We start from the raw sequence: 92,411 nt of genomic DNA on the forward strand, positions 1-92,411 counted from the left end.
CCGTCGTGCTGTGCGGAGCGGCGACCGCGGTGACCGGCCCCATCGGCTTCGTCGGCCTGGTGGTCCCTCACGCGTGCCGGCTCCTGATCGGCGTGGACCACCGCTGGCTGCTGCCCTTCAGCGCGGTGGCCGGGGCGGCCCTGCTGACGGCGGCCGACGTCCTCGGTCGCATCGTCGCACGCCCCGCCGAGCTGGACGTCGGCATCGTCACCGCTCTGCTGGGAGCGCCGGTCTTCATCGCCATCGTCCGACGCCAGAGGCTGGCCTCCCTATGAGCGCCACGCTGAGCACGCGAACGCACGCTCCGAGCAGCACCGCTGCGCCCACGACCGGCACCCTGGCACGGGTCACCGCGGCCCGGCGCCGGCGCCGCACCCGCGCCGCCGTGACCGTCATCGTCCTCGCCACGGCGATCCTGCTGGTCTTCTGCCTCTCGCTGATGGTGGGCCGGACGTTCTACACCCCCGCCGAGGTGCTGGCCGTCATCGCCGGCCAGGAGGTGCCCGGGGCGAGCTTCACCGTGGGCAGGCTGCGGCTGCCCCGCGCCGTGCTCGCGGTCCTGGCCGGGGCGTGCTTCGGTCTCGGCGGTGTCACCTTCCAGACCATGCTGCGCAACCCGCTGGCGAGCCCCGACATCATCGGCATCTCCTCGGGCGCCAGCGCCGCGGCGGCCTTCGGGATCGTGGTCCTCGGCCTGTCCGGCCCCGCGGTCTCGCTGCTGGCCATCCTCGCGGGCCTCGGCGTCGCCGTACTGATCTACCTGCTGGCCGCGCGGGGCGGCATGGCCGGGATGCGGCTGATCCTGGTGGGCATCGGAGTCGCGGCGATGCTCCAGAGCCTGACCGACTGGGTGCTCACCGGTGCCGGCCAGTGGGACCTGCAGGAGGCGCTGCGCTGGCTCACCGGCAGCCTGAACAACACCTCCTGGCAGCAGACGGTGCCGGTCCTGGTCGCGCTCGCGGTGCTGGCCCCGGTGCTCCTCTCCCGCACCGGCGATCTGCGCGCCACCCAGCTCGGGGACGACGCCGCCCAGGCCCTCGGCGTACGCGTGGGCCGCACCCGGCTGATCGTCGTGGTCGCCGCCGTGGGGCTCATCTCCTTCGCCACCGCCGCCTGCGGGCCGATCGCCTTCGTCGCGTTCCTGTCCGGTCCGATCGCCGCCCGACTGGTCGGTCCAGGCTCCTCCCCGCTCGTCCCCGCCGCTCTGGTGGGCGCACTGCTGGTGCTCGTCGCGGATCTGCTGGGCCAGTACGCCACCGGTACCCGCTACCCGGTCGGCGTGGTCACCGGCGTGCTCGGGGCCCCGTACCTGATCTTTCTCATCATCCGCGTGAACCGTCGAGGGAGCACCCTGTGACCAGTGACCACACCCTGCGCGTCCAGGAGCTGACCCTCGGCTACGGCGAGCGCACCGTCATCGAGGGACTGGACCTCTCGGTGCTGCCCGGGAAGGTCACCGCGATCGTGGGCGCGAACGCCTCGGGCAAGTCGACGCTGCTGCGCTCGATGTCCCGCCTGCTGACGCCGCGGGCGGGCCGGGTGCTGCTGGACGGCCAGCAGGTCCACCGCATGCCCGCCAAGCACCTGGCCCGCCTCCTGGGACTGCTTCCCCAAGCCCCGATCACGCCCGAGGGGATCACGGTCGCCGATCTCGTCGGCCGCGGGCGGCACCCGCACCAGGGGGTCTTCTCCCGCTGGAGCCGCGCCGACGACGACGCGGTCGCCGCCGCCCTGGACGCGACCCGCACCGCGGACCTCGCCGACCGGCCGGTCGACGAGCTCTCCGGCGGGCAGCGCCAGCGGGTGTGGATCGCGATGGCGCTGGCGCAGGAGACCGATCTGCTGCTGCTGGACGAGCCCACCACGTTCCTGGACGTCAGCCACCAGGTCGAGGTGCTGGACCTGCTGACGGATCTGAACCGGGCCCGCGGGATCACCATCGTCATGGTGCTGCACGACCTGAATCTCGCCGCGCGCTACTGCGACCAGCTGGTGATGCTCGCCTCCGGCGCCGTGCGCGCGTGCGGCCGCCCCGCCGAGGTGCTCACGGAGGACCGCGTGCAGGAGGTCTTCGGCCTGACCAACCGGGTCATCACCGATCCGGTCTCCGGGCTGCCGCTGATGGTGCCGATCGGCCGCCATCACGGTCGAGCGCTGGAATATCCGGCCGCCGATGCGCATTGACGAAGCGCCCAGACATCGCCGACGAGGAGAAGATGATGAGCACCTCCGCCGCCACCGGTGAACCGGCCGTGCACGTGCTGCACGACAACCCCGAGTGGATGCCGCCCTTCCGCCGCGCCTTCGAGGCAGAAGGCGTGCCGCTGGTGGAGTGGCCGCTGGGGCAGGGCACCCTGGACCTGGACTCCGAGCCGCCGCGCGGGGTGTTCTGGTCGCGGCTGAGCGCCTCCTCCCACACCCGCGGCGCGCCTCTGGCGAAGGACGCGGCCCGCTCGATCACCAGCTGGGCCGCCTCCCGGGGCCGGCGCGTGGTGGGCGGCCGCGACGTCGCCGACCTCGAGGTCAGCAAGGTCATCCAGCACTCCGTGCTGCGCAGCGCGGGCTTCGACGTGCCGCGCACCGTGGCCGTCCACGGCCGCGAGGGCCTCCTGGAGGCGGCCGGGAGCATCGAGGCCCCCTTCATCACCAAGCACAACCAGGGCGGCAAGGGCCTGGGCGTGCGCCGATTCGAGGACCACGCCTCCTTCGCCGCGTACGTCGAGGGCGAGGAGTTCGAGGAGGCGGCCGACGGGATCACCCTGCTGCAGGAGCTCCTGGTCGCCGCCGAGCCGGCCATCACCCGCGCCGAGTTCGTCGGCGGCGAGTTCGTCTACGCGGTCCGGGTGGACACCTCCGGCGGCGGCTTCGAGCTGTGCCCCGCCGAGGCGTGCGCCGTGCCGGAACCGGGCGTCGAGCCGGAGCCGATGTTCCGCATCCGCCCCGAGGTCACCGCCGAGGATCCCCTGATCCGCGGCTACCGGGACCTGCTGGCGCGGCACGGTATCGAGATCGCCGGCGTCGAGTACATGCGGACGGTCGACGGCCGCACCGTCACCTACGACATCAACACCAACACCAACTACAACCCGGAGGTCGAGAACGGTCTCGAGGTGCCGGCGGCCCGGCACATCGCGCGCTGGCTCGGCGGTCTGCTGCGTCAGGAGACCGGCGGCGAGCACTGACTCGGCCACCGCCTCGGGATGCCGCTTGCGGCGGCCCCCACCGCGTGGAAGGGTGGGACGACCCACGCGGTGCAACGAGGCCGAGCTGGGAGCTCGGTCCCCGCACGTCGAGCACGCAGGAGGTCACAGTGAAACTGCCCTGGCTCAAGCCGGCACTCGAACGGTCCGGTCCCTTCACCTCGGTCCACCTCGACACCACCAGGACGGATCCGCACTCCGCCGCCGAGCTCGAGACGCGCTGGTCGCAGATGCGCTCCTCGCTCGCGGCCGACGGCGCCCCGGACGACCTGCTGACACAGATCGAGGAGACGGTGCTCAGCCCGTCCCCGATCGGCGGCCGCCACGGCCGCACGATCATCGCCACCGACGACGAGATCCTCATCGACCGCGTCCTGCCCGTGCCGCCGCTGCAGGAGTCGGTGCACCGGGGCGAGTCGCCTCAGCTGCTGCCGCTGCTGCAACTGACGCCGTTCGCGGTCAGCCAGCTGCTGATCGTCGTGGATCGAGCGGGCGCTGATCTGCATCTGCGCGCCCCGGAGAACCCGTCGATCGCACAGGGGCCCAACGGGCTGGGCGCGGACGACACGGTCGAGGGCGGCCACGACGAGCTGCACAAGGCCAACCTCGGCGGCGGGACCCAGCACGGGTGGCGCGCCAACAACTACGAGGCCCGGGTCGAGGACTCCTGGGAGCGCAATGCCGACGCGGTCGCCGAGAAGGTCGACCGGATCGTGCGCGAGCACGACCCCGACATGGTGCTGCTCAGCGGCGACGTGCGCGCGATGAGCCTGTGCAAGGACGCCGTGGGCCGTGAGGTCCGGGAGCGGCTGCAGGAGGTCTCCGGCGGCACCCGCGGCGTGGCGCTGGAGCGCGACTCGTTCCGCGAGGTCGTCGCCCGCACCACCCGGGAGTTCATCGACGAGCGCCAGCGCGCGCTCTCGGAGCGGTTCCACGAGAGCCAGGCCCGCGACGGCGCCTCCGTCGGCGGTGCGCGCGAGGTGGGCCAGGCCCTGGACCGCGGTCAGGTCGAGGAGCTCATCTTCGTCTCCGGCACCGAGCCGGCCGGCATCGAGAGTCTGCTGCGCCGGGCCATCCTCACCGACGCCTCCGTCTCCGCGCTGGAGGCGGAGTTCGACGGGATCCCGGAAGGCGTCGGCGCCCTGCTGCGCTGGCGCGACGAGGCCACCCCGTCGAACCGGATCGGCAGCATGAGCGGAGACACCCAGCGCGAGGACGCGGTCGAGCCCGAGCGCGAGGAGCCCTCGCCGCGGGCCGAGGAGGAGGAGCAGCTGCGCAGCTGAGAACCGCTTGGTCCGGGCGCTCGACGCTCGGGGCGAGGACTTCCAGTATGGAGATGGACGAGTTTCCCTGAGGGAAGGAGCCGATCATGCCCGAGGCATGGAGCGAGAAGCGCGAACGGCAGTACGAGCACGTCAAGGACAGTGTGAAGGACCAGGGCCGCTCGGAGGACACGGCGGAGGAGATCGCCGCCCGCACGGTCAACAAGACGCGGGCCCAGGAAGGCGAGGCCGACGAGGCCTCGAAGACCTCCACCGCGGACAAGTCCCCGTCCGAGCGCGGCGGCGAGCGGTCCGGCCAGGGCCCCCAGGGCCGCACAAAGGACCAGCTGTACGAGGACGCCAAGCGCCAGGGCGTCGAGGGCCGCTCGAAGATGGACAAGGACGAGCTGGAGGACGCGGTCGAGGACCGCGAGTGATTCCTACCCCTCCAGCGCGACCCGCACCAGGGCCGCAGCCAGCCGGGGCCGGTCGCCGGGGTCGATGAGGGCGTCCAGTGCCGCAACGTCCTCGGGCAGCCCGGCGCGCCGGGCCCCGTCCAGTGCCTTGGCATCGAGGAACGGGCCCAGCTCCGGCCAGATGCCCTGCACCTCGCGGACGAAGATCGCAGCGCCCGTCGGCCCGATGCCCGGAAAGGCCTGCAGGAGATCCAGGACGCCCTCACGATCCTCGGCCTGCTCGCGGAGCCGGCGCAGGTCACCGCGGTACTCCTCGAGCAGCAGCTCGGCACCGTCCCCGAGCCGCGTCGCGGTGGACTCGTCATACCGGCGGTAGTGCCCACGACCGAGTGCGTCGACCCGTTGCTGCCAGCTCGCCTCACGCATCCGCTGCGGCGTGCGATACCCGGCGCGGGAGAGCTCGATCGCGGCGTCCACCGCGATGTCGGCGCTGATCCGGGTCGACAGCAGCGTGGACAGCACCAGCAGCCGGTACAGCGGCGAGGGCTTGTCCCGCAGCGTGATGCCCGCCTGCTGGGCATAGGTGGTCCCATACGTCTCCAGCAGCTCGGCGACGGTCTTCTCGTGCTCCCGTGCCATCCTTCGCTCCTCTCAGATCAGCGGCCAGGTTCAGATCAGCGGCCAGGGGAATCGCATCCCCGTCGGGTCCCCGGGCAGCTCGCCGACCGCGGTGAGCCAGCGGGCGCGTCCCTGCAGCGCTCGCACCTCCGCGGGCTCGAGCAGGTCCGCGACCTCTGCGGGCACCTCGTCGACGACATCCCACAACGACTCCAGAGTCTCGTCCTCCAACGCCTCCCCGGCGAAGTCCCAGATCACGGTGCGCAGCTTGAGATCCTCGGAGAAGCACAGCCCGTGGTCGATCGCCCACACCCGCCCGTCGGTCCCCCGCAGCACGTGACCCGCCTTGCGGTCCGCGTTGTTGGCGAGGATGTCGAAGACGGCCAGTCGCCGCAGCTGCTCCTGGACGTCCTCGCCTGCCCCGTCGGCCGAGGCCTCGAGCAGACCGAGCCCGAAGGGGTCGCCGAATCCCTCGAGCACGACAGGCAGAACGTGCCCCGTGCTGCGCGTGTACAGCGTGAAGTAGTGCTCGTCCGGGTCGTGGTGGCGGAACAGCTGGTAGGAGCCGACCCCGAAGGGTCCGTCCTCGCGGATGACCGTCGGCGGCACCAGGCCCCAGCCCAGATGCTGCGAGAGCAGGTAGGCGGCCCGCTCCCGCCGATACAGGCCGGGCGGGAAGTCGTGCAGGGGCCGCTCGCCCAGCTCGGGCTTGTACACGGCGTGCACGTCAGCGCAGGCTTCGCCCAGCCGCACCAGGAACGTCTCGTTGCTCGAGCCGACGATCCCGCCGAGCAGTTCGATCGGCTCCGTCTCGAGGGCGTGGAGCTCGTTCACTGCGCGGTGAGATCGGCCAGGGAACGAGTTCCGGAGTTGGTCAGCAGCACCACCGGGTCCCCGTGCTTCGGATACTCGATGGCCGAGACGGAGGCCGGGGAGACCGAGAGCCTCTGCATCGCATCCAGACCACCGGCGAGGGCGTGCGCGAGCAGACTGCGGATGGGATCGGCGTGGGAGAAGCACACCACCGTGCCGCCGGGGTGCTCAGTGCGCAGGCGCTCGACGAGCGAGACCATCCGGTTCTGCATGTCGGCGAAGCTCTCCCCGCCGGGAAAGGTGAACTGCGAGGGCGCGGACTGCACGGTGCGCCATTCGGGCAGCCGGGAGAGGTCGGCGAGCTTCTGCCCGGTCCACTCCCCGACGTCGCACTCCAGCAGCAGCTCCTCGTGCCTCAGGCTGAGCCCGGTGCGCTCGGCCGTGGGCGTCGCCGTCTCCACTGCCCGCTCCAACGGCGAGGTCAGCAGGGCGCTCAGCGGGCGATGCGCGTGGCGTTCGAGAAGCCGCTCGGCCACCTGCTCGGCCTGGGCGCGACCGGCGTCGGCCAGGTGCAGGCCGCTCGCCCGCCCGGGCAGCAGGGTGCCGGTGGTCGAGGTGGTCCCGTGACGCACCAGCAGGATCAGGGTGCCCGTGTGCTCGCTCATCGATCACAGAGTAGGCACGCCTCCCACACGAAGGACAGAGAGGTCTACCGTGTGGGTGTGAGCCAGAAGCCTGAGATTACCACCCTCGGCGAGCTGCGCGCCGCCGGATACACCCACCGCACCCTGCGCGAGGAGATGCGCGAGAACCTGCTGGCCGCCCTGGCCGAGGGCCGCTCCCCCTGGCCCGGCATGCACGGCTTCGAGCAGACCGTCATCCCGCAGCTCGAGCGTGCCATCATTGCCGGCCACGACGTGGTCCTGCTCGGTGAGCGCGGGCAGGGCAAGACCCGCCTGCTGCGCACCCTCGCGGGCCTGCTCGACGAATGGGTCCCCGCCGTCGGCGGCTCCGAGCTGCACGAGGACCCCTTCGACCCGATCACCGACGCGGCCCGTGAACGCCTCTCGGCCGAGGGCGAGACCCTGCCGATCGTCTGGCTGCACCGCAGCGAGCGGTACGTCGAGAAGCTCTCCACGCCCGACACCTCGGTGGCCGACATGATCGGTGACGTCGACCCGATGCGGGTCGCGGAGGGCCGCCGGCTGGGTGACCCCGAGACCATCCACTACGGGCTGGTCCCCCGCGCCAATCGCGGCATCGTGGCACTGAACGAGCTGCCCGACCTGGCCGAACGCATCCAGGTCGCGCTGCTGAACGTCATGGAGGAGCGCGACGTGCAGGTGCGCGGCTACGTGCTGCGGCTCCCGCTGGACGTGATGGTCGCCGCCTCGGCGAACCCGGAGGACTACACCAACCGCGGGCGGATCATCACCCCGCTGAAGGACCGATTCGGCGCCGAGATCCGCACCCACTACCCGCTCGAGATCGCCGACGAGATCGCCGTGACCCGCCAGGAGGCCGAGCTCGCCGCCGCGGTGCCCGACGTGCTGCTGGAGATCCTCGCCCGCTTCACCCGCAACCTGCGTGACTCCGCGGCCGTGAACCAGGCCTCCGGGGTCTCGGCCCGCTTCGCCATCGCCGCCGCGGAGACCGTCGCCGCGGCCGCCCTGCACCGCGCGACGGTGCGCGATGACGAGGCCGTGGCCCGGCCCGTCGACCTGGAGACGGCGATCGACGTTCTCGGCGGCAAGGTCGAGTTCGAATCCGGCGAGGAGGGGCGCGAACTCGAGATCCTCGAGCACCTGCTGCGCACCGCCACCGCCGAGACCGTCCGCGAGCACTTCCGCAACCTCGACCTGGGCCCGCTGGTGGAGGCCTTCGACGGGTCCCAGACCGTCACCACCGGCGACAAGGTGACGGCCACGGAATTCCTCGAGTCCCTGCCCGAGCTGTCCGCCCCGGAGGTGTACGACGAGATCGCCGAACGGCTCGGCGCGCACAGTCCCGGTGAGCGGGCCGGGGCGATCGAGCTGGCCCTGGAGGGCCTGTTCCTGGTCCGCCGCCTCTCCAAGGAGAGCGGGGCCGGGGAGACGGTCTACGGCTGAGTGCTCCTCGGCCGAGAAGGAGGATGACGCGATGCCCCGACCCCAGCGCCGCGCCCGCTACGGGCGGTTCACCGGAGGCCCCGATCCGCTCGCGCCCCCCGTCGACCTCGCCGAGGCCCTCGATGCCGTCTCCGAGGGGGTCATGGACGGCTATTCGCCCGAGAACGCCCTGCGGGAGTTCCTGCGCCGCGGCGGCCGCAGCCGTGAGGGACTCGACGAGCTCGCCGGCCGCGTCCAGCAGCGGCGGCGCGATCTGCTGAGCCGGCACCGCCTCGACGGCACGTTGCAGGAGGTCAAGAAGCTGCTGGACAAGGCGGTCCTCGCCGAGCGCGGGCAGCTGGCCCGAGACACCGAGATGGATCCCACCGACCGCACGCTGCGGGAGATGACGATCGATAACCTGCCGGCCTCCACGTCGGCCGCGGTCACCGAGCTCGCCGGCTACGACTGGGCCTCCACCGAGGGCCGGGAGACCTATCAGCAGATCCAGGAGCTGCTGGGCCGGGAGATGCTCGACCAGCGCTTCGCCGGGATGAAGCAGGCCCTCGAAGGAGCGACCGACGAGGACCGCGCGGCCATCACCGAGATGCTCCGGGACCTCGGCGACCTGTTGGAGAAGCACGCTCGCGGCGAGGACACCTCCCAGGATTTCGACGAGTTCATGGCCAAGCACGGGGATGCCTTCCCCGAGGACCCCCAGGACATCGACGAGCTGATCGACGTGCTGGCCCAGCGCTCGGCCGCCGCCGCGCGGATGCTCCGCTCGATGACGCCCGAGCAGCGCGAGGAACTGATGGCGCTGTCCGGCCAGGCCTTCGGGTCACCGGAGCTGATGGCGCAGCTGGCCCGCATGGACGGGGCTCTGCAGGCGCTGCGCCCGGGTGAGGACTGGACCGGTTCGGAGTCCTTCGACGGGGAGGAGGGGCTCGGTCTCGGCGAGGGTGCGGGCGTGATGCAGGACCTCGCCGATCTCGACAATCTCGCCGAACAGCTCTCGCAGTCCTATGCGGGCTCGAGTCTGTCGGATCTCGACATCGAAGCCCTGACCCGGCACCTGGGTCAGGACGCCGCGGTCTCGGCCCGCACGCTGCAGGAGCTCGAACAGGCCATGCGGGATTCCGGGTACCTCAGTCGCTCCGCCGACGGGACTCTGCGGCTCTCCCCCGCCGCGACGCGGAAGCTGGGCGCGTCCCTGCTGCGCGACACCGCGAGCAGACTCTCCTCCCGCACCGGGGCTCGCGAGACCCGCCAGGCCGGCGCGGCCGGCGAGCAGACCGGGGCCACGCGCCCGTGGCAGTTCGGCGATGCCGAGCCGTGGGACGTCGGCCGCTCCCTGACCAATGCGATCACCCGCACCGCCGGCGAGGGCGGCGACCCCGGTGCCGGGGTGCACCTGCAGGTCGAGGACATCGAGGTGCGGGAGACGGAGGCCCGCAGCCGGGCGGCCGTCGCACTGCTCGTGGACACCTCGTTCTCGATGGCGATGGAGGGCCGCTGGGTGCCGATGAAGCGCACCGCCCTGGCGCTGCACCACCTCATCAGCACCCGATTCCGGGGCGATGCGCTGCAGTTGGTCTCCTTCGGCCGCTACGCGCGCACCCGCGAGATCGGCGAGCTGCTGGCGCTCGAGGCGGTGCACGAGCAGGGCACCAACCTCCACCACGGGCTGATGCTCGCCGGACAGTTCTTCCGCAAGCACCCCGGCATGCAGCCCGTGCTGCTGGTGGTGACCGACGGCGAGCCCACCGCGCAGCTGCTTCCCGGCGGCGAGTCCTGGTTCTCCTACCCGCCCGAGGCCGAGACGATCACCGCCACCGTGGCGGAGCTGGACCGACTCGGCCGGGCCGGGGCCTCGACCACCTTCTTCCGGCTCGGGGACGACCCTGGCCTCACCAGGTTCCTGGCGGCGATGGCCCGACGCGTCGGCGGCACCGTCGTCGCCCCGGACCCCGAGGATCTCGGGGCGGCCGTGGTCGACGAGTTCCTCCACGCCCACCGGGACACCGGGCCTGACGACCTGCTCTGAGGTGCCCTTGCTCTCACCGTTCTCGCGGGCGTTCAGGGCTCCTGTGTAGACTCCGTGTCGGCAACGGGGGAGTATCCGCCACGCTGCGCACGTCATCACGAGAACTGACGAGGGTTCTCCGGGCGCAACGGCCCGCCGACAGGAATCGGCGGGTGGAGAGACCCGGGTCCATACAGCGACCCGGAAAGCAGGACCATGACTGTCTCCCCACTCATCTGGGCCCTCACGATCGCCGTGATCGTGGGCCTGTTGGCCTTCGACTACATCTTCCACGTGCGCAAGGCGCACATCCCCACGCTCCGCGAGGCCGCGGTCTGGTCGTCGATCTACATCGCGATCGCCGTCGTCTTCGGCCTGCTCGTACTGCTGTTCGGCGGCGGACAGGCAGGCGGCGAGTACTTCGCCGGCTACATCACCGAGAAGGCGCTCTCGGTCGACAACCTCTTCGTGTTCCTCGTGATCATGAGCAGCTTCCGCGTGCCGCGCGAGGACCAGCAGAAGGTGCTGCTGTTCGGCATCACCTTCGCGATCATCGCCCGCACCGGCCTGATCGCCGGCGGCGCCGCGATCATCGAGCACTTCGCCTGGGCGTTCTACTTCTTCGGCCTGATCCTCCTGCTGACCGCGGGCAACATGCTCAAGCCGGAGGACGAGGACAAGGACGACGCCAACAACTTCGTCGTCCGCCTCGCCAAGCGCGTGCTGCCGACCACCGACGTCTACGACGGCGACCGCCTGACCACGCAGGTGGACGGCAAGCGCGTGATGACCCCGATGCTGCTGGTCATGGTGGCCGTGGGCGGCACCGACGTGCTGTTCGCGCTCGACTCGATCCCGGCGATCTTCGGGCTGACTCAGAACACCTTCATCGTCTTCACCGCGACCGTGTTCTCGCTGCTGGGCCTGCGGCAGCTGTACTTCCTGCTCGACGGCCTGCTGGATCGCCTGGTCTACCTCTCCTACGGCCTGGCGGCGATCCTGGGCTTCATCGGCGTCAAGCTCATCCTCCACGCGCTGCATGAGAACGAGCTCGGCATCATCAATCACGGCGAGCCGGTCCCGGTTCCCGAGGTCACGACCTCGCTCTCCCTCGGGGTGATCATCACCGTCCTGACCCTCACGGTCATCGCGTCGCTGGTCTCGCGGCGCGGACGCGCACAGAACACCGTCTCCAGCGCCCGCCGCGACGCCGAAGCGTACGTGTCGATGACGTACACGTCCTTCGAGCAGGAGCGGGAGCGCGTGTACCGCCGCCTGATGGAGAACGAGGAGAAGCTGAAGAACCTGCCGGAGAAGTACCAGGACCTGGTGCACGAGGAGAAGTCCCTCAGCGAGCTGCTGGACGATGCCCACGCGATGGCCCAGAAGCGCTGGAGCGATCGTCAGGGCGGCACGCGCAGCGACGAGCACCCCGAAGGGCTGTCGACCATCGGGCCCGACGGCAAGGTCCGCAAGGACGCCGACGGGAACATCCTCGTCGAGGATCCTCGGGCAGGCTCCGCTCCGGCGGATCAGTCCCGAGACTCGGCCTCTCGTGAGGAGAACGACGGCCCCGAGGAGCGCTGACCTCCGCGCTTGATCTCCTAGGAACGTCGACCGGGGCCCCGTCGCATAGCGGCGGGGCCCGTCGACGTCCCCGGGTGATGAGGTGCCGCGACGCCGGTCTGATCCCGTCCCCTTCGCGTGACGTGCTCCACCGGGCCGGTCGGGGCTTTGATCGACACCGCCCGCTGACCGTTCCCGCCGCGCGATCCACCCGACCCGGAGCCCGACCGCCTGCGCCCTGCCACTCCGTGGCGGCGAGCTGGCCGCACCGCCGCGGTCCGGTGCGTCGGAAATGCGACGGTTCGCCATCGGAACCGGCCGCACACACCACCTTCACTAAGCCTCCTGGAGGCGCACGTCACTATCGTTGTTATAGCCCCGTGATCTGAGGAACAAAGGGCGCCTACATCACATGACGTGCGCGAACACGTGAGGGCATCTCCATTCATGCAGGTCACAGCACCGGCATCGCCGTCGCCGAATGTCATAGTCCTGAAACGCAAGAGTAAAAAAGCCGTCACCCCTCCCCCATCTCTCTTGCCTTCAGGGGGAGTGCGGGCCCTACCGTGGCCGACGTTCGAGATACGCGAGACATCCGAAAGGACGTGTTCATGCCGAAGCACAACACGCATGCCATGAGGACCCCGGCCCTGCGCCGTGGCCTGACCCGTACCGCCGTCACCCTCGCCGGTGGCGCAGTCGTCGCCACCGGCATGCTGGCCGGCGGCAGCGCAGCGAACGCCGCGGGCGGCTGGGACGACGTCGCGCAGTGCGAGTCCGGCGGCGACTGGTCCATCAACACCGGTAACGGCTACTACGGCGGCCTGCAGTTCAGCCAGCAGACCTGGGAAGGCTACGGCGGCACGCAGTACGCCCCCAGCGCCGATCAGGCCTCCAAGAGCGAGCAGATCGCCATCGGCGAGAAGGTCCTCGCGGGCCAGGGTGCCGGCGCATGGCCGAACTGCGGCGTGCACCTCAGCGGCGGCGCCGAGACCGGCGGTGCTCCCGCTGCGTCCGACGACGACGGCGAGGAGGAGAGCTCCCAGCAGGAGGACTCCCAGCAGCAGGAGTCGCAGGAGCAGGAGCAGGACTCCCAGGAGCAGCAGTCCGGCGAGCAGGAGCAGCGGGAGTCCCGCGAGGACGACAGCAGCAGCCGCGACGAGGACCGCAGCGAGCGCAAGGACGAGGAGGATTCCCAGCAGAAGCAGGAGGAGTCCGAGCAGTCCGAGTCCGAGGAGCAGCAGTCCGAGCAGGCTCAGGAGTCCGAGCAGCCGGAGCAGGCTGAGCAGCCGGAGAAGTCCGCCGGCGAGCCGGGCTCCAAGGCGACCGGTGACCTCTCCGTCGCCGGCACCCTCGAGGTCGACGGCAAGGTCGGCCCCAAGACCATCACCGCGCTCCAGGATTGGCTGGGCGTCGAGCAGACCGGTGAGATGGACGAGGAGACCACCCTCGCGCTCCAGGCGTGGGCCAACACCGAGCAGGACGGCGTGATCGGTGAGGACACCGTGGCCGGCCTGCAGCACGAGATCGGTGCCGCCCAGAACGGTTCCGACGAGATCGATGAGGACACCGCGGAGGTCCTGCAGACCTTCCTCAACCTCTACTGATCCTTCTGCGGCACGACGCCGCTGACGCGAGTTCACCGCGTATCCGACCGGCCGGGTCGTCTTCAGGGACGGCCCGGCCGTTCGTCGTCCTCGTCCGGGCATGCCCGGTGGCCCTGTTGCGGACGAACAGCCAGCAAACGGGATCCCCGTCATTCCCCGTCGAGGTCCGAGAGGTCCAGGACGAAGCGATAGCGCACGTCACCCTGTTCGAGCCGTTCCAACGCCTCGTTCACCCGCACTGAGGGCAGAAGCTCGATGTCGGCGACGACTCCGTGCTCGGTGCAGAACTTCAGCATCGCCGCCGTCTCGCGCCGGCCACCGCTGCCCGCCGAGGTGATGCGCTTGCGTCCGATGAGCAGCTCGGTGGTCTCCACGGTGAGAGGCCCGAGGTAGCCGACGTGAACGAGTGTTCCGTCCAGGGCGAGCAGCGCGAGGTAGGGCGAGAGTTCGTGCGCCACAGCCACGGTGTCGATGAGGACGTCGAACCGCGAGCGCGCCTCCGCCATTGCGGCTTCATCCGACGAGATCACCACGTCGACGGCGCCCAGGCGCCGGGCGTCCTCCGTCTTCGCTGCCGTGCGGCTGATGACGCTCACGTCGGCGCCCAGTGCGCGGGCGAGGCGCACTGCCAGGTGACCCAGCCCGCCCAGGCCGACCACTGCGACACGGACCCCCGGGCCGACCTCGAGGGCGCGCATCGGCTCCCAGACGGTGATCCCTGCGCACAGCAGTGGGGCAGCCGCCGCGGGGTCCAGCCCCTCGGGCAGGGGGTACGCGAAGTCCTCGCGGAGCACGTACTCGCGCGAATAGGCGCCCAGGGTCATCGCGCCGTCCCCGCGCTCTCGGCCGCCGTAGGTGAGCGTCGGGAACTCTCGGCAGAAGTTCTCCTGACCTGCTGTGCACATGTCGCACTCGAGGCAGGCGTCGACGATGTTGCCGACCGCGACCGCCTCGCCGACGGCACGATCCATCACCTGCGGGCCGACGGCCGTGACCACTCCGGTGAACTCGTGGCCCGGGACCAGCTGCTCCTCGGCGTGACCATGGGCGTGGACGGCGTGAAGGTCTGTGTGGCACACCCCGCAGTAGTCGACCCGGACTGCGATATCTCCTGGTCGCAGGTCGCGCCGTTCCAGGGTCGTGCGTCGCAGTCTGCCGGCCCCGTCGGCGGCCCATCCGTCGGTGGTTCTCATGTTTCTCTCCTCAGTTGCAAACAGACTGTTCGGTCTGCCGCAGCGTACGTCCACAGCGTGACAAAGTAAACCGACTGGTCTGTTGCTAGGCTGTCGTTATGACGACGAAGCATCTGACGCCGCGCGGCGCCGCCACTCGCGAGCGCATCGTGGAGGCCGCGACCCAGGAGTTCGCCCGGTACGGCATCGCCGGTGCCCGCATCGAGCGCATCGTCGAGACCGCACGCACGAACAAGGCACAGCTCTACGGCTACTTCGGGAACAAGGACGCACTCTTCGACGCGATCTTCCGCGACTCGTTGACGCACATCATGGACGCCGTCCCGCTCGAGGACTCGGACCTCGCGAACTGGGCGGTCCGCCTCTACGACGAGTATCTGCGCCGGCCGGACCTGATCCGTCTGGCCACCTGGGCCCGTCTGGAGCGCCGACCCGATGGCCACCTCGTCGAGGATGCCGAGCGCCTCGACGACCGCAAACTGGCCCACATCGCCCAGGGGCAGAACGACGGCTCTGTCCGCGACGGGGACCCGTTCGACGTGATGGCGCTGGTCATCGGCATGTCGATGGCATGGTCCCCGGTCAGCAACGTCTACGCCGCGACGGCCGACGAACCCGACGATGTCCATGCTGCCCGGCGCGCACTGCTGTACGACGCCGTTCGCGGAGCCGTCATGCGCCCGTGACGGACCGATCCTTCACGTCCCCGTCGCCCGCGCGTCACCCCCGCCTCCCACACTGGAGCCATGAGCGCGAGCACACAGGGACCTGGAGCGACCATCGAGCAGATGCGGACCTGGATCCGCCGCTGGGGCCGGCTCTATCTCGAGGACGGCAACGTCACCTCCCTCGGCATCGGCACCAAGGAGGTCGAGGGCGAGCGCACCGGCGAGGTATGCATCCAGTTCACCGTGCGGGCGAAGCTGGCGCCGGCTGAATTGGAGATGGCCCCCACCCGAGCTCTGCCCGAGGCCGTCGACATCGAGTCCGTCGAGGTGCCGACCGACGTGATCGAACGGGTCTACGTCCCCTCGTACCAGGTGGTGCCCGAGGCCTTCGACGAGGACCGCAAGGGACGCATGGACCCGTTGCGTCCCGGTGTCAGCATCTCGCACCCGACGGTCTCGGCGGGCACCGCGGGCGCCATCGTCCACGACCGGAGGACCGGAGCGCCGGTGGTCCTCTCGAACTGGCACGTGCTGCACGGTCCCGAGGGGACGATCGGGGACGAGGTGCTCCAACCCGGAACCCATGACGACAATTCCGGTGATCCGCGCAACGTCTTCGGCCGCCTGCTGCGGTCCCATCTCGGGGCGGCTGGCGACGCAGCCCTTGCCTCGCTCGACCAGCGCAGCAGCGACCCCTCGATCCTGGAACTCGACGTGGTGCCGGAGGAGATCGGCGATCCCGAGCTCGGCGATCGCGTGGTGAAGTCCGGCCGCACCACGGGCGTCAGCCACGGGGTCGTCGCGCGCATCCACACGATGGTCGCCCTCGACTACGGCGACGGCGCCGGTGAGCACAGCATCGGCGGCTTCGAGATCGAGCCGGATCCACGGCGCACCGGCCAGCAGACGGCGCTCAGCGACGGCGGGGACTCCGGGGCGGCGTGGATGCTGAAGGCCGGCAACGGCCACACCTCGTCGGTCCTCGGCGGGCTGCACTTCGCGGGCGCGGATTCGGCCGACGGGCAGGAACGTGCCCTGGCCTGCTATGCCTCGTCCGTCCGCACGGCACTGGGATTCTCCCTCTCCCCCGCCACCGCGCAGGCCGAGGCGGCCTCCCGGGCGAGCGCCCGCGGCTACGATCCCGACTTCCTCGCCGAGCCGGTGCCGTTCCCGGAGCTGGCGGCGGAGCATCGCGAGGATGCGGCCTGCGTCGACGGATCACCCGTGGTGCCGTACACGCATTTCTCGCTGGTCCAGTCGGCCTCCCGACGGTTCGCGCGGGTCGTCGCCTGGAACATCGACGGTGCACGCCTGCAACGGATCAGCCGGGACGGGATCGACTTCCGCCTCGATGACCGGCTCCCGGAGGACGCCCAGGCCGGCGAGGACCTGTACTGCGGCAACGGCCTCGATCGGGGGCACATCGCCCGCCGCGCCGATCTCACCTGGGGTGAGCGGGCCGAGGCCCGGCGCGCCAACGAGGACTCCTTCTGCTTCACCAACATCGCCCCGCAGATGGCGCGGTTCAACCAGTCCGGCCGCGGCGGTGTCTGGGGCGAGGTGGAGAACTCCCTGTTCGACCAGGTCGAGGTGCAGGATCTGCGGGTCAGCGTCGTCGGCGGCCCGGTCTTCGGCGAGCGGGACCGGGAGTACCGCGGCGTGCGCCTGCCCCAGGAGTTCTTCAAGGCCGCCTACTACATGGTCGACGACGAGCTGCGCGTGCAGGCCTTCCTGCTGGCGCAGGATCTCGGTGGGCTGGAGCGCCTGGACCTCTCCGCCTTCTCGACCTACCTGGTGGATCTCCAGGAGCTGACCTCGCGCACCGGACTGGCCTTCGCTCCGGCGGCTGCGGGGGCGCACGGGGCCCGCGCGGAGAAGCTGGAGCCGACGGTGCTGGAGTCCGCGGAGCAGATCCCGTGGTGACTCAGGTCTGCAGGTAGGTGCGGATCTCCCGGATGCGGGCCGTCCTGGCGGCGCCGGCGAAGCGGAAGACGTGGCAGAAGTCCGCGCGATCCTCACCGCGGATCAGGTAGCCGTCGCACGCGGCCCCTCGGCCGTGGTTGACGACGGTGAGGATCTCGCCGCGCTCGGCCTCGAAGGGAGGCGGCACGATCGCGGGTCCGCCGTGGGAGGCATCGGGTCCGTCGGCGCCGACGCGGACCCAGCGGGCATCGTCCGTGAGCCACTCGCGTATGGCGTCATGATCGCCCGAGGCCCAGGCCGCGGCGACGTCGGCCACGATCGCCATGCGCGGTGAGTTGCCGCAGTCCCCGGGCATCGTCATCTCCATGGCTCGCCACCCTACGGTTCGGGGCCCGGTTCGGAATACCCCTTGCGCTTGACGCGACGTCAAGCGTCACTGTGGTCCATGCACCACGGTGGAGAGAGGAGGAACCGGACATGGCCGGCAACACAGAGCAGGAGTGGTCGATGCAGGACGTCGTCCGCCGCTCCGGCACGACCAGCCGCACCCTGCGCCATTACCAGCAGGTGGGGCTCTTGACGCCCTCCCGCACCGGGCACGGCGGCCAGCGGTTCTACGACCGCGACGGGCTGCTGCGCCTGCAGCGGATCCTGGTGCTGCGCGAGCTCGGCCTCTCCCTGGCGGAGATCGGCCGCGTGCTCGAGAAGCAGGTGGACGTGGCCGACGCGCTGCGTGAGCACGTGCGGCAGCTGGAGCGTGAACGGGAGCGCCTGGCACAGGCCGTCGCGTCGGTGCGAGCGACCCTTTCGATGATCGAGACAGGAGGAGGACTCATGGCAGAGAAGATGTTCGAGGGATTCGACCATACGCAGTACAAGGATGAGGTCGAGGAGCGCTGGGGTGCGCAGGCCTATGCCGATTCCGAGGCGTGGTGGAGGTCTCTGGACGAGGCCGGGAAGCAGGCGTTCCAGGCGGAGCTGACCGACCTGATCGCCGCTTACGACGACGCCGCCCGGCGCGGGGTCGCCGTGGACAGCGAGGAGGTGCGGGCCCTGACCCGCCGGCTATACGACTGGATCAGTGCCGGCTGGGGCGGGAAGGCTCCCGACGCGGAGGCGTTCATGGGGCTCGGTGAGATGTATGTCGCCGATCCTCGATTCGCGAAGACCTTCACGCTCGAGGGCCGGGAGCTCGCGCCCTACGTGCGCGATGCGATGGCCGTCCACGCCGCGGAGGAGCTGGCGTAGACCCAGCGCACGGCGTCGCCGGCGGCCCGAGCTCTCTCGGGCCGCCGGCGACGCCGCGTCCGGGAAGGCCCGTAGAGGGCATCGGTCCTGCGCCTCACCAGCGGCGTTATCTGACCGTTATCTGAGTATTCCTGCAACACGGTGCCAGGTTTCGGGTTGTAGCGTCGCCCGGGCCGTCAACCTCAGGAGGCACAGTGAAGGTCCCCAGCACCTCGACAATCCGCAATACGCTCGCCGCCGCCTCGCTGGCGGCTGTCGTGGCCCTCGCGGGCTGCAGCGGAGATCAGGCCGCTCCGTCGGGCGCCAGCGACGGAGGCGGCCAGCAGCCCTCCGTCAGCGACGGGGGCGGCCAGCCGCCGGCTCCCAGCGACGGAGGCGGCCAGCAGGCTCAGCCCGACGTCTCGGACGTCCCGGACGTCGTCGCCGAGGTCAACGGTGAGGAGATCACCAAGGACGAGTTCGTCCAGGCCTACGAGAGCCAGTTCCAGCAGGCCTCCATGCAGCAACAGCAGCAGGGCGGCGGCGAACCGCTCGACCAGGCGAAGCTGAAGGAGCAGGTCGCCGCTCAGCTGATCGACAACCGTCTCGTGCTGCAGGCCGCCGATGATGCCGGTATCACGCCGACCGAGGACGACATCGACGCCCAGCTCGAGCAGTTCGCCGCGCAGCAAGGCGCAGGGTCGGTCGACGAGCTCGTCAAGGCCGCGGAGCAGCAGGGCATCTCCGAGGAGGATCTGCGAGCCGACGCCTCCGACAACTTCCAGCTCACCGGCTATGTCGATCAGGAGGCGGGCATCGAGGAGCCGAGCGAGGAAGAGGTCAAGAAGCAGTACGACCAGCTCGTCGAGCAGTCGAAGTCCGGCGGTCAGCAGCCCCAGTCCGGCGGCCAGCAGCAGGAGATCCCGCCCTTCGAGGACGCACGCGACAAGCTCGCCGAGGACATGCTCATGAAGCAGCGGCAGGAGGCGCTCCCGCAGATCACCGAGGACCTGCGTGAACAGGGCGAGGTGACCGTCAACCTCTGAGGGCCGGCAGCGCCCGTGTCAGACGTCCCGGCGTGTGCGCCTGCGCACGGCGGTGCGGACCGAGAGGGCGATGACCACGGCCAGCAGGACGTAGATGCCGATGGTGATGGGGCTGGAGACCAGCACCCTGGGGTCGCCGACGGACGAGAGCAGCGCATCGCGCAGTGAGCTCTCTGCCAGCGGCCCCAGCACCATGCCGATCATCAGCGGTGCCAGCGGGTAGTCGTAGCGGCGCATCACGAAGCCGAGCACGCCCACGGCCAGGAGCAGCAGCAGATCGAAGACGGCACCCGAGGTCGCGTAGATCCCGAGCCCGCAGAACAGCGTGATCCCGCCGTACAGGTAGGGCTTGGGGATCAGCAGCAGCTTCGACCACAGCTGGGCGAAGGGCAGGTTGATGATCAGCAGCACCACCATCGCCAGGAAGAAGCTGGCCAGCAGAGCCCAGACCAGCTCGGGGCTGCGATCGAACAGCAGCGGGCCGGGCTGGAGCCCGTACTGGCGGAACGCCGCCAGCATGATCGCCGCGGTGGCCGAGACCGGCAGGCCCAGTGCCAGCAGCGCACCCATCGCCATGCCGGTGGTGGCGTTGCCCGCCGCCTCGGGGGCGGCCAGGCCGCGGATCGCTCCCTTGCCGAACATGGGCACCCGACGCCGGCGGTCCAGCCTGCGCTCCGCCTCGTAGGCCAGGAAGGTGGGCACCTCGGCGCCGCCGGCGGGGACCACGCCGAACGGCAGACCGATGAGGGTGCCACGGCCCCAGGCCGGCGCGGCCTCGGCGAGCTCGTGGCGGCTGAGGAACGGCCGGCCGGCGGCGCGGATCTGCAGGTCCTCCCGGTCGCGCCGGACGCGGGAGGCCACGGAGAAGACCTCGCCGAGGGCGAGGATGCCGACGGTGACGGTGACCAGCGAGATGCCGTCGAAGAGCTGCGGCGCTCCCCCGGTGAACCGCTCCATCCCCGAGACCCCGTCGATCCCGACCAGGGTGATCCCGATGCCCAGGACCAGAGCGGCCAGCCCCTTGAGCACGTTGTCGGCGACCACCGACGAGGTGGCGACGAAGGCGAACAGGGCCAGGGCGAAGAACTCCGCGGGCCCGAAGCTGGCCGACAGCGCCACCAGCGCCGGGGAGAGGAAGACGACCAGGACCGAGGCCACCATGCCGCCGATGAACGCGCCGATGGCAGCTGTGGCCAGGGCCTGCGGGGCGCGTCCGTCGTTCGCCATCCGATGGCCCTCGAAGGTCGAGGCGATCGCGGAGGCCTGCCCCGGGGTGTTCAGCAGGATCGCCATCGTCGAGTCCCCGAAGAGACCGCCGAAGTAGACCCCGGCGAACAGGATGAACGCGGCGGTGGGATCCAGGGCGAAGGTCATCGGCAGCAGCAGCGCCACCGCCATCGAGGAGCCCATTCCCGGCAGCACGCCGACGGCGGTGCCGAGCAGGCAGCCGACGACGACCCACAGCAGGTTCATCGGGGTCAGGGCGCCGGCGAAGCCCTGCATCAGCAGATCGAGCTGCTCCATCAGAAACCGCCTCCCAGAATGCCGGAGGGAAGCACCAGGCCGAGGCCGGTGGCGAAGATCAGGTAGACGAGCGAGCTGAGGAACAGCGCCACCAGGATGTCGAACACAGGCCGGCGGGAGCCGAAGCCGTGCGCCGCGCACCAGAACAGCAGGCCACCGGCGAGGATCCAGCCCAGCCAGGGCAGCAGCAGCGCGAAGGCGAGGAAGCCGCCCGCCACCCAGGCCAGGGCGACGAAGTCCGAGTGGGTGCGGTAGCGCCGCCCGGAGGTCTCCTCGGCCGGTTCGGGGTGGCGAAGCACGCCGATGGCGAGCAGCACGGCCAGCAGCAGTCCGACCGAGCCGAGGATGACCGGCACGAACCGCGGACCGGGGAACTCGGCCTCCCCTGCCTCCAGCAGAAACGAACCGATCAGCAGGTACAGGCTGAAGGCCGCGATGATCGCCGGCATCAGCAGCGCCGAGCGGCCGTGCCAGAAGCTCCTGGTCCTCTCCATCTCGCTCATCCTCCGATCTCCTCGAACAGCCCGGCGATGCGGTCGGTCTCCTCGGCGACGTACTGCGTGAGCTCTTCGCCGCTCAGCGGCACCTCGACCCAGTAGTTGCGCTCCACGGCGTCCTGCCATTCAGGGGTGGCGACGGCTTCGTCGATCAGGGCCTCGAGCTCCGAGACCTCCTCGTCGGTCACCACGGGCGGCGCGAACAGCGCGCGCCAGTTGGTCAGGGTCACGTCGTAGCCGAGCTCGGGCAGGGTCGGGATGTCGACGCCCTCGAGGCGCTCCGGGGCGACGACGCCGAGGGCTCGGAGCCTTCCACCCTGGACCTGGGGATAGATGTCGGCGAAGCCGCCCGCGGTGGCCTGAGCGGTTCCGTTCAGGAGGGCCTGGATGGCCTCGCCCCCGCCGTCGGAGGGGATATAGGTCGACTCCGCCGGCGCGATCTCCGAGGCCAGCGCGAGGTCCGTCATCACGAGCTGGTCGAAGGAACCGCCCCCGGTCCAGGCCAGGGACGGAGGATCCTCCCGCCACGCCGTCACCAGTGACTCCAGATCCTGATGCGGGGAGTCGGCGGGCACGGCGATGAGGTCGTACTCCTCGATGACGCGGGCAATCGGGGTGACATCGGTGATCACGGACGAGGTGTCGAACTGGATCTGCGCCGCGATCTGGCCGGTGCCGCCCACCATCAGCGTGTTCGGCTGGTCCATCTGGCTGACGCTGCCCAGAGCGATGGTGCCGCCCGCACCGGGGACGTTCACCACCTGCACATTGCCCACCAGGGAGTTGGCACGCATGGTCTGCTGCATCTCGCGCTGGAAGGCGTCCCAGCCGCCGCCCGCTGCCGCGGGAGCGACCAGGGTCAGGGCGGAACGGATGTTGCTGCCGCCCGAGGCGGAGCGGATCGACTCGTAGCCGGCGGCTGCGATGACAGGGACCGCGAGGATCCCGAACCCGATGCTGAGGGCGCGGCGGCGGGTCGGGGATCCGGCCGGCGGCGGGCTGTCTGCCGCATGGGGCATGGGCACGACTCCTTCGTCATGAGGTGGCCCGACAGTCTAAACACCCTCACCACCGCCGGTGCCGTCGCGACCACGCGTCGGCTAGGGTGCCTGGCAAGAACCCCCGAAGGAGCGCCCATGTCTGTTCTCGTGGCAGGAACCGCCACTCCCGCCGGCCGGGCCGCCTACCGCTACGGGATCAGCGAGGCCCGCCGCCGCGGGGAGGACCTCGTCTACTTCCTCATGGACGGCGAGCACACTCCCTCCCCGGACCTCGGCGAAGTCGTCGAGCAGGTCGAACGGCCCGACGAGCGCGGCCACTCCGAGGCCGGCGACCTCATCGACCGGGCGGAGCGCGAGGACATCTCCGCCGTCGTGATCGGCGTGCGTCACCGCTCGGCGGTCGCCAAGCTCTTCCTCGGCTCCTTCGCCCAGCAGATCATCCTCGAGGCGAACAAGCCCGTCATCTGCATCAAGCCCTGACCCCGTCGGCGCAGACTCAGACTTCCCCCTTCGACAGCGCATCAGCCAGGTACTCCGCCTGCCGGATGGCCAGGGCGACGATGGTCAGGGTCGGATTCGCGGCCGCCCCGGTGGTGAACTGCGAGCCGTCGGAGACGAACAGGTTCGGCACGTCGTGGGCGCGGCCCCACTTGTCCACCACACCGTCCTCCGGCCGTTCGCTCATACGGCAGGTGCCGAGGTTGTGGGTGGAGGGGTACGGCGTGGTGCGGTGCGTGCTCACGGCGCCGACCGCGTTGTACAGCGTGGTCGCCGCCCCGTAGGCGTGCTTGCGCATCGCGACGTCGTTGGCGTGGTCGTCGAAGTGGACGTGGGCGGCCGGCAGTCCGTGCTGGTCGGTCACGGTCGCATTGAGGGTGACCGCGTTGGACTCCTGGGGCATGTCCTCGCCCACCAGCCAGCATCCGGCGGTGTTCTCGTAGCCGTCAAGCAGCTTGGTGAAGTCCGGTCCCCAGGCGCCGGGCTCGACGAAGCTCGCCATGAAGGCGGGGCCCAGGGAGATGGTCTGGATGTAGTAGCCGCCGGCGAACCCGCGCGCGGGGTTGTGCACGGATTCGTCGTAGATGTTCCCGGCCATGGTCTCGCCCCGGTACATACGCACCGGCTTGTCGAACTGGGCGTAGACGCTGCCGGTCATGTGGCGCATGTAGTTGCGCCCCACCTGACCGGAGGAGTTAGCGAGCCCGTCGGGGAACATCGAGGAGGAGCTGAGGTGCAGCAGCCGCGGCGTCTCGATCGAGTTCCCGGCCACGCACACGACCTTCGCCGCCTGCCGGTGGAGGTCGCCGTCCTTGTCGAGATAGATCACGGCGTTCACGCGGCCGGTGCGGTCGTGGAGGATCTGGCAGACGTGCGAGTCGGGTCGCAGATCCAGCTTCCCGGTCTCCAGGGCGCGCGGGATCTCGCGGACCATCGTCGACCACTTGGAGCCGTTCTTGTCGCCCTGGAAGTTGAAGCCGTCCTGGATGGAGGCCGGTCGGCCGTCGTACGGGGCGGCGTTGGTGCCGTAGGGCCCGGTCGCGTAGTAGCGATAGCCGAGCTTCTCCGCGCCGGCGGCCAGGACCTTGTAGTTGTTGTTCGCCGGCAGCGGCGGGCGGCCACCGCGATGGGTGGAGCCGATCGCGTCCTCGGCGCGCGTGTAGTACGGCTCGAGGTCGTCGTACGAGAGCGGCCAATCCATCAGGTTCGCCCCGTCGATGCGACCGTAGGTGCTGCGGGCCCGGAACTCGTGCGGCTTGAAACGCGGGGTCGCCCCGGACCAATGGGTGGTGGTGCCGCCGACGGCCTTGACGATCCAGGCCGGGAGGTTGGGGAAGTCCCGGGCGATGCGCCAGGAGCCCGACGTGGTGCGCGGATCTGTCCACGCCATCTGGTTGAAGGCCTCCCACTCGAGGTTCATGTAGTCCTCATTGCGCAGGTACGGGCCGGCTTCGAGGACGACGCACTCGATGCCCTGCTTCGTCAGCTCGTAGGCCAGGGTGCCGCCGCCGGCGCCGGAGCCGATGATGACGACGGTCTCGGTGTCGTGGTCGATGGTGCTCATGCCTGCTTCGTCCTTCCGTTGCCGACTCGGCCCGCCCTGGCGCGACTCTGCCCGGCGGGCACCGCGGCACCGCGGGTGCTGCTGGTGCTGGCGGCCGTGGGCAGATCGGAGACGACCTCCTCGAGGGGCTCGCCGTCGTACTCCTCGATCCGGGGATCAGGCAGCCAGTCGAGGTCGTCGAATCCGCGGTCGATGTAGCCGCCCTGGTCGAAGGACGGCCCTTCGTAGCCCAGCGCCTCCCATACCTCCTCGTCCTCGTAGAGGGTGACCACGCTGGTCTGACGCACGAACCCGAAGTAGGTGGTGTGCTGGATCCTCCCCAGCAGCGGCAGTGCCTGCTGCGGCGTGAGCTCGTGGAAGATCCCGCCGGCAAGTCCCTGCAGGGAGTCCAGACCCTGGGCGAGCTTGACCCGCATCCAGGTGCTCTCCTCCGCTTGCTTCCGCACCACCGCGGCGGTGCGCTCGTAGGCCGCGTCGGGGACCCGCTCGTGCGGGAACGCGGCTTTGATCAGGGCGACCAGTGTGCGGTCGGCTTCCTGTGTCCCTTCGACGTCGTTGACGGCCTCGCTGCTGCGCGATGCGCTCATGACATCTCCTTCCCACTGCGTCGTCGTCAGTGATGTGGAGCACAACCTAGGAACGGCCCCCAGCCGCGGCAACTCCGCTTATCGCGGGGCGAGAACGAGAACGGGGATCAGCCGTGGTGGGTGCCGAGGCGGTAGGCCCGGCCGGCGCGCGAGGCGCAGGCACGCACCCGGTCCTCGACGTGCCGGGTGCGGCCCTCGTACGCCGCGACGGGCGCCGAGACCGCGACGGACCCGATGAGCATGCCGTCGTCGGCCTTGATCGAGGCGGCGAGGCAGTCCGTCCCCGTCTGGAACTCCTGGTGCTCCCAGGCGATGCCCCGCGCGGAGATCTCCTCCAGGTGCCGGCGCAGCAGCTCGGGGTCGGTGATCGTGCGATTGGTGTGGGCGCGCAGCTCGCGATCGGCGAGGTAGGCGTCGCGCTCCTCGAGCGTGAGGGCGCTGAGCCCCACCTTCCCGAAGGCGGTGGAGTGCGGGCTCTCATGGAAGCCGAATCCCATGGGACTCAGCCGCGGGTGCTGCGGGGAGTCCGCGACGAAGACGACGACGAAGTCCGTGCCCCGGTGGATCGCGAGATAGGCGGCCATTCCCAGGTCGCGGTGCATCGCGCAGACCTCCTCGCGCACCGCGCGCGGAATGCCGAGATCCTCGTGGAGGCCGACGGCGAGGCGGTGCAGCTGGTAGCCCAGGGCGAACCGCCTCTCATCCCTGAGGTGGACGAGGTACTCCTCACGGATCAGCTCCTGGGCGATCCGGTACACCGTCGGCAGCGGGATCGACGTGGCGTCGGCGATGGTGCGTGCCGAGCTGCTGCCGTGCTGGGCGACGGCCTCGAGCACGGCGAGCGCCCTGGCGATCTGTCCGGCCGGGGCCTCGTCGTCCCGGTCCTTCATCAGGGTCATCCTGCCTCCTTGCGATCGACCCCCATTGTGCTCTTCTTGTCCTGCGAGAATCGCTCTATCGCACGCCTCGCCCGCCGGGCAGGCTGTTCGCATCACCGATCCGGAAAGGACCCGACATGATCCTGATCAACGTCAAGTTCCCTGTGAAGCCCGAGTTCGCCGACCAGTGGCCCGAGCTCTCGCGGGAGTTCACCGAGGCGACGCTGGCCGAGCCGGGCAACAAGTGGTTCGAGTGGTCTCGCAGCGTGAAGGACCCCAACACCTATGTGCTGATCGAGGCCTTCACCGACGACGGCGCCGAACCGCACGTGAACTCCCCGCATTTCCAGAAGATGCAGGAGGAGTTCCCGCAGTACCTCTCCGCGACCCCGCAGATCATCTCCCAGCAGGTCGAGGTCGAGGGCTGGGGCCCGATGGGCGAGCTCACGGTGGACTGACTCGACTGAGCCGGCTGAAGCAGGGCAGGACGACGACGGGGCGCGGTGGATGACCACCGCGCCCCGTCCCGTCGTGAGGGCTCAGCCCGGGCGCCCGCCCTGGAGCCGGTCGATGTGCTCGGAGGCCTCGGCCTTGGTGAGGTTCGCCGGGAGCTCCTCCCCCGCCTGCTTGGCGAGCGTGTCGAGGTAGGACTTCTGGGCCTCGGTCATCGGGTCGTCCCCGCTGACCCACTCCTCGGGGTCGCGCTGCAGCGCGGGGTCGCTCTGGCCATCGCCTGTCGCGCCGAGGGTCTCCTGGCCGCGGTCGTCCGCCGCACGGGAGGGATCATCAGGCGTCGGATCGGTCATCGGGAGCCTCCTGGAATGACGGCCGCCGGATCGGGCCGGCGGGGTCCTGATCGTGGTGACAGTTTAGTGCGCGCACTGCGCCCCGCCGCGGATCGGGCGCGTCCTCGTCCGTTCGGTCGGCTCATGGTCGTGCTCGGTCACCCGGGTGGCGCCGCGGAAGGTTCTCGTGCGGCGAGAACCTTCGTTGCCGTCGGGGCCAGGCGTTGCTGTGCTGTCGCTGCGGCGCCGCTCGGCATCGCCGGAACTCTCGATGAGGAGAAGAACCATGAGCACCACGCAAAGCGGCACCGACGATCTGTCGACCATCGAGGCGGCGCGGCGCAGGGCCCCCGAGGGCCAGCGGGTCGCCGTCGTCACCGGAGCGGCCCGCGGCATCGGCGAAGGGATCGCCCGGCGCCTGGGGCGAGACGGCCTGCACGTCGTGGTGGCGGATCTGCCGACCATGCAGGAGGGCATCGACTCCACGGTGGAGGCGATCACCGCGGCGGGCGGGACGGCCACGGGCACGGACGTGGACGTCACGGACGAGGCCTCGGTCGAGCGCCTGGTCGCCTCTGCCGTCGAGGCCGGCGGCCACCTGGACGTGTTCGTCGCCAACGCCGGCATCGCCCAGGTCCAGGAGCTGATCGACTACGACGCCGCGGATTTCCAGAAGATCGTGGACGTGAACATCACCGGAGTGTTCAACTCCTACCGTCAGGCGGCCCGGCAGATGGTCGCCCAGGGTCATGGCGGCAAGATCATCGGCGCCGCCTCGATCGTCGCCTTCCGCCCCTTCGCGCTGCTGGGGCCCTACTCGGCCACGAAGTGGGCGGTCCGCGGGCTGACCCAGGCCGCTGCGATGGAGTGGGCCGAGCACGCGATCACGGTGAACGCCTACGGTCCCGGCATCGTCGGCACCACGATGTGGGATCTCATCGACGAGAAGCTGGCAGCCAAGAACGGCCAGCAGCGGGGTGAGGCCCTGGCCGAGAACGCCCGCTCGATCCACCTCGGACGGGTCTCGGTCCCGGACGATGTGGCCCGCATGGTCTCCTACCTCGCGAGCGAGGACTCGGACTACGTCACCGGTCAGACGATGCTGGTCGACGGCGGGATCCAGTTCAGCTGAGACCCGATGGAGTCAGCGCTGCCACGCCGTCCCGGGCGGCTCGGGCAGGTGCGTCGGCGAGTAGTCGAGCAGTTGCAGTCCGCCGGCGAAGGTGCGCGCCTCCCGCAGATCAAGACGGAAGTCCTCGAACTGCTCCCAGATGCGCTCGAGGCCGGTACGGCCCGTGATCACCGGGAACAGGATGACGCGGAATCGGTCCACCACGCCCGCCCGCAGCAGCGAATGCGCGAGACGGATGCTGCCGATGGTGGTCAGCGGCTTGCTCGAGGTGCGTTTGAGGTCCCTGACCCCCTGGATGGCATCAGTGCTGATCAGCGTGGTGCTCGGCCAGGAGAGCGGCTCCTCCAGGGTGGCGGAGAAGACCACTTTGTCCGTGGCGGTCATCTGCTCGAAGCTGGCCTTCTCCTCCGCGGAGACGTCGATCTGCGCGGCCTCGACCGCCATCTGCGACATCAGCCGGTAGGTGGTCGCGCCCATCAGCACGAGGCGCTCGGGTTCCTGCGCGAGCCATTCGAGGTACTCGGGGCTCTCCAGTCCCCACCACCCCGGCCACCCCTCGGCGGCGGCGCAGCCGTCCAGAGAGAGGATGAAATCGACGATCAGTTCCTGTTCTGCCTGCGGAGTCTGTGCGTCGGCCATGACCGGTCCTCGTCATCGAGCGCTGCGCTGGGGGCGCGTGCGCGGTGCGTCCACGCTAGTGCCTGAAGGTCACCTCGACCAGGCCCACGCCGTCACAGGGCGCGCTTGAGACCGGCGTGGGTCGCCTCGTAGCCGAGCCGCGCATAGAACTCGCGGGCGCCGGTGCGCTCGAGGTCCGTGGTGAGCTGGGCCAGGGATGCGCCGCGGGTGCGCCCGTGGGCATGGGCCCACTCGAACATCGCCCTGCCCAGGCCGCGGGAGCGTTCGGAGAGTGCCACGCGCACCGCCTCGATCTGCAAGCGGGTGGCGCCGCGACGCGAGAGACCGGGCAGGATCGTCAGCTGCATCGTGCCCACCACGGTCCCGCCCTCGTCGCGCACCACAGCCAGATAGTGCGCACGATCGTGGGCGATCTGGTCGAACGCGGCCTCGTACTCCTCGAGGTCCCCGGCCTCGCGGGTGCGGCCGATGTCGTCGTCGGCCAGCAGGTCCCGGATCGCCGGGAGGTCTCCTCGCTCGGCCCGCTGGAGGCGATAGGTCCTCTGCCCGCACCGCAGCACGTCCCCGGCGGAGGATCGTGCTCGCTGCTGCATCCGGGCGACCAGCGCGTCGAGCCAGGCGCCCACCCCGGCACGGGCCTCGCCGGTGTCCGGGTAGCGGCAGCGCAGATGCACTCCCGCCTCGTCGAGGATGAACCAGAGCATCACCCCGTCGGGGCGGGTCGCGGCGCTGACGTACTGGGCCTGCAGGCCGACGTCGTCGATGCGCACGGGCAGCCGCCGCAGGTCCAGCCAGGAGATCGCGAACATGCCCGGGGCCTCCGGCATGCCTCCCCAGGGAGCGAGGACCTTCTCGAGCGGCCACGATCCGAGGCGGATCGCCTCCTTGACAGCGGCCGCGGCGGCGGCCGGCGCCGGGTCCCCGGATTCCAGCACGGAATTGGTGATGAACCAGCCCACCGAGTCGTGCCAGGTGGTGTCGTACCGGCTGTGGACCGGGAACACGGCGCGCAGCGGGACCCCTGCCAGCTCGCGGGTCACCTCGGTCATCAGGGAGACCGCCAGCGCGAGGGTGGAGACCCCGTCGGAGCGGGCCTGCGCGGAGAGGGCGGCGGTATCGTCCACGTCCAGGACGTCACGGACCTCCACCCGCTCGGGCTGCGGCCCGGCCTCCCCCAGCGGCAGCGGGAAACGAGGCATGACGTCCCCGCCCGCGGCGATGATCTCCCGCCAGCGGCGCTGGACATCCTCGGGAGCGTCGCGGCCGCGCAGGATCCGGGTGTGCTCGGCGAAGGTCGGGACCCAGCCGGGGAAGAGCTCGCGGCCGGCGCCGACGTCCGCCAGGGCGGTGAGCAGGTCGCGGGCGAGCACGAGCATGGACCACATATCCACGTGGGCGTGATCCGCGGCCAGCACGAGCGTGGGGCCCTGGGCGGTGTCGATCATGCACAGCCGGTGGGCGGGGCGCGCCAGGGACACGCAGTGCTCATCGAGCACCTCGCGGAGCACTTCGTGCATGGAACGACCGGGGCCGACGGGATGATCGACCCAGCGGCCGGGCCCGACCTCGATGCTCCTGAGCCGCACTCCTGCATGCTCGGTCTCGTCGGTCTCGTCGAACACAGTGCGCAGCGTGCCGTGGCGGGCGATCACGCCCAGCCACGCGGCACCGAGCTGATCGGGGTCGACCCGGCTGGGCAGGGTCAGCGAGATGGCCATCCACGAGCCCGGCCGGTTGCCGGCGGCCACGTGGCGGCGCTGATCGAAGGAGACCGGCAGCTCGGCGCCAGGGGCGGACGTCTCCACCTCGTAGCTGCGCAGAGCACCGAACGGGAGCCGCAGATGGGCGACGTGGGTGAGCCGCATGGCGGTAATCTAACCGGCACCCGTCTCGCCACCGACCCGGAGGTCCCGTTGTCACCATTCCGTGTCCGAGGGGCCGAGCTCGCCTGTGAGTACAGCGACGAGGGCGGGCATCCGGTGGTCCAGCTGCACGGGCTGACCTCGAGCCGTGCTCGGGACCGACTGCTCGATCTGGATCTCGGTCGGGGCCAGTCCGGGACCCGCCTGCTGCGCTATGACGCGCGCGGCCACGGCCGCTCCACCGGGTGCCCACTGCCGGAGGACTACCGCTGGAGCCGGCTGGCCGAGGACCTGCTGGCGCTGGTGGAGGCCTACTTCCCCGGGGAGGCGGTGCACGGCGTCGGACCGTCGATGGGATGCGGCACCCTGCTGCACGCGGCAGTGCGGGAACCGGACCGGTTCGACGGACTGACTCTGCTGCTGCCGCCGACGGCGTGGGAGACCCGCGCCGCGCAGGCGAGGGACTACGAACGACTGGCAGCATTCGTCGAGCGCCATGGCGCCGAACGCCTCGCCGGTGCCGGCGCGAGCCTGCACGCGCTGCCTCCGGCCGCGGCGAGCCATCCTCCGGCGACCCCGGACGTCGCCGAACGGCTGCTCCCGGCGGCCTACCGAGGGGCTGCGCTCAGTGACCTGCCCTCCCGGCAGGAGCTCGCGGGCCTCCGGCTGCCGGTGTCGATCCTGGCGTGGACCGGGGACGGAGGCCATCCCGTCTCCACTGCGCTCTCACTCGCACGGGTGCTGCCGCGGGCCCGGCTCCGGATCGCCGAGCGACCCGAGCAGGTGGCGGCATGGCCCGAGGTGCTGCGCGAGGACGTCGGTCGCGACTGAGCGGGGCCGCTCGGCCGCCCGGGCGCCGCTGGGCGCCGAGCCGATTCCGGAGAGTTGCGCGAAGGCACGGAATTCGTGTGCCCCGCGCGGTCTTCGCGAACGTCGAGAATTCTCGCGCCGGCCCCTCGCGAGCATTCACGATTCCGGCGGTCCGCGGCCCTGCGGCCGGCGGCACGACCCCGGTCGGCTCCGTACGCACCTGCGATGGGACCCTGGACAGCGACGGGAACACGCGCGAGACTGATCTGCACCTGCCCCGGCGTGGCATTCCGCACCCGAGAAATCGTCATCTGATGGGTGGATCACGGACTGTGCACCGATAGTGGCCCGCGGAGCGGAGATCACCTTAGTGTCGTGCGTCGGCCGAACCCGCCGGAACGAAGAATTCCCGGCGCCGGCCGATGCACCGTCGGACCCCTCGCTCGTCGATCGAAAGGACCGTGATGGCCCAGGCCGCCCAGAGCCACCCGCCCACGTCAGCTCCCGGACCCGGGAGGGACCCCGGTGGGGAGGACGGCGGCCCCGCGACCCGCACGGCGGGCTCCCACTCCCCCGTGAACTGGCCGGTGTTCATCGGCACCTCGGTGCTCATCGTGGCGTTCGTGCTGTTCGCCGCGATCTGGCCGGGCACCGCCGAGACGGTCATCTTCGGCTCCATGGGCTGGGTGGCGACGAACTTCGGCTGGTACTACGTGCTCACGGCCGCCCTCGTGGTGGTGTTCGTCGTGATCGTGGCAGCCTCCAAGGTGGGCCAGACCCGGCTGGGTCCGGACCATTCGCAGCCGAAGTACAACATGTTCACGTGGGCCGCGATGCTGTTCGCCGCGGGGATCGGCGTGGACCTGATGTTCTTCGGCATCTCTGGTCCGGCGACGAACTACCTGACCCCGCCGGACGTCCCCGCCGGCTCCGCCGAGGCCGCGCGGATGGCCCCGATCTGGACGATCTTCCACTACGGCATCCCGGGCTGGGCGATGTACGCCCTGATGGGCATGGCTTTCGGCCTGTTCGCCTACCGGTATCACCTGCCGCTGAGCATCCGTTCCGCTCTCGCCCCGATCTTCGGCCGCCGCATCCACGGCGCCGTGGGGCACGCGGCCGAGATCGCCTCGACGATCGGCACCATCTTCGGCATCTCGGTCTCCCTCGGCATCGGCGTGGTGTTCTTGAACTTCGGGCTCTCCGCGCTGTTCGGGATCCCCAATTCGATCGCGGTGCAGATCGCTCTGATGGCGCTGGCCGTGTTCATCACCATCGCCTCGACCGTCTCGGGTGTGGACAAGGGCATCCGCCGCCTGGCGGAGCTGAACGTCTACCTCGCGATCGCCCTGATGCTGTGGGTGCTGATCACCGGTGAGACCCACCAGCTGCTCAACGCCCTGGTCCAGAACATCGGCGACTTCTTCTCCCGCTTCCCCTCGATGCTGATGACCACCTTCGCCTACAGCGACGGGGCCGAGGGCTATCCCGCGGATCAGTGGATGGCGGACTGGACGCTGTTCTTCTGGGCCTGGTGGATCGCCTGGGCGCCGTTCGTCAGCCTGTTCCTGGCGCGCATCTCCCGCGGCCGCACCCTGCGCGAGTTCATCGTCGGCGTGCTGCTGATCCCCTTCTCGTTCATCCTGCTGTGGGTCTCGATCTTCGGCAACGCCGCGCTGGGCTTCTTCGGGGACCAGGAGTTCCTGGATCTCGCGGTCAATCAGCCCGAATCCGGCTTCTTCAACCTGCTGGAGCAGTACCCGGGGTCGCTGTTCACCGTGTCCCTGGCTCTGCTGACCGGCCTGTTCTTCTATGTCACCTCGGCCGACTCCGGCTCGCTGGTGATGGCGAACATGACCTCGAAGGCCTCCAGCACCGACTCGGACGGCCCGCCGTGGCTGCGGATCGTGTGGGCCGTGATCACCGGCGCCCTGACCGTGGTCATGCTGTTCATCGACGGCGTGTACACGCTGCAGGCTGCGACCGTGATGGTGGGACTGCCGCTGTCGATCATGGTGTACCTGGTGATGTTCAGCCTGTGGAAGGTGCTGAGGACCGAGCGGATGAACCTCGAGTCGCGCCAGGCGGCACTGCCCGCGCTGCTGACCAGCCGGGTGCGCGAGGGCGGCGAACGCGGAACCTGGCGGGACCGGCTGCGCCACCGCATGTCCTACGCCTCCGCCGAGCAGGCCACGGACTTCGTCGAGACGGTCGCCACGCCCGCCGTGGAGGAGGTCGCCGCGGAGCTGAGCGAACTGGGCTGCGAGGTCACCTGCCACCGCGGGTCCCACCCGGACAGCTCCATCCCCTTCGTCGACCTGGTCGTCTCCTTCCCCGAGGGGGAGGACTTCAAGTACCAGACCTACCCCGTGGCCTACTCCGTCCCGAACTTCGCGGCCAACCTGGCCGCCGTGAAGGACACCTACTACCGCATCGAGATCTTCTCGGCGCTGGGGTCGCGGGGACGCGACATCATGGGGTACACGAAGGATCAGGTCATCGCCGATGTCCTGGACGCCTACGACGCCCACATCATGTATCTGACCATGAGCCGGCAGATCGGCACCGTGACCGGAGCGGTCCCGGTGACCGCTCCGGACGAATGGGTCGACACCGACCAGCTCGACGACCCCGCCCCAACGACCGCTGCGCCCGACCGGACGGGCCCGGCCCCCCGCACCACCCGCGACGGAGGAGAATGAGCGTCATGACTGACCAGATCGCCACCCTGTACATCGACGGCCAGTGGGTCCCCTCCTCGTCCGGAGAGACCCGCACCGTGACCTGCCCGGCCGATCAGAGCGAGGTCGGAGTGGTCAGTGAGGCCACCGCCGAGGACGTCGCGCGGGCCATCCTCGCGGCCCGGGCCGCCTTCGAGTCCCGCGTCTGGGCCGACAAGCCGGCCTCCGAGCGCGGGGACTTCCTGCTGCAGGTCGCCGATGCGCTGGCGGCCCGCAAGGACGAATTCGCCCGCGCCGAGGCGCTCGACACCGGCAAGCGACTGGTCGAGGCCGAAGGCGACATGGACGACATCACCGCCTGCTTCCGCTACTTCGGCAAGATCGCCGATCAGAACCCCGGGCGCCTCGTCGACGCCGGTGACGGCAGCGTCATCTCCCGCGTCGTCCACGAGCCCGTCGGCGTGTGCGGGATGATCACGCCCTGGAACTTCCCCCTGCTGCAGGCCTCGTGGAAGATCGCCCCGGCACTGGCCGCGGGCAACTCCTTCATCATCAAGCCGGCCGAGCTCACTCCGCACACCACGATCCTCATCCTGGACGTGCTGGACAAGCTCGGGCTGCCCGCCGGGGTCGCCAACCTCGTGCTCGGCGCCGGTGGCGTGGTCGGCGCTCCCCTGTCCTCCCATCCGGAGATCGACCTGATCTCCTTCACCGGCGGCCTGGTCACCGGCCGCAAGATCGCCGAGTCCGCGGCGAGCGACATCAAGAAGGTCGCCCTCGAGCTCGGCGGCAAGAACCCCAACGTGGTCTTCGCCGACGCCGACTACGAGGCGGCGCTGGACAATGCGCTGAACGCCGGGTTCCTCGACTCGGGCCTGGTCTGCTCCGCGGGCACGCGCCTGATCGTCCAGGACACCATCGCCGAGCAGTTCGTCGACGACCTCGTCGCCCGCGCCGAGGGCATCGTCATGGGCGGTCCGCTCGACGAGGATGCGGAGACCGGCCCGCTGGTCTCCGCCGAGCACCGTGACAAGGTCACCGACTACGTCAATCGCGGCGTCGAGGCCGGCGCCCGGCTGCGCACCGGCGGGAACTGGGGCGGCCCCGAGCACGAGCAGGGCTTCTTCTACGCCCCGACCGTCCTGGATCAGTGCACCGCCGAGAACCCGGCCGTGGTCGAGGAGGGCTTCGGCCCCGTGATCACGGTGGAGACCTTCTCCACGGAGGAGGAGGCGATCGAGATCGCCAACCACACCGAGTACGGCCTGGCCGGCGCGGTGTGGACATCGAACTCCGGCACCGCCAATCGGGTCTCGCGGCGTCTGCGCCACGGCACCATCTGGATCAACGACTTCCACCCCTACCTGCCGCAGGCGGAGTGGGGCGGCTTCAAGCGCTCCGGCATCGGCCGCGAGCTCGGCCCGAGCGGACTCGAGGAGTACACCGAGGCCAAGCACATCTACGAGAACACCGAGCCCGCGGTCTCCGGCTGGTTCCCGCGCAAAGGCTGATCGACGTACTGCGAGCTTGCGAGCGGTAGGAGACCAGCCCAGCAAGCTCAGCTGATCGACGTACTGCGAGCTTGCGAGCGGTAGGAGACCAGCCCAGCAAGCTCAGCTGATCGACGTACTGCGAGCTTGCCAGCGGTAGGAGACCAGCCCGGCGCGCTCAGCTGATCGACCCTCATTCTCACGGAACGACAGGAAGAAGACACGATGTCCGACCAGGACCTTCCCTCCGAGAACCCCGTCACCGAATATGACTACATCGTGGTCGGCGGCGGGTCCGCCGGCGCTGTGGTCGCCTCGCGGCTCAGCGAGGACCCCAGCCTCGAGGTCGCACTCCTCGAAGCCGGTGACAACGACCTCGACCACGCCGAGGTGCTGGACCTCCAGCGCTGGCCCGAGCTGCTCGAATCCGGGCTCGACTGGGACTACCCGATCGAGCCGCAGGAGCACGGCAACTCCTTCATGCGCCATGCGCGCGCGAAGGTCCTGGGCGGGTGCTCCTCCCACAACTCCTGCATCGCCTTCTACCCCCCGGCCGAGGACATGGACCTGTGGGAGAAGCTGGGCGCCGACGGCTGGAACGCCGAGGCGATCCTGCCGCTGATCAAGCGATTGGAGACCAACAGCTCCCGCAGCGGCGAGGGGCACGGCACCGACGGTCCGGTCCACCTCATGGACGTTCCCCCGGAGGATCCGCTGGGGGCCGCACTGCTGGAGGCGTGCGAGCAGGCCGGCATCCCCACGGCGACCTTCAACGACTTCGAGACCGTGGTCAACGGGGCGAACTGGTTCCAGGTCAACCGCAGGGCCGACGGCAACCGGTCGTCGTCCTCGGTGTCCTACCTGCACCCGGTCATGGAGCGGGAGAACCTGCACATCCTCACCGGTCATCACGTGGCACAGGTGCTCTTCGACGCCGACCAGCGGGCCACCGGGGTCGAGTACGTCGACAACGCCTTCGGCCGCTCCTCGGTGATGCACGCACGCCGCGAGGTGGTCCTCTCCGCCGGCGCGATCGACTCCCCGAAGCTGCTGATGCTCTCGGGCATCGGCCCGGCCGATCATCTGCGCGAGCTCGGCATCGAGGTGCGCGTGGACTCCCCCGGCGTCGGCTCGAACCTCCAGGACCACCCGGAAGCCGTGATCTCGTGGGAGTCCACGCAGAAGATGACGCGCGATACGACCCAGTGGTGGGAGATCGGGATCTTCACGCCCACCCAGGAGGGGCTGGACCTGCCGGATCTGATGATGCACTACGGCTCGGTGCCCTTCGACATGCACACCCGCCGGCAGGGCTACCCCACCTCCCCGGAGTCCTTCGCGCTGACTCCGAACATCACCCATGCCCGCTCCCGCGGCACGGTGCGGCTGCGCTCGATCGACTACCGGGACAAGCCCAAGGTCGACCCGCGCTACTTCACCGACGAGGACGGCCACGACATGGCCGTCGCCGTGGCCGGTATCCGCAAGGCCCGGGAGATCGTCTCCCAGCCCGGCATGGACGCCTTCCGCGGCCGCGAGCTCTACCCCGGTGAGGACGTCCAGAGCGACGAGGAGATCGCCGACTACGTCTCCCGCACCCACAACACCGTCTATCACCCGGCCGGCTCCTGCCGGATGGGCTCGGCCGACGACGACTCCTCACCGCTGGATCCGCAGCTGCGGGTCAAGGGCGTCACGGGGCTGCGCGTGGTCGACGGCTCGGTGATGCCTCAGCTGGTCGCGGTGAACCCCAACATCACCACGATGCTGATCGGTGAGCGCGCCGCGGACCTGATCCGGAGCGCACAGGGCGCCTGACCCCCGCTCCCTCTCTCCCCGGGAGAACAGCGCAACGAACGAGATCCGCGACTTGTAGGGAATGGCTCGCTCATTCCCTACAAGTCGCGGATCTCGCTGGTCCGTCGGGCGTGCGCTGGTCCGTCGGGTGCCCTCCGGTCCGTCGGGCGTGCGCTGGCCCGTCGGGCGCGCTGCGGTCAGTGGCTCAGGAGGTCTCCTCCATGGGGATCGCGTCGCGGATCTGCCCGAACTGCAGGGCACCCCAGAAGTCGCCGCGCACGTAGCGCTGCGTGGGGTCGGGGACGAAGTCCCACGGGCGCGGGGTGCCGGTCTGCAGCGCCTCGGCCACGAGGCGACGCCGTGCCTGGCTGGCCAGGACGGCCTCCTCGAGAGCGGCGAGATCGTACCGGTTCTCCAGCACGCCGCGCAGCCGGCTGACGAGCTCGGTGTGCTCGGGCCGCTCGGCGACGTTGGTCAGCTCGTGCGGGTCGGCGACCAGGTCGAAGAGCTGATCGGGATCGCCCGGGCAGACCACGTACTTGTATTGACCCCGCACGAGGGTCAGCTGCGGGCGCAGCGTGCCCTCGGCGAGGTACTCGATCACCACGTCGCGGTCCTCGGGGCCGGCCTTCCCGTCGGCCTCGCGGCGCGCGGATTCCAGCAGTGACGTGCCCCGGCGCGCGGGGTCACGGCCCTCCCTGTCCTGGTCGCCGGGCGCACCGGCCAGGTCCAGCAGGGTCGGCATCAGGTCGAGCAGCGAGACCGGGTTCGCGTACCGGCCGCGCGGGACCAGGTGCTCGGGCCCGTAGACGATCATCGGCACGCGCGAGGACTCCTCGTACGGCGACATCTTGTACCACAGGCCCTTCTCGCCCAGCATGTCGCCGTGATCGCTGGTGACGATGATGACCGTGTTCTCGAGCAGCCCGAGACTCTCCAGGCGCTCGCGGATCCGGCCCACGTGGTCATCGATGTAGCTCACGGCGGCGTAGTAGGAGCGCCGGGCGCGCCGGACCTCGTCGAGGGTCGGCTCGCGCCGGTCGAATCCGCTCATCGCCCGCAGACGATGGCTGTGCGGGTCCTCGTCCGCGCTGGGCACCTGCGGGTGCGCGGGATCGGGGATGTCGACGTCCTCGAACCGGTCCCAGTGCTCCTGGGGCGGCTCGTACGGGTCGTGGGGATGGATGAAGCTGGTGACCATGAGGAAGGGGATGTCCTCCCCCGCGGCCTGGTTCGCGCGCACACGGTCGTTGAGGTGGCGCAGCGTATGGAAGCCCACCTCGTCGTCGAAGTCCTGCTGGACGGTGGCCTTCGAGACGCCCGCCGTGAAGACGGCGTCGGCGTCGTGATACCACTGCAGCCGGTCGCCGAGATCCCGCTGCCAGTCCGGGACCATGTCCAGGTCCGCCGGGTAGACGTCGGTGGTCAGTCGCTGCTCGAACCCGTGGTGCTGGTCGGGGCCGATGAAGTGCATGCGGCCGACCAGCGCGGTGTGGTAGCCGGCGGCGCGCAGGTGGTGGGCGAACGTCGGCGTGGAGGCGCCGAAGTCGTCCCCGTTGTCGTAGCACCCGATGTCCGAGGGCATGCGGCCCGTCATCATCGATGCCCGCGAGGGAGCGCACAGCGGCGTATTGCAGTAGGCGCGGTCGAACACCGCTGCCTCCTGGGCGAGGGCGTCGATGTTCGGGGTCAGAGCCGCCTGGTCCCCGTAGGCGCCGAGCGCCTGCGCGGCCATCTGGTCGGCCTGGATGACGACGATGTTCGGTCTCATGGCGTGTCCTTTCGTGTGCTCGGGGTGGCAGTGACCTCGGGCGACACCGAGCCGGTGTCGTCCTCCTCGGTCTCGGGGGTCCAGCCGTCGGCCCACTCTCCGGTCTCGAAGTCGAAGCCGACGGGCTCGCCGTGCTCGTCGGTGCGCTGGTACCACTCGGTGTAATCCGCATGGGTGGAGTCGACCCCGGCGCCGGCGCCCTCCCCGGGCTCGGCCCGGACGACCTGCAGGCTGAAGTCGTCGTCGTACTTGTCCACGCCGTCCACGACCGCGTTGCTGACGGCGGCCTCCGCGTACTTCTGACGCAGGGTGTTCGGGTCCGTGCGCAGCTCACGGAACCACGCCACGACGATCAGGAGCATGACGACCGCGAAGGGCACGGCCGTGACGATCACCAGTGACTGCAGCCCCTGGAGCGCGGACTCGTTGCCCAGCAGCAGCATGACCACGGCGATGCCGGCCATCACCAGGCCCCAGAAGACGACCAGGACCTTGGGCGGGTTGGAGCTGCCTCGGGTGGTGAGGATGCCCATCACCACCGAGGCCGAATCGGCGGCGGTGATGAAGAAGATCGCCAGGATCGCCATGATCAGCAGCGGCATCACGCTGGCGAAGGGCAGGTTGTCCACGATCGAGAAGAGCACCTCGGGGGCGTTGACCTCTTCGATCACGCCCAGGCCGCCCTCGCGGTACATCGAGATGGCGGTCCCGCCCATGATCCCGTAGGCGACGAACAGCAGCGAGGACGGGATCAGGATGACGCCGAGGACGAACTGGCGGATGCTGCGGCCCCGGGAGATGCGGGCGATGAAGATGCCGACGAAGGGCGACCAGGAGATCCACCATGCCCAGTAGTACACGGTCCAGGCCGACTGGAAGTCGAGCGTCTCCTGGCCCCAGGAGGCCGAGCGGGCCATGAGGTGGAACAGCGAGCCCACGTATTCCATGATGGCCGAGGGCAGCAGGTTCAGCAGGAACAGCGTGGGACCGAGCAGGAACACCAGACCGGTGAAGCCGATGGTCAGCACGATGTTGAGGTTGGAGAGGTAGCGGATGCCGCGGGAGACGCCGGAGACGGCGGAGATCACGAACCCGACGGCGAGCACCGCGATGACCAGGAGCAGGGCGGTGTTGGTCAGCTCCGAGGCGCCGGAGACGATGACGACACCCTGACCGATCTGCAGGGCCGCGATACCGAGGGCGGCGGCGGTGCCGAACAGGGTCGCGATGATCGCGAAGGTGTCCACCAGCTGACCGGCCCAGCCCTCGGTGCGCCGCTTGCCGAACAGGTGCTGGAAGATCGAGGACATCAGCAGGGAGCGCCCGCGACGGTAGGCCGCATAGGCGACGGCTCCGCCGACCAGCGCGTACATCGCCCAGGCGTGGAAGCCCCAGTGGTAGTACGTCTGGGCCAGTGCGTAGTGCATGGCCTCGACGGACTCCGCCTCGTTCGTCAGCGGCGGCGGCGAGAGGAAGTAGGTCAGCGGCTCGGCCGGGCCCCAGAACATCACGCCGATGCCCAGGCCGGCGGCGAACAGCATCGCCACCCAGGAGAAGGTGGAGAACTCCGGCTTCTCCCCGTCCTTGCCCAGCGGGATCTTCCCGTACCGCGAGAGGCTGAGGATGATCATGGCGACCAGCACCACGGTGGCGACGGCGTTGAACAGCCACCCCAGGTGGCTCATCGTCCACGCGTACGCCGCGTTGGCGACGGTGCCGACGCTCGCCGGATCGACGATGCCCCAGATCACGAAGGCGACGGTGAGGACCCCGGCCACCCCGAAGACGATCTTGTCGACGTGGTAGATGCGGCGCTGGTCATCGATGCCGATGCCGGGCACCAGGGCTGGATGGATGTTGTGGGGATACTTCGGACGGGAATAGTCCAGGCTGGGCAGCCGGTCTCCGCCGCGCCGGTCGGTGCGTCGTGACCCGGCGGGCCCTCTCCTGCCGGTGGCAGATTCGTCCTCGGTCATCACAGAGCTTCTCCGTTCGGGATGGCGGACTCCCCTGCACCGGGGCGGTCACGACCTCCGACGGATCGGACCAGCCGGCACCGGTGATCGGGTCCAGCATCACGCGGACCACGGGGAGTAGGGCTCTGCCACTGTAACCATGCGCTGGGCAGTCACGTACTGCCACCGTCATCCCGCCGTGCGGAGACCGGCCGGGCGGGAGCCGGCGCCGAGGGACAGGACCCACCGGCCACGTCCCCCGCAAGCGCTTTTCCCGCCTGCGACTGCCGTGTACAACGATTTAGACTCGGCGCGTGAGCCAGACCACTGAACGGCAGACGTCCGCGCCGTGGGACTCCGTGCTCGCTCTCGCGCGGCGGGAGGCCGCGACGCTGAAGGTCGCAGATCTCGCCGACGAGGCGGGCTACAGCCCCTTCCACTTCGCCCGGCGCTTCAGTGCTCACGTGGGCATCGGTCCCGGCCAATACCTCATCGCGATGCGGATCGACGCCGCCAAACGGATGCTGCTCGGCGCAGAGCACCCCGTGATCGACGTGGCCGCCGCCGTCGGGTTCGACTCCCTCTCCAGCTTCAGCCGGCGCTTCCGCCAGACCGTCGGGGTGCCGCCGGCCGAGCTCCGCCGCCTGGCGGAGCGGATCAGCGACCACCCGCCGCGCCCTTTCTCGCTGACTGCCCCCGACGAACGGACCGTACGGATCCACCTCGAGGTGCCGGAGGAGCTGAGCCGCCGCGGAGATGCCTCGATCTGGGTGGGCTGGTACGCGCACCCGGCACCCATCGGGCTGCCACGCTCGGGCGCGCTGACCACCGGCGAGCAGTTCATCGACCTCCCGCTGTGCGACAGCGCCCCGTTCCTGCTCGGCTTCGCGGTGACCCCTGACGCCGACCCACGCGCCCACCTGACGCCGTCGACCCCCGTCGTCGCCGCCCATCCTCATCCGATCACCGCCGCCGGCGAGGTCACCCTGCGATTCCGGGCCCAGGAGGACGCGGGCGGGATTCCTCTGCTCTCGGCGCTGCCGAGCCTGTGCCGACGGTGACAGCGCCCGGCCCGGCAGCATCAGAGGTGCGCAGGGCCGGATGTGCGCAGGATCGGACAAGACCAGACCCTCGCGAGCCTCTACTGTGAGCCACAGCACTGTCCGCCGCACTCCGCGACCCACTCCTGGAGGAATCATGGCCCGCCCCACCGGAGACACGACCTGGCTCGATCTCGGCACGACGAAGCTCGAGGCGACCCTCACTTTCTACTCCGAACTCTTCGGCTGGACGTTCGAGGACACCGGCGAGGAGTTCGGTCACTACCACATGATCAGCAACGACGGCGCGCCCGTCGGCGGCCTCATGGACGTGGCGGGCATGCCGATGCCCGACGGGACACCGCTCGAGAGCGGCTGGGACGTCTACCTCGCCGTCGACGACGTCGACGCCCGCCTCGCCCGGGCCACCGAGCACGGCGCGAGCGTGTTCTCCCCCGCCATGGACATCGGCCCGCTCGGCCGCAGCGCGATGATCACCGACCCCACCGCCGCGCGCGTCGGCCTGTGGCAGGCGAACGAGTTCGAGGGCTTCGAGTTCACGGGCGCGCCCGGATCGCCGGTGTGGTTCGAGCTGATGACCCACGAGTTCGACGCGGCCCGCGAGTTCTACTCGACCCTGCTCGACATCCAGCTGGAGCCGATGGGCGAATCCATGGACGACGGAATGATGCGGTACCTCAACGCCGGCCCCATGGACAGCGCCACCTGGGGGCTCGGGGACAGCACGGCCTTCATGCCGAAGGAGGCCACGGGCTGGCGCGCCTACCTGGCCGTCGAGAGCGCGGACCCGGCGGCCGCGAAGGTCCAGGAGCTGGGAGGGTCCGTGCTGGACGGTCCGATCGACTCCCCGTTCGGCCGGTTCGCCACCGTCGCCGACCCCGACGGCGCCACGTTCCAGATCTGCGCCATGTCGGAGGCCGTCGGTGAGGGCGCCGCCGCGGGTGAGCCCGAGGTCGGCGCGACGACAGCGGGCTGATGACCCTGCCGAGTCGCCTCGTGGCGACTGACCTGAGCGAGCTGCTGTCCCGTCACGTCGAGTCCGGCACCATGCCCGGAGCTGTCGCCACGTGCGGCCACGGCTACGAGCCGGTCGCCGTCGGCACCGATGCCCCGGGCGGGTCGCCGTTGCGCACCGATGACATCTTCCGCATCCAGTCGATGACGAAGATCGTCACCTCGGTCGCGGCGCTGCGCCTCGTCCAGGACGGCGTGCTCGGCCTGGATGATCCGGCCGCCGAGTGGATGCCGGAGCTGGCCGAGCCGCGCGTGCTCACCAGTGCGGAGGCGGAGCTGGAGGACACGGTGCCCGCCTCCCACCCGATCACGCTGCGGCACCTGCTGACGAACCGGTCCGGCTACGGGATGATGACCACCGACTCGCCGCTGAAGCGTGCCATGGTCGCCTCCCGCGTCGAGCCGGGCAACGAGCCGCTCGAGCTCGGTGCCCAGGAGTGGCTCGAGGCTCTCACCGCCCTGCCCCTCGCGTTCCAGCCGGGCGACGGGTGGCGCTACCACGTCTCCTTCGGTGTGCTCGGCATCCTGCTCGGTCGCCTTACAGGGGAGAGCACCCACGACGTGCTGCGGCGGACGGTGCTCGATCCGGCGGGCATGCCCGACACGGGTTTCGCCGTCCCTCGCGAGCAGGCCCACCGCCTGCTGCCCGCCTTCCGCCGCACCGAGCACGGTCTCGAGCAGATCGAGCCCGCCGGCGCCGGTTTCTACGCCGACCCGCCACCGTTCGACGTCAGCCACTCCGAGCTGGTCTCGACCCTCGCTGACTTCCATGCGTTCCTGCGTGCGCTGCTGGACGGCGACCTGCTGGGCCCGGAGCTGCTGGGCGACCTGCCGCGGGACCAGGTGCCCGATTCCGCGAAGACCCCGGAGAGCTTCTTCCCCGGCTTCTGGGAGGGCAACGGCTGGGGCTACGGGGTCTCCGTGGTGACCGACGGCCCGCACCGGGGCCGCTTCGGCTGGTCCGGCGGGATGGGCACCGACTTCTTCGCCGATCCCGACGGCAGCGTCTGCCTCGTCATGACCCAGGTGGAGATGGACGAGCAGATCTTCGCGCTGCTGGGCGAGCTGCAGGAGCTCGGCGGGCCGTAGGGCCAGCCGAGCCTCAGCGGGTGGCGTCGATGATGAGTTTGCCGTTCGCCGAGCCGTTCTTGCTGGTCTCCAGTGCCTCGGCCGCGTCGGCGAGCGCGAAGGTGCGGTCGATCTCGACGCTGAGGGTGCCGGCGGCGACCTTCTCCAGCAGCGTGCGCAGACGCTGCCCATCCGGCCGCACCCACACCCAGTGGCCGCCCTTCTCCTCGACCGAGGGATCGGCGACCGAGACATGGCGTCCCCCATCGGCCAGCACGGCGAGGGTGTCCTCGCGGACTCCGCCCACGAAGTCGGCGACAGCGGTGACGCCGTCGGGCGCGACCTCGCGGACCCGCTCGACGAGGCCGTCCCCGTAGGTCACCGGGGTCACGCCGATCGCGCGGAGCTTGTCGTGGTTCTTCTCGGAGGCGGTGCCGATCACGGTGGCGCCGATCTCCCGGGCAAGCTGCGCCGCGGAGTAGCCGACCCCGCCGGAGGCGGCATGGATCAGCAGGGTGTCCTCAGCGGTCAGCTCCAGCGTCTCCAGCGAGCGCAGTGCGGTCAGGCCTGCCAGCGGCAGCCCGGCGGCGGCCTCGTCGTCGACCTCGTCCGGGATCGCGGCCACCGAGGTGGCGGGCAGCGTCACGTACTCGGCGTAGGTGCCGCCGTAGACGGCATCCTTGCGCCCGTAGGAGGCGACGCGGTCACCGGGGGCGAATTCGGGAGTGTCCGGGCCGACGGCCTCGACCACGCCGGCCACGTCCCAGCCGGGGATGACCGGGAAGAAGACATCCATCATCTGGTCGAGCCCGCCGGCCATCAGCTTCCAGTCCACGGGGTTGACCGAGGCCCGCTGGACCCGGATCAGCACGGTGCCCGGGCTGACCTTCGGGGTGGGCTGCTCGGTGAGCTCCAGGGTGCTGGGGTCTCCGTACTCGGGGTAAGTCATAGCGCGCATACCCGGGACAACACGCGACGCGCCGCGAACATTCCCGTGGCGACCACCCGGTCCGTGACGGCCGCCCGGCCCCGGTCGGCGCGGACCGCCTGCCCCGTCGGCCCCGTCGGCCCGTCCGCTGTCGGTCACGCCCAGGACGCTCTGCGTTCACCTGGCAGTGATCGTATGTCCAGGTCGCCCAGTACATCCCGATCCGAGGAGCGCCCTTGCGCCGCTGCCCCCGCCCTGTCCTGCGCCTCTCCGCGCTCGCTCTCGCCGCTCCCCTGTTTGCGGTTCCCGCCGCTCTGGGTATCGGCCTCGCCCCGGCGCTCGCCGCCCCGGCAGACGACGTGCGCATCAGCGAGGTCGAGTCCAGCGGCGACGGCCCCGACTGGGTCGAGCTGGTCAACAACGGCTCCGAGCCCATCGATCTCTCCGGGTGGCACCTGCGCGATGACAAGGACGACCGCGACTGGACCGTTCCGGAGGGAACCACCATCGCCCCTGGTGCGCATCTGGTGCTCGAGAGCGAGGAGACCGACGGCGACGGAGGCTTCGACTTCGGGCTGGGGAAGTCCGACCAGGCGCGTCTGTACCTGCCCGACGGCACGACCGAGGTGGACTCCGTGGCGTGGGATTCTCACGCCGAGACCACGTACATCGTCATCGACGGAGAGCTCGTCGTGGCCGAGGAGGTCACCCAGGGCGCCGAGAACTCGGGCCCGATGCCCGAGGATGAGCCCACCGAGCCCGCAGAGCCCGTTCCCGGCGAGGACTCCGTGGTGATCAACGAGGTCGTCTCCAACGGCGGCGATCCCGACGACTGGGTCGAGCTGACCAACACCGGCTCCGAGCCGGTGGATCTCAGCGGCTGGTACCTGCTGGACGACGACGACACCAAGGAGCCCTCGGTGTTCACCGACGGCACCGTGATCGAACCCGGCGAGTACGTGGTCGTCGACCGCGACGAGCTGGGCTTCGGACTGGGCAAGGGCGACATGGCCCGGCTGTTCGCCCCTACCGGCACCCTGGTCGATACGGCCGACTGGGCGGACGACACGCACGCCAAGCCCTCCCTGCAGCGCTGCGCCGACGGCACGGGGGCGTTCGAGCTCAGCATGCTCCCCACCAAGGGCGCCGCCAACAACTGCGCGGCCCCGGTGGTCATCAACGAGACCGGCTCCCAGGGCGAGGACTTCGTCGAGCTGCGCAACACCGGTGATGAGACGGCAGACCTCGGCGGATACGTCGTCCGCGATGACGACGACGAGCACACCTACGAGATCCCGGCCGGGACCACGCTCGAGCCCGGCGGGCTGCTGCTGATCACCGGCGACGAACTGGGCTTCGGCCTGGGAGGGGAGGACGCGGCGCGCCTGTTCGCTCCCGACGGCGCGCAGCTCGGCGAGACCTCCTGGAGCGAGCACGTCTCCCCCAGCAACGGCCTGTGCGAGGACGAGTATGTCCCCCAGGCGAGCGCGACCCCGGGCGAGCCGAACGACTGCGCCGAGCCCGAGCCCGCCGCGGAGCTGCCCACCAGCGGTGAGGTCGCCGTGCTGGATGACGAGGCCGCATGGGGCGAGGACCTCTCCGGGCTGGACGCCGCGATGATCGACGGTGAGATGGTGCTGTGGGCGACGAACAACGATGCCGGCCAGATCTCCCGGCTCGTCGAGAACGCCGACGGCACGTTCGCACCCTCCGAGGGCTGGCCCGCGGGCGGCATCCCCACGCGCTTCCCGGACGGCACCGGCACGCCGGACGGCGAGGGCATCTCCTACGGCGAGGACGGCAAGCTCTACCAGTCCATCGAGCGCGACAATGACAGCGGCGGCACCAGCCACAACGCCGTGCTGCGCTACGACCCGGCCGCGGCCGAGGGGGCCGACGAACTGGTCGCCGAGGCCGAATGGGACCTCACCGCACTGCTGCCGGAGACGGCGGCGAACGCAGGCCTCGAGGCGATCGAGGTCGCACCGGCCAGCGCCCTGTCGAACCTCGGCGGCGAGGTCCCCGCCGGCGCCGAGGCCTACGCCTTCGTGGCGCTCGAGGCGACGGGCGAGGTGTACGCCCTCGCGCTCATGCCCGACGGGTCCGCCGAGCTCGTCGCCACGCTCGCCTCCCCCTTGGACGGCGTGATGGCGCTGGATCTGCAGGAATCGACCGGGACGCTGCGCGCCTTCTGCGACGAGGCCTGCGAGGGCGAATCGGTCAGCTACGACCTCACGGCCGGTGAGGTCACCGCCTCCGAGCGCACCGCCCGTCCCGCCGGGATGGACAACATCGCCAACGAGGGCGTGGCCCTCGCCCCGCTGGAGGCCTGCACCGACGGCACCCTGGCGATCTACTACGCCGATGACGCGGACACCGACGGCCACTCGCTGCGCGCAGCCGAGCTGACCGGGCTGGACTGCTCTGCGGGCGAGGCCACCGACCCGGGCACGGAACCGGGTACGGAACTCGACGGAGGCACGGATCCGGGAACCGGCGATGACACCGGCGCAGGCACCGGCGACCCGGGGACCGGCACCGGGGACGGCGCAGACGCGGGGCAGGACCCGGCACCGTCCGCCGGCAGCGTGAGCGAGCCCGCCGGCGGCGAGAGCGACCCGGCCGGTGACGGCACGGTCACCGTGACCGTCCCGGGCTCCTCGGATTCCGACGCCGTCGCCGTCGACTCCGGCCCCTCGGCAGAGGGAACGCTCGCCCGTACGGGCACGGAAGCGGCCGGCGTGGCGGCTCTGGCCCTCGCGGCCCTGGGCGCCGGCTTCTGGATGCTGCGCCGCAGCCGCCAGAGCTGACCGGCCCGGGCGTCGCCGGCGAGAGCAGACTGCGGCGAGCGGCTCAGCGGCGCGGCGAGGACCATCCGGCGTCGCGGAGCCGCTCGACGGCGTCCAGCAGCAGGTCGAGGGCGAATTCGAACTCGAACTGCTCGTCGCACCCCGCATCCAGCCGGGAGAGGTCGTCGCCGACCGTGGCCAGGGCCACCGCTGCGATGCTCGGATACTGCCGGGCCATCCGATCGACCATCTGCGCTCGCGCCTCGGGGTCCGGCGGTGGGGTCGCCGCGTCCGGGACGCCTGGAGCGTCGAAGGCCTCGGGGCTGAAGCCCCAGATGCGGTGCCCCAGGGCGTGCATGGCATGGTGGGTGAGATCCGGGGAGAACCCTCCGGCGAGGAACGCTCCGGTCACGCGCTCCATGTGCTCGAGCACGGCGGGGGTGCGCCGGGTGCGGGTCTCGATCAGCGTCCGCAGCCAGGGATGGGCGAGGACCAGCTCCCGCGCGGCGAGCACCGTGTGCCGCACCCGGGCATTCCACGCCAGGGACGGATCCGACGGGGCGATGCTCGACACCAGCTCGTCGACCATCCCGTCCCGGAGACCCTCCTTGCCCTCGACGTGCTTGTACAGCGCCATCGGGACCACGCCGAGACGTGCCGCCAGCTTGCGCATGGTCACCGCTGCGAGCCCGTCCTCGTCGGCCAGTGCCACCGCTTCGCGCAGTGCGCGCCCTCGCGTGACGGGGGTACGTCCGTCGGCCGGTGCCATGTCCCTCCTCGAATCGGGTCGGAGGGTCAGACTACGGCGGCTTCCGAGCGCGGGCTCGAGTCCGTCCGACCGCGGCGCGGCCGCCAGATGAGGCCGAGGCCGATCAGGGCGAGCGCGAACGGGAGTGCTGCGAATCGATGCAGCTCATGCGGCAGGAACGAGGTCGCCAGCTGAACCAGCGCGCCGAGCCCGATGAGCACGGCCACCCAGCGCGGCTGGACCCGGGAGCGCCACAGGCCGACGCCGAAGAGCACGCCTCCGCCCATGAACAGCACACCGGAGAGCGGCCCCAGTGCCGTGAGTGCCCCGAGATCCCCGGTGACCTCCCCGCCTCCGGCGAGTGCGATGAAGTCGATGGTGAAGCCGGGAGCCTCCTCCGCGGTGACGGGAAGCACGAGGGCCTCGACGAACGTGACCATCGCGGTCAGGAGATAGAAGGCGGCCAGCAGCAGGAATCCGGCCAGGCCCGGTACGCCGGACCGGCGGGCCTGACGGAGATAGGCGCCGCTGACACCGGCGAGCCCGAGAATCGCCATGGCCAGGGTCAGCGCGGCCACGAGGGCCCAGGCCGGCGTGGTGACGCTGGCCAGCTCATCGGGCGGATGGATGAACTGGATCGCGGCGAACAGAGTGCCGGCGGCGACGGCCGCGATCGCCGCGGCCGCCTGAAGGGCGAGAGGTTCGATACGCATGGCATGCTCCCGATCAGAGGTGTACTGCGTACACCTCGAGCGTAGGTGTACACCGTACACCAGTCAAGGGTCGAGCACGGCCTGAGGGGCGTTCAGCTGCGGGCACGGCCCGGCGCCCGCCGACCCCTCGCACGCGGCCGCACCGCCGCCGTCCCGAACCCCGACGCGATGAGGCGCACACACGACGAACCTTGCATGCCGTGCAAACTTGCACGTACTGTAAAAATCAATGAGGAACTCGGACGCAGCACAGGAAGCCGTGGGACGGCGCGAGCAGAAGAAGCTCGAGACCCGTCAGGCGCTCAAGGACAGCGCCCTGGATCTCGCGCTCGAGCACGGGATCGAGGCGCTGACGGTCGAAGCGATCAGCGAGGCCGTCATGGTGGCTCCGCGGACGTTCTTCAACTACTTCGCCCGCAAGGAGGACGCCCTGGTCGCCGAACCGGCGGTGCCCGTGGACGAGATCCAGCGGATGCTGCTGGAGCGCCCCTCCGAGGAGTCGCCGCTGCAGGCGCTGCGCGTCGTACTCGCCCAGTGCGACTTCTTCGGGACGAACCACATGGGTCGCCGACGGGCGCTGGCGCGCAAGAAGCTGGTCCAGGAGCACCCGCCCCTGATGGCCCGCCAGCTCACGCACTACGCCTGGGTCGAACGAGCCCTTGCCGAGGCCCTCGCCGAGAGGCTCGGGACCGACCCCGGGCCCGACCTCCGCCCGGACCTGCTCGCGGCGATCGCCGTCAGCACGCTGCGGGTGGCGATGCGCCGCTGGAGCACGGACGGGGAGCAGAGCCTGGAACGCCAGATCGACAAAGGCTTCGCGCTCCTCGAACAGGGCGATCTGCTGGGAGCACAGCCCTCCCCCGCCCACTGATCACCCAGCCCGCGGACGACGACACACCCTGCACCATCCCGGCCGGCGCACGAACCGACCGCACCAGACCTGGAGGAGACCTTCGCGTGACCACTGAGACAGAGAAGAGCAGCAGGCCGGCCCCGCCAGGGACGGGCACGGACACCGGATCCGCGACGCCGAGCACGGTCAACCGCAACGCCGTCCTGGCGGTGCTGGTCTCCGGCGCGTTCGTCGTCATCCTGAACCAGACGCTGCTGAATACCGCGCTGCCGGCGTTCATGCGCGACTTCGGCATCACCGCGGTCTCCGCACAGTGGGTGACCACGACGTTCATGCTGGTCAACGGGATCATGATCCCGGTCACCGCGTTCCTGGTCCAGAAGTACACGACCCGCACCCTGTTCTTCGTCGCGATGGGCCTGTTCACCGTGGGCACCCTGCTGTGCGCCGTGGCGCCGGCCTTCGGCATCCTGCTGGTGGGCCGCGTGATCCAGGCGGCCGGCGGCGGCATCATCATGCCGCTGATGCAGAACATCCTGTTCGTCGTCTTCCCGATCGAGAAGCGCGGCACGGCGATGGGGACCTTCGGCCTGGTGATCGCCTTCGCCCCGGCGATCGGCCCGAGCCTGTCCGGCTGGATCGTCGATCATCTGCCCTGGCAGACCCTGTTCCTGATGATGCTGCCCATCGCCGTCATCGACATGATCGTCGCCCACTTCATCCTCAAGAACGTCACCGAGCGCACCTTCCCGACCCTCGACGTGCTCTCGGTCATCCTGTCCACGGTCGGATTCGGTGGACTGCTGTTCGGCCTCGGCAACGCCGGCAACACCAGCTGGACCAGCCCCGAGGCGATCGTGCCGCTGGCCGTCGGCGCCCTCGCCCTGGCGTGGTTCATCCGGCGCCAGCTGCGCCTGGACGAGCCGCTCCTCGAGTTCCGGGTGCTGCGCTACCGCATCTTCACCCTCGGCACCGCGCTGGGCATGATCGTGTTCATCGCGATGATCGGCGGCATGCTGCTGATCCCGCTGTTCATGCAGAACATGGCCGGGCACTCAGCGGTCTCCTCCGGCCTCGTGCTCCTGCCCGGCGCCGTCGTGATGGGACTGATGTCCCCGGTCACCGGGCGCATCTTCGACCGGTTCGGGGCGAAGTGGCTCGCCATCCCCGGCTTCTCGCTGGTTGCGGTCTCCACGTTCATGCTCGCCACGCTGACCCCGGAGACCACGTTCGCCTACATCGCGATCGTCAACAGCGTGCGCATGCTGGGCACGGCCATGGTGATCATGCCGGTCACCACGGCGGCACTGAACCAGCTCCCCCCGCACCTCATCCCGCACGGCACAGCACTGAACAACACGCTGCGACAGATCGCCGCCTCGGTGGGCACCGCAGTGCTGGTGACCGTGATGTCCGCGGCGGCGCGCGATCCCGAGAAGTACGGCATGGCCGGCGCGGTCCACGGCGTCAATGTCGCCTTCATCGTGGCCGGAGTGGTCGCCGCCCTCGGCATCGTCGGCGCATTCTTCCTCCGGGATGCGCGCTCGCGCAGGTCCGAGGCCGGCCCGTCGTCCCCCGCGGAGGCGGAGCCCGCTGCGAGCTGAAGGCGGCCGAGCGCACCACAGCTGATCCGTCGGGCCCGTCGCGGGGCGGAGGGCCCGACGGCGCCGCGCTCACGAGCGCGACACTGCCCCCGGCTGCAATCCGTCGGGCCGCCTCCGGTCACGCCACAGCATCATGACCAGGGAGATCCCGAGGCCGAGCAGGATCAGCGTGAAGGGCACCGCGGCGATGACCGCGGCGCTGCGCAGATCGTCCTGCCCTCCGCTGAGCAGCAGCACCGCGGCGAAGGCCGCCCCGAACGACCACATCAGGCGCACCGGTCGCGGCGGCTTCAGCCCGCCCCCGGTGGTGGTGCTGCCGAGCATGAACGAGGCCGAGTCCGCTGAGGTGATGAACAGCAGCGCCAGGACCGGGACCAGCAGCGCGAGAACGAATCCCGTCAGCGGCAGCGTGTCGAACACCGCGAACGTTGCCACAGACTTCGCCTGCCCGGCGATGCCGGAGACCGAGACGGCGCCGCTGAGCTCCCGCTCGAGGGAGGTGCCTCCGAAGACCGAGAACCACACCACGCTGATCAGGCTGGGGGCCAGCACGACGCCGACGACGATGCCGCGGATGGTGCGACCCCGCGAGATGCGCGCGATGAACGTGCCGACGAACGGCGCCCATCCGATCCACCACGCCCAGAAGAAGTAGATCCACTCCCCCGTCCACGAGCTGCCCGCCCCGCCCTCGGTCGCCAGGCTCATCCCGCCGAACCCGCGCGCATAGTCCGCGACGCCGGTGCTCAGCGTCGACAGGATCGCGGCGGTGGGACCGCTGAGGAGCACGAGCACGAGGAGCACGCCGCACAGGGCGGCGTTGGCGAGGCTCAGCCATCGGATCCCACGCCCGAGCCCTGTCATGGACGAGATGGTCGCGAACGTCATCAGTGCGGCGATGATCAGGATCTTCACCCCGTAGGAGTCGGCCACACCGAACCGGTCGGCGAGGCCGGCGTTGAGTTCACCGGTGCCGAGCCCCAGGGACGTGGCGACGCCGAACAGGATCGCGAGCACGGCGAGAGTGTCGATCACGTGCCCCGCCCAGCCGTCGGCGAGCCGCCCCAGCAGCGGGCGCAAGGCGGAGCTGACCAGCATGCCGCTGCCGCGGTTGAAGCCCGCGTACCCGATGGCGATCGCGACGGCCGCGTAGATTCCCCACGCGTGCGGGCCCCAGAACAGGAACGCGTAGCGCATCCCCGCGCGGGCGGCCTCCCTCGAGCCAGGCTCGGCGGTGCCGTGCGGCGGCTCGGCGAGGTGGATGAGCGGCTCGGCCGCTCCCCAGAACAGGAAGCTGACCCCCACCCCCGCGCTGACGAGCATCGCGATCCAGGACACCGCGCCGAACTCCGGCTCCGCCTCCGGCCCGCCCAGCCGCACCCGCCCGACGGGCAGGAACGCGAGGACGACGACGAAGGTCAGCAGCAGCGTCACGGTCACCGGGTACACGGGCCCGAAGGTGCCGACCACGACCCCGCGGATCGCTGCCAGAGAGTCGGAGAGCGCGACCGGCAGCAGCATCCCGACGATCACGAAGGCGACCGACAGGGTCAGCGAGGCGTAGAAGACGGGCCCGAGGCGTCCTCGAGCCGTGGTATCGGGGTCCGATGCGCTCATCCTCGGGGAGTCTATTCCGGGCCGCGGAACCCGGGATGCCCCGTGTCCCGGAGCAGCGTGCCGGCGACGCGACGGATCTGCTCGGCCCAATCCCGAGGTTCATGGACCACGACGGGGCGGTCCAGGTGGCTGAGCTGGAGCAGCAGCCATCGCCAGCTCTCGCTGTGGAGCACCACGCGCGTGTATCCGTGCTGAGCGGAATGCAGCTCCAGGGCCTCGTAGGGCAGCGCTGCCGCGACCTCGGCAGGTGACGCCTCGACGGTCAGCACCACCCTGGTGCGGTCACGGTTGGCCCCTGCCTGCACCTGATCCAGCGCAGTACCGGTCGGGAGGGAGCGCGGCTCGAAGGTCTGCGTGCGCTGACGGAGCGCGCGGAGACGATCGAGGCGGAAGATGCGCCAGTCCTGCTTGTCCTGGTCCCAGGCCACGAGATACCAGCGCAGGAGATGGTGGACCTGCCGGTGCGGTTCGACGCGCCGACAACTCGGCGGCTCCGAGGCTCCGGCGTCACCCGCCCGCCGATACTCGAACTCGACCACGCGGCGGTCGCGGATAGCCGTCGCGAGGGCAGAGATGTCAGCTATCCCGGCATCGACCGTCGGCAACGAATCGGCCTCCAGGCTCGTGCGCAGCGACGTCACCATCGGAGTCAGCCGGGAGGGCAGGATCTGCTCGAGCTTGCCATAGGCACGAGAGGCCGCCTCGCGGATGCTCCCCGGCTCGCCCGGACTGCCCGCGGAGGACGCCGCGAGACCGAGCAGGATCGCTACTGCCTCGTCGTCCTCCAGCATCACAGGCGGCATCGCCCGCCCTGCCGCGAGGCGATAGTGCCCACCGGGACCGGGGCGGGTTCGCACCGGGTACCCGTAACCGCGCAGCCGGTCCACGTCGCGCCGGACGGTGCGCTCGCTGACCCCCAGACTGCCGGCCAGGCCGGCGCAGGAGTACTCCCTGCCGGTCTGCAGCAGGGTCAGCAGGTCGAGCATCCGCCGGGTCACATCGGGCACGCCGCGATCCTCGCACGGAATGCGGCCAGGATCCGGCCGCGTCTGGCTCTACCGTCGACCTCATGCGCGAGCACATGGTCCGGATCCGGGATGCACGCACCAACAATCTCGACCACCTCGATCTGACCATCGGGCGTCATCAGCTGGTGGTGTTCGCCGGGATCTCCGGGTCCGGGAAATCGTCACTGGTCTTCGACACGATCGCCGCAGAAGCGGGCGCCGAACTGAACGAGACGTTCCCGCCGTTCGCCCGCAACCGCCTGCCGAAGTGGACCCGACCGGAGGTCGGCTCCATCGACGGACTGTCGCCGGTGATCGTCATCGACCAGCGACGCCTGGGCGGCAACGCTCGTTCCACGGTCGGGACCGTCACCGACACCTGGACATATCTGCGGCTGCTGTTCTCCCGACTGAGCACACCATTCGTCGGCGAGTCCAACTGCTTCTCCTTCAACGACCGCTCGGGCATGTGCCCGCGCTGCGATGGGCTGGGCGAGGTGCTCTCAGCGGCGGTCGATCGCGTCCTCGATCTGGATCGCAGCCTCTCCGAGGGGGCGATCCGGCTGCCCGGTTTCGGCGAGGGCGGCTACTGGTACGCGCAGTATGCCGATATCGGCACGTTCGACGCGGAGGCGCCGCTGAGGGAATGGACGCAGCGCGAGCGCGACGCCCTGCTGTACGGCGGGCAGCATGCCGCCGCGCTCGGGACCAGGCCCCCGTCGGACTACGAGGGTGTCCTCGAGCGCTTCGAGCGCATCTACCTCCGCACCTCCGACGAGCCCTCCGAGCGCAAGCGCCGCACGATCGAGGAGTTCACACACGCAGCGACGTGCCCCGAGTGCGAGGGCGAACGACTGCACGAGGCGGCGCGCATCGCCACCGTCCGGGGACTCACGATCGGGCAGATGAGCCGCCTGGAGATCCCCGAGCTGCGCGACGTGCTCCGCGGGATCGATGCGCCCGGGGTCGGGTCCGCCGTGCAGGCGCTGCGTGAACGACTCCAGGCAATGATCACGGTGGGATTGGGCTATCTGCACCTCGCGCGCGCCACCACCACGCTCTCCGGCGGGGAGTCCCAGCGCATCAAGGCGGTCAAGCACCTGGGCTCGAGCCTGATCGAGATGCTCTACGTGGTCGACGAACCCACCGTCGGCCTGCATCCGAGCGACGTCGCCGACATGGCGGAACTGCTGCAGCAGCTGCGCGACCGGGGCAACACGGTGCTGGTGGTCGAGCACGATCCGGCACTGATGGCGATGGCCGACGAGATCGTCGAGATCGGGCCCGGTGCCGGCGAACAGGGCGGGCGGCTCGTGTTCCAGGGCAGCTTCGAGCAGCTGCGCGAGGCCGACACCCCCACAGGACATGCCCTGGCCGCTCAGCGGCCCACGGTGCAGACCCCGCGGGTACCTCGGGACTGGGTCCGCGTCGAGAGCGCCCGGCGGAACAACCTCCAGGATGTGACCGAGCGGATCCCCACCGGCGTCATGACGGTTCTGACCGGCGTGGCAGGATCGGGCAAGTCCAGCCTCGCGACCGAACTCGTCGACCAGCATCCGGCGATCGTCGTGGACCAACGCCCCGTGGCCGCGAACAGACGTTCCACGCCGATCACCTATACCGGCATCGCGACTGCGATCAGAAAGCTGTTCGCGCGTGAGACCGGAGCCCCGGAAGGCCTGTTCAGCGCGAACTCCACCGGCGGATGCCCCGAGTGCGACGGGCTCGGCGTGCTGTACACGGACCTCGCCTTCATGGACGGCCAGGAGACCGTGTGCCCGGCATGCCACGGCACCAGATTCACCGCTGAGGCGCTCTCGCACACTCTCGACGGGCTCACGATCTCCGACATCGAGCATCTGAGCATCACCGAGGCGCTCGAGCGTCTCCAGGACCGCTCCATCCGTTCGAAGCTGCAGCATCTTGATCGCGTGGGCCTGGGGTATCTGAGGCTAGGCCAGTCCCTGAACACCCTCTCCGGCGGCGAGGCACAGCGGGTGAAGATCGCCAAGGAGCTGCGGGATGCCGACGCCCCGAACATCTACGTGCTCGATGAGCCGACGACGGGTCTGCATCTGCGGGACATCACCACGCTGCTGTCCGTCCTCGACGAGTTGATCGATCACGGCCACACCGTCGTGGTCATCGAGCACAACCTCGATGTCATCCGCCGGGCGGACTGGGTCATTGATCTGGGGCCGGGTCCCGGTCGCCATGGCGGGACGGTGCTGTTCACCGGCCCCGTGAGCGGCCTGCCGGAGACGGCGACCGGGAGGGCGCTGCGGGAAGCGGACAGCTGAGCGGGTCCTAGCGAGATCGCTTCGAACGCGCCTCGGTACTGGCCCGCATGTGTTCGCGCACCCGGGGCAGCACCGCGTCGAGGGCCTCGAGCTCCTCGGGGCTCAGCTCGTCGAGGAACAGTTCGCGCGCGATCGCGATATGGCCGGGCATCACCGTCGCCACCGCGTCGCGCCCCGCCTCGGTGATTTGCACCAGCGTCGACCGCTGGTCCCTCGGGTGCGGAGACCGCGTGATCAACCCGGACTTCTCCAGCAGCCCCGCCTGGTGGGTGAGACCGCTGCGGCTGTGGACGAGCTGATCGGCCAGCGCCGTCATCGTCATCTCTCCCCCGGCATCGACCAGGGTCGCGAGCATCTCGAACTGCACGTACCCCAGCCCGGCATCGACCTTGAGCTGCTGCTCGACCTGGTAGCGCAGCAGGGTCGCGGACTCCATCAGGGCGAAGTACACCCCGAGCTCGCGGGGGGAGATCTGTCGGTCCTCAGCCATCAGCCCATTGTCCTCGAACGTCGCCGTCGCTGCTCGACACCATGCCCATTGCTTCGATCTCGAAGCACTGCTATGGTCGTATTACTTCGATATCGAAGCATTGACTTGCGCGACACGTCGCCCGACCGAGAGGAACTCCCTGATGTCCATCGCTTTCGAACCACTCACCCTGGGATCTATCGAGCTTCACAGCCGCATCGCCATGTCCCCCATGACTCGCAGCCGCGCCTACGGGCCCGGCGCCACCGTCACGTCCCTGAACGCCGAGTACTACCGCCAGCGGGCCTCCGCAGGAATGATCGTCACCGAGGGCATCCAGCCCTCGGAGGTGGGCCAGGGATACCCGGACACCCCGGGACTGCACACCGCCGAGCAGGTCGAGGCATGGAAATCGGTCACGTCGGCCGTGCACGCCGAGGGCGGGCGCATCGTCGCCCAGCTCATGCACACCGGCCGCATCGGCCATCCGCTGCTGACCCCCGGCCGCCTGCAGCCGGTCGCGCCGTCGGCCGTGCGGGCCGAGGGATACGTCCACACCAGCGAGGGAAAGAAGAACCTCGCCGCGCCCCGTGAGCTGAGCGAGGAGGAGATCGAGCAGACGATCGGCGACTTCGTGCGGGCGGCGCGCCACGCGGTGGACGCCGGCTTCGACGGGGTCGAACTGCACGGCGCCAACGGGTACCTGATCCACCAGTTCCTCGCGCCGAACACCAATCGGCGTCAGGACCGCTGGGGCGACTCCCTGGAGGGCCGCACCCGCTTCGGCCTGCTCGTGGCCCGCGAGGTCGCCGGCGAGATCGGCGCAGACCGCGTCGGCTTCCGCATCTCCCCCGGCAATCCGCTGAACGGGATCGAGGAGACCGATGTCGAGGACGTGCGCCGCGTCTACGAGCACCTCGTACGCGGCCTCGCCGACCTGGATCTGGCGTACCTGCACCTGCTCGAGGATCGCCAGCGGGCCTTCACCCACCAAGTCAGGTCGCTGTGGCCGTCGACGCTCGTGCTGAACCCGTTCACGGGGGCGGAGCCCACGGGTCCGAAGCAGCTCGCGCTCCTCGAGGACGGCACGGCCGACGTCCTCACCTTCGGACGGATGTTCCTGGCGAACCCGGACCTGCCGGCCCGTCTGGCCGTCGGTGGACCGTTCAACGAGCCCCACCCCACGAGGTTCTACAGCGGGGACGAGCGCGGATACACCGATTATCCGGCGCTCGCCGGCTCCGCCGCAGCGGTCGGCTGAGCCCGGCCACGTGTCGTCCCGCATGGCACGGCGCGACCCCACCGGTGCGGTGGGGTCGCGCCGCCGCTACTCTCAGAGCCATGGAGTGGGAGTTCACGGCAGAGCTGATCCCGTGGCGGGGCCCGGCCCCGTACGTCTTCGCGCCCTTGCCGGCAGACATCTCTCACGACGTGAGAGACGCCGCTCGTGGGTTCATGTACTGGGGTCAGGTCCCCGTCGTCGCCACGATCGGGGACACCGAGTTCGAGACCGCGATGTGGCCCAAGGACGGGCGGTTCCTGCTGCCCATCAAGGTCGCGGTCCAGCGTGCCGAACAGATCGATGTCGGCGATGTCATCACCGCCACGCTGCTTCTGCGCGGCGAGAGGGCATGATCTGCGGCGTCCCGACGGGCGCCGGTCCCGGCTCTCCATCAGGTCGATCACAGAGTTCGGCAGTTGTCGTTCCCGGTGTGGCGTGCCTGCCTGTTCGCTCGGACGAGCCCGTATCGTTGATGCGTGCCCAGGACATCAACGGCCCGTTCCCGGATCGTCCTCACCCGGCGCGGGCGCCTGCTCCGGTCGGGGATCGTCGCCGCCGCGGTGCTGGTCACGGGCGTGGCGCTGGTCCTCAGCATCACGCCGTTCGCCCCGCCGGAGAACTCCTCGCCGGCACCGGGCCCGAGTGACCAGAGCCCCGCGGCCCCCAGCGAGACCGAGACCCCGTCGGCCGTCGCCGAGGCCGCAACGCCGACGTCGACGTCGACCGACGAACCGGACGCGCGGGACGAGGAGATCGTGCAGTCCGGCACCGTCGGCGACGGCACCTGGACCACGGCACGGCCGGTCACCAGCGCCGAACCGACATCGGAGACGGTCCACACCTATGCGCTGCGCGTCGAGAACGGGATCGGTATCGACGTCGAGGAGACGGCACGGACCATCGCGGAGATCCTCGGGGACGACCGCGGCTGGCAGAGCACCGAGGACGTCCACTTCCAGCAGATCTCCGACCCTGACCAGGCGGACTTCACGATCTCCCTCGCCTCGCCGCCCACCGTCGATCAGATGTGCCTGCCGGCGAGGACCAACGGGCTCTGGAGCTGCCGGATCGGTGAGGATGTCGCGCTGAACTCGGATCGCTGGACGCACATGACGCCGACGTACGACGACCTCGATGAGTATCGCGCGTACCTGGTCAACCACGAGGTGGGGCATTTCCTCGGCCATCAGCACGTCCCGTGCGGCGGGGACGGACTCGCGGCGCCGGTGATGCTGCAGCAGAGCATCGACCTCCAGGGCTGCCGACCCAATGCCTGGCCGACGGCGGATGGAGAGGCCTGACGCCGCTGCTCCGTCGCTGTCAGCCTCACCGAACGGCTCCTCCCGGTCCGGTCCCTCCCGGTCCGGCTCACCCCGGTCCTGCCCCTGCCTCACAGAGGGCCCCGTGCCGGGATCCTCACCCCCGTGCTCTAGATTGAGCGCATGCTCCGCCACCTCGCCGCCCGCGCGTTCTGGTCGATCAGCCGCTGGAGGTTGGTGACCGAGCCCAAGCCTGAACGTCCCACCGTGCTGGTCGGCGCCCCGCACACCTCCAACTGGGACTTCGTGTTCATGCTCGCCATCGCCTGGCGGCTCGGGATCCGGCTGCACTGGCTGGGCAAACACAGCCTGTTCACCGGCTGGCGGGGCCCGATCATGCGCGCACTCGGCGGCATCCCGGTGGACCGCGAGGATGCCGGTCGGGTGGTCGACGACGTGGTTCAGCGCTCACGCGCGGGCGAGACCTTCGGCCTGGTCGTCACCCCCGACGGCACCCGCGGAGAGCACACGCATTGGAAGTCCGGCTTCTACCGCATCGCCCGCGGGGCCGGAATTCCGGTCACTCTCGGATTCGTCGACCGCACCACGATGACCACCGGACTCGGACCGACCTTCGAGCTGACCGGCAACGTGGCCGAGGACATGGATCGCATCCGCGCCTTCTACGCCGACAAGGCCGGCCACTCCCCCGAGCGACGCGTCGAGCCCCGGCTGCGCGAGGAGGACAGCCTGGACTAGGTTCCGTCGCCGCGCGGTTATTCGCTGTGCCGCGGCGGCCCCGGGCCGCTATGGTCACCGCCATGGACACCGCGGTGCGGGCCGCGACCGACGCGGTCACGCTCGACTCCACGCACACCGATGTGGAGCGGGCACTGCGCAGTGCCGGATGGGCGCGGTGCGGCGCCGGTGACTGGGCGATCGCGCTCGCCTCCCCGGACGGTGACGTCGTCGCGCGACTCAGCCCCTTCGACCCCGTCGGCCCCTATACGGCGCGGCTGTACCGCGCGGCCGCCCCGACGGGGCGTGTACCGCAGCTGTTCGCGCACCGCCGGCTGGCCGGGGGCGGTGATCTCCAGCTGATGGAGCGCCTGAGCGCGGTGTCCGTCCCGGAGGCGCAGGAATTCCTGGCCCGCCTTGCGGCACCAGAGCCCGAGCTCGCAGACCTCGCGGCTCTGGTGGCCGAGATCCACCTCGAGGCCCGGCGCGATCTCCCATGGTGCGGCCCCCTCGATGAGAACCCGTCCAACGTCATGCGCAATCGGACAGGGCGGCTCGTCCTGGCGGACCCCTACTACGCGGACGGACCGGATCTGTACGCCACCGCGGAGCGCGATCCCGATCTGCTGGTGGCCCGCATCCCCGAGACGGAGCGGCGCTTCCTGGTCGATATCCCGCTCACGGAGTCCGGCCCGTGGGCCGATGCCGATCGGCAGTCGCTGCGGGAGAAGCTGCGCCGCGCCGACGCGCGTGAGCGAGCACGCTGAGCTCTGCAGATCCCCTCGCGACCGGGCACACTCGAGGCATGGACGATCTGTACGTGCCTCCGGGCCCCGGCGCGCCCCGCGGTCTACGGATCCCGGCGGCGGAGCTGACCGAGCAGTTCTCCCGCTCCTCCGGTCCCGGCGGCCAGGGCGTGAACACCACAGATTCACGCGTCCAGCTCAGCCTCGATCTCGCGACCACGACGGCGCTCAGCGATACCCAGCGCGAACGGGCCATGGACCGGCTCGCTGCGCGGCTCTCGGGAACGACGCTCACGATCAGCGCCGAGGAGAACCGCGCACAGCGCCGGAATCGCACCGCCGCCCGGGAACGCCTGGCTGCGCTCCTGCGCGAGTCCCTGGTCCCACCGGTGGCACGCCGATCGACACGGCCGACGAAGGGATCTCAGCGTCGCCGACTGGAAGGAAAACGCCGCCGCGCGCAGATCAAACGGAACCGCGGACGGCCCGGGATCGAGTGAGTTCTCGCCGGGCACGCACCGGCCCTGGGCCCCGCGACGGTGCACGAGAACCATGCCTGCCACCTCTCGTCGCGCTCACCGCTCTCCGCCGAGCTCATGACTCCGCGTCGCGCTCACTCCGCCTCGTCGCCGGCGGCGCGCAGCAGTCGGGCGGCCGCGACGCGCGCGAGGTCGCGCAGCTCCTCCGGCTCCTCGATGAGCACGGGGCATCCGAGCGCAGCGATCACCCCGGGCAGCCAATCCAGGTGCTGAGCCCGGATCTCGGCCCGGGACCACGGCTCATCCCCCGGATCGTTCTTCTCGTCATCCCCGTCGCACGGCTGGAGCTGGGCCACGGAGTCCGGGAGGTGTGCGCGGATGTGGTCGCGGGAGGCGCGGAGGCGGAGGCGCACCAGCCAGCGATAGTCCGCGGCGGCGAACCCGTCGACCAGGCGGCGTGCCGCATCGCGTGGTGAGGGCGCCACGAAGGTGCCCGGCACTGCGCGCGCCGTGCGGACGCGGTCGAGGCGGAACGTGCGCTCCTCGCCTCGGGCGACATCGAGGGCGACGAGGTACCAGCGCCCGGCGCGGGCGACGAGATCGTAAGGATGGACCGTGCGCAGCGAGGGTTCTCCGTCGGCGTTGCGGTAGCGCATCTGGAGCGGCTGGCGCTCGCTGATCGCGTCGGCGAGCGCCAGCAGGATGCTGCCGTCGGGAGCGTCGCCGTCAGCCCCCTCTCGCGGTGACGGGGCGTCGGCGAACACGGCGGTGGCCATCAGCTGGTCGAGCCGGCGCACCGACGCCGCGGGCAGGACGCGCCGGAACTTCGCCAGCGCGGTCTGGGCGTCGATGTCGGGTGCTCCGGTCGAGGACTGTGCCCGCAGGAGGCCGAGGATCACGGCGACGGCTTCGTCGTCATCGAGGATGACCGGCGGCATGCGGGAGCCAGCGGCCAGGCGATACCCGCCGTAGCGCCCCCGCACCGCGTCGATCTCGATGCCCATCTCCGCGAGGTGGGCGACATAGCGGCGCACCGTGCGCTCGTCGACCTCCAGAAGCTCGGCCAGCTCCCCGACAGTGCGTATCTGGGCGGACTGGAGCAGCTCGAGCAACCGGAGCATTCGCGCGGAAGGGCCTGGCATGCTCCAAGTCTCTCTCAATACCGGGCAATTTCTGACCGGAAGCTCCCATAGCGTCGAGACCACAGCCCGTGCCCGGGCCGCTCACGATCAGGAGTTCACTCATGCAGCTTGCCGCCACCCGCATCATCACCGACGACGTCGACCGTCTCGTGGCCTTCTACGAGCAGATCACCGAGGTCGCCGCGACCCGCCTCCATCCTCTGTTCGCCGAGCTGCGGACAGACACCGGCACTCTCGCCATCGCCAGCTCCCAGACCGCCCCGCTGCTGGCCGGTGCGGTCCGCGCCGGCGCGAATCACTCGGTCACCTTCGATCTCCTCGTCGCGGACGTGGAGGCGGCCTATGCCCGGTTGCAGGGCATCGTCGCGACGTTCGTGCAGGAGCCGACGACCATGCCGTGGGGCAACCGGTCCCTGCTGTTCCATGATCCCGACGGGAACCTGGTCAACGTTTTCTCGCCAGTGGGCACGCAGGCGCAGGAGCGTATCGGGCAGTGACCCGGTGCCCGTTCCCCACGCCCCCAGTCGCCGGTTACCTGTTGCGGCGGCTCGACGACCTGTGAGCCGGCGTCTACAGCGCAGCTGTCGCCTCGAAAGCCGCTGCCGACCGTATGCGCTGCCAGTTCCGGCCACCGCGGGCGAAGGTGGTGACGACGGCTGCGGGCACACTGCGGGGATCGATCGGCTCGTCACGCCAGTTGCACGCGCGCACGTGAACCAGATCGGCGGCCACGGCGGCCTGCCGCTCGTCGTACCGCCAGGGGCCGGCTATCGGCCCGAGCCAGTAGTGGCCCTCGGCATCGCGGGTCCACACGAAGGCACCCTCGGGTGCTTCCGCGAATCGCTCGAGGCGGCGCGCGAGCCGCTCGTCGTGCTCAGCGGCTGCAGCAGTGATCGCCTCGTCCAGCGAGCTGGGCGGACGCTGCAGGACTCCGCCCATGCCGCAGACTCCCTCGCGCAGGGCTCGCGCGACGCCCGACCCGTCCGGCACGTCATCGTCCCGGGAGCGCATGGGTGCGCGGAAAAGCGCGACCTCGCCGGAGCCCGCCATGCGCCCTCCCTCCTGGCCTGTGCTGCGGCATCGGACCATTCAAGCCCCGACGGTATAAGCCCGGAAGACAGACGGCCCAGAACTGGACGGCCGCCGCGTGAGCCGGCGTGCCCTGCTCACGCAGGTCCGATTACGCTGACGGCCGTGACCGACCTGCATCCGGACGAGGCCCCCGGCGCCCAGCCGGCCACTCGGTTCATCGCACGCATTCTGGCACGCGTCGAAAGCGAGAGGGCCTGAGGCCATGGAGATCGACAACCTGGAGCGGCGGGTCGATGACCTCCTGACCGTCGCACGCTCTCTCGTCACCCCGTGATGAGCACCGCGTGAACGACGTCGCGCTCCCTGTCGTGCTGACCCTGCCACTGCTGCTCGCTGCGATCGTCGCGGTCATCGGCGGGATCCGCGCCGAGCGGCGACGGGCTGGCCCGGCTGCCGTGCTCGTCTCCCACCCCGCGGCCGGTCGTGCCGGACGCCTGACGCGCGCGGGCCTGTATGCGCTGGCGGGTGCGGAGGCGCTGGTGATCGCCATCTCCGGCGGCGCGGCCGCGATCGGGACCCAGATGTGGCCGATGTTCATCATGACGGCGATCGGTGGGTACATCGCTCTGCATGCGGGGTGGGCAGCCGCGTGGACCTGGCGTCCGCGGGCGCGTCTGGCCGTCGGCGACGAGCGCCTGCGCGGCTTCTGGGACGGCCTGCTCCTCCCCGCCGAGCACTCGGACCCCGAGGCCTGAGCGCCGACGGCCGGACCCGCACACCCGCGCGGGCCCGATATCGGTGGAGCGCTGCGCCCCGCCGCTTACGCCGCCCGGGTCCGCGTCGTGTAGGCGGTGTGCGCGGCGAGCGCGCCCGTCACGGCCAGCACCGCAACGCTGAAGAGGACCACCGGCAGCTGTTCGGCCAAGGGCAGGGCGACGACGGTGATCGCCACCAGCACGGCCGCGGCGAGGAACCGCGACCGGGCGAGGCGCCCGAAACGGGACCGCAGGAACAGCAGGTTGCCGGCGAGGTAGACCAGCGGTCCCGCGGTCGTCACCAGCACGGCCCCTGATGTGAGGTGCTCGTGGGCGAGACGCAGCTCGATGGAGACCGCGACCAGAATCGCGCCGAGGACCATCAGGGCGTGCGCGTAGGCGTAGGCCGAGCGCAGGGCACCGGTGGAGGCGTCCCCGCCGCTGGTCTCGGGGCCGGCGAGCGCGAAGTAGTTCCACCACAGCACGAACAGGGAGGCGAACCCGACGAGCGCGCTGAGGGCCAGGCTCGCGGTGAAGTGACCGTGGTCGACGATGGTCCCGCCCATGAGCAGGATCGACTCGCCGAGGGCGATGATGAACACCAGGCGGTTGCGCTCGGCCAGATGCTCGGCGTCGGTGTCCCACAAGTGCATCGGGGCCGCTCCGACGCCGGGGATGCGGAACTGGGCCAGCGGTGCGGCATAGTCGATCAGAACCGCCACCAGCCACAGCAGGAGCCGCCACTCAGCCGGCAGGGCCGCTCCCGCGACCCAGAAGATGCCGGCCAGCAGGGTCCACAGCAGCAGCATGCGGTAGTTGGCCGCGAGCTGCTGGCCCCGGTGGGCGAGCATCATGAACACCGGGCGCAGGATGCCCATGAACAGATAGCAGCCGACGAACAGCCAGGCGCCGTCGCCGAATGCCGTGGGGATGGCGATGGACATGCCCAGCGCGCCGAGCATGAGCACCCCGGAGAACAGCTGCACGATCGTGCGGGTCGGGTCGAGCCAGTTCATGGCCCACGCCGTGTAGTTCCACCCCCACCACACGGCGGCGAAGACGACGACGGTCTCCGCCGCGCCTTCCCAGGAGAGATGCTCGATCAGCAGGTGGGAGAGCTGGATGATCGCGAAGACATAGACCAGGTCGAAGAACAGCTCGACCGGGCCGACCTCGGATCGGCGGTGCTCGGCGCGAGCCAGGGACGGGGCGTTCATGGCGGGGACCTCATCGATCACGGGGGCGGGCGACGGCTCATTATCCGGGCGGGCGGCGCAACCGTCGAACCGGCGCCGGATCGGACCACGCCCGAGCCGGCGCTGCCTGGTCACTCCGCGACGGGTGATGCCATGCGCCGGGGTGGTCCGCCGCGGTGCAGCAGCACCGGACAGACCACGGCGGCTCCCGCAAGAATCACGCCGCCCACGAGGGCGGCCACCGCGAGGCCGTCGACGAAGGATTCCCGTGCCTGCTCGGCGAGGTGACCGGCAGCGGTCGCCGGCAGATGCCCAGCCATCTCGAGCGCCGCGCCGAGGCTGGAGGTCACCACGTCCGCGGTGCCCGCCGGCACGTCGGCCGGGATCGCGTCGGTCAGTCGTGAGCGATAGATCGCTGTGCCGACGGATCCGAGCACGGCGATCCCCAGCGCGGCGCCGAGCTCTGCGGCGGTCTCGGTCAGCGCCGAGGCCGCCCCGGAGCGGCTCGGTGGGACGGACCCGACGACGACGTCCGTGGCCAGGGTCATCATCGGGGCGATCCCGGCCCCGATCAACGCCGAGGCGACGACGGCGAGAGGGAGTCCGTCGTCGGCCGGTACGCGACTGAAGGCGATCATGCCGGCCGCGGCCAGAGCGGCTCCGGCTCCGAACACGACCGGGTAGCCGACCCGTCGCACGAGCACCGAAGCGAGTACGGACATCGAAGCGACCCCGACCATGACGGGCAGGAGCGCCAGGCCCGCGGGCAGCGGCGAGAGGCCGACCACCAGCTGCAGATACTGCGCGTTGTAGAGCATGACGCCGACGAGGGAGAACATGGCCAGCCCGGCTCCGAGGACGGCGCCCGAGAATCGCGGGCCCCGGAACAGCGCCATGTCGACCAGCGGATCGCTCAACCGCCTCTGGCGCGCGATGAACACCGTGGCCGCGACCGCGGCGAAGGCTAGCGCACCGAGGACTGCGGACGAGACCCGCAGGTCTTCGGCGATGATCTTGATCGCCCACACGAACGGGATGATCCCGGCGAACGAGAGCATGACGCTGGCGAAGTCGAGCCGCGGAGATGCATGGTTGCGGTGCTCCGGGACCAGAACGCGGGCGGCGACCAGCAGGACGAGAATGACGGGGACGTTGATCAGGAAGACCGAGCCCCACCAGAACTCCTCAAGCAGGAACCCGCCGACGATCGGCCCGAGCGCGATGCCGGCGGACAGGCTCGCGGTCCAGATCCCGATGGCCCGGGTGCGCTCGGCCGGGTCGGTGAACAGGTTCCGGATCAGCGAGAGCGTGGAGGGCATCAGGGTGGCTCCGCCGATCCCCATCAGGGCGCGGGCGAGGATCAGCAGCTCGGGCGACGGCGAGAACGCCGCGAGGGCGGAGGCGAGTGCGAACACGGATGCGCCGATCATCAGCAGTCGCCGTCGGCCGATCCGATCCCCCAGGTTGCCCATGACGATCAGCAGCCCGGCGAGCAGGAAGCCGTAGGCGTCCAGGATCCACAGCGTCTGGCTCGAACTGGGCTGCAGCTCTCGCGTGATGGAGGGGATCGCGATGTGCAGGATCGTGATGTCCATCGAGGTGAGGATGACGGGCAGGGTCAGCACGGCCAGGGCGAGCCACCGGGAGCTGGACCCGACGGCCGAAGGTGGTGTGTTCATAGCGAAGTCCCTCCGTTGCGTATCTCGCACGCACTGTAGCGTACGAGATACGCACACGCTAGGCTCACCCTCGGAGGTGTCCTTGATGAGTCCCCGCGTCGGCCGCTCCGGCCCGCTCACGCGCGACAGGATCGTCACGGCGGCGATCGAGGTCGCCGATGAGCTCGGTCTGGAAGCCATGACGATGAAACGGGTCGCACTGCATCTCGGTGCGGGCGTGATGTCGCTGTACCGGCACGTCGCCGACAAGGACGAGCTGATCACCGCGATGGTCGAGGACGTCACCGCCGACACCTCCTATCGCGAGCGAGCCGCAGCGAACTGGCGGGAGGCGATGCACGCGCTGGCACGCCATGACCTGGACGCCTTCCTCCGCCACCCCTGGATGCTCACCGCGACGGCGACCCCCGCTCCCCCGTTCGGCCTCTCCTCCCTGACGACCATGGAGTGGGCACTGTCCGCTCTCGACGAGCTGGGGCTGCCCACGCTGTCGGCGGGACGGGCGATCCTGACGATCAACAACTACGTCCACGGCAGCGCCCGCGTCGCGCTCGGCGCCGCGCAGCACTCCCCGGATGACTCCGACCCCGCGTCGGACGACCCGGGTCGCAACTGGCAGCAGCGCCTGGCCGGCGTCGACCTCGACGCGCTTCCCCGCCTCCGGGCCCTCATCACCGATGAGCTTCCGCCGGATGAGCGGGACTGGTTCGCCGACGGCCTCGACGTCATCCTCGATGGCATCGCCGCCGGTGCGGATACTGCCGAGCGCCGAGCCTGAGGGGCGTCAGGTGTCGCCGGCCGCGAAGCATCCGGGTTTCCTCCATCAGAGCCGACGGCCATCCCCCCTGTGTCGGCGACCGGTGATGCGTACCCTCGACGGCATGGACGGCATCTTCCAGACCATTCGCAACATCGGCTTCCGACGCGGTCCGCGGCGCATGGTCGCGGGCATCGGAGGCGGCCTCGCCCAGAAGTTCGGACTCAATGTGTGGCTGGTCCGAGTGCTGCTGCTCGCCTCGTTCCTGCTGCCCGTGCTGGGCGTCGGGGCGTATCTCGTGGCATGGATCTTCCTTCCCTGGCAGGACGGTCGCATCCCCTTGGAACGGGCGCTGGGAGCCTGATCCGTACGACGCGGCTCGTACCCGTTCGGCCAGGACCGGAGCCAGGTCTACCCGTGCGTCTGGCCTTCACCTGATTCACGGGCCCGGCCCTTGACCTCGTCCGCACCGTCGGCCTGCTCGGCATCCCGCGCGGCATATCGTCCCTTGCCGAGGAGCTTTCGGCCGCGATCCATCGCGACTCCGCCCACGGCATTGGCCGAGCTGCTGGCGCCTCGCACGACGGACAATGTGCCGGAAGCTGCGTTTCCCGCGGCCCCTCCGATTCTCTCTCGTGCCGCGGCGAGGCGCCCCGTTGACGGCTCCGCTGCGCTTTCCGCCGCCGAGAGCGCGCTCCTGTAGTCGGCGGCATCGACACCGGGAGGTGGTAACTGGCGAAGGTGCTGCTTGAGCCGTGCGGCCTGGCTCCGCAGCGAGACCAGAGTCATGCCTCCCGAGATCACACCCCCTGCGAGCGGCACCGTCTTGGTGACGGTCTTGGCGAACGAGTCCTTCGTGATCTTGATGCCGATGAGTTTGAGGGTGCTCTTGACGGGCCCGTACCAGAGAGTCTTCGTCAGCGCCCTCTGCGAGAGCTGCTTCTGGATCGCCGGACGCGCCACCTGCGCGGCAAAGGTCGTCAGCGAAGCCGAGGCGCCACCGACTCCCATCATGACCCCCAGGAACACGGCCAGCTTGCCCAAGGTCTCGTCATCTATTTCGTCGAGATCGGCGATGAAGTTCTGCCACCCATAGAAATAGGCCAGCTTCTGCATCACACGGAATGCATGCACGTAATACTGGGTGATATCGGCAGGGACCGTCGCAAGCATCGTGAATCCACCAGGAATTCCCGCGGCGAACGATAACGTCGCGGCCTTGTTCGTCTCGAAAGAGATCGACGCGCCGGCGAGTTCGTCGAGCTGAGCAATGGAGATACCCGCTTGCACCGGTGTAGTTGCCACGGCACGGTCGATGGTCGCGCCGTCGAGGCCAAGCTTACGCAGTTCCTGACGCAAGAACGAAGAACGGTCGACTCGGACTCCACGGATACGTATGACCTTCTTGAGGAATTCCGCAGCGAAGGAGATCGCCTCCGCATCCTGCTGGCGCAGCGTGTCGTCGAACGCCCCACCGGGATCCGGTGCTTCCAGATCACCACCGACCCCGGCTACCTCGTTCTCCCGATCGACCATGGCGCCTCTTCCCCTTGTCACGTGATCCCCGCGGGAGGAGTTCATAGGCCCCTCGAGCCACAAGTATGAACTATTGACCGTCACACCCGATCTCTACCGGGTCCCGACGCTCGCCTCTCGTCGCGGTGGCCGTAGAGTCCCCTCATGCCACCGTCCACGAACACCACCGTCACCGTCGCCGCCGATGGAGTCGGGGCCGTCTCCACAGTCCTCGGCGGCCTGCTGACGATCGCACCGCTCACGAGCGGGCGATGGCTCGGTCTGGCCGATACCGACGCCGGTCATCGGCGCCTGCTCGGCATCACCGACCTCGGCCTCGGCATCACGATCCTCGCCGGCCGATCCTCACCCCGGCGATGGTGCGCCGTCGCGTCCCGAAGCCTGCTCCACGTCGCGTTCGCCCGCGAGTACTCGCGGCACGGTCGCCGATCCGCCGCCGTCGCGATGTGCGCACTGTTCGTCATCGATGCTGGGATCGCCGCGGGACTCCGCGTGGGGCGTCGTTCCGTTTGATACTGCCGCTGCGTTCCGGCACGGAGTGCCATCACGCCGGAGTCGCGTTACCGCTCCGCGTGGTCTTCGCCGACGATCGACGTACTGATGGCGTCTTCCTGCGCGACGTCCCCGGACGGGATTCCGGGGTGGAGGCCGTCGCGATGCGTTCCGTCGGAGCGGTTCCCGCCACCGTCGATTCTGAGCCGCGAGACGATTCGGTAGCGCTCGCCCTGGTGGACGGAGTGGACGTACGCAGCAACGTGTCCGGCGGTCTCGGTGGTGGGCCGGTCGAACAGCAGCGCCGGCGACAGCTCCGGGGCGTCCAGCAGATAAGCCTCGGTGACACTGAAGACTGGCGGCTCGATCGCCTGGACCACCTCGTGGACGCGCCATCGTGGCGGCCACCGTCTTCCTCACGACGCGCAATCGTCGCCGCGAGGCCACTCTGCTCCAGGACGCGGGCACCGCCCTGGACGGCCTCGCCGAGCAATAGGGGTGGACCTATGTGGCTGAGACCGCGCCACGCCCGGGGCACGGCGAAGTCGGGGAAGAATGTCTCGACCATTCACTCCCGGACGTTCTGGTCCGGGGACGGGACCGTTTCGACGGCCGGATCTGTCGAAGGATCGCCGTCGCGGCCGAGGCAACGCACGCGCAGCTGGTCGAGGGCATCGGCCTCGTGGGTTCCTGCCGCGGCAGAGAAGACGATCAGCGATTGATCCGTGTCCGGCAGCAGCAGCGTCTCGCAGTCCAGGACGAGCGTGCCGAGGGGTGGATGGGAGACGGTCTTCGTCAATGAACGCTGGACGGTCGCACGTCCTTCCTCCCACATGCTCCAGAACCGTTCGCTGCCGCTGATGAGGTCGTCGGTCAGGGCCCGGAGGTCCGGATCGTTCGGGTATCTGGACAACGCGGTCCGCAGAAGCCCGACGAACTGCCGGGCGGTTTCCTCATCTTCGTCCGGCGTGACCGCCACGCGAGCGGCGGTGGTCCCGAGGAAACGCTGCCAGATGAGGTTGGCGCGGCCCTCGGCGGGCTGGTGCAGATCCCCGAGCAACGCGCAGCCCATCGCGTTCTGGGCCAGCACGTCGCCCTTCGCCGAGACCACCAGCACCGGGAGGTCGGTGAGGCGGTGGAGCAGTCGCAGCACGCTCGCTCGCACTGACATCTCGACCCGACCGGCAAGCGGCGGAACGCTGCCGGCGAGACGGAAGACCAGGTCGCGCTCATCGCGCTCGAGCTGCAGGGCGGAGGTGAGTGACTCCAGGACCTGGTCCGACGGGCGGGATGCGCGCCCCTGTTCGAGACGCACCACGTATTCGACGCTCAGGCCGGCGAGCTGCGCCACTTCCTCGCGCCGCAACCCGGTGACCCGTCGCCTGGGGCCGGCCGGGAGCCCGACGTCCTGCGGGCGGAGGCGGGCCCGGGCTGAGGTGAGGATCTTGGCGAGTTCGGCACGGTCCATCGGCTCAGTCTCGCACCCACATTCCGCGCCGGGCCCGGGCCCGGACCCGCGATGGTGGTATCGGCGCTCCTACTCTCAGGCGTGCCTGGATGACATGACAGCCGGCGAGCACAGTCGAGGCATGAACACCACACCGGATACATCAACCCATCACGCCACCACAGTTCTGATCACCGGCGCCAACAAGGGCCTGGGCTACGAGACGGCCCGGCGCCTCGGCGAGTTCGGCTGGCGAGTCTTCCTCGGCGCACGGGACGAGGCACGCGGCCGAGCGGCCGCCGACGCCCTCGCCACCGGCGGGGCCGACGTCACCTTCATCCCCCTCGACGTCACCTCCGACGAGTCCGTGGAAGCCGCCGTCACGGCCCTCGGCGCGCACACCGATCGTCTGGACGTCCTGATCAACAACGCGGGTATCACCGGCGAGAGCGTCGGCCCGCTGGACGATCTCCTCACCCCGGAGACCACCCTGCCGCAGCACCTGATCCCGGTCTTCCGGGTCAACGTGCTCGGGCCGGTCCGCGTCACCCATGCGTTCCTCCCCCTGCTGCGAGCCGCGGAGGACCCGCGGGTGGTGATGGTGAGCAGCGGCGCGGGGTCGCTGACGGTCGCGACAGATCCTTCCCGCCTCGAAGCCCAGGTGGGCCACCTGCTGTATCCCGTCTCGAAGTCGGCGCTGAACATGCTGACCGTGCAGTACGCAAATGGCATCCCCGACGTCCGGTTCAACATGGCCGATCCCGGCTTCACCGCGACCGACCTCAATCATCACCAGGGCAGCCAGACGGTCACCGAGGGCACCGACGCCATCGTCGAGCTCGCCGTCGCCTCCCCCGGACCCAATCGGGCCTACCGCGACCGCAACGGCGTCGTCCCGTGGTGACGACGACTCCACGAGCTCTGACGGGATCGATGATGAGTGACTCCCCCGTGCCGACCTATTCGATGGCCGAGCGCACCCGTCGCTGGGACCTGCTGCGTGCCTTCATGCGCCGCGAAGGGTTCGACGCGATGCTCGTCGTCGGCGAGCACGAGGATGCCGGGCCCGCACCGTTCGCCTACGACGCGTGGATCACCAACGCTCGCGCGGGCACGACGGTGATCCTCGCCCGCGATGGCGACCCGATCGTGCTGCTTCCCATGGAGATGTTCACCAAGGACCACCGCGAATCCGCACGCCGGGGCGAGGCGATGTGGGTACCGCCGGAGAATCTGCGGATGCCCCGGGACTCCACAGTGGTCGCCCGCACTCTCCACGAACTCGGACTCGCTCGAGCGAGGATCGGCGTCATCGGGCTCGAGCTCTACCCGCCGTGGCATCCCGAGGGGATCATCCCGTACGGCCTGTGGAACCCGCTGCTCCGCGAGTTCCCCGACATCGAGTTCACACCCGTGGGGATGGCGGTGTCCCGACTGATCCTGCCGCTGGGTGCCGAGGAGATCGCCGTCGTGCGCCGCTCGGCCGAGATCGGCGATGCGATGGCGCGAGCCATGGTCGAGACTGCTGCGGTCGGTGTGCCGGAGAGCGAGGTGTACGCGGCGGGCATGGCAGCCGGCTATGCCCGGGGCACCACACCCGCGGCCATGCATTTCTGGTCAGGCCCCGACCCGCTGGCCTCCGGGCTCCCTCCGTGGAGCTACCGACCTCAGACGCCGCGCACCCTGGCCGAGGGCGACATCATCTCCGCGGAGGTGTTCAGCAACGTCGGTGGCCGGCACAGCCAGCACCAGGTCACCATCAGCATCGGTGAACCGCAGCCGGACCTGCTCCGCGCCGCCGACGTCGCCAGAGCGGTCTATGACGCCGCGCTGGAGGCGCTGCGTCCCGGCCGCAGCTTCGGCGAGGCGGTGGAGGACCTCCGGGCGCCGTACGCCGACGCGGGGGGATGGGAGTTCGGACCCAGCATCCACACTCTGAACCCGATGATCGCGGCAGGTGGGTTCCCTCGCGAGACCAGCCGCCTCATGGCAGCCGCCGACGCGTACCCCTCAGAGCCCGACCACAGCCCGACCATGAGCGCCGACATGCGCCTCGAACCCGGGATGACCTTCGCCCTCGAACCCAACTACGTGATCGGCCGCCGACTGGCCTACCTCGGCGGCACCGTGATCATCGGAGACGACCGACCGATCGAGCTGAATCCATACACCGCCCGGATCCTCGAGGCCGGGAGACCGTGAGCCGAATCAGTCCTCCCGACGGATCCGACGGTCACGCAACGGCGTGCGGTGGCACGGAGAGAACCCTCGTGAGGGCCGACCTGCACCTGTGGAAAGGAAGCATCGTGAGACAAGAGCCAGAAGCAGTCCAGCCGACACCTGGAGGTACGACGAACCTGGGCGACCACCCCGTCGCGCGCATCGGATACGGAGCGATGCAGCTGGCGCACGCAGATGAGGCCACGGCGCACGCCATCCTGCGCCGCGCCGCGGAACTCGGCGTCAACCACATCGACACCGCATCGTTCTACGGCAACGGCAGGGTCAACCGGCTCATCCGCTCGGCGCTCGCGCCGTACCCGAGCGACCTCGCACTGGTCAGCAAAGTAGGCGCCCGCTTCGACGCCGGCCACACCCCGACGACGGTACCGGCGCAGCGTCCGCACGAACTGCGCAGCGGCGTCGAAGATGATCTGCGTGAGCTCGGCACCGAGCGCATCACCGTGGTGAACCTGCGCCGCATGGACGCCGGGCCCGGGTTCGTGGACGAGGGTGGTGGCGGCGTGCCGCTCGATGACCAGCTCGCCGAGCTCGTGGCCCTCCGCGATGAGGGGAAGATCGGCGCCATCGGCCTCAGCAACGTCAGCGCCGCCCAGTTGCAGGCCGCGCTGACGGCGGGGATCGTGTGCGTCCAGAACCTCTACAGCGTCCTCGACCGCCGGGACGAGGCGCTTCTGGAGATGTGCCGGAGGCACGACATCGCCTGGGTGCCGTTCGCTCCGCTCGGATCGGCGCTCGACCACATCCCCTCGCCCACCGAGCATCCCGTGGTGAAGGAGATCGCCGCTCGCATCGGTGTCACATCCGCGCAGGTCAGCCTCGCATGGGTGCTCGCACACGCCCCGAACACCCTGCTCATCCCGGGCACCGGAAGCATCGAGCATCTGACCGAGAACATCGCCGCCGCCGACGTCCGCCTCTCGGCCGCCGACATGTCGGCGCTCGACGCTCTCACCTCGAACGCCACAGCTCGCATCCGCTAGTCAGCATGGACCGGGCCGCGCTCGACACCCTGACCCGCGAGGACGGCAGCAATTTCTCATCCCATCCCTTCCATCGCGACTGAACATTTGTTTAGCATGCTGATCATGCGTTCAGACCTCACGGCCCGCGCCCGAATCCGCGATGCCGCCCTCGAGCGCTTCGGCACCGAGGGCGTGGCCCGCGCGACGATCCGCGCCATCGCCGCCGACGCGGACGTCTCCCCGGCGCTGGTGCTGCACCACTTCGGCTCCCGCGACGGGCTCCGCGCCGCATGCGACGCGTACGTCATCGAGACCATCCGCGGGAGCGCCGGCCGTGAGAGCCAGCTCAGCGACGTCGGCCGACTGGCGGCCAATCTGCAGGGCGCGACCGGGCTGCGCCGCTACCTCGCCCGCACCCTCATCGACGGCACGGCCGGGGCCAACACGCTGTTCGACGAGATCGTCGAGGTGACCGCGGCCGAACTGGCCACCGGAGAAAGCGCCGGCTGGGCGCAGCCGAGCTCGGACCCGCGGGCCCGGGCTGCCGTCTACGTGAGCTGGCTGCTGGCACCCCTGGTGTTCGGCGATCACCTCGCGCGCGCCTTCGGCGTCGACGACCTGCACTCCCCGGACGCCACCGTGCGCTACTCGCACGCGATGGTCGAGATGCTCACCCGTGGCGTTTTCACCGACGACGACGCCCTGCAGGCCTGGGACGCCCTGACCGGCACTGCAACGTCCGATCCGCCCGCACCCGACGACGACCGCTCCCCCACCTGGCCGCCTCCGTCGGCGAGGACCACGCCGCCCGCAGGCGTGGAGAAAGGACCGTGATGACCGACCTGCATCTGTCCGACCTGCTCACCACACGGGACCGCGACGCGTTCTGGGCCGAGATCGGCACCGAGCCGCCGGTCCGCCGCGCGTTTTACTTCGACCAGTCGCACGTCTGGCTGGTCACCGGTTACGACGAGGCGACAGCCGTGCTGAAGGACCCTGCATCGTTCAGCAACGACATCAACACCCGGCAGGACACGGTGGACGTGGCAGCGGCTGCCGGCTTGCCCGATGACGTCGCGCCGTACATGACGGAGACCCTCGGCGCTTATGATCCCCCGGACCACGCCCGTTTGCGGCGCCTGGTCTCGCGAGCGTTCACCGTCCGGCGGGTGGAGTCCCTGCGACCCCGTATCCAGACCATCATCGATGAGCTGGTCGACGACTTCCCGGACGAGCCGTTCGACGTCATCGACCGCTTCGCCCTGCCCCTGCCGGTCCGAGTGATCTGCGAGCTGCTCGGTGTGCCGGACGAGGACGCCCCGCGCTGGCAGCAATGGTCGTCGGGCCTGACGGCGCCGGACCCGACCGTGATCGCCGACAGCGCCCGCGGCCTGGTCGCCTACATGTCCGAGCTGATCGAGCGCAAGCGCACGCACTCCGATGACGCTCTGCTCAGCGCGCTGATCGAGGTGCGGGAGTCCGACGGCGACCGGCTCAGCGACCGCGAGCTGATCTCGCTGTCGCTGACGTTGTTGCTGGCCGGGCACGAGACGACGGTGAGCGTGCTCAGCGAGGGCCTGCTGCTTCTGCTGACCCGGCCGGAGGAGCAGCGGCGCCTGCGAGGCGACCTCGACCAGGTGCCAGTCGCCGTCGAGGAGATGCTGCGGGTCGCCGGCCCGGCAGAGATCGCACCGATGCGCTACGCCAGGCGCGATGTCGAGGTCGGCGGCGTGAGGATCCCCGCCGGCGACGCAGTGCAGATCGTCTACGCGACGGCCAACCGGGATCCGCGCCGCGTCGAGGCGGCCGGTAGCACCGACCTCGCCCGTGAAGACAATCCCCATCTCGCGTTCGGCACCGGGATCCACTACTGCCTGGGGGCGTCGCTGGCGCGTGCGGAGGCCGACCTGGCCTTCCGGACGCTGCTGACGCGGTTCGAGGACCTGAGCCTCGCCACCGACGCCGACCAGCTGCGCTGGAAGCCGGGCATCGCACGCCGGCTCGAGCACCTGCCGGTGACAGTGACCCGGGCCGCGAGGCCCCGCGGCTGGTGATCTGCGCCGGAGACGGAGCAGTCCGCGGGGAGTCCGGGACCGGGCGGATAGGTAGGGTGCCCTCCGATGGAGCTTCTCGTGCCGATCCTCTTCGCCTTTGTCTTCGTCGCCATCGTGGCGGCTGCCGTGCTGCTCATGACGCGCGGCCGGCGTCGCGAGAGTGCGCTCCTCCAGGATTCGGACACGGCCCTGCACGACCTCGCCGAGCGGTGGGGGTGGACTTATGAGGCCGAGGAGACCGGCTTCGCGGATCGGTTCACCGGGTTCCCCTTCAGTCAGACGGCTCGCGGCCGCATCTCGCGGGAGATGCTGCACGGCTCATTCCGTGGTCGCCAGGCCGTCTGCCTGCTCTACGTCCCGACGCCGATGACCGTCGGCGAGCGCCGGACGTACCGGCGCCACTACCGGGTCTTCACGCTCCAGCTGGCTCGCGAGGTGGCGACGCTGCAGGTGACTCCGACCGCGCGAGATGTCCGGCCGCGGGGCGACGACGCGTTGGCGCAGCGGGTCCTCTCGGCGGAGGTGCGCACGGCGGTGCGCGAGCGCGGGCTGCCGATCCGGTTCGAGGGCGATGTGCTGATGACGTGGTTCGAGCAGAAGCACTCGTTCGGTCCGGCCGAGGTCGAGGCCGGGTTCGCGTACCTGGACGAGATCGCCGATCTTCTGCCCGAGGAGCTCGGCGGAACCCATTGTCGGCCCGGGTGACCGAACGCGATAGGCGCCACCATGGCGCATCGGTCGCGCTGCCTCCCGCCCCATGGTCGAGCGCGAGATCGTCGCGGATGAGGCCGGCTTCGTTCCCAGTCACGGCCTGACTCTCGAACCATGGCCTGATGCCGTCGCGGCAGCTTCGATACGCAGCGGTATTCTGCGCGAAAGCGGCTGGCGCAGAACACGAACGTGCACGTCCGACTATGACCGCTGGAGACTCTGCCGGCACCGACGAGGGTAGGCCCGGCGGACGCCCTCCGGCACGCCCTCGAGGAGCCGACATGACGCAGTACATCATCTACTTCAACCAGCAGTGGGTGGGCGAGCACAGCCCCGAGTCGATAGCCGAGCGCGGCCGGCGGGCCCATGACGTCGTCGAGGAGATGAAGCGCGCTGGCGTCTACGTGGTCGCGGGCGGCGTCGACGAGAACCTCGACAACGCCTTCAGCGCGGACGACACGGGCGGGACCCTCGTGATCACCGACGGCCCATACCCCGCGCAGGATGCGCGCCTGGGCGGACTGACCATCGTGGACGTGGCCGACGACACTGCGGCAAAGCTGTGGGCGGGCAAGCTGGCCGAGGCATGCGGCTGGCCGCAGGAGGTTCGCCGGATCTTCTGACTCGTGAGGCGCGTCGTCCAGGCGCGTCCTCGATGTGCAGATCTGAACCCGCGCCGCCGATCGCCCGCGCAGACCGTTGCCGGGCGCTCTCCGGCCAGGCTCCACTGCGACATCTGGGAGCTCTCCGATCTGCCGCGATCCCGGATGCACGTGCACACGGGCACATTCAGGACTGTCCGGGTCCACGATCCGTGACCTTGTACGGTTCACCCTTCTGGTCATAGGTGATCCATTCGCCGACGGGCTCGCCGGCGTCGAAATGCCCTGAACGCTTGAGCGTCCCGTCCTTCCGGTACCACTCCCAGTACCCGACCGGTACATCGCCGTCGACCTTCCCCCTCGACCAGCGCGACGCTCCGTCCGCGTGATACTTGATGAGGTATCCATCGACGAACTCAGACTGCTTCTTCGGTTCAGCCATGCTCACATCATTCCACTGCCGGTACAGCGGTCTCGTGCCGTGGCAGCGACCGCACCGTCGTGCGCAGGCCTCGGGTCAGGCGTGTGCAGGGGTCATACGCTGGCCAGGGCGGAGAATGGTTGGCATGAGGATCGGGATTCTGCGCACAGTGCTCCTGTCGCTCGCCTTCCTGGCGATCGTCGTCGCGTCGGGCATGCCGCTCGTGTCGGTCGAGGGCGACGGCGGCGGCAACACCCCAGACTGGCACCCCTACGGAGTCCTCTCCGACCCGGCGCATCCAGTGTCGTTCCTCGTGTACGCGAGCATCGTTCTCACCGTGGCCGCGGGCGCGGTCACGTGGGTCCGCCCCGGCCGAGGCGTCGCGGACCGGGCCGCCGGGGCCGTGCCGGCGGCACTCGCGGTACTCGTTCTCGTCCTCGCCGCCGCGTGGCTGGGTGCGCAGGAGAGCTTCATGACCTGGTCAGGTTGGGACGAGGTCAACGACCGCGAGATCGGCGGCATGACGGTCATGCGCCCCACCAGATGGGTCGCCCTCCTGTGGTTCGCAATCGCCTGCCACGCGGCCGCAGGGCTCCTCGCTCTCATTCCCAGAGGACCGAGGCCCTCGACTCCTTCGCAGGGCATACCGCGTTGAGATAACCGGTGGGCCGACGACGTTGAACCCCGGAGCCCTCGACGACCCCCGTGTAGAGAGCGGAACGGAAGCCAGGGCGATTCAGCCGCGCCTCCTCGCTGTCGTTGACCGCATCGACGCCATCGTGCCGACCGCCTCGTACGCGGCGACTCCGACGCGCCAGCCCCGCGCAAGGCCACCGGCGAGGACAGACTCTTCGACCACATCGACGGACAGGTGCACCGAACCCGTACGCGCCGCGAGGATCTCAGCCACGCTCTTCCCGACGCCGGGAAGCCCTGAGATCATCCCCTTGACGCTGCATATCGGTGTTCGAGGCGAACGCGACATAAACGGGAGTCGCATCGTCGTATCGAAGCGGGCGGAGATACGCCACACCATCCGGCGTCACCCCTTCACGACCCACGGGTCGACCAGCTCGACGCCGGTGTACGCGAAGTCCTTCACATTGCGCGTCGCACAGATCGCTCCTTGCGCGAGGCAGATCGCGGCGATCTGCGCGTTGGCCGTGCTGATAGGTGCCCCCACGCTCTCCCGAGCCACGAGCACTTCGGCATAGCGGTCGGCCGCCGGGTCGTCGAACGGCAGCACCGAGCGACTCCCTCGATACGGCTCGAGAGCGGCTTCGACGCGCCTCGTCAACTCATCTTTGCGTCGACCGTCGGGGAGTCGCCGGACACCCGCCAACAGCTCCGCGAGCGTGACGGACGTGATCGCGACATCACCCGTCAACGACGCGAGCCAATCCACCACATGCGCCTCCGGCGACGGCCGGAAGATCTCTGAGATGACGTTCGTGTCGAGAACAATCACTCGAAGTCCACCGCCCGCGCTGCGTCGTCACGCGCGGGGACCTGCAGGTCTTCGACTCCGCCAACGTCCTGCGCAGCTGACAGCAGCGCCATCCCGATGTGCGGCCGTCGAGCCGCCTTCGTCAGGATGTCGCGAACCTCCGCCTCCATGGAACGACCGTGCTCCTTCGCCTGCGTGGCGAGCCGCTGCTTCACTGCGTCGTCGAGCCCACGAACGATGATGGATGGCATCAGCGATCACCTCCTCTGATATCAGGCATGATAGCGCCACCGCAGTGAGCGCACCAGGCACTGTGGCACGCGCCTGATACGGATACCGCCCCAGCCGCCTCGTGCCGAAACGACCAGCGCTGTGTCCGTCGACGGGCACTAGTCACACGTTGAAGCGGAACTCCACCGCGTTCCGTCGTCGAATAACGTAAGCCCTCCGGCCCGGTCCGAGCCCGGTCCGGACCGGAGGGCTGGAGTCAGCCCCGTTCGATCGGGAGCCACAGCTCGCAGGTTGCTGTGCTGAAGTCGTCAGCGTGCTCGAGGATCGACACGATCGACGGCCCCGGGCGCAGCCGCCACGGATTCGATGGGAACCACTCCGACGCCGAGGCAGCGTAAGCGTCCTGTAACGCCGCGGGGTGCGGTCCCGATGTACGGAACACAACCCACTCCCCCGTCTCGAGATCGATCGCATCGAGGTCGCTCGGAGTCTCCGTCCCTCCTTCGACTGCGACCCCGTGCACGTAGGTGAGCTCACTTCCTTCGCGGTAGTCGGGGTCGACGTCAGCGGTCACCTGGAGGATCCCACTCGGCTCCGTGCTGCCGATGTCCTTGAGTCGCTGGTGCTCCGAGACGGGCAACGACGCGATGTGCTGCTGGATGTGTGTATTGACGCCCTCGTGGATCAGCGGCACGCGTGTGGCGTGGCCGACGAGGCGGAAAGCAGGTCGTTCGATGATTCGGGCATCCATGGGGACGCTCCCTTCGACAGTCAGGCGAAACCTGAGCGTGGGTTGGCTTCGAAGGGGGCCACCATCACGACGCACGTCGCCGTGGCTCACGCCGTGCACGGAACGGAACGCGCGCCCGAAGGCTTCGATGGATCCGTACCCGTAGCGCACCGCGATCGTCAGCAGGTCCTCGTCACCGATCAGGTCCGCCGCCGCGACGGTCATCCGCCGTCGACGCACGTACTCGGACACGGGCATACCCGCCAACGACGAGAACATTCGTCGGGCGTGATAACCCGTCGTGCCCATCGACACAGCGAGCACATCGATGTCGATGTCGTCGCCGATACGACTTTCGATCTCATCGACCAGCCGATTGAGGATCTCGATCATGGTTGCTCCCTTCGCCATCCACTCTCGTCCCGACGCTGAACCGCGCGCCCGACAATTCCGATCCGATTCCGTCGCGCCCGCACCCGCTCCACACACTCCGGACAGCGAAGGCCCCGCCGATCACGAAGATCGACGGGGCCCGGCAGGATCAGCTCAGCTCACACGTTAAACCGGAACTCCACCACGTCCCCGTCACGCATGACGTAGTCCTTGCCCTCCATGCGCACCCAGCCCTTGGCCTTGGCCTCGCTCATCGAGCCGGCCTCCATGAGCTGGTCGAACGAGACGATCTCGGCCTTGATGAAGCCGCGCTCGAAGTCGGTGTGGATGACGCCGGCGGCCTGCGGGGCGGTCGCGCCCTTGGGGATCGTCCAGGCGCGCGCTTCCTTGGGGCCGGCGGTGAGGTAGGTCTGCAGGCCCAGGGTGTCGAAGCCGACGCGTGCGAGCTGGTCCAGACCGGATTCCTCCTGGCCGGTGGATTCGAGCATCTCGGCGGCTTCCTCGGCGTCGAGCTCGATCAGCTCGGCCTCGAACTTGGCGTCGAGGAAGATCGCCTCGGCGGGGGCCACGAGCGCGCGCAGCCGCTCCTGCATCTCGGTGTCTGCCAGCCCGTCCTCGTCGGTGTTGAAGACGTAGATGAAGGGCTTGGCGGTCATCAGCTGCAGCTCGCGCAGCTCGGCGACGTCGATGCCGGCGGCGTCGGCGCCCTGGTAGAGGGTCTTGCCGGTCTCCAGCAGTGCCTTGGCCTTGGTGACGTTCTCCAGCACGGTCGGCTCGATCACGCCGCGCTTGGTGTCCTTCTCCAGGCGCTGCAGCGAGTTCTCAATCGTCTGGAGGTCGGCGAGGATCAGCTCGGTGGTGATGATCTCCATGTCACCGGAGGCGTCGACGCTTCCGGGCACGCGGGTCACGTCGGGATCGGAGAAGGCGCGGGTGACCTGGCAGATGGCCTCGGCCTCGCGGATGTTGGCCAGGAACTTGTTGCCCAGGCCCTCCCCTTCGCTGGCGCCCTTGACGATGCCGGCGATATCCACGAAGGAGACGGTCGCGGGGACCACCTTCTCGCTGTCGTACATCTCGGCGAGACGGCCGAGCCGAGGGTCCGGCAGCGGGACCATGCCGACGTTGGGGTCGATGGTCGCGAACGGGTAGTTCGCGGCGAGGACCTCGGCGCGGGTCAGGGCGTTGAACAGGGTGGACTTGCCGACGTTGGGCAGTCCGACGATTCCGATAGTGAGAGCCACGGGAGGAGATTCTACGTGCCACCGCAGCATCGTCACGGTTCCCAGCGGTGAGCCACTGCTCTCAGATCAGGCAGCCGCGCTCGGCGCGGTCACGGCCGGGAGCTCTGGCGTGCACCGGGTCGCATGGTTCCCGGCAGCGTCCCAGCACTCCCGGCCGGGCAGCGCCACGATCCCCGCTCAGTAGGCGACGGTGAAGTGTCCCCGGCGGTGCGCAGGCTTCTCGATCTCGTCGACGATCGCCAGCGCGAGATCCTGGCCCGAGATGAAGGAGCGCCCGTCCTCGTCCCTCATCAGCACCTCGCCGCCGAGGCGGTAGCTGCGTGTGGCCTCGCCCGGCGCGAAAGAGCCGAACTCGGCAGGCGGGCTGATGAAGAACCAGTCCAGATCCTCGTCGGCCGCCTTGAGGTCTTCGAGCACGCTGTCGAGCTCGCGCGGCTCGTCCTTGACCTCGAGCGGGAAGTCGGGCGAGTCCACGAACTTCGGACCCCCCTCGGCGACCAGCAGGGAGCCGGCCCCGCCGATGACGCCGAAGCGGACGCCCTTCTCCTGCGCGAGGCGGGCGACGGTCTTCTCGATGCCGCGCAGCGTGCCGGGCTCGGCCATATCCCCACGCGGTGAGAGAGCGGAGACGACGACGTCGGCGTCCTCCAGGATGCTCGCGATGAAGGACTCCTCGCGTACGTCCCCGGTGCGGTACTCGACGCCCTCGAGGGGATCGGACGGTGCGGTGCGGCTGACGGCGAGCACGTCGTGCCCGCGCTCGGCGGCCTCTGCGGCGAGGTGCCCTCCGGCGTAACCGGTGCCTCCCAGGATGACGATTCGCGACATGACCATTCCTTCCCGCGCCCGCAGGGCGTCCGTCGGCCGGCGGATTGCCACCGTCAGACCTCGCAACTGATTGAACATTGGAGAAACTACTCGCGGTGAGAACGAGACGTCAATGCACGCTCCCGTCGACGTGCAGCGTGGCCCCGACCGAGCGAGGTCGTTCTCGCCGCCTGCCCCCGATTCGGCCTGCGGAGCCCTGTTGCGCGATTACCGTGAGGACATGGCGACCTACCCCTCCCCCGGACCTGGACGGCCCGCATCCCGCAGCAAGCTGCCGTGGATCATCGGCGGGTGCTGCGCTCTTCTCGCGCTGGTGACCGCGCTCGTCGCAGTGGTCGGCGGCGTGTGGTTCTTCGCGCTGCGCGAGACGCCGGAGGACGTCGTCCAGCAATACCTGGATGCCTGGGACGCTCGGGACTGCGAAACCTTCGAAGCGGTCTCCACCGAGGACTTCCGGGGCGAGGACTACACATGCTCCAGCTGGTCGGAGCGCATCCAGGAGGAAGATCTGACCTTCGAGACAGAGATCGGCGAGACCACGATCGACGGCGACCGCGCTGAGGTCCGCATCACCGAGGTGATGACCGACTCCACCGGCAGCTATGAGGCCGTCTACGACTTCCTCCTGATCAAGGACAGCGGTGACTGGCTGCTCGACGGCTCCGAGACGGTCAGGGAGTCTCGCCCCGTCTGAGTCCTCGTGAGCTGACGGCGCGTGGCGGCGCTCGTCCGTCGCACCCCCGTGGTGTGCTGGGCCCATGAGCGGTACACAGATGCTCCTGCTGGGATTCCTGCTGGGCGCGGCGGTCGGAGCCCTCGCCACCTGGCTGCTGCTGCGCGAGCGCGCCCGCGTCGCCGGTGAGCAGCAGCGCGCCGAGGCCGAGGCCTCCGGTCAGCTGCTGCGCCTGGCCGACGAACGCTTCGAGCGCGACGTGGCCCGTCGCGACGCGGCGGAGGAGGAGCGCGAGGCGGAGCTGCAGCGCACCCTCGCCCCCATCACCGCCACGCTCTCGCACCTGGAGCGCTCCCTGGCACGGTCCGAGGCGGCGCGCATGGAGGCCGAGGGGGCGCTGCGCTCCCATCTCGACCAGCTCGCACAGCGCGCGCAGTCGCTGGAGACCGGAACCAGCGCCCTCACCGCGGCGCTGCGGGCACCCACGGCGCGAGGCCGCTGGGGCGAGGTGCAGCTGCGACGGATCGTCGAGGCCGCCGGCATGCTCGAGCACGTCGACTTCAGTGAGCAGCTCGCCGGCACGAGGGCCGACGGGGACAAGGGGCAGCGGCCGGATCTGGTCGTGCATCTGGCCGGCGACAGGCACGTGGTGGTCGACGCCAAGGCACCGATGGACGCCTACCTCGATGCGACCGGCGAGACCGACCCGGATCGCGCCGCGGCACGCCGCCGGGCGCACGCCAAGGCGCTGCGTCACCACGTCGGGGTCATCTCGGGCAAGGCCTATTGGAAGGCGCTCGGGGACACTCCGGAGTTCACGGTGCTGTTCGTACCCAGCGACGGTGTGCTCGCGGCGGCCCTGGAGACGGACCCGGATCTGCTCGAGCACGCTTTCGCCAAGGACGTCGTCGTCGCCTCGCCGGCGACTCTGGTGGCGCTGCTGCGCACCGTCGCGCACACGTGGCGCACCGATGCCCTCAATCGGGATGCGCGCACAGTGCTCGAGGCCGGGCGCGAACTGCACCACCGGCTCGGCACGTTCGTCGGCCATCTGGGCAAGGTGGGCCGGTCACTGGACTCATCGGTCGCGGCGTTCAACGAGGCGGTGGGCTCGCTGCAGTCACGGGTCATGGTCACGGCGCGCCGGTTCGAGGACCTGGGGCTCAGTGGTACGGAGATCGACGAGGTCGATCAGCTCACGCGGCGAGCCCGCACGCTCGATGACGCCGATATCGCAGATCTCGCGCGCCCGGCAGAGGCCCGCGCCCAGTCCCCCGATCGCGAGGATCGCGCCGGCTGATCCATGTATCGCGCGTTCCCGCGGGAACGCTGCACTCCGTCGAGACGTTCCCGCGGGAACGTTTTTCGCGGCTGCGTCAGCTTGGAGGGCAGGTGCCCCGCGGCTCGGCGCTCAGGACTCGATGATGATCAGGATTCGGCCGTGGCGTGGCGACCCGAGGGACGCTGGCGGCGGTCGGTCTCACCGCTGGCCTTCATCGACTGGCGCAGCTCACGGGGCAGGGAGAACATGAGGTCCTCCGTCGCGGTCCGCACGGGCTCGACATCTCCGAAACCGCGCTCGGCGAGCTCGCCGAGCAGCTGCTGGACCAGGATCTCGGGCACGGAGGCACCGGAGGTCACGCCCACGGTCTCGATCCCCTCGAACCACTCGTCGCGCAGCTCGGCGACCGAGTCGATGCGATGGGAGGCCTTGGCGCCGGCCTCCAGCGCCACCTCCATTAGACGCACCGAGTTCGAGGAGTTCGGGGAGCCGACGACCAGGACCAGATCGGCCTGGGGCGCGAGGTTCTTGACCGCGACCTGCCGGTTCTGGGTGGCGTAGCAGATGTCGTCGCTGGGCGGGGCCTGCAGCGCCGGGAAGCGCTCGCGGAGCCTGTTCACGGTCTCCATGGTCTCGTCCACGCTGAGGGTGGTCTGCGAGAGCCACACGACCTTCTCGGGGTCGCGCACCGTCACGTCGCCGACGTCGTCGGGCGAATTGACGACCTGGACGTGCTCCGGGGCCTCCCCCGCCGTGCCCTCGACCTCCTCGTGGCCGTCGTGGCCCACCAGCAGGATGTCGTAGTCCTCGCGGGCGAAGCGCACCGCTTCCTTGTGGACCTTGGTCACCAGCGGGCAGGTCGCGTCGATGGTGCGCAGATTGCGCTCCTCGGCCATCTCGCGAACCTTCGGGGAGATCCCGTGGGCGGAGAAGATCACGAGCGACCCCTCGGGGATCTCGTCGACCTCCTCGACGAAGACGGCGCCCTTCTCCTTCAGCCGATCCACGACGAACTTGTTGTGGACGATCTCGTGGCGCACGTAGACGGTCTCGTCGTAGTGCTCGAGGGCCCGTTCGACGGCGACCACAGCCCGGTCGACTCCGGCGCAGTAGCCGCGCGGCTCGGCAAGAAGGACGGTTCCGTTGCTCACGCCCCCATCGTAGGAGCGCGGAGCCGATCACGGCAGGGACGTGGGGCAAGACTCACCAACCCTGCACAGACCCGGTCCCGGGACGTCACCTCTGAGCGTCCGGGGCGGCGCCCCTCGGGGCGCGATCCCGCTGCGGCAGGGTCGTCGCTCGTGTGCGCCCCGGAACGTTCCTCCCCAGGGCATCTGCATCCCCCGAGCCCGGCGGCGGGGCCCACGCTGTCCCACCCTCGTGCCACAGTGGTGCCCATGAGCGAGACCTCCTCCGAACCCGGCGCGAGCGGTGCCGCGGCGCCGCGGCCGGCCCTGGCTCCCACCGCGGCGCTGACCACGGCGGAGAACCCCTGGCCGCTGCGGCAGCTGTCGGTCAAGGTGAGCGAGTACGTCGCCCGGATGTCCCCCCTGTGGGTCGAGGGCGAGATCGTCCAGCTCAATCGGCGTCCTGGCTCGGGTCTGAGCTTCATGACCCTGCGCGATATCGACGTGGACATGTCCTTCTCGGTGCCGATCCGCGAACACGTGCTGCGTGCCCTGCCGATGGAGCCGGTCGCCGGTGCCCGCGTCGTCGTCCATGCCAAGCCGACGTTCTGGACCAAGCGCGGCAGCCTGCAGCTCGAGGCCGACGACATGCGGCCGGTCGGGCTCGGAGAACTGCTCGCCCGGCTCGAGCAGCTCAAGCGGATCCTGGCCGCAGAAGGCCTGTTCGACGCGTCCCGCAAGCAGTCACTGCCCTTCCTGCCGCGCGTGGTGGGCCTGATCTGCGGCCGCGAGTCCGCCGCCGAGCGTGACGTGGTGGTCAATGCACGGCGCCGCTGGCCGGCAGTGCAGTTCGAGATCCGGGAAGTGGCGGTGCAGGGCACCAAGGCCGTGCGGGAGGTCTCCGCGGCGCTGCGCGAGCTCGACGAGCGCGAGGACGTCGACGTCATCATCCTCTCGCGCGGGGGCGGCTCCCTCGAGGACCTGCTGCCCTTCTCCGACGAACAGCTGACCCGGCTGGTCGCCACCGCGAGCACCCCGATCGTCTCCGCGATCGGCCACGAGGTCGATACGCCCCTGATCGATCTCGCGGCCGACGTGCGCGCCTCCACTCCCACCGATGCCGCCAAGCGCGTGGTCCCCGACATCCAGGCGGAGCTGGAGCAGCTGAACCTGGGACGCACCCGGCTGCGCTCCGCGATCCGTGCCCGGTTGGAGCGGGAGCAGTCCGCGCTGGATGCGATGCGCTCGCGCCCCGTGCTGGAGAATCCCTCGACCATCCTGGCCGGGCGCGCCGACGAGATCCGTTCCCGGATCGCCCTGGCCCGCACCCTGGTGGGATCGCGACTGGACCGCGCCGCCGACCAGATCGACCACCTCGGCCGGCAGGTGCGCTCCCTCAGTCCGCTGGCCACTCTCGAGCGCGGCTACGCGGTGGCGCAGACGGCCGATGGCAGCATCGTGCGCTCCCCGGAAGCAGTCGCCGTCGGGGAGCCTGTGTCGGTGCGTGTCGCCGGCGGACGCTTCGGCGCCCAGCGCACCGAGAACGACCCGTACACGCCGCCGGCGCCCTGACCCTGCCGTCCTGATCCCGTGCCCTCCGACCGTGAAGGAAGCCCATGAACCAGTCCCCTGCCGAGACTCCCACCGGCCCGTCCGACGCCGCGAGCACGGACGATCACCAGGCCGCGGAGACCGTCCCCGAGGTCACTCCCAAGGAGGACCAGCAGCTTCCGGCCGACATCGCCGAGCTGTCCTACGAGGCCGCCCGCGACCAGCTGGTCGAGGTCGTGCGCCGCCTCGAATCCGGTCAGGGCGGCCTCGAGGACTCCATCGGGCTGTGGGAGCGCGGCGAGATGCTCGCCCGACGCTGTCAGCAGTGGCTCGACGGGGCACGCGAGCGCCTCGATGAGGCCGTCAGCGCGCGGCGGAAGGACGACTGAGCCCGGCATTCCGGCCTCGGCCAGCGTGAGCGTGGACGCGGGGAGGTCGTCGAATGGCGGCGCCCTCCACGAGCTTCGTCCCCGGCCCGGCGTCAGGCAGCCGTGCCCTGCTCCATGTCGGCAAGTGCGGCTTCGGTGAGGGTTCGCAGCTCGGCAGGGTCGGCATCTCCATGCACCAGGATTCCGAAGTCCTCTCCCTGGCAGGCGATGCCCCGCTCAGTGGCGTCCCCCTCGCCACCGCGGAGGACCTGACAGCCGGCCCCGCCGATGCTGAGCTCCTCCTCGACCACGGCACCGGGAAGCGCGGAGGAGAGCATGGGCGCGCTGACCTCGGCTTCCTCGGTCAACGTCATCAGGGCTCCCTCCGGCGAGGAGTACTGCACCTGCCAGCGCGCGTTCTCGCCACCGGTGAACCGCGCCGAGCGTTCGGTCCATCCCTGGCCGAGCGCCGGCGCAGCGACCGGGAAGCCGGCCTCGGCCTGCGCACGCTGGGCGCTCGAGGCGACGTCGACCTCGGAGTTCTCCAGCGGTTCGCGATCGAGATCGCTGCCCACGCCGAAGAACGCGATCCCGACAATGACCACCACGGCGACCGTCAAGCTGAGAGCCCACACCATGTTGCGCAGAACCGTGTTCTGCTTCGTGGGCAGTTGATACGCCGATTTCGGCTGCGCAGGCGGGTCCTGGTTCTCCGGCGCGGCAGGCTGAGCGTCGGTCGTCTCATCGGGGGGCACGTGCATGGCCCCATTGTCCCGCACCGCGCCTCCACGGCCGACGCCTCGCGCGCCCGTACCGCTCTCCCGCACGCTCTCCGCCACGGCGGCGGCCCATCGGGTTCGCCCTGGCCCCGGAAACCTGCGATGATCGAGCGGTGACCGCGAGATTCCTCATCGTCGGAGAAGCACTCACTGACATCGTTGTCGGCGCCGACGGCGCCCGTCGTGAGCATCCCGGCGGTTCCCCCATGAACGTGGCCGTCGCGCTGAGCCGCCTCGGCCACACCACCCATCTGCTCACCCACATCGGCAACGATGCTCGAGGCGACGCCATCCGCGCCCATCTCGCCGAGTCCCGGGTCGAGCTGACCCCGGCGAGCTCGCTCGAGGGGCCCACCTCGACTGCTGAGGCCGTGCTGGATGCGAACGGGTCCGCCACCTACACCTTCGATCTGGCGTGGGACCCCGACCCGGCCGGGCTGCCCGAGAACGTCGGCGCCGTGCACACCTCCTCGATCGCCGCCGTGCTGGATCCCGGTGCCGCGACCGTCACGGATGTCCTGCGCCGCGCCCGCGAGCGCTCGACCATCAGCTACGACCCCAACGCCCGGCCGACCCTCATGGGCGATCCGGTGGCGGTGCGCGAGAGAGTCGAGGCGAACATCGCTCTCAGCGACATCGTCAAAGCCTCCGACGAGGACGTGACCTGGCTGTACGACACCGAGGACGTCGAGGACGTGGTCGCCTCCTGGCGCGATCTGGGCCCAGGGCTGACCGTCATGACCCGCGGCGGCGAGAGCGCAGTCGGATTCACCGACGGCGGTCGCGTGCAGGTCTCCCCCGTGGTCACCGAGGCGGTCGACACCGTCGGCGCCGGGGACACCTTCGCCGCCGGCATCCTCGATGCGCTCGCCGACAAGTCGCTGCTGGGCGCCGATCGCCGCGAAGGACTGGCGTGGCTGCCCTCCGACGACGTCGCCGCCGTGCTGCGGCGCGCCTCAAGGCTCGCCGCCATCACCGTCTCGCGGCCCGGCGCGGATCCGCCGTGGAGCCATGAGCTGAGCTGAGCTCCGCCCGCGCTCGGACACCCATCGCCGGGGACCGCAATTCCCCGTCGGCCCCATAGCAACCGCACGACCCGATTCGATCGTCCGACAGCTCGATCGTACGAACAGACTGAGGGAGGCCTCTCCATGTCCCAGACCACGCCGGCCAGTGACCAGGACGACTACCGCATCGAGCACGACACCATGGGTGAGGTCCGGGTGCCCGCCTCGGCCCTGTACCGTGCGCAGACCCAGCGCGCCGTCCAGAACTTCCCGATCTCCGGGCAGGGGCTGGAGAACGCGCACATCCACGCCCTCGCCCAGGTGAAGAAGGCGGCGGCGCGCGCGAACAAGGACCTGGGAGTCCTGGCGGGGGATATCGCCGATGCGATCGTGGCCGCCGCGGATGAGGTCATCGCCGGCGATCACGACGGCCAGTTCCCCGTGGACACCTACCAGACCGGCTCCGGCACCAGCTCGAACATGAACATGAACGAGGTGCTCGCGACCCTGGCCAGCGACGGCGGCCCCGAGGTCCACCCCAACGATCACGTCAACGCCTCGCAGTCCTCCAACGACGTCTTCCCCACCTCCGTGCACGTGGCCGTCACCGAAGGCGTCGCCAAGCAGCTGCTGCCGGCGCTGGACCACCTCGCCGAGTCGCTGGAGACCAAGGCCGAGGCCTGGAAGGCGGTCGTGAAGTCCGGCCGCACCCACCTGATGGACGCCACCCCGGTCACCCTCGGCCAGGAGTTCGGGGGGTATGCGGCCGCGATCCGCTACGGCATCGAGCGCGTCGAGGCCGCCCTGCCCCGCACCGCCGAGGTCCCACAGGGCGGCACCGCCGTGGGCACCGGGATCAACACCCCTGCGGGATTCCCGCAAAAGGTCATCGCCAACCTCGCCGAGCAGACCGGGCTCCCGCTGACCGAGGCCCGCAACCACTTCGAGGCGCAGTCGGCCCGCGACGGCCTGGTGGAGATGTCCGGTGCGCTGCGCACCATCGCCGTCTCGCTGACCAAGATCTGCAACGATCTGCGCTGGATGGGTTCGGGCCCCAACACCGGGCTCGGCGAGATCGCACTGCCGGACCTCCAGCCCGGCTCCTCGATCATGCCGGGGAAGGTCAACCCGGTGATCCCCGAAGCCGTGCTGATGGTCAGCGCCCGCATCGTCGGCAACGATGCAGCCATCGCCTGGGGTGGCGCCCAGGGCTCTTTCGAGCTGAACGTCCAGATCCCGCTGATGGGCACCAGCCTGCTGGAGTCGATCCGTCTGCTCTCCAACGCCTCGCGGGTGCTGGCGGACAAGACCGTCGACGGGCTCGTCGCCAACGAGGAGAAGGCCCGGTTCTACGCCGAGGCCTCCCCCTCCATCGTGACGCCGCTGAACAAGCTGATCGGCTACGAGAGCGCCGCGAAGATCGCCAAGCACGCCGTGGCGGAGCGGGTCTCCGTGCGCGAGGCCACGATCGCGCTGGGCTTCGTCGAGCGCGGCGAGCTCACCGATGAGCAGCTCGACGCGGCCCTCGACGTGCTCTCGATGACGGCGCCGCAGGCCTGACGCGGCGGCCTCAGCCCGGGCCACCCGCCCGAGCCTGCGCCAGGAACCGCACACGGCGGCGTCGGCGCCGCCCGACGTAGGACTGCACGGGCTCATCCTAACCGGCGCCGACATGGAGCCAGCATGTGCACAGCTAGGTCCATATAGCGCCTAGGGCATGTCTCCTATTTGCGTAGCCAGGCGATGACGGCGCAGAGGACGACGCTGGCGCGGTAGGTGATGGCGTGTTTGTCGTAGCGGGTGGCGATCCCGCGCCACTGTTTGGCCAGGCCGAACTGCCGCTCGACGACGTTGCGGCCAGCGTATGCGGTCTGGTCGAGTCCGGGCGGTCGGCCCCCGCAGGAACCCTTCCTCTGGCGGGCA

89 protein-coding genes and 2 pseudogenes (1 of these 91 cut by a window edge) are annotated in these 92,411 nt (G+C 69.9%); 53 read left to right on the forward strand and 38 right to left on the reverse strand.

Annotation, left to right across the window (positions count from 1 at the left end; translation table 11 throughout):
- The 6 genes and pseudogenes from ACFQRJ_RS12100 to ACFQRJ_RS12125 form a co-directional block, all read left to right on the forward strand.
- A pseudogene (locus ACFQRJ_RS12100) lies at nucleotides 1-275 on the forward strand (FecCD family ABC transporter permease) (it extends 660 nt beyond the left edge of the window).
- The gene (locus ACFQRJ_RS12105; protein ID WP_377019373.1) at nucleotides 272-1,357 is read left to right on the forward strand and encodes a FecCD family ABC transporter permease; all 1,086 of its coding nucleotides are present in this window, start codon (nucleotides 272-274) and stop codon (nucleotides 1,355-1,357) included. Before ACFQRJ_RS12100 ends, ACFQRJ_RS12105 begins: the two are co-directional and overlap by 4 nt.
- Nucleotides 1,354-2,184, forward strand: a complete 831-nt coding sequence (locus tag ACFQRJ_RS12110) for an ABC transporter ATP-binding protein (protein ID WP_377019374.1) — start codon at nucleotides 1,354-1,356, stop codon at nucleotides 2,182-2,184. Before ACFQRJ_RS12105 ends, ACFQRJ_RS12110 begins: the two co-directional genes overlap by 4 nt.
- Nucleotides 2,185-2,219: 35 nt before the next feature.
- Nucleotides 2,220-3,182 carry a RimK family alpha-L-glutamate ligase gene (locus ACFQRJ_RS12115; RefSeq protein WP_377019375.1) on the forward strand — a complete coding sequence of 321 codons (963 nt, stop codon included), beginning with the start codon at nucleotides 2,220-2,222 and terminating at the stop codon, nucleotides 3,180-3,182.
- A gap of 128 nt (nucleotides 3,183-3,310) precedes the next feature.
- Nucleotides 3,311-4,483 (forward strand): Vms1/Ankzf1 family peptidyl-tRNA hydrolase, encoded by a 1,173-nt coding sequence (locus ACFQRJ_RS12120; RefSeq protein ID WP_377019377.1) that lies wholly within the window; start codon nucleotides 3,311-3,313, stop codon nucleotides 4,481-4,483.
- A gap of 86 nt (nucleotides 4,484-4,569) precedes the next feature.
- Nucleotides 4,570-4,899 carry a plasmid stabilization protein gene (locus ACFQRJ_RS12125; RefSeq protein ID WP_377019378.1) on the forward strand — a complete coding sequence of 110 codons (330 nt, stop codon included), beginning with the start codon at nucleotides 4,570-4,572 and terminating at the stop codon, nucleotides 4,897-4,899.
- A gap of 3 nt (nucleotides 4,900-4,902) precedes the next feature.
- Here ACFQRJ_RS12125 and ACFQRJ_RS12130 read toward each other — a convergent pair whose 3' ends face one another.
- From ACFQRJ_RS12130 to ACFQRJ_RS12140, 3 genes are read right to left on the reverse strand one after another with little or no spacing between them, the layout of a single operon-like run.
- Nucleotides 4,903-5,517, reverse strand: coding sequence for an endonuclease (locus ACFQRJ_RS12130; RefSeq protein WP_377019379.1), 615 nt, complete (start codon nucleotides 5,515-5,517; stop codon nucleotides 4,903-4,905).
- Nucleotides 5,518-5,547: 30 nt separating this feature from the next.
- Nucleotides 5,548-6,330, reverse strand: a complete 783-nt coding sequence (locus ACFQRJ_RS12135) for an SCO1664 family protein (RefSeq protein ID WP_377019380.1) — start codon at nucleotides 6,328-6,330, stop codon at nucleotides 5,548-5,550.
- Complete coding sequence (locus ACFQRJ_RS12140) at nucleotides 6,327-6,974, reverse strand: histidine phosphatase family protein (protein WP_377019381.1); 648 nt, start codon at nucleotides 6,972-6,974, stop codon at nucleotides 6,327-6,329. The genes ACFQRJ_RS12135 and ACFQRJ_RS12140 overlap by 4 nt, the downstream gene beginning before the upstream one ends.
- Before the next feature lie 57 nt (nucleotides 6,975-7,031).
- On the opposite strand from ACFQRJ_RS12140, the gene ACFQRJ_RS12145 reads away from it, so the two are divergent.
- The 4 genes from ACFQRJ_RS12145 to ACFQRJ_RS12160 all read left to right on the forward strand — a co-directional run bounded on the left by ACFQRJ_RS12145 (nucleotide 7,032) and on the right by ACFQRJ_RS12160 (nucleotide 13,595).
- A complete protein-coding gene (locus ACFQRJ_RS12145; protein WP_377019382.1) occupies nucleotides 7,032-8,417 on the forward strand; it encodes a sigma 54-interacting transcriptional regulator in 1,386 nt (461 codons plus the stop codon).
- Between the two features lie 31 nt (nucleotides 8,418-8,448).
- Nucleotides 8,449-10,443 (forward strand): VWA domain-containing protein, encoded by a 1,995-nt coding sequence (locus ACFQRJ_RS12150; protein ID WP_377019384.1) that lies wholly within the window; start codon nucleotides 8,449-8,451, stop codon nucleotides 10,441-10,443.
- Nucleotides 10,444-10,638: 195 nt separating this feature from the next.
- Nucleotides 10,639-12,009 (forward strand): TerC family protein, encoded by a 1,371-nt coding sequence (locus ACFQRJ_RS12155; RefSeq protein WP_377019385.1) that lies wholly within the window; start codon nucleotides 10,639-10,641, stop codon nucleotides 12,007-12,009.
- Nucleotides 12,010-12,599: 590 nt separating this feature from the next.
- Nucleotides 12,600-13,595: a transglycosylase family protein gene (locus tag ACFQRJ_RS12160; RefSeq protein WP_377019386.1), complete on the forward strand. Its 996-nt coding sequence runs from the start codon at nucleotides 12,600-12,602 to the stop codon at nucleotides 13,593-13,595.
- A gap of 149 nt (nucleotides 13,596-13,744) precedes the next feature.
- On the opposite strand, the gene ACFQRJ_RS12165 is transcribed toward ACFQRJ_RS12160, so the two are convergent.
- Entirely contained in the window at nucleotides 13,745-14,788 is a 1,044-nt protein-coding gene (locus tag ACFQRJ_RS12165) for an NAD(P)-dependent alcohol dehydrogenase (protein WP_377019387.1), read from the reverse strand.
- A 98-nt stretch (nucleotides 14,789-14,886) separates the two neighbouring features.
- Between ACFQRJ_RS12165 and ACFQRJ_RS12170 the strand changes: the two genes are divergently transcribed.
- Nucleotides 14,887-15,474: a TetR family transcriptional regulator gene (locus ACFQRJ_RS12170; RefSeq protein ID WP_377019388.1), complete on the forward strand. Its 588-nt coding sequence runs from the start codon at nucleotides 14,887-14,889 to the stop codon at nucleotides 15,472-15,474.
- Nucleotides 15,475-15,534: 60 nt separating this feature from the next.
- Nucleotides 15,535-17,379, forward strand: a complete 1,845-nt coding sequence (locus ACFQRJ_RS12175; RefSeq protein ID WP_377019390.1) for a DNA/RNA non-specific endonuclease — start codon at nucleotides 15,535-15,537, stop codon at nucleotides 17,377-17,379.
- Between the two features lies 1 nt (nucleotide 17,380).
- Here ACFQRJ_RS12175 and ACFQRJ_RS12180 read toward each other — a convergent pair whose 3' ends face one another.
- Complete coding sequence (locus ACFQRJ_RS12180; RefSeq protein ID WP_377019391.1) at nucleotides 17,381-17,746, reverse strand: nuclear transport factor 2 family protein; 366 nt, start codon at nucleotides 17,744-17,746, stop codon at nucleotides 17,381-17,383.
- Between the two features lie 110 nt (nucleotides 17,747-17,856).
- Between ACFQRJ_RS12180 and ACFQRJ_RS12185 the strand changes: the two genes are divergently transcribed.
- Both ACFQRJ_RS12185 and ACFQRJ_RS12190 read left to right on the forward strand, forming a co-directional pair.
- Nucleotides 17,857-18,627, forward strand: a complete 771-nt coding sequence (locus tag ACFQRJ_RS12185) for a MerR family transcriptional regulator (RefSeq protein ID WP_377019392.1) — start codon at nucleotides 17,857-17,859, stop codon at nucleotides 18,625-18,627.
- 194 nt (nucleotides 18,628-18,821) lie between these two features.
- Nucleotides 18,822-19,652, forward strand: coding sequence for a SurA N-terminal domain-containing protein (locus ACFQRJ_RS12190; protein WP_377019393.1), 831 nt, complete (start codon nucleotides 18,822-18,824; stop codon nucleotides 19,650-19,652).
- 18 nt (nucleotides 19,653-19,670) lie between these two features.
- Here ACFQRJ_RS12190 and ACFQRJ_RS12195 read toward each other — a convergent pair whose 3' ends face one another.
- From ACFQRJ_RS12195 to ACFQRJ_RS12205, 3 genes are read right to left on the reverse strand one after another with little or no spacing between them, the layout of a single operon-like run.
- The gene (locus ACFQRJ_RS12195; protein ID WP_377019394.1) at nucleotides 19,671-21,176 is read right to left on the reverse strand and encodes a tripartite tricarboxylate transporter permease; all 1,506 of its coding nucleotides are present in this window, start codon (nucleotides 21,174-21,176) and stop codon (nucleotides 19,671-19,673) included.
- Nucleotides 21,176-21,670: a tripartite tricarboxylate transporter TctB family protein gene (locus ACFQRJ_RS12200; protein WP_377019395.1), complete on the reverse strand. Its 495-nt coding sequence runs from the start codon at nucleotides 21,668-21,670 to the stop codon at nucleotides 21,176-21,178. The genes ACFQRJ_RS12195 and ACFQRJ_RS12200 overlap by 1 nt, the downstream gene beginning before the upstream one ends.
- Nucleotides 21,671-21,675: 5 nt before the next feature.
- Nucleotides 21,676-22,692, reverse strand: a complete 1,017-nt coding sequence (locus tag ACFQRJ_RS12205; protein ID WP_377019396.1) for a tripartite tricarboxylate transporter substrate binding protein — start codon at nucleotides 22,690-22,692, stop codon at nucleotides 21,676-21,678.
- Between the two features lie 117 nt (nucleotides 22,693-22,809).
- Here ACFQRJ_RS12205 and ACFQRJ_RS12210 point away from each other — a divergent pair, with 117 nt between their 5' ends.
- Nucleotides 22,810-23,154, forward strand: a complete 345-nt coding sequence (locus tag ACFQRJ_RS12210) for a universal stress protein (protein WP_377019398.1) — start codon at nucleotides 22,810-22,812, stop codon at nucleotides 23,152-23,154.
- A 16-nt stretch (nucleotides 23,155-23,170) separates the two neighbouring features.
- On the opposite strand, the gene ACFQRJ_RS12215 is transcribed toward ACFQRJ_RS12210, so the two are convergent.
- From ACFQRJ_RS12215 to ACFQRJ_RS12225, 3 genes are all read right to left on the reverse strand, one after another.
- Nucleotides 23,171-24,736 carry a GMC family oxidoreductase gene (locus ACFQRJ_RS12215; RefSeq protein WP_377019399.1) on the reverse strand — a complete coding sequence of 522 codons (1,566 nt, stop codon included), beginning with the start codon at nucleotides 24,734-24,736 and terminating at the stop codon, nucleotides 23,171-23,173.
- A complete protein-coding gene (locus ACFQRJ_RS12220; protein ID WP_377019400.1) occupies nucleotides 24,733-25,323 on the reverse strand; it encodes a hypothetical protein in 591 nt (196 codons plus the stop codon). Before ACFQRJ_RS12220 ends, ACFQRJ_RS12215 begins: the two co-directional genes overlap by 4 nt.
- A 107-nt stretch (nucleotides 25,324-25,430) precedes the next feature.
- Complete coding sequence (locus tag ACFQRJ_RS12225; RefSeq protein ID WP_377019401.1) at nucleotides 25,431-26,222, reverse strand: IclR family transcriptional regulator; 792 nt, start codon at nucleotides 26,220-26,222, stop codon at nucleotides 25,431-25,433.
- Between the two features lie 116 nt (nucleotides 26,223-26,338).
- On the opposite strand from ACFQRJ_RS12225, the gene ACFQRJ_RS12230 reads away from it, so the two are divergent.
- Nucleotides 26,339-26,659: a putative quinol monooxygenase gene (locus ACFQRJ_RS12230; RefSeq protein ID WP_377019403.1), complete on the forward strand. Its 321-nt coding sequence runs from the start codon at nucleotides 26,339-26,341 to the stop codon at nucleotides 26,657-26,659.
- Between the two features lie 81 nt (nucleotides 26,660-26,740).
- Here the strand turns inward: ACFQRJ_RS12230 and ACFQRJ_RS12235 are convergent, their stop codons facing one another.
- Nucleotides 26,741-27,007, reverse strand: a complete 267-nt coding sequence (locus tag ACFQRJ_RS12235; protein ID WP_377019404.1) for a DUF3072 domain-containing protein — start codon at nucleotides 27,005-27,007, stop codon at nucleotides 26,741-26,743.
- A gap of 265 nt (nucleotides 27,008-27,272) precedes the next feature.
- Here ACFQRJ_RS12235 and ACFQRJ_RS12240 point away from each other — a divergent pair, with 265 nt between their 5' ends.
- Nucleotides 27,273-28,118 (forward strand): SDR family oxidoreductase, encoded by an 846-nt coding sequence (locus ACFQRJ_RS12240; RefSeq protein WP_377019405.1) that lies wholly within the window; start codon nucleotides 27,273-27,275, stop codon nucleotides 28,116-28,118.
- Between the two features lie 12 nt (nucleotides 28,119-28,130).
- On the opposite strand, the gene ACFQRJ_RS12245 is transcribed toward ACFQRJ_RS12240, so the two are convergent.
- Together ACFQRJ_RS12245 and ACFQRJ_RS12250 are read right to left on the reverse strand one after the other, a co-directional pair.
- Nucleotides 28,131-28,757, reverse strand: coding sequence for a dihydrofolate reductase family protein (locus ACFQRJ_RS12245; protein WP_377019406.1), 627 nt, complete (start codon nucleotides 28,755-28,757; stop codon nucleotides 28,131-28,133).
- Nucleotides 28,758-28,849: 92 nt separating this feature from the next.
- Nucleotides 28,850-30,622 (reverse strand): GNAT family N-acetyltransferase, encoded by a 1,773-nt coding sequence (locus tag ACFQRJ_RS12250; protein WP_377019407.1) that lies wholly within the window; start codon nucleotides 30,620-30,622, stop codon nucleotides 28,850-28,852.
- On the opposite strand from ACFQRJ_RS12250, the gene ACFQRJ_RS12255 reads away from it, so the two are divergent.
- From ACFQRJ_RS12255 to ACFQRJ_RS12270, 4 genes are all read left to right on the forward strand, one after another.
- A complete protein-coding gene (locus ACFQRJ_RS12255; protein ID WP_377019408.1) occupies nucleotides 30,608-31,450 on the forward strand; it encodes an alpha/beta fold hydrolase in 843 nt (280 codons plus the stop codon). The genes ACFQRJ_RS12250 and ACFQRJ_RS12255 overlap by 15 nt on opposite strands.
- A 443-nt stretch (nucleotides 31,451-31,893) precedes the next feature.
- A complete protein-coding gene (gene betT, locus ACFQRJ_RS12260; RefSeq protein ID WP_377019409.1) occupies nucleotides 31,894-34,131 on the forward strand; it encodes a choline BCCT transporter BetT in 2,238 nt (745 codons plus the stop codon).
- A 5-nt stretch (nucleotides 34,132-34,136) separates the two neighbouring features.
- The gene (locus ACFQRJ_RS12265; RefSeq protein ID WP_377019410.1) at nucleotides 34,137-35,621 is read left to right on the forward strand and encodes an aldehyde dehydrogenase family protein; all 1,485 of its coding nucleotides are present in this window, start codon (nucleotides 34,137-34,139) and stop codon (nucleotides 35,619-35,621) included.
- A 204-nt stretch (nucleotides 35,622-35,825) separates the two neighbouring features.
- Nucleotides 35,826-37,418 carry a GMC family oxidoreductase gene (locus ACFQRJ_RS12270; protein ID WP_377019411.1) on the forward strand — a complete coding sequence of 531 codons (1,593 nt, stop codon included), beginning with the start codon at nucleotides 35,826-35,828 and terminating at the stop codon, nucleotides 37,416-37,418.
- 184 nt (nucleotides 37,419-37,602) lie between these two features.
- Here ACFQRJ_RS12270 and betC read toward each other — a convergent pair whose 3' ends face one another.
- Together betC and ACFQRJ_RS12280 are read right to left on the reverse strand one after the other, a co-directional pair.
- Nucleotides 37,603-39,168 carry a choline-sulfatase gene (gene betC, locus ACFQRJ_RS12275; RefSeq protein WP_377019413.1) on the reverse strand — a complete coding sequence of 522 codons (1,566 nt, stop codon included), beginning with the start codon at nucleotides 39,166-39,168 and terminating at the stop codon, nucleotides 37,603-37,605.
- A complete protein-coding gene (locus ACFQRJ_RS12280; protein WP_377019414.1) occupies nucleotides 39,165-41,144 on the reverse strand; it encodes a BCCT family transporter in 1,980 nt (659 codons plus the stop codon). The genes betC and ACFQRJ_RS12280 overlap by 4 nt, the downstream gene beginning before the upstream one ends.
- 293 nt (nucleotides 41,145-41,437) lie before the next feature.
- Here ACFQRJ_RS12280 and ACFQRJ_RS12285 point away from each other — a divergent pair, with 293 nt between their 5' ends.
- From ACFQRJ_RS12285 to ACFQRJ_RS12295, 3 genes are all read left to right on the forward strand, one after another.
- Nucleotides 41,438-42,184, forward strand: coding sequence for a helix-turn-helix transcriptional regulator (locus tag ACFQRJ_RS12285; protein WP_377019415.1), 747 nt, complete (start codon nucleotides 41,438-41,440; stop codon nucleotides 42,182-42,184).
- Between the two features lie 136 nt (nucleotides 42,185-42,320).
- Complete coding sequence (locus ACFQRJ_RS12290) at nucleotides 42,321-43,160, forward strand: VOC family protein (protein ID WP_377019416.1); 840 nt, start codon at nucleotides 42,321-42,323, stop codon at nucleotides 43,158-43,160.
- Between the two features lie 20 nt (nucleotides 43,161-43,180).
- The gene (locus ACFQRJ_RS12295) at nucleotides 43,181-44,287 is read left to right on the forward strand and encodes a serine hydrolase domain-containing protein (RefSeq protein WP_377019417.1); all 1,107 of its coding nucleotides are present in this window, start codon (nucleotides 43,181-43,183) and stop codon (nucleotides 44,285-44,287) included.
- 13 nt (nucleotides 44,288-44,300) lie between these two features.
- Here ACFQRJ_RS12295 and ACFQRJ_RS12300 read toward each other — a convergent pair whose 3' ends face one another.
- A complete protein-coding gene (locus ACFQRJ_RS12300) occupies nucleotides 44,301-45,215 on the reverse strand; it encodes an NADP-dependent oxidoreductase (RefSeq protein WP_377019419.1) in 915 nt (304 codons plus the stop codon).
- A 215-nt stretch (nucleotides 45,216-45,430) separates the two neighbouring features.
- Here ACFQRJ_RS12300 and ACFQRJ_RS12305 point away from each other — a divergent pair, with 215 nt between their 5' ends.
- The gene (locus ACFQRJ_RS12305) at nucleotides 45,431-48,004 is read left to right on the forward strand and encodes a lamin tail domain-containing protein (protein WP_377019421.1); all 2,574 of its coding nucleotides are present in this window, start codon (nucleotides 45,431-45,433) and stop codon (nucleotides 48,002-48,004) included.
- 43 nt (nucleotides 48,005-48,047) lie between these two features.
- On the opposite strand, the gene ACFQRJ_RS12310 is transcribed toward ACFQRJ_RS12305, so the two are convergent.
- Together ACFQRJ_RS12310 and ACFQRJ_RS12315 are read right to left on the reverse strand one after the other, a co-directional pair.
- A complete protein-coding gene (locus tag ACFQRJ_RS12310; protein WP_377019423.1) occupies nucleotides 48,048-48,752 on the reverse strand; it encodes a TetR/AcrR family transcriptional regulator in 705 nt (234 codons plus the stop codon).
- A 26-nt stretch (nucleotides 48,753-48,778) separates the two neighbouring features.
- Nucleotides 48,779-49,444, reverse strand: coding sequence for a hypothetical protein (locus ACFQRJ_RS12315; RefSeq protein WP_377019424.1), 666 nt, complete (start codon nucleotides 49,442-49,444; stop codon nucleotides 48,779-48,781).
- A 229-nt stretch (nucleotides 49,445-49,673) separates the two neighbouring features.
- Here ACFQRJ_RS12315 and ACFQRJ_RS12320 point away from each other — a divergent pair, with 229 nt between their 5' ends.
- Nucleotides 49,674-50,315, forward strand: coding sequence for a TetR/AcrR family transcriptional regulator (locus ACFQRJ_RS12320; protein WP_377019425.1), 642 nt, complete (start codon nucleotides 49,674-49,676; stop codon nucleotides 50,313-50,315).
- Nucleotides 50,316-50,401: 86 nt separating this feature from the next.
- Nucleotides 50,402-51,901 (forward strand): MDR family MFS transporter, encoded by a 1,500-nt coding sequence (locus ACFQRJ_RS12325; RefSeq protein ID WP_377019426.1) that lies wholly within the window; start codon nucleotides 50,402-50,404, stop codon nucleotides 51,899-51,901.
- A 69-nt stretch (nucleotides 51,902-51,970) separates the two neighbouring features.
- Here ACFQRJ_RS12325 and ACFQRJ_RS12330 read toward each other — a convergent pair whose 3' ends face one another.
- Together ACFQRJ_RS12330 and ACFQRJ_RS12335 are read right to left on the reverse strand one after the other, a co-directional pair.
- Entirely contained in the window at nucleotides 51,971-53,518 is a 1,548-nt protein-coding gene (locus ACFQRJ_RS12330; protein WP_377019427.1) for a BCCT family transporter, read from the reverse strand.
- A gap of 11 nt (nucleotides 53,519-53,529) precedes the next feature.
- Nucleotides 53,530-54,525 (reverse strand): helix-turn-helix transcriptional regulator, encoded by a 996-nt coding sequence (locus tag ACFQRJ_RS12335; RefSeq protein WP_377019428.1) that lies wholly within the window; start codon nucleotides 54,523-54,525, stop codon nucleotides 53,530-53,532.
- Between the two features lie 62 nt (nucleotides 54,526-54,587).
- Here ACFQRJ_RS12335 and ACFQRJ_RS12340 point away from each other — a divergent pair, with 62 nt between their 5' ends.
- Nucleotides 54,588-56,825 carry an ATP-binding cassette domain-containing protein gene (locus tag ACFQRJ_RS12340; RefSeq protein ID WP_377019429.1) on the forward strand — a complete coding sequence of 746 codons (2,238 nt, stop codon included), beginning with the start codon at nucleotides 54,588-54,590 and terminating at the stop codon, nucleotides 56,823-56,825.
- Nucleotides 56,826-56,832: 7 nt separating this feature from the next.
- Here ACFQRJ_RS12340 and ACFQRJ_RS12345 read toward each other — a convergent pair whose 3' ends face one another.
- Complete coding sequence (locus ACFQRJ_RS12345) at nucleotides 56,833-57,315, reverse strand: MarR family winged helix-turn-helix transcriptional regulator (protein WP_377019430.1); 483 nt, start codon at nucleotides 57,313-57,315, stop codon at nucleotides 56,833-56,835.
- Nucleotides 57,316-57,457: 142 nt separating this feature from the next.
- On the opposite strand from ACFQRJ_RS12345, the gene ACFQRJ_RS12350 reads away from it, so the two are divergent.
- The 6 genes from ACFQRJ_RS12350 to arfB all read left to right on the forward strand — a co-directional run bounded on the left by ACFQRJ_RS12350 (nucleotide 57,458) and on the right by arfB (nucleotide 61,819).
- Nucleotides 57,458-58,555 carry an alkene reductase gene (locus tag ACFQRJ_RS12350; protein WP_377019432.1) on the forward strand — a complete coding sequence of 366 codons (1,098 nt, stop codon included), beginning with the start codon at nucleotides 57,458-57,460 and terminating at the stop codon, nucleotides 58,553-58,555.
- Between the two features lie 80 nt (nucleotides 58,556-58,635).
- The gene (locus ACFQRJ_RS12355) at nucleotides 58,636-58,929 is read left to right on the forward strand and encodes a DUF1905 domain-containing protein (RefSeq protein ID WP_377019433.1); all 294 of its coding nucleotides are present in this window, start codon (nucleotides 58,636-58,638) and stop codon (nucleotides 58,927-58,929) included.
- Nucleotides 58,930-59,052: 123 nt separating this feature from the next.
- Complete coding sequence (locus ACFQRJ_RS12360; protein WP_377019434.1) at nucleotides 59,053-59,877, forward strand: DUF3152 domain-containing protein; 825 nt, start codon at nucleotides 59,053-59,055, stop codon at nucleotides 59,875-59,877.
- 141 nt (nucleotides 59,878-60,018) lie between these two features.
- The gene (locus ACFQRJ_RS12365) at nucleotides 60,019-60,594 is read left to right on the forward strand and encodes a 1-acyl-sn-glycerol-3-phosphate acyltransferase (RefSeq protein ID WP_377019435.1); all 576 of its coding nucleotides are present in this window, start codon (nucleotides 60,019-60,021) and stop codon (nucleotides 60,592-60,594) included.
- Nucleotides 60,595-60,656: 62 nt separating this feature from the next.
- Entirely contained in the window at nucleotides 60,657-61,340 is a 684-nt protein-coding gene (locus tag ACFQRJ_RS12370) for a hypothetical protein (protein WP_377019436.1), read from the forward strand.
- Nucleotides 61,341-61,378: 38 nt separating this feature from the next.
- A complete protein-coding gene (gene arfB / locus ACFQRJ_RS12375) occupies nucleotides 61,379-61,819 on the forward strand; it encodes an alternative ribosome rescue aminoacyl-tRNA hydrolase ArfB (protein ID WP_377019437.1) in 441 nt (146 codons plus the stop codon).
- A gap of 113 nt (nucleotides 61,820-61,932) precedes the next feature.
- Here the strand turns inward: arfB and ACFQRJ_RS12380 are convergent, their stop codons facing one another.
- Nucleotides 61,933-62,940, reverse strand: a complete 1,008-nt coding sequence (locus ACFQRJ_RS12380; protein WP_377019438.1) for a helix-turn-helix transcriptional regulator — start codon at nucleotides 62,938-62,940, stop codon at nucleotides 61,933-61,935.
- A 101-nt stretch (nucleotides 62,941-63,041) separates the two neighbouring features.
- On the opposite strand from ACFQRJ_RS12380, the gene ACFQRJ_RS12385 reads away from it, so the two are divergent.
- Nucleotides 63,042-63,437 carry a VOC family protein gene (locus ACFQRJ_RS12385; RefSeq protein WP_377019439.1) on the forward strand — a complete coding sequence of 132 codons (396 nt, stop codon included), beginning with the start codon at nucleotides 63,042-63,044 and terminating at the stop codon, nucleotides 63,435-63,437.
- 73 nt (nucleotides 63,438-63,510) lie between these two features.
- On the opposite strand, the gene ACFQRJ_RS12390 is transcribed toward ACFQRJ_RS12385, so the two are convergent.
- A complete protein-coding gene (locus ACFQRJ_RS12390) occupies nucleotides 63,511-63,990 on the reverse strand; it encodes a GAF domain-containing protein (protein WP_377019440.1) in 480 nt (159 codons plus the stop codon).
- Between the two features lie 326 nt (nucleotides 63,991-64,316).
- Here ACFQRJ_RS12390 and ACFQRJ_RS12395 point away from each other — a divergent pair, with 326 nt between their 5' ends.
- Nucleotides 64,317-64,727, forward strand: a complete 411-nt coding sequence (locus ACFQRJ_RS12395) for a hypothetical protein (RefSeq protein WP_377019442.1) — start codon at nucleotides 64,317-64,319, stop codon at nucleotides 64,725-64,727.
- A 65-nt stretch (nucleotides 64,728-64,792) separates the two neighbouring features.
- On the opposite strand, the gene ACFQRJ_RS12400 is transcribed toward ACFQRJ_RS12395, so the two are convergent.
- Both ACFQRJ_RS12400 and ACFQRJ_RS12405 read right to left on the reverse strand, forming a co-directional pair.
- Entirely contained in the window at nucleotides 64,793-65,944 is a 1,152-nt protein-coding gene (locus tag ACFQRJ_RS12400; RefSeq protein ID WP_377019443.1) for a low temperature requirement protein A, read from the reverse strand.
- Nucleotides 65,945-66,054: 110 nt separating this feature from the next.
- Nucleotides 66,055-67,602 (reverse strand): MFS transporter, encoded by a 1,548-nt coding sequence (locus tag ACFQRJ_RS12405; protein ID WP_377019445.1) that lies wholly within the window; start codon nucleotides 67,600-67,602, stop codon nucleotides 66,055-66,057.
- 85 nt (nucleotides 67,603-67,687) lie between these two features.
- On the opposite strand from ACFQRJ_RS12405, the gene ACFQRJ_RS12410 reads away from it, so the two are divergent.
- Together ACFQRJ_RS12410 and ACFQRJ_RS12415 are read left to right on the forward strand one after the other, a co-directional pair.
- Entirely contained in the window at nucleotides 67,688-68,380 is a 693-nt protein-coding gene (locus tag ACFQRJ_RS12410) for a TetR/AcrR family transcriptional regulator (RefSeq protein ID WP_377019446.1), read from the forward strand.
- 103 nt (nucleotides 68,381-68,483) lie between these two features.
- Nucleotides 68,484-68,723, forward strand: a complete 240-nt coding sequence (locus ACFQRJ_RS12415) for a PspC domain-containing protein (RefSeq protein WP_377019447.1) — start codon at nucleotides 68,484-68,486, stop codon at nucleotides 68,721-68,723.
- A 47-nt stretch (nucleotides 68,724-68,770) separates the two neighbouring features.
- Here the strand turns inward: ACFQRJ_RS12415 and ACFQRJ_RS12420 are convergent, their stop codons facing one another.
- On the reverse strand, nucleotides 68,771-69,895 hold the full coding sequence (locus ACFQRJ_RS12420) for a hypothetical protein (RefSeq protein ID WP_377019448.1): 1,125 nt from the start codon (nucleotides 69,893-69,895) through the stop codon (nucleotides 68,771-68,773).
- Between the two features lie 144 nt (nucleotides 69,896-70,039).
- Between ACFQRJ_RS12420 and ACFQRJ_RS12425 the strand changes: the two genes are divergently transcribed.
- Nucleotides 70,040-70,408: a hypothetical protein gene (locus ACFQRJ_RS12425; RefSeq protein ID WP_377019449.1), complete on the forward strand. Its 369-nt coding sequence runs from the start codon at nucleotides 70,040-70,042 to the stop codon at nucleotides 70,406-70,408.
- Nucleotides 70,409-70,455: 47 nt separating this feature from the next.
- On the opposite strand, the gene ACFQRJ_RS12430 is transcribed toward ACFQRJ_RS12425, so the two are convergent.
- Nucleotides 70,456-70,767, reverse strand: a complete 312-nt coding sequence (locus tag ACFQRJ_RS12430; RefSeq protein WP_377019450.1) for a hypothetical protein — start codon at nucleotides 70,765-70,767, stop codon at nucleotides 70,456-70,458.
- Between the two features lie 188 nt (nucleotides 70,768-70,955).
- Nucleotides 70,956-71,855, reverse strand: a complete 900-nt coding sequence (locus ACFQRJ_RS12435; protein ID WP_377019452.1) for a helix-turn-helix transcriptional regulator — start codon at nucleotides 71,853-71,855, stop codon at nucleotides 70,956-70,958.
- A gap of 121 nt (nucleotides 71,856-71,976) precedes the next feature.
- On the opposite strand from ACFQRJ_RS12435, the gene ACFQRJ_RS12440 reads away from it, so the two are divergent.
- From ACFQRJ_RS12440 to ACFQRJ_RS12470, 7 genes are all read left to right on the forward strand, one after another.
- Nucleotides 71,977-72,738 carry an SDR family NAD(P)-dependent oxidoreductase gene (locus tag ACFQRJ_RS12440; protein WP_377019453.1) on the forward strand — a complete coding sequence of 254 codons (762 nt, stop codon included), beginning with the start codon at nucleotides 71,977-71,979 and terminating at the stop codon, nucleotides 72,736-72,738.
- Nucleotides 72,739-72,770: 32 nt separating this feature from the next.
- Complete coding sequence (locus ACFQRJ_RS12445) at nucleotides 72,771-74,036, forward strand: M24 family metallopeptidase (RefSeq protein ID WP_377019454.1); 1,266 nt, start codon at nucleotides 72,771-72,773, stop codon at nucleotides 74,034-74,036.
- Nucleotides 74,037-74,140: 104 nt separating this feature from the next.
- The gene (locus ACFQRJ_RS12450) at nucleotides 74,141-75,058 is read left to right on the forward strand and encodes an aldo/keto reductase (RefSeq protein WP_377019455.1); all 918 of its coding nucleotides are present in this window, start codon (nucleotides 74,141-74,143) and stop codon (nucleotides 75,056-75,058) included.
- 105 nt (nucleotides 75,059-75,163) lie between these two features.
- A complete protein-coding gene (locus ACFQRJ_RS12455; RefSeq protein ID WP_377019456.1) occupies nucleotides 75,164-75,874 on the forward strand; it encodes a TetR family transcriptional regulator in 711 nt (236 codons plus the stop codon).
- Nucleotides 75,874-77,094 (forward strand): cytochrome P450, encoded by a 1,221-nt coding sequence (locus tag ACFQRJ_RS12460; protein WP_377019457.1) that lies wholly within the window; start codon nucleotides 75,874-75,876, stop codon nucleotides 77,092-77,094. The genes ACFQRJ_RS12455 and ACFQRJ_RS12460 overlap by 1 nt, the downstream gene beginning before the upstream one ends.
- A 66-nt stretch (nucleotides 77,095-77,160) precedes the next feature.
- Nucleotides 77,161-77,799: a hypothetical protein gene (locus ACFQRJ_RS12465; protein WP_377019459.1), complete on the forward strand. Its 639-nt coding sequence runs from the start codon at nucleotides 77,161-77,163 to the stop codon at nucleotides 77,797-77,799.
- A gap of 287 nt (nucleotides 77,800-78,086) precedes the next feature.
- Nucleotides 78,087-78,428 carry a YciI family protein gene (locus ACFQRJ_RS12470; RefSeq protein WP_377019460.1) on the forward strand — a complete coding sequence of 114 codons (342 nt, stop codon included), beginning with the start codon at nucleotides 78,087-78,089 and terminating at the stop codon, nucleotides 78,426-78,428.
- A 166-nt stretch (nucleotides 78,429-78,594) separates the two neighbouring features.
- Here ACFQRJ_RS12470 and ACFQRJ_RS12475 read toward each other — a convergent pair whose 3' ends face one another.
- Nucleotides 78,595-78,849, reverse strand: coding sequence for a hypothetical protein (locus ACFQRJ_RS12475; protein WP_377019461.1), 255 nt, complete (start codon nucleotides 78,847-78,849; stop codon nucleotides 78,595-78,597).
- A gap of 124 nt (nucleotides 78,850-78,973) precedes the next feature.
- Here ACFQRJ_RS12475 and ACFQRJ_RS12480 point away from each other — a divergent pair, with 124 nt between their 5' ends.
- Nucleotides 78,974-79,483 (forward strand): hypothetical protein, encoded by a 510-nt coding sequence (locus ACFQRJ_RS12480; RefSeq protein ID WP_377019462.1) that lies wholly within the window; start codon nucleotides 78,974-78,976, stop codon nucleotides 79,481-79,483.
- Nucleotides 79,484-79,870: 387 nt separating this feature from the next.
- Here ACFQRJ_RS12480 and ACFQRJ_RS12485 read toward each other — a convergent pair whose 3' ends face one another.
- The 5 genes from ACFQRJ_RS12485 to ACFQRJ_RS12505 all read right to left on the reverse strand — a co-directional run bounded on the left by ACFQRJ_RS12485 (nucleotide 79,871) and on the right by ACFQRJ_RS12505 (nucleotide 83,701).
- The gene (locus ACFQRJ_RS12485) at nucleotides 79,871-80,296 is read right to left on the reverse strand and encodes a type II toxin-antitoxin system VapC family toxin (RefSeq protein ID WP_377019463.1); all 426 of its coding nucleotides are present in this window, start codon (nucleotides 80,294-80,296) and stop codon (nucleotides 79,871-79,873) included.
- Nucleotides 80,293-80,526 carry a toxin-antitoxin system gene (locus tag ACFQRJ_RS12490; protein ID WP_377019464.1) on the reverse strand — a complete coding sequence of 78 codons (234 nt, stop codon included), beginning with the start codon at nucleotides 80,524-80,526 and terminating at the stop codon, nucleotides 80,293-80,295. The genes ACFQRJ_RS12485 and ACFQRJ_RS12490 overlap by 4 nt, the downstream gene beginning before the upstream one ends.
- 236 nt (nucleotides 80,527-80,762) lie before the next feature.
- The gene (locus ACFQRJ_RS12495) at nucleotides 80,763-81,629 is read right to left on the reverse strand and encodes a GyrI-like domain-containing protein (protein WP_377019466.1); all 867 of its coding nucleotides are present in this window, start codon (nucleotides 81,627-81,629) and stop codon (nucleotides 80,763-80,765) included.
- A gap of 158 nt (nucleotides 81,630-81,787) precedes the next feature.
- Nucleotides 81,788-82,873, reverse strand: coding sequence for a redox-regulated ATPase YchF (ychF, locus tag ACFQRJ_RS12500; protein ID WP_377019467.1), 1,086 nt, complete (start codon nucleotides 82,871-82,873; stop codon nucleotides 81,788-81,790).
- Nucleotides 82,874-83,050: 177 nt separating this feature from the next.
- Complete coding sequence (locus tag ACFQRJ_RS12505; RefSeq protein WP_377019469.1) at nucleotides 83,051-83,701, reverse strand: NAD(P)-dependent oxidoreductase; 651 nt, start codon at nucleotides 83,699-83,701, stop codon at nucleotides 83,051-83,053.
- A gap of 220 nt (nucleotides 83,702-83,921) precedes the next feature.
- On the opposite strand from ACFQRJ_RS12505, the gene ACFQRJ_RS12510 reads away from it, so the two are divergent.
- Together ACFQRJ_RS12510 and ACFQRJ_RS12515 are read left to right on the forward strand one after the other, a co-directional pair.
- Nucleotides 83,922-84,395: a hypothetical protein gene (locus ACFQRJ_RS12510; protein WP_377019471.1), complete on the forward strand. Its 474-nt coding sequence runs from the start codon at nucleotides 83,922-83,924 to the stop codon at nucleotides 84,393-84,395.
- Between the two features lie 64 nt (nucleotides 84,396-84,459).
- Entirely contained in the window at nucleotides 84,460-85,674 is a 1,215-nt protein-coding gene (locus ACFQRJ_RS12515; protein ID WP_377019472.1) for a DNA recombination protein RmuC, read from the forward strand.
- A 128-nt stretch (nucleotides 85,675-85,802) separates the two neighbouring features.
- On the opposite strand, the gene ACFQRJ_RS12520 is transcribed toward ACFQRJ_RS12515, so the two are convergent.
- A complete protein-coding gene (locus ACFQRJ_RS12520; protein ID WP_377019473.1) occupies nucleotides 85,803-86,807 on the reverse strand; it encodes a 4-hydroxy-3-methylbut-2-enyl diphosphate reductase in 1,005 nt (334 codons plus the stop codon).
- Nucleotides 86,808-87,053: 246 nt separating this feature from the next.
- On the opposite strand from ACFQRJ_RS12520, the gene xseA reads away from it, so the two are divergent.
- The gene (xseA, locus tag ACFQRJ_RS12525) at nucleotides 87,054-88,355 is read left to right on the forward strand and encodes an exodeoxyribonuclease VII large subunit (protein ID WP_377019474.1); all 1,302 of its coding nucleotides are present in this window, start codon (nucleotides 87,054-87,056) and stop codon (nucleotides 88,353-88,355) included.
- Between the two features lie 44 nt (nucleotides 88,356-88,399).
- The gene (locus tag ACFQRJ_RS12530; RefSeq protein WP_377019475.1) at nucleotides 88,400-88,723 is read left to right on the forward strand and encodes an exodeoxyribonuclease VII small subunit; all 324 of its coding nucleotides are present in this window, start codon (nucleotides 88,400-88,402) and stop codon (nucleotides 88,721-88,723) included.
- A 92-nt stretch (nucleotides 88,724-88,815) separates the two neighbouring features.
- On the opposite strand, the gene ACFQRJ_RS12535 is transcribed toward ACFQRJ_RS12530, so the two are convergent.
- On the reverse strand, nucleotides 88,816-89,463 hold the full coding sequence (locus ACFQRJ_RS12535) for a DUF4245 family protein (RefSeq protein WP_377019476.1): 648 nt from the start codon (nucleotides 89,461-89,463) through the stop codon (nucleotides 88,816-88,818).
- A 131-nt stretch (nucleotides 89,464-89,594) separates the two neighbouring features.
- On the opposite strand from ACFQRJ_RS12535, the gene ACFQRJ_RS12540 reads away from it, so the two are divergent.
- On the forward strand, nucleotides 89,595-90,506 hold the full coding sequence (locus ACFQRJ_RS12540) for a carbohydrate kinase (protein ID WP_377019477.1): 912 nt from the start codon (nucleotides 89,595-89,597) through the stop codon (nucleotides 90,504-90,506).
- Between the two features lie 126 nt (nucleotides 90,507-90,632).
- A complete protein-coding gene (locus ACFQRJ_RS12545) occupies nucleotides 90,633-92,048 on the forward strand; it encodes a class II fumarate hydratase (RefSeq protein ID WP_377019478.1) in 1,416 nt (471 codons plus the stop codon).
- A 164-nt stretch (nucleotides 92,049-92,212) separates the two neighbouring features.
- Here the strand turns inward: ACFQRJ_RS12545 and ACFQRJ_RS12550 are convergent.
- Nucleotides 92,213-92,411 (reverse strand): annotated as a pseudogene (locus ACFQRJ_RS12550) (IS5/IS1182 family transposase); the annotation flags it as partial.

The sequence above is a fragment of the Brachybacterium sp. GCM10030252 genome (assembly GCF_042666535.1).
GTDB lineage: Bacteria > Actinomycetota > Actinomycetes > Actinomycetales > Dermabacteraceae > Brachybacterium.

What these genes read in the sequence shown, in the direction of transcription:
- ACFQRJ_RS12265 (WP_377019410.1), top strand. Translation starts at nt 34,137, where the DNA reads ATGACTGACCAGATCGCCACCCTGTACATCGACGGCCAGTGGGTCCCC.
- ACFQRJ_RS12400 (WP_377019443.1), bottom strand. Translation starts at nt 65,944, where the DNA reads ATGAACGCCCCGTCCCTGGCTCGCGCCGAGCACCGCCGATCCGAGGTC.
- ACFQRJ_RS12250 (WP_377019407.1), bottom strand. Translation starts at nt 30,622, where the DNA reads ATGCGGCTCACCCACGTCGCCCATCTGCGGCTCCCGTTCGGTGCTCTG.
- ACFQRJ_RS12220 (WP_377019400.1), bottom strand. Translation starts at nt 25,323, where the DNA reads ATGAGCGCATCGCGCAGCAGCGAGGCCGTCAACGACGTCGAAGGGACA.
- ACFQRJ_RS12180 (WP_377019391.1), bottom strand. Translation starts at nt 17,746, where the DNA reads ATGGAGATGACGATGCCCGGGGACTGCGGCAACTCACCGCGCATGGCG.
- ACFQRJ_RS12245 (WP_377019406.1), bottom strand. Translation starts at nt 28,757, where the DNA reads ATGGCCGACGCACAGACTCCGCAGGCAGAACAGGAACTGATCGTCGAT.
- ACFQRJ_RS12545 (WP_377019478.1), top strand. Translation starts at nt 90,633, where the DNA reads ATGTCCCAGACCACGCCGGCCAGTGACCAGGACGACTACCGCATCGAG.
- ACFQRJ_RS12340 (WP_377019429.1), top strand. Translation starts at nt 54,588, where the DNA reads ATGCGCGAGCACATGGTCCGGATCCGGGATGCACGCACCAACAATCTC.
- ACFQRJ_RS12115 (WP_377019375.1), top strand. Translation starts at nt 2,220, where the DNA reads ATGAGCACCTCCGCCGCCACCGGTGAACCGGCCGTGCACGTGCTGCAC.
- ACFQRJ_RS12300 (WP_377019419.1), bottom strand. Translation starts at nt 45,215, where the DNA reads ATGACTTACCCCGAGTACGGAGACCCCAGCACCCTGGAGCTCACCGAG.
- ACFQRJ_RS12445 (WP_377019454.1), top strand. Translation starts at nt 72,771, where the DNA reads ATGAGTGACTCCCCCGTGCCGACCTATTCGATGGCCGAGCGCACCCGT.
- ACFQRJ_RS12495 (WP_377019466.1), bottom strand. Translation starts at nt 81,629, where the DNA reads ATGATCGAGATCCTCAATCGGCTGGTCGATGAGATCGAAAGTCGTATC.
- ACFQRJ_RS12460 (WP_377019457.1), top strand. Translation starts at nt 75,874, where the DNA reads ATGACCGACCTGCATCTGTCCGACCTGCTCACCACACGGGACCGCGAC.
- ACFQRJ_RS12310 (WP_377019423.1), bottom strand. Translation starts at nt 48,752, where the DNA reads ATGGCACCGGCCGACGGACGTACCCCCGTCACGCGAGGGCGCGCACTG.
- ACFQRJ_RS12535 (WP_377019476.1), bottom strand. Translation starts at nt 89,463, where the DNA reads ATGCACGTGCCCCCCGATGAGACGACCGACGCTCAGCCTGCCGCGCCG.
- ACFQRJ_RS12415 (WP_377019447.1), top strand. Translation starts at nt 68,484, where the DNA reads ATGGACGGCATCTTCCAGACCATTCGCAACATCGGCTTCCGACGCGGT.
- ACFQRJ_RS12200 (WP_377019395.1), bottom strand. Translation starts at nt 21,670, where the DNA reads ATGGAGAGGACCAGGAGCTTCTGGCACGGCCGCTCGGCGCTGCTGATG.
- ACFQRJ_RS12155 (WP_377019385.1), top strand. Translation starts at nt 10,639, where the DNA reads ATGACTGTCTCCCCACTCATCTGGGCCCTCACGATCGCCGTGATCGTG.
- ACFQRJ_RS12210 (WP_377019398.1), top strand. Translation starts at nt 22,810, where the DNA reads ATGTCTGTTCTCGTGGCAGGAACCGCCACTCCCGCCGGCCGGGCCGCC.
- ACFQRJ_RS12195 (WP_377019394.1), bottom strand. Translation starts at nt 21,176, where the DNA reads ATGGAGCAGCTCGATCTGCTGATGCAGGGCTTCGCCGGCGCCCTGACC.
- ACFQRJ_RS12290 (WP_377019416.1), top strand. Translation starts at nt 42,321, where the DNA reads ATGGCCCGCCCCACCGGAGACACGACCTGGCTCGATCTCGGCACGACG.
- ACFQRJ_RS12235 (WP_377019404.1), bottom strand. Translation starts at nt 27,007, where the DNA reads ATGACCGATCCGACGCCTGATGATCCCTCCCGTGCGGCGGACGACCGC.
- arfB (WP_377019437.1), top strand. Translation starts at nt 61,379, where the DNA reads ATGGACGATCTGTACGTGCCTCCGGGCCCCGGCGCGCCCCGCGGTCTA.
- betT (WP_377019409.1), top strand. Translation starts at nt 31,894, where the DNA reads ATGGCCCAGGCCGCCCAGAGCCACCCGCCCACGTCAGCTCCCGGACCC.
- ACFQRJ_RS12410 (WP_377019446.1), top strand. Translation starts at nt 67,688, where the DNA reads ATGAGTCCCCGCGTCGGCCGCTCCGGCCCGCTCACGCGCGACAGGATC.
- xseA (WP_377019474.1), top strand. Translation starts at nt 87,054, where the DNA reads ATGAGCGAGACCTCCTCCGAACCCGGCGCGAGCGGTGCCGCGGCGCCG.
- ACFQRJ_RS12370 (WP_377019436.1), top strand. Translation starts at nt 60,657, where the DNA reads ATGGACACCGCGGTGCGGGCCGCGACCGACGCGGTCACGCTCGACTCC.
- ACFQRJ_RS12330 (WP_377019427.1), bottom strand. Translation starts at nt 53,518, where the DNA reads ATGAGCGCATCGGACCCCGATACCACGGCTCGAGGACGCCTCGGGCCC.
- ACFQRJ_RS12205 (WP_377019396.1), bottom strand. Translation starts at nt 22,692, where the DNA reads ATGCCCCATGCGGCAGACAGCCCGCCGCCGGCCGGATCCCCGACCCGC.
- ACFQRJ_RS12530 (WP_377019475.1), top strand. Translation starts at nt 88,400, where the DNA reads ATGAACCAGTCCCCTGCCGAGACTCCCACCGGCCCGTCCGACGCCGCG.
- ACFQRJ_RS12280 (WP_377019414.1), bottom strand. Translation starts at nt 41,144, where the DNA reads ATGACCGAGGACGAATCTGCCACCGGCAGGAGAGGGCCCGCCGGGTCA.
- ACFQRJ_RS12470 (WP_377019460.1), top strand. Translation starts at nt 78,087, where the DNA reads ATGACGCAGTACATCATCTACTTCAACCAGCAGTGGGTGGGCGAGCAC.
- ACFQRJ_RS12405 (WP_377019445.1), bottom strand. Translation starts at nt 67,602, where the DNA reads ATGAACACACCACCTTCGGCCGTCGGGTCCAGCTCCCGGTGGCTCGCC.
- ACFQRJ_RS12490 (WP_377019464.1), bottom strand. Translation starts at nt 80,526, where the DNA reads ATGCCATCCATCATCGTTCGTGGGCTCGACGACGCAGTGAAGCAGCGG.
- betC (WP_377019413.1), bottom strand. Translation starts at nt 39,168, where the DNA reads ATGAGACCGAACATCGTCGTCATCCAGGCCGACCAGATGGCCGCGCAG.
- ACFQRJ_RS12365 (WP_377019435.1), top strand. Translation starts at nt 60,019, where the DNA reads ATGCTCCGCCACCTCGCCGCCCGCGCGTTCTGGTCGATCAGCCGCTGG.
- ACFQRJ_RS12175 (WP_377019390.1), top strand. Translation starts at nt 15,535, where the DNA reads ATGAGCGCGAGCACACAGGGACCTGGAGCGACCATCGAGCAGATGCGG.
- ACFQRJ_RS12390 (WP_377019440.1), bottom strand. Translation starts at nt 63,990, where the DNA reads ATGGCGGGCTCCGGCGAGGTCGCGCTTTTCCGCGCACCCATGCGCTCC.
- ACFQRJ_RS12165 (WP_377019387.1), bottom strand. Translation starts at nt 14,788, where the DNA reads ATGAGAACCACCGACGGATGGGCCGCCGACGGGGCCGGCAGACTGCGA.
- ACFQRJ_RS12170 (WP_377019388.1), top strand. Translation starts at nt 14,887, where the DNA reads ATGACGACGAAGCATCTGACGCCGCGCGGCGCCGCCACTCGCGAGCGC.
- ACFQRJ_RS12125 (WP_377019378.1), top strand. Translation starts at nt 4,570, where the DNA reads ATGCCCGAGGCATGGAGCGAGAAGCGCGAACGGCAGTACGAGCACGTC.
- ACFQRJ_RS12420 (WP_377019448.1), bottom strand. Translation starts at nt 69,895, where the DNA reads ATGGTCGATCGGGAGAACGAGGTAGCCGGGGTCGGTGGTGATCTGGAA.
- ACFQRJ_RS12475 (WP_377019461.1), bottom strand. Translation starts at nt 78,849, where the DNA reads ATGGCTGAACCGAAGAAGCAGTCTGAGTTCGTCGATGGATACCTCATC.
- ACFQRJ_RS12160 (WP_377019386.1), top strand. Translation starts at nt 12,600, where the DNA reads ATGCCGAAGCACAACACGCATGCCATGAGGACCCCGGCCCTGCGCCGT.
- ACFQRJ_RS12455 (WP_377019456.1), top strand. Translation starts at nt 75,164, where the DNA reads ATGCGTTCAGACCTCACGGCCCGCGCCCGAATCCGCGATGCCGCCCTC.
- ACFQRJ_RS12385 (WP_377019439.1), top strand. Translation starts at nt 63,042, where the DNA reads ATGCAGCTTGCCGCCACCCGCATCATCACCGACGACGTCGACCGTCTC.
- ACFQRJ_RS12240 (WP_377019405.1), top strand. Translation starts at nt 27,273, where the DNA reads ATGAGCACCACGCAAAGCGGCACCGACGATCTGTCGACCATCGAGGCG.
- ACFQRJ_RS12480 (WP_377019462.1), top strand. Translation starts at nt 78,974, where the DNA reads ATGAGGATCGGGATTCTGCGCACAGTGCTCCTGTCGCTCGCCTTCCTG.
- ACFQRJ_RS12510 (WP_377019471.1), top strand. Translation starts at nt 83,922, where the DNA reads ATGGCGACCTACCCCTCCCCCGGACCTGGACGGCCCGCATCCCGCAGC.
- ACFQRJ_RS12440 (WP_377019453.1), top strand. Translation starts at nt 71,977, where the DNA reads ATGAACACCACACCGGATACATCAACCCATCACGCCACCACAGTTCTG.
- ACFQRJ_RS12355 (WP_377019433.1), top strand. Translation starts at nt 58,636, where the DNA reads ATGGAGTGGGAGTTCACGGCAGAGCTGATCCCGTGGCGGGGCCCGGCC.
- ACFQRJ_RS12380 (WP_377019438.1), bottom strand. Translation starts at nt 62,940, where the DNA reads ATGCCAGGCCCTTCCGCGCGAATGCTCCGGTTGCTCGAGCTGCTCCAG.
- ACFQRJ_RS12350 (WP_377019432.1), top strand. Translation starts at nt 57,458, where the DNA reads ATGTCCATCGCTTTCGAACCACTCACCCTGGGATCTATCGAGCTTCAC.
- ACFQRJ_RS12320 (WP_377019425.1), top strand. Translation starts at nt 49,674, where the DNA reads ATGAGGAACTCGGACGCAGCACAGGAAGCCGTGGGACGGCGCGAGCAG.
- ACFQRJ_RS12465 (WP_377019459.1), top strand. Translation starts at nt 77,161, where the DNA reads ATGGAGCTTCTCGTGCCGATCCTCTTCGCCTTTGTCTTCGTCGCCATC.
- ACFQRJ_RS12140 (WP_377019381.1), bottom strand. Translation starts at nt 6,974, where the DNA reads ATGAGCGAGCACACGGGCACCCTGATCCTGCTGGTGCGTCACGGGACC.
- ACFQRJ_RS12270 (WP_377019411.1), top strand. Translation starts at nt 35,826, where the DNA reads ATGTCCGACCAGGACCTTCCCTCCGAGAACCCCGTCACCGAATATGAC.
- ACFQRJ_RS12345 (WP_377019430.1), bottom strand. Translation starts at nt 57,315, where the DNA reads ATGGCTGAGGACCGACAGATCTCCCCCCGCGAGCTCGGGGTGTACTTC.
- ACFQRJ_RS12515 (WP_377019472.1), top strand. Translation starts at nt 84,460, where the DNA reads ATGAGCGGTACACAGATGCTCCTGCTGGGATTCCTGCTGGGCGCGGCG.
- ACFQRJ_RS12505 (WP_377019469.1), bottom strand. Translation starts at nt 83,701, where the DNA reads ATGTCGCGAATCGTCATCCTGGGAGGCACCGGTTACGCCGGAGGGCAC.
- ACFQRJ_RS12215 (WP_377019399.1), bottom strand. Translation starts at nt 24,736, where the DNA reads ATGAGCACCATCGACCACGACACCGAGACCGTCGTCATCATCGGCTCC.
- ACFQRJ_RS12315 (WP_377019424.1), bottom strand. Translation starts at nt 49,444, where the DNA reads ATGCGTATCGAACCTCTCGCCCTTCAGGCGGCCGCGGCGATCGCGGCC.
- ACFQRJ_RS12130 (WP_377019379.1), bottom strand. Translation starts at nt 5,517, where the DNA reads ATGGCACGGGAGCACGAGAAGACCGTCGCCGAGCTGCTGGAGACGTAT.
- ACFQRJ_RS12150 (WP_377019384.1), top strand. Translation starts at nt 8,449, where the DNA reads ATGCCCCGACCCCAGCGCCGCGCCCGCTACGGGCGGTTCACCGGAGGC.
- ACFQRJ_RS12225 (WP_377019401.1), bottom strand. Translation starts at nt 26,222, where the DNA reads ATGACCCTGATGAAGGACCGGGACGACGAGGCCCCGGCCGGACAGATC.
- ACFQRJ_RS12230 (WP_377019403.1), top strand. Translation starts at nt 26,339, where the DNA reads ATGATCCTGATCAACGTCAAGTTCCCTGTGAAGCCCGAGTTCGCCGAC.
- ACFQRJ_RS12185 (WP_377019392.1), top strand. Translation starts at nt 17,857, where the DNA reads ATGGCCGGCAACACAGAGCAGGAGTGGTCGATGCAGGACGTCGTCCGC.
- ACFQRJ_RS12425 (WP_377019449.1), top strand. Translation starts at nt 70,040, where the DNA reads ATGCCACCGTCCACGAACACCACCGTCACCGTCGCCGCCGATGGAGTC.
- ACFQRJ_RS12435 (WP_377019452.1), bottom strand. Translation starts at nt 71,855, where the DNA reads ATGGACCGTGCCGAACTCGCCAAGATCCTCACCTCAGCCCGGGCCCGC.
- ACFQRJ_RS12105 (WP_377019373.1), top strand. Translation starts at nt 272, where the DNA reads ATGAGCGCCACGCTGAGCACGCGAACGCACGCTCCGAGCAGCACCGCT.